At 43.2% G+C, this 115,343-nt stretch carries 95 protein-coding genes and 1 tRNA gene (2 of these 96 running past the window's edge); 51 read left to right on the forward strand and 45 right to left on the reverse strand.

The features are described 5' to 3' along the window. Nucleotides 1–469, reverse strand: partial view of a hypothetical protein gene (locus IDJ75_RS17190; protein WP_191176887.1) — the 5' portion only. Its footprint begins 362 nt before the window's first position; only the first 469 of its 831 coding nucleotides appear in the window; it begins with the start codon at nucleotides 467–469; the stop codon falls past the left edge of the window. Nucleotides 470–609: 140 nt separating this feature from the next. On the opposite strand from IDJ75_RS17190, the gene IDJ75_RS17195 reads away from it, so the two are divergent. Together IDJ75_RS17195 and IDJ75_RS17200 are read left to right on the forward strand one after the other, a co-directional pair. Continuing rightward, nucleotides 610–891: an ATP-dependent Clp protease adaptor ClpS gene (locus IDJ75_RS17195; RefSeq protein ID WP_191176888.1), complete on the forward strand. Its 282-nt coding sequence runs from the start codon at nucleotides 610–612 to the stop codon at nucleotides 889–891. An 8-nt stretch (nucleotides 892–899) separates the two neighbouring features. Continuing rightward, a complete protein-coding gene (locus IDJ75_RS17200) occupies nucleotides 900–1,067 on the forward strand; it encodes a hypothetical protein (RefSeq protein ID WP_191176889.1) in 168 nt (55 codons plus the stop codon). A gap of 80 nt (nucleotides 1,068–1,147) precedes the next feature. Here the strand turns inward: IDJ75_RS17200 and IDJ75_RS17205 are convergent, their stop codons facing one another. After that, nucleotides 1,148–2,110 (reverse strand): isopenicillin N synthase family dioxygenase, encoded by a 963-nt coding sequence (locus IDJ75_RS17205; RefSeq protein ID WP_191176890.1) that lies wholly within the window; start codon nucleotides 2,108–2,110, stop codon nucleotides 1,148–1,150. A 184-nt stretch (nucleotides 2,111–2,294) separates the two neighbouring features. Here IDJ75_RS17205 and IDJ75_RS17210 point away from each other — a divergent pair, with 184 nt between their 5' ends. Further along, nucleotides 2,295–4,016, forward strand: coding sequence for a DUF6600 domain-containing protein (locus IDJ75_RS17210; RefSeq protein ID WP_191176891.1), 1,722 nt, complete (start codon nucleotides 2,295–2,297; stop codon nucleotides 4,014–4,016). A gap of 74 nt (nucleotides 4,017–4,090) precedes the next feature. Here the strand turns inward: IDJ75_RS17210 and IDJ75_RS17215 are convergent, their stop codons facing one another. Continuing rightward, nucleotides 4,091–4,942 (reverse strand): ferritin-like domain-containing protein, encoded by an 852-nt coding sequence (locus IDJ75_RS17215; protein WP_191176892.1) that lies wholly within the window; start codon nucleotides 4,940–4,942, stop codon nucleotides 4,091–4,093. 12 nt (nucleotides 4,943–4,954) lie between these two features. Continuing rightward, entirely contained in the window at nucleotides 4,955–5,653 is a 699-nt protein-coding gene (locus IDJ75_RS17220; RefSeq protein ID WP_191176893.1) for a ferritin-like domain-containing protein, read from the reverse strand. A 411-nt stretch (nucleotides 5,654–6,064) separates the two neighbouring features. Here IDJ75_RS17220 and IDJ75_RS17225 point away from each other — a divergent pair, with 411 nt between their 5' ends. Then, complete coding sequence (locus IDJ75_RS17225) at nucleotides 6,065–6,376, forward strand: hypothetical protein (protein WP_191176894.1); 312 nt, start codon at nucleotides 6,065–6,067, stop codon at nucleotides 6,374–6,376. 34 nt (nucleotides 6,377–6,410) lie between these two features. On the opposite strand, the gene IDJ75_RS17230 is transcribed toward IDJ75_RS17225, so the two are convergent. Together IDJ75_RS17230 and IDJ75_RS17235 are read right to left on the reverse strand one after the other, a co-directional pair. Then, nucleotides 6,411–7,709 (reverse strand): HlyD family secretion protein, encoded by a 1,299-nt coding sequence (locus IDJ75_RS17230; protein ID WP_191176895.1) that lies wholly within the window; start codon nucleotides 7,707–7,709, stop codon nucleotides 6,411–6,413. A gap of 48 nt (nucleotides 7,710–7,757) precedes the next feature. Beyond that, on the reverse strand, nucleotides 7,758–9,935 hold the full coding sequence (locus IDJ75_RS17235) for a peptidase domain-containing ABC transporter (RefSeq protein ID WP_191176896.1): 2,178 nt from the start codon (nucleotides 9,933–9,935) through the stop codon (nucleotides 7,758–7,760). Between the two features lie 351 nt (nucleotides 9,936–10,286). Here IDJ75_RS17235 and IDJ75_RS17240 point away from each other — a divergent pair. The 3 genes from IDJ75_RS17240 (at nucleotide 10,287) to IDJ75_RS21525 (ending at nucleotide 11,210) form a co-directional block, all read left to right on the forward strand. Continuing rightward, nucleotides 10,287–10,361 (forward strand) — tRNA-Val (locus IDJ75_RS17240). Nucleotides 10,362–10,488: 127 nt separating this feature from the next. Then, nucleotides 10,489–10,839, forward strand: a complete 351-nt coding sequence (locus IDJ75_RS21520; RefSeq protein ID WP_394368115.1) for an Arm DNA-binding domain-containing protein — start codon at nucleotides 10,489–10,491, stop codon at nucleotides 10,837–10,839. After that, on the forward strand, nucleotides 10,833–11,210 hold the full coding sequence (locus tag IDJ75_RS21525) for a phage integrase SAM-like domain-containing protein (RefSeq protein ID WP_191176898.1): 378 nt from the start codon (nucleotides 10,833–10,835) through the stop codon (nucleotides 11,208–11,210). Before IDJ75_RS21520 ends, IDJ75_RS21525 begins: the two co-directional genes overlap by 7 nt. A gap of 291 nt (nucleotides 11,211–11,501) precedes the next feature. Here the strand turns inward: IDJ75_RS21525 and IDJ75_RS17255 are convergent, their stop codons facing one another. Then, nucleotides 11,502–12,233: a GntR family transcriptional regulator gene (locus tag IDJ75_RS17255; protein WP_191176899.1), complete on the reverse strand. Its 732-nt coding sequence runs from the start codon at nucleotides 12,231–12,233 to the stop codon at nucleotides 11,502–11,504. A 398-nt stretch (nucleotides 12,234–12,631) separates the two neighbouring features. Between IDJ75_RS17255 and IDJ75_RS17260 the strand changes: the two genes are divergently transcribed. Genes IDJ75_RS17260 through IDJ75_RS17290 form a run of 7 tightly spaced genes read left to right on the forward strand, consistent with a single transcriptional unit; the run spans nucleotide 12,632 to nucleotide 25,152 of the window. Continuing rightward, nucleotides 12,632–15,700: a SusC/RagA family TonB-linked outer membrane protein gene (locus tag IDJ75_RS17260; protein WP_191176900.1), complete on the forward strand. Its 3,069-nt coding sequence runs from the start codon at nucleotides 12,632–12,634 to the stop codon at nucleotides 15,698–15,700. A 16-nt stretch (nucleotides 15,701–15,716) separates the two neighbouring features. Beyond that, nucleotides 15,717–17,201: a RagB/SusD family nutrient uptake outer membrane protein gene (locus tag IDJ75_RS17265; protein ID WP_191176901.1), complete on the forward strand. Its 1,485-nt coding sequence runs from the start codon at nucleotides 15,717–15,719 to the stop codon at nucleotides 17,199–17,201. A gap of 35 nt (nucleotides 17,202–17,236) precedes the next feature. Continuing rightward, entirely contained in the window at nucleotides 17,237–19,012 is a 1,776-nt protein-coding gene (locus tag IDJ75_RS17270) for a class I mannose-6-phosphate isomerase (protein ID WP_224746652.1), read from the forward strand. A 1-nt stretch (nucleotide 19,013) separates the two neighbouring features. Continuing rightward, a complete protein-coding gene (locus tag IDJ75_RS17275) occupies nucleotides 19,014–20,375 on the forward strand; it encodes a sugar porter family MFS transporter (protein WP_191176902.1) in 1,362 nt (453 codons plus the stop codon). A 21-nt stretch (nucleotides 20,376–20,396) separates the two neighbouring features. Then, a complete protein-coding gene (locus IDJ75_RS17280; RefSeq protein ID WP_191176903.1) occupies nucleotides 20,397–21,194 on the forward strand; it encodes a lipocalin family protein in 798 nt (265 codons plus the stop codon). Nucleotides 21,195–21,211: 17 nt separating this feature from the next. Beyond that, nucleotides 21,212–22,417 (forward strand): DUF4185 domain-containing protein, encoded by a 1,206-nt coding sequence (locus tag IDJ75_RS17285; RefSeq protein WP_191176904.1) that lies wholly within the window; start codon nucleotides 21,212–21,214, stop codon nucleotides 22,415–22,417. Between the two features lie 32 nt (nucleotides 22,418–22,449). Further along, nucleotides 22,450–25,152, forward strand: coding sequence for a GH92 family glycosyl hydrolase (locus tag IDJ75_RS17290; protein ID WP_191176905.1), 2,703 nt, complete (start codon nucleotides 22,450–22,452; stop codon nucleotides 25,150–25,152). A 523-nt stretch (nucleotides 25,153–25,675) separates the two neighbouring features. Here the strand turns inward: IDJ75_RS17290 and IDJ75_RS17295 are convergent. The 4 genes from IDJ75_RS17295 to IDJ75_RS17310 all read right to left on the reverse strand — a co-directional run bounded on the left by IDJ75_RS17295 (nucleotide 25,676) and on the right by IDJ75_RS17310 (nucleotide 28,314). Continuing rightward, nucleotides 25,676–26,917 carry an O-antigen ligase family protein gene (locus IDJ75_RS17295; protein ID WP_191176906.1) on the reverse strand — a complete coding sequence of 414 codons (1,242 nt, stop codon included), beginning with the start codon at nucleotides 26,915–26,917 and terminating at the stop codon, nucleotides 25,676–25,678. A gap of 69 nt (nucleotides 26,918–26,986) precedes the next feature. Next, entirely contained in the window at nucleotides 26,987–27,439 is a 453-nt protein-coding gene (locus tag IDJ75_RS17300) for a hypothetical protein (RefSeq protein ID WP_191176907.1), read from the reverse strand. Nucleotides 27,440–27,466: 27 nt separating this feature from the next. Continuing rightward, entirely contained in the window at nucleotides 27,467–28,084 is a 618-nt protein-coding gene (locus tag IDJ75_RS17305) for a hypothetical protein (RefSeq protein WP_191176908.1), read from the reverse strand. Nucleotides 28,085–28,092: 8 nt separating this feature from the next. After that, on the reverse strand, nucleotides 28,093–28,314 hold the full coding sequence (locus tag IDJ75_RS17310) for a hypothetical protein (protein WP_191176909.1): 222 nt from the start codon (nucleotides 28,312–28,314) through the stop codon (nucleotides 28,093–28,095). A gap of 807 nt (nucleotides 28,315–29,121) precedes the next feature. Between IDJ75_RS17310 and arr the strand changes: the two genes are divergently transcribed. The 10 genes from arr (at nucleotide 29,122) to IDJ75_RS17360 (ending at nucleotide 44,267) form a co-directional block, all read left to right on the forward strand. Further along, nucleotides 29,122–29,517 carry an NAD(+)--rifampin ADP-ribosyltransferase gene (gene arr / locus IDJ75_RS21530; protein WP_394368116.1) on the forward strand — a complete coding sequence of 132 codons (396 nt, stop codon included), beginning with the start codon at nucleotides 29,122–29,124 and terminating at the stop codon, nucleotides 29,515–29,517. 197 nt (nucleotides 29,518–29,714) lie between these two features. Beyond that, entirely contained in the window at nucleotides 29,715–30,158 is a 444-nt protein-coding gene (locus tag IDJ75_RS17320) for an Hsp20/alpha crystallin family protein (RefSeq protein ID WP_191176911.1), read from the forward strand. A gap of 200 nt (nucleotides 30,159–30,358) precedes the next feature. Then, the gene (locus tag IDJ75_RS17325; protein ID WP_191176912.1) at nucleotides 30,359–30,526 is read left to right on the forward strand and encodes a hypothetical protein; all 168 of its coding nucleotides are present in this window, start codon (nucleotides 30,359–30,361) and stop codon (nucleotides 30,524–30,526) included. A gap of 613 nt (nucleotides 30,527–31,139) precedes the next feature. Continuing rightward, the gene (locus tag IDJ75_RS17330) at nucleotides 31,140–31,724 is read left to right on the forward strand and encodes an RNA polymerase sigma factor (RefSeq protein ID WP_191176913.1); all 585 of its coding nucleotides are present in this window, start codon (nucleotides 31,140–31,142) and stop codon (nucleotides 31,722–31,724) included. A 111-nt stretch (nucleotides 31,725–31,835) separates the two neighbouring features. Beyond that, nucleotides 31,836–32,762 (forward strand): ABC transporter ATP-binding protein, encoded by a 927-nt coding sequence (locus IDJ75_RS17335; RefSeq protein WP_191177123.1) that lies wholly within the window; start codon nucleotides 31,836–31,838, stop codon nucleotides 32,760–32,762. 6 nt (nucleotides 32,763–32,768) lie between these two features. Beyond that, complete coding sequence (locus IDJ75_RS17340) at nucleotides 32,769–35,045, forward strand: Gldg family protein (protein WP_191176914.1); 2,277 nt, start codon at nucleotides 32,769–32,771, stop codon at nucleotides 35,043–35,045. A 54-nt stretch (nucleotides 35,046–35,099) separates the two neighbouring features. Continuing rightward, the gene (locus IDJ75_RS17345; RefSeq protein WP_224746655.1) at nucleotides 35,100–36,200 is read left to right on the forward strand and encodes a FecR family protein; all 1,101 of its coding nucleotides are present in this window, start codon (nucleotides 35,100–35,102) and stop codon (nucleotides 36,198–36,200) included. Between the two features lie 121 nt (nucleotides 36,201–36,321). Beyond that, nucleotides 36,322–40,008: a SusC/RagA family TonB-linked outer membrane protein gene (locus IDJ75_RS17350; protein ID WP_191176915.1), complete on the forward strand. Its 3,687-nt coding sequence runs from the start codon at nucleotides 36,322–36,324 to the stop codon at nucleotides 40,006–40,008. 11 nt (nucleotides 40,009–40,019) lie between these two features. Next, nucleotides 40,020–41,417 (forward strand): RagB/SusD family nutrient uptake outer membrane protein, encoded by a 1,398-nt coding sequence (locus IDJ75_RS17355; protein WP_191176916.1) that lies wholly within the window; start codon nucleotides 40,020–40,022, stop codon nucleotides 41,415–41,417. A 60-nt stretch (nucleotides 41,418–41,477) separates the two neighbouring features. Further along, nucleotides 41,478–44,267 (forward strand): M16 family metallopeptidase, encoded by a 2,790-nt coding sequence (locus IDJ75_RS17360; protein ID WP_191176917.1) that lies wholly within the window; start codon nucleotides 41,478–41,480, stop codon nucleotides 44,265–44,267. A gap of 739 nt (nucleotides 44,268–45,006) precedes the next feature. Here the strand turns inward: IDJ75_RS17360 and IDJ75_RS17365 are convergent. Next, on the reverse strand, nucleotides 45,007–46,410 hold the full coding sequence (locus IDJ75_RS17365; protein ID WP_191176918.1) for an MBL fold metallo-hydrolase RNA specificity domain-containing protein: 1,404 nt from the start codon (nucleotides 46,408–46,410) through the stop codon (nucleotides 45,007–45,009). 130 nt (nucleotides 46,411–46,540) lie between these two features. Between IDJ75_RS17365 and IDJ75_RS17370 the strand changes: the two genes are divergently transcribed. Both IDJ75_RS17370 and IDJ75_RS17375 read left to right on the forward strand, forming a co-directional pair. Further along, on the forward strand, nucleotides 46,541–46,912 hold the full coding sequence (locus tag IDJ75_RS17370; RefSeq protein WP_067062508.1) for a BlaI/MecI/CopY family transcriptional regulator: 372 nt from the start codon (nucleotides 46,541–46,543) through the stop codon (nucleotides 46,910–46,912). 2 nt (nucleotides 46,913–46,914) lie between these two features. Next, entirely contained in the window at nucleotides 46,915–48,876 is a 1,962-nt protein-coding gene (locus IDJ75_RS17375) for a M56 family metallopeptidase (protein WP_191176919.1), read from the forward strand. A 65-nt stretch (nucleotides 48,877–48,941) separates the two neighbouring features. On the opposite strand, the gene IDJ75_RS17380 is transcribed toward IDJ75_RS17375, so the two are convergent. Both IDJ75_RS17380 and IDJ75_RS17385 read right to left on the reverse strand, forming a co-directional pair. Next, complete coding sequence (locus tag IDJ75_RS17380) at nucleotides 48,942–49,097, reverse strand: lmo0937 family membrane protein (protein WP_191176920.1); 156 nt, start codon at nucleotides 49,095–49,097, stop codon at nucleotides 48,942–48,944. Nucleotides 49,098–49,351: 254 nt separating this feature from the next. Continuing rightward, nucleotides 49,352–51,142 (reverse strand): M61 family metallopeptidase, encoded by a 1,791-nt coding sequence (locus IDJ75_RS17385; RefSeq protein WP_224746656.1) that lies wholly within the window; start codon nucleotides 51,140–51,142, stop codon nucleotides 49,352–49,354. A 235-nt stretch (nucleotides 51,143–51,377) separates the two neighbouring features. Between IDJ75_RS17385 and IDJ75_RS17390 the strand changes: the two genes are divergently transcribed. The 5 genes from IDJ75_RS17390 to IDJ75_RS17410 are packed head-to-tail and all read left to right on the forward strand — an operon-like array spanning nucleotide 51,378 to nucleotide 58,172. After that, nucleotides 51,378–52,451: an efflux RND transporter periplasmic adaptor subunit gene (locus tag IDJ75_RS17390; RefSeq protein WP_191176921.1), complete on the forward strand. Its 1,074-nt coding sequence runs from the start codon at nucleotides 51,378–51,380 to the stop codon at nucleotides 52,449–52,451. Nucleotides 52,452–52,456: 5 nt separating this feature from the next. Continuing rightward, the gene (locus tag IDJ75_RS17395) at nucleotides 52,457–55,579 is read left to right on the forward strand and encodes an efflux RND transporter permease subunit (RefSeq protein WP_191176922.1); all 3,123 of its coding nucleotides are present in this window, start codon (nucleotides 52,457–52,459) and stop codon (nucleotides 55,577–55,579) included. A gap of 9 nt (nucleotides 55,580–55,588) precedes the next feature. Next, the gene (locus IDJ75_RS17400; RefSeq protein WP_191176923.1) at nucleotides 55,589–56,902 is read left to right on the forward strand and encodes a TolC family protein; all 1,314 of its coding nucleotides are present in this window, start codon (nucleotides 55,589–55,591) and stop codon (nucleotides 56,900–56,902) included. A 38-nt stretch (nucleotides 56,903–56,940) separates the two neighbouring features. Further along, the gene (locus tag IDJ75_RS17405; protein WP_224746657.1) at nucleotides 56,941–57,324 is read left to right on the forward strand and encodes a response regulator; all 384 of its coding nucleotides are present in this window, start codon (nucleotides 56,941–56,943) and stop codon (nucleotides 57,322–57,324) included. After that, entirely contained in the window at nucleotides 57,321–58,172 is an 852-nt protein-coding gene (locus tag IDJ75_RS17410) for an N-acetylglucosamine kinase (protein ID WP_191176924.1), read from the forward strand. Before IDJ75_RS17405 ends, IDJ75_RS17410 begins: the two co-directional genes overlap by 4 nt. A gap of 58 nt (nucleotides 58,173–58,230) precedes the next feature. Here IDJ75_RS17410 and lnt read toward each other — a convergent pair whose 3' ends face one another. Further along, nucleotides 58,231–59,844 (reverse strand): apolipoprotein N-acyltransferase, encoded by a 1,614-nt coding sequence (gene lnt, locus IDJ75_RS17415; protein WP_191176925.1) that lies wholly within the window; start codon nucleotides 59,842–59,844, stop codon nucleotides 58,231–58,233. 121 nt (nucleotides 59,845–59,965) lie between these two features. After that, nucleotides 59,966–60,703: a 16S rRNA (cytidine(1402)-2'-O)-methyltransferase gene (gene rsmI, locus IDJ75_RS17420; protein WP_191176926.1), complete on the reverse strand. Its 738-nt coding sequence runs from the start codon at nucleotides 60,701–60,703 to the stop codon at nucleotides 59,966–59,968. A gap of 108 nt (nucleotides 60,704–60,811) precedes the next feature. Between rsmI and serS the strand changes: the two genes are divergently transcribed. Beyond that, nucleotides 60,812–62,083 (forward strand): serine--tRNA ligase, encoded by a 1,272-nt coding sequence (gene serS, locus IDJ75_RS17425; protein WP_191176927.1) that lies wholly within the window; start codon nucleotides 60,812–60,814, stop codon nucleotides 62,081–62,083. A gap of 206 nt (nucleotides 62,084–62,289) precedes the next feature. On the opposite strand, the gene IDJ75_RS17430 is transcribed toward serS, so the two are convergent. Together IDJ75_RS17430 and IDJ75_RS17435 are read right to left on the reverse strand one after the other, a co-directional pair. Then, nucleotides 62,290–64,107 carry a serine hydrolase domain-containing protein gene (locus tag IDJ75_RS17430; RefSeq protein ID WP_191176928.1) on the reverse strand — a complete coding sequence of 606 codons (1,818 nt, stop codon included), beginning with the start codon at nucleotides 64,105–64,107 and terminating at the stop codon, nucleotides 62,290–62,292. Next, the gene (locus tag IDJ75_RS17435; protein ID WP_191176929.1) at nucleotides 64,094–65,725 is read right to left on the reverse strand and encodes an amidohydrolase; all 1,632 of its coding nucleotides are present in this window, start codon (nucleotides 65,723–65,725) and stop codon (nucleotides 64,094–64,096) included. The genes IDJ75_RS17430 and IDJ75_RS17435 overlap by 14 nt, the downstream gene beginning before the upstream one ends. A 146-nt stretch (nucleotides 65,726–65,871) precedes the next feature. Between IDJ75_RS17435 and mutL the strand changes: the two genes are divergently transcribed. The 6 genes from mutL to IDJ75_RS17465 all read left to right on the forward strand — a co-directional run bounded on the left by mutL (nucleotide 65,872) and on the right by IDJ75_RS17465 (nucleotide 72,984). Next, complete coding sequence (gene mutL / locus IDJ75_RS17440) at nucleotides 65,872–67,728, forward strand: DNA mismatch repair endonuclease MutL (RefSeq protein WP_191176930.1); 1,857 nt, start codon at nucleotides 65,872–65,874, stop codon at nucleotides 67,726–67,728. Between the two features lie 33 nt (nucleotides 67,729–67,761). Further along, nucleotides 67,762–68,469, forward strand: a complete 708-nt coding sequence (locus tag IDJ75_RS17445) for a rhomboid family intramembrane serine protease (RefSeq protein ID WP_191176931.1) — start codon at nucleotides 67,762–67,764, stop codon at nucleotides 68,467–68,469. A gap of 30 nt (nucleotides 68,470–68,499) precedes the next feature. Further along, on the forward strand, nucleotides 68,500–69,381 hold the full coding sequence (locus tag IDJ75_RS17450) for a rhomboid family intramembrane serine protease (RefSeq protein ID WP_191176932.1): 882 nt from the start codon (nucleotides 68,500–68,502) through the stop codon (nucleotides 69,379–69,381). Continuing rightward, nucleotides 69,371–70,483, forward strand: a complete 1,113-nt coding sequence (locus IDJ75_RS17455) for an endonuclease/exonuclease/phosphatase family protein (RefSeq protein WP_191176933.1) — start codon at nucleotides 69,371–69,373, stop codon at nucleotides 70,481–70,483. The genes IDJ75_RS17450 and IDJ75_RS17455 overlap by 11 nt, the downstream gene beginning before the upstream one ends. Before the next feature lie 46 nt (nucleotides 70,484–70,529). Further along, on the forward strand, nucleotides 70,530–72,020 hold the full coding sequence (cysS, locus tag IDJ75_RS17460; protein WP_191176934.1) for a cysteine--tRNA ligase: 1,491 nt from the start codon (nucleotides 70,530–70,532) through the stop codon (nucleotides 72,018–72,020). Between the two features lie 97 nt (nucleotides 72,021–72,117). Continuing rightward, nucleotides 72,118–72,984: a nuclear transport factor 2 family protein gene (locus tag IDJ75_RS17465; protein WP_191176935.1), complete on the forward strand. Its 867-nt coding sequence runs from the start codon at nucleotides 72,118–72,120 to the stop codon at nucleotides 72,982–72,984. 8 nt (nucleotides 72,985–72,992) lie between these two features. Here the strand turns inward: IDJ75_RS17465 and IDJ75_RS17470 are convergent, their stop codons facing one another. Then, nucleotides 72,993–73,955, reverse strand: coding sequence for an AAA family ATPase (locus tag IDJ75_RS17470; protein ID WP_191176936.1), 963 nt, complete (start codon nucleotides 73,953–73,955; stop codon nucleotides 72,993–72,995). Between the two features lie 3 nt (nucleotides 73,956–73,958). After that, entirely contained in the window at nucleotides 73,959–75,341 is a 1,383-nt protein-coding gene (locus IDJ75_RS17475; protein ID WP_191176937.1) for a peptidylprolyl isomerase, read from the reverse strand. Nucleotides 75,342–75,493: 152 nt separating this feature from the next. On the opposite strand from IDJ75_RS17475, the gene IDJ75_RS17480 reads away from it, so the two are divergent. Both IDJ75_RS17480 and IDJ75_RS17485 read left to right on the forward strand, forming a co-directional pair. Beyond that, a complete protein-coding gene (locus tag IDJ75_RS17480) occupies nucleotides 75,494–76,135 on the forward strand; it encodes a hypothetical protein (RefSeq protein WP_191176938.1) in 642 nt (213 codons plus the stop codon). Between the two features lies 1 nt (nucleotide 76,136). Further along, entirely contained in the window at nucleotides 76,137–76,724 is a 588-nt protein-coding gene (locus IDJ75_RS17485; protein WP_191176939.1) for a non-canonical purine NTP diphosphatase, read from the forward strand. Here IDJ75_RS17485 and IDJ75_RS17490 read toward each other — a convergent pair. Further along, nucleotides 76,714–79,350, reverse strand: a complete 2,637-nt coding sequence (locus IDJ75_RS17490) for an OstA-like protein (RefSeq protein WP_191176940.1) — start codon at nucleotides 79,348–79,350, stop codon at nucleotides 76,714–76,716. The two genes, IDJ75_RS17485 and IDJ75_RS17490, sit on opposite strands and share 11 nt — an antisense overlap. 51 nt (nucleotides 79,351–79,401) lie before the next feature. On the opposite strand from IDJ75_RS17490, the gene tilS reads away from it, so the two are divergent. Then, nucleotides 79,402–80,742, forward strand: a complete 1,341-nt coding sequence (tilS, locus tag IDJ75_RS17495) for a tRNA lysidine(34) synthetase TilS (protein WP_191176941.1) — start codon at nucleotides 79,402–79,404, stop codon at nucleotides 80,740–80,742. Then, nucleotides 80,732–81,217: a hypothetical protein gene (locus IDJ75_RS17500; protein WP_191176942.1), complete on the forward strand. Its 486-nt coding sequence runs from the start codon at nucleotides 80,732–80,734 to the stop codon at nucleotides 81,215–81,217. The genes tilS and IDJ75_RS17500 overlap by 11 nt, the downstream gene beginning before the upstream one ends. 69 nt (nucleotides 81,218–81,286) lie before the next feature. Here IDJ75_RS17500 and IDJ75_RS17505 read toward each other — a convergent pair whose 3' ends face one another. Beyond that, on the reverse strand, nucleotides 81,287–82,903 hold the full coding sequence (locus IDJ75_RS17505) for a gliding motility protein RemB (RefSeq protein ID WP_191176943.1): 1,617 nt from the start codon (nucleotides 82,901–82,903) through the stop codon (nucleotides 81,287–81,289). A gap of 18 nt (nucleotides 82,904–82,921) precedes the next feature. Continuing rightward, entirely contained in the window at nucleotides 82,922–84,058 is a 1,137-nt protein-coding gene (gene gmd, locus IDJ75_RS17510; RefSeq protein WP_191176944.1) for a GDP-mannose 4,6-dehydratase, read from the reverse strand. Between the two features lie 359 nt (nucleotides 84,059–84,417). On the opposite strand from gmd, the gene IDJ75_RS17515 reads away from it, so the two are divergent. Beyond that, nucleotides 84,418–85,197, forward strand: a complete 780-nt coding sequence (locus IDJ75_RS17515) for an SMI1/KNR4 family protein (RefSeq protein ID WP_191176945.1) — start codon at nucleotides 84,418–84,420, stop codon at nucleotides 85,195–85,197. A 306-nt stretch (nucleotides 85,198–85,503) separates the two neighbouring features. Here IDJ75_RS17515 and IDJ75_RS17520 read toward each other — a convergent pair whose 3' ends face one another. The 15 genes from IDJ75_RS17520 to IDJ75_RS17590 all read right to left on the reverse strand — a co-directional run bounded on the left by IDJ75_RS17520 (nucleotide 85,504) and on the right by IDJ75_RS17590 (nucleotide 100,158). Then, nucleotides 85,504–86,112 (reverse strand): ankyrin repeat domain-containing protein, encoded by a 609-nt coding sequence (locus tag IDJ75_RS17520; RefSeq protein ID WP_191176946.1) that lies wholly within the window; start codon nucleotides 86,110–86,112, stop codon nucleotides 85,504–85,506. 692 nt (nucleotides 86,113–86,804) lie between these two features. Then, nucleotides 86,805–87,368 (reverse strand): DUF3109 family protein, encoded by a 564-nt coding sequence (locus IDJ75_RS17525; RefSeq protein WP_191176947.1) that lies wholly within the window; start codon nucleotides 87,366–87,368, stop codon nucleotides 86,805–86,807. Between the two features lie 8 nt (nucleotides 87,369–87,376). Then, nucleotides 87,377–88,156 carry a DUF3108 domain-containing protein gene (locus tag IDJ75_RS17530; RefSeq protein WP_191176948.1) on the reverse strand — a complete coding sequence of 260 codons (780 nt, stop codon included), beginning with the start codon at nucleotides 88,154–88,156 and terminating at the stop codon, nucleotides 87,377–87,379. A gap of 34 nt (nucleotides 88,157–88,190) precedes the next feature. Beyond that, complete coding sequence (locus IDJ75_RS17535) at nucleotides 88,191–88,706, reverse strand: DUF2480 family protein (RefSeq protein WP_191176949.1); 516 nt, start codon at nucleotides 88,704–88,706, stop codon at nucleotides 88,191–88,193. Between the two features lie 72 nt (nucleotides 88,707–88,778). After that, a complete protein-coding gene (locus tag IDJ75_RS17540; protein WP_191176950.1) occupies nucleotides 88,779–90,884 on the reverse strand; it encodes a peptidylprolyl isomerase in 2,106 nt (701 codons plus the stop codon). A 97-nt stretch (nucleotides 90,885–90,981) separates the two neighbouring features. Further along, nucleotides 90,982–91,557, reverse strand: coding sequence for an LPS export ABC transporter periplasmic protein LptC (gene lptC / locus IDJ75_RS17545; RefSeq protein WP_191176951.1), 576 nt, complete (start codon nucleotides 91,555–91,557; stop codon nucleotides 90,982–90,984). Nucleotides 91,558–91,566: 9 nt separating this feature from the next. After that, nucleotides 91,567–92,892, reverse strand: a complete 1,326-nt coding sequence (locus tag IDJ75_RS17550) for a hypothetical protein (protein WP_191176952.1) — start codon at nucleotides 92,890–92,892, stop codon at nucleotides 91,567–91,569. Further along, nucleotides 92,885–93,628 (reverse strand): type III pantothenate kinase, encoded by a 744-nt coding sequence (locus IDJ75_RS17555; RefSeq protein ID WP_191176953.1) that lies wholly within the window; start codon nucleotides 93,626–93,628, stop codon nucleotides 92,885–92,887. The genes IDJ75_RS17550 and IDJ75_RS17555 overlap by 8 nt, the downstream gene beginning before the upstream one ends. After that, entirely contained in the window at nucleotides 93,629–94,321 is a 693-nt protein-coding gene (gene purQ / locus IDJ75_RS17560; protein WP_191176954.1) for a phosphoribosylformylglycinamidine synthase subunit PurQ, read from the reverse strand. Between the two features lie 45 nt (nucleotides 94,322–94,366). Then, nucleotides 94,367–95,353, reverse strand: coding sequence for a DUF6427 family protein (locus IDJ75_RS17565; RefSeq protein WP_191176955.1), 987 nt, complete (start codon nucleotides 95,351–95,353; stop codon nucleotides 94,367–94,369). A 139-nt stretch (nucleotides 95,354–95,492) separates the two neighbouring features. Continuing rightward, entirely contained in the window at nucleotides 95,493–96,479 is a 987-nt protein-coding gene (locus IDJ75_RS17570; RefSeq protein ID WP_191176956.1) for a glycosyltransferase family protein, read from the reverse strand. Nucleotides 96,480–96,661: 182 nt separating this feature from the next. Beyond that, on the reverse strand, nucleotides 96,662–97,756 hold the full coding sequence (locus IDJ75_RS17575; protein ID WP_191176957.1) for a TlpA disulfide reductase family protein: 1,095 nt from the start codon (nucleotides 97,754–97,756) through the stop codon (nucleotides 96,662–96,664). 228 nt (nucleotides 97,757–97,984) lie between these two features. Next, entirely contained in the window at nucleotides 97,985–98,215 is a 231-nt protein-coding gene (locus IDJ75_RS17580) for a hypothetical protein (RefSeq protein ID WP_191176958.1), read from the reverse strand. Between the two features lie 191 nt (nucleotides 98,216–98,406). Then, entirely contained in the window at nucleotides 98,407–99,261 is an 855-nt protein-coding gene (locus IDJ75_RS17585) for a UDP-2,3-diacylglucosamine diphosphatase (protein ID WP_191176959.1), read from the reverse strand. 366 nt (nucleotides 99,262–99,627) lie between these two features. Beyond that, on the reverse strand, nucleotides 99,628–100,158 hold the full coding sequence (locus IDJ75_RS17590; protein WP_191176960.1) for a DinB family protein: 531 nt from the start codon (nucleotides 100,156–100,158) through the stop codon (nucleotides 99,628–99,630). A gap of 100 nt (nucleotides 100,159–100,258) precedes the next feature. Between IDJ75_RS17590 and IDJ75_RS17595 the strand changes: the two genes are divergently transcribed. Next, complete coding sequence (locus IDJ75_RS17595; RefSeq protein ID WP_191176961.1) at nucleotides 100,259–101,257, forward strand: hypothetical protein; 999 nt, start codon at nucleotides 100,259–100,261, stop codon at nucleotides 101,255–101,257. A gap of 10 nt (nucleotides 101,258–101,267) precedes the next feature. On the opposite strand, the gene IDJ75_RS17600 is transcribed toward IDJ75_RS17595, so the two are convergent. Together IDJ75_RS17600 and upp are read right to left on the reverse strand one after the other, a co-directional pair. Beyond that, the gene (locus tag IDJ75_RS17600; RefSeq protein ID WP_191176962.1) at nucleotides 101,268–101,993 is read right to left on the reverse strand and encodes a YjjG family noncanonical pyrimidine nucleotidase; all 726 of its coding nucleotides are present in this window, start codon (nucleotides 101,991–101,993) and stop codon (nucleotides 101,268–101,270) included. 69 nt (nucleotides 101,994–102,062) lie between these two features. Beyond that, nucleotides 102,063–102,710, reverse strand: a complete 648-nt coding sequence (gene upp / locus IDJ75_RS17605; RefSeq protein WP_191177127.1) for a uracil phosphoribosyltransferase — start codon at nucleotides 102,708–102,710, stop codon at nucleotides 102,063–102,065. Between the two features lie 199 nt (nucleotides 102,711–102,909). Here upp and uvrB point away from each other — a divergent pair, with 199 nt between their 5' ends. Further along, a complete protein-coding gene (gene uvrB / locus IDJ75_RS17610) occupies nucleotides 102,910–104,937 on the forward strand; it encodes an excinuclease ABC subunit UvrB (protein WP_191176963.1) in 2,028 nt (675 codons plus the stop codon). 241 nt (nucleotides 104,938–105,178) lie between these two features. Here the strand turns inward: uvrB and IDJ75_RS17615 are convergent, their stop codons facing one another. Next, a complete protein-coding gene (locus IDJ75_RS17615; RefSeq protein ID WP_191176964.1) occupies nucleotides 105,179–105,931 on the reverse strand; it encodes a class I SAM-dependent methyltransferase in 753 nt (250 codons plus the stop codon). Next, the gene (locus IDJ75_RS21340; RefSeq protein ID WP_191176965.1) at nucleotides 105,931–106,464 is read right to left on the reverse strand and encodes a serine acetyltransferase; all 534 of its coding nucleotides are present in this window, start codon (nucleotides 106,462–106,464) and stop codon (nucleotides 105,931–105,933) included. Before IDJ75_RS21340 ends, IDJ75_RS17615 begins: the two co-directional genes overlap by 1 nt. Nucleotides 106,465–106,577: 113 nt before the next feature. On the opposite strand from IDJ75_RS21340, the gene IDJ75_RS17625 reads away from it, so the two are divergent. The 6 genes from IDJ75_RS17625 to IDJ75_RS17650 all read left to right on the forward strand — a co-directional run bounded on the left by IDJ75_RS17625 (nucleotide 106,578) and on the right by IDJ75_RS17650 (nucleotide 111,905). After that, the gene (locus tag IDJ75_RS17625) at nucleotides 106,578–107,855 is read left to right on the forward strand and encodes a glycosyltransferase family 4 protein (protein WP_191176966.1); all 1,278 of its coding nucleotides are present in this window, start codon (nucleotides 106,578–106,580) and stop codon (nucleotides 107,853–107,855) included. Next, nucleotides 107,852–108,601 (forward strand): glycosyltransferase family 2 protein, encoded by a 750-nt coding sequence (locus IDJ75_RS17630; RefSeq protein WP_191176967.1) that lies wholly within the window; start codon nucleotides 107,852–107,854, stop codon nucleotides 108,599–108,601. Before IDJ75_RS17625 ends, IDJ75_RS17630 begins: the two co-directional genes overlap by 4 nt. 149 nt (nucleotides 108,602–108,750) lie before the next feature. Then, nucleotides 108,751–109,350 (forward strand): tRNA-(ms[2]io[6]A)-hydroxylase, encoded by a 600-nt coding sequence (gene miaE, locus IDJ75_RS17635; RefSeq protein ID WP_317173793.1) that lies wholly within the window; start codon nucleotides 108,751–108,753, stop codon nucleotides 109,348–109,350. Nucleotides 109,351–109,421: 71 nt separating this feature from the next. Next, a complete protein-coding gene (locus IDJ75_RS17640) occupies nucleotides 109,422–110,552 on the forward strand; it encodes a sensor histidine kinase (RefSeq protein ID WP_191176968.1) in 1,131 nt (376 codons plus the stop codon). 6 nt (nucleotides 110,553–110,558) lie between these two features. Beyond that, nucleotides 110,559–111,257 (forward strand): LytR/AlgR family response regulator transcription factor, encoded by a 699-nt coding sequence (locus IDJ75_RS17645; protein WP_191176969.1) that lies wholly within the window; start codon nucleotides 110,559–110,561, stop codon nucleotides 111,255–111,257. A 111-nt stretch (nucleotides 111,258–111,368) separates the two neighbouring features. Further along, nucleotides 111,369–111,905 carry a hypothetical protein gene (locus IDJ75_RS17650; RefSeq protein WP_191176970.1) on the forward strand — a complete coding sequence of 179 codons (537 nt, stop codon included), beginning with the start codon at nucleotides 111,369–111,371 and terminating at the stop codon, nucleotides 111,903–111,905. A gap of 76 nt (nucleotides 111,906–111,981) precedes the next feature. Here the strand turns inward: IDJ75_RS17650 and IDJ75_RS17655 are convergent, their stop codons facing one another. The 3 genes from IDJ75_RS17655 to IDJ75_RS17665 all read right to left on the reverse strand — a co-directional run. Next, nucleotides 111,982–113,586, reverse strand: coding sequence for an FAD-dependent monooxygenase (locus IDJ75_RS17655; protein ID WP_191176971.1), 1,605 nt, complete (start codon nucleotides 113,584–113,586; stop codon nucleotides 111,982–111,984). Between the two features lie 6 nt (nucleotides 113,587–113,592). After that, nucleotides 113,593–114,303 (reverse strand): SAM-dependent methyltransferase, encoded by a 711-nt coding sequence (locus IDJ75_RS17660; protein WP_191176972.1) that lies wholly within the window; start codon nucleotides 114,301–114,303, stop codon nucleotides 113,593–113,595. Between the two features lie 112 nt (nucleotides 114,304–114,415). After that, nucleotides 114,416–115,343, reverse strand: the 3' portion of a protein-coding gene (locus IDJ75_RS17665; protein WP_191177129.1) for a pyridoxal phosphate-dependent aminotransferase. 329 nt of this gene lie beyond the right edge of the window; 928 of the gene's 1,257 nt are visible here — the last part of the coding sequence; its start codon lies off the right edge, out of view — the gene reads right to left on this strand; the stop codon is at nucleotides 114,416–114,418.

Consider the following 115,343-nt stretch of genomic DNA (forward strand, 5'->3'; position numbering starts at 1 on the left):
AGGTGTTTGATGTGGTTATCATCTCGTTCTCAATATCCTTAAAGCCGGTCATTTTTATGCTTCGCAGCGTTGTGATGCGCTCACGTGTAAGTTCTTCGCGCTCCTCTTTGGTTATTTCGCCATTGCCATCCTCTTTAAAGCCTGCAAAGGCTGGTGCCGGGGTGCCGGGGTAACGCAGCGGGAAGGTCATGCTAAAGGTTTCCTTCTTTTTGCCGTGGGTATCAATACTAATGGTAATGCCGGCATTTAATACGCGTGCCTGCTCCAGCCTGTCGTTAATGCGGATGGCTGCATACAGGTTCTCTTTATCATTTGCCAGGGTGTATTTAATATTTTTTTCTTCGTTACGGTATCGCAGGCTATCGCCCCAGTCGGTAAGGTTGCCATCAATAACAAGGTTTGCAGGCGGTTGTAAAAGGCTTTGATGTTGTTTTGACTGGGCGTTAACATTAGCCGATATAGCTAACATTATAACAGGAAGCAGTAGGGGGCTACATTTCATTTTGTGTGATTTTATTAAGGATAAGTGTATTGCGTGTAATTTTTATAGAATGATAAACACCATTTTAATACATTTATTACTGTTTTTGAGTAAATTTGCTGATACATATGCCAACCGAAGTACAGGAACAGACACTCACCTTTGAAGAACTAATGGCCGGGCTTAAAGAAATGCACCGCCTTATTTTATGGAATGATGACCATAATACTTTTGAGCATGTTATCCATTGCATGATGAAGTACCTGGATTATACCGAGGGGCAGGCCGAAAAAATTGCCTGGAAAGTGCATAACGAAGGTAAGTGCCCGGTATTGGAAGGCTCTTTTACCGAAATGGAGGTTTACCGCAAAATATTACAGCAGGAAGGCTTAACCGTTAGTGTTGAGTAACACACATCTTGAGAAATCAAAAAAACTTAACCATATTTTTGGCTGTGGGTGTAGCAATTGGTGTAGCTACGCATAATATTGCAATTGGTACAGCCATAGGTATTGCCATTGGTGTGGCGCTTGATGCACGTGCGGCGAAGAATAACCTTAAAAATCAGGAAGAAGATAATAATTAAGATTTAAATAAATCGGAATAAACTGGTTATTGGCATAAAAAAGGCTCCCAAAAAATTGTTGGGAGCCTTTTTGTTTTGATCTATTTTTTTAAACCTATTTCGCGTAAGCGCTCATCAAGATACTCGCCGGCGGTAATATCGGTATATAGCTTAGGGTGTTGCTCATCAATGGTTGATGGCAGGCTTGTAAGGTCCATAGTTGTTTTTGGATGCAAAAAGAATGGTACCGAAAAGCGCGAGTTCTTCATTTGCTCTCGCGGTGGGTTAACCACCCTGTGCGTGGTAGATTTTAGCTTGTTGTTTGTTAAACGCTGCAGCATATCGCCTACGTTAACTACCAGGTCTTCGCCAAAGGCAGTAACCGGGAACCAGGTATTATCGCGGGTAAGCAGTTCCAGCCCATCGGCACTTGCGCCTATTAACAGGGTTATCAGGTTTATATCCTCATGGGCACCGGCGCGTACTGCATCATCAGGCAATGCATCCGGGTTTTCAATAGGGAAGTAATGCAGGGTACGCAATATAGAATTACCGTTATGTACCTTATCGTCAAAATAATTTTCGGGAAGGCCTAAGTAAACGGATATGGCGCGTAATAAATGTGTGCCGGCGGCTTCCAGCTTTTTATAAACCTCTAATGTAGTAGTGTTAAACTCGGGCAGCTCTTCAACTACAATATTATCAGGGTAGGTTTCTTTTATCGGGTCGCTATCGGTTACGGTTTGGCCTATTTGCCAAAACTCTTTCAGATCGGGCACTTTAAAACCCTTGGCGGTTTCTTTATTTTTACCCGTGTAACCACGCTGGCCAGCCAGGCCGGGTATCTCATATTTATCTTTTACTTCCTCAGGTAAAGCAAAAAGCGCCTTTACCTGGGTATAAAGTTTATCCATTAATTCTTTACTAAGGCCATGGTTGGTTATAGTTACAAAACCTGTTTCATTAAAAGCTTTGCCAATGCTGTCCGAGAAAGCTTTACGCTCTTCGGCTGTGCCATTTATATAAGTATTAAGATCAAGACGAGGGATGTTTACTGTACTCATAGTTTGAATATTAAAAGCCAAAATTATCTAAAAATTTGCTCAGATACCTGGTTGCATTAATAAATATGTGTTATACTGTAATTGTTTTATGACAATGGGCATAAAACAATTACAGGGTTAAACGTTTGTGGGTAAAGCAAGTCAATATACCATACAAACAACCAAACCAATTATACTAAGTATTATGAAAAGTTTAAAAAAAATATGGGGAATAGCCTTAGTAGCTTTTCTGCTGATCATATCGGCACCCCATAAAACAATGGCCCAGGAGGGCGAATATATATCCGATCAGGAGTTTTACGACGAACTACAGCCTTACGGTACATGGATCTACGACCCGCAATACGGTAACGTTTGGATACCTGACGTAGAAGAGGATTTTAGGCCCTATGCCACCCGTGGCTACTGGGCAATGACCACCTATGGGAATACATGGGTATCTGATTACCCCTGGGGGTGGGCAACCTTCCATTACGGCAGGTGGCATTTTGATAACTATTACGGATGGGAGTGGGTTCCCGGAAATGAATGGGCCCCTGCATGGGTTAGCTGGAGGAACGGCGGTGGCTATTATGGCTGGGCACCTATGGAACCGGGCGTAAGTATAGATATGTCATTCGGTGATAATTACAGTGTACCTAATGATTACTGGGTGTTTGCACCCTATGCTTATATAAACTATACTAATATTTATAATTATTATGTGCCGCGTACCCGGGTGAGGAACATTATCCGTAATACTACATGGATAAGGAACCGGTATACCTATAATAACCGCACCTATATAACCGGCCCGCACCGGGATGAGATACAACGATATACCAAACGCCCTGTACGTGTTTATAATATCAATAATGTAAGCAGGCCATCGCGTATAACCGTAAATAATAACAATATTAATATTTACAGGCCGGCAGTTAGGCCAAATACAAATGCACGCCCGGCGCGCGTGGTAGATGGTGCAGCTTATAAAGAGCAAAACCCGGCACAGCGTATTGGCAGCAGGGACCGCCAAAAAGGGACCGTATATAATGCTGCTAACGCAGCCAGGCTTGCCGCAGCCGCCAGGAACATTAACCCTGGTACAAAGGTAGTGCGTATAAATAATAATAACCCAAGGCCCGCTACTGCCCCAGCAAATAATAGCCGCCCTGCAAGTCCTGCAGTTGCCGGCGATGCACAGCAACAGCAACGTGCTATTGACAGGCAGCAAGGCGCCGTACAACAACAGCGGGTACGCCAGCAGCAGCAAACCCGTGAACAACAAAGACAAGTAATGGAGCAGCAACAAGGCGCGCAACAGCAAACCGGGCAACAAAAACAACAGCTTGAGCAACAACGGCAGCAACAACAAATGCGCCAGCAGCAAATCGAGCAACAAAAACAGGCAAGGGAGCAACAACGCGCTAACAGGCCTGCTGTTACCGATAATACAAGGCAGCTTGAACAGCAACGCCAGCAGGTAGAACAGCAGCGCCAGCAGCAGGAGCAAATGCGCCAACAACAACAACAGCAAGCAAGAGAGCAGGTGCGCCAACAGCAACAGCAGGTAAAAGAACAACAGCAACAAGCACAAGAGCAGCAACGCCAGCAGGTAGAACAACAGCGCCAGCAGCAGGAGCAAATGCGCCAGCAACAACAACAGCAAGCAAGAGAGCAGGTGCGCCAGCAGCAAGAGCAAGCGCGCCAGCAGCAACAGGAGCAGCAACGCCAGCAACAGCAGCAAGCACGTGAACAACAACGCCAGCAACAGGAGCAGCAACGCCAGCAACAACAGCAAGCCCGTGAACAACAACGCCAGCAGCAGGAGCGGCAGCGTCAGCAACAACAGGAGGCCCGCGAACAACAGCGCCAGCAACAGGCACAACCGGCTGCGGCGCCATCAGGGCGCCCGGTGCGTAATTAAGATATATGATTTTCTTAAACAAAAAGAGCGAACGGTATTATACCGTTCGCTCTTTTTGTTTAATTGTAACAGTGTTAGTCAGTTACAATAAATGATCCAATAACTAAGGCAACAACTTCGTCTTTAGTTAACGGTTCGTCAAATGATGCAGTAGCAACACCCACGCTTGCTTTAAGTGCTGAAACTAAGTTTACACCACCCTGGGTTACATTTTCTTCACCTTTATAATTGTTATTTGCTGCTGCTACTCCTGTATCATTACCAAGTGTAGCAGTACTTACAATATATGGCTTGATGTTGGCATCGTGCCCTAAATCATGACGCAGTTTACGTATGGCAGATGCATGCCTTGCCTCAACCGCGTGTATTGATAATGCCGGGGTCAGGATGTCCTTATTACCTATCAGATTAGGGGCCTGGCCTTTGTAAGCACGCACTCCTGTATCTTCAAGTACTTGTGCCACGGCCAAAAATGTTGCATAGTTTGAAAGCACATCCTGAAAAGGGCCGTTACCTTTATTGTTACCACCGGTAAAGTCATAAGTTGCGGGGCCTACAGGAGTGCCATTAAGCGATGTAATAACAGTTGTTAGAAAGTTAACGTGTGCATTTTCATCCCTTTTAATAAGGTTTAGGTAACTGGTATCACCTGCGGGTATTAAACCTGTTTTTGCTGCACCTGCATTATAGAATGCAGCTTCCAGATGCTCTAAGGTTAAAGCAAAGTTTAAAACCTCAACTACAGATGATGATGCCTGGCCATAGGCTTTTTTAAATAAGGTACCCAAGGCAAATGGCATGGCAGCAACGGCTACTTTTGAACCAAAGCTGGTTATATTTTTGATTGCGGCACGGCGGGGGTTTAACCTTTCGTGTATTTCCGGGTCAACTTTTTCTATTTCGTCTATTATGTTAAATAAATTCATGGCGATGTTTAATTATGGTTTATAATTATAATTAACTGCGCTAACCTTGGTTTTAAGGAAACCATTAGCACCTGCAAGCACTTCGGCAATGGTGGCAGATTTATTTAATCCGTCTCCGTCTACCTGGTCGCTGCCAACAAAACTACCAGGAGTAATTAAGTTAGAAATTAAAGCCGCGTGGCGTGCTTCAACTGATACAATTTTACCGGCAATAGTTAAGTAACCGGCATCTTTAATTAAATAGCCTGCACCATCATAAGCCTGCACACCAGTGTCCTCTAACAATTTAGCAGCGTTGAGTACGCTGGTACGGTCAGAGAAGTTAATAGTAGAAAAATCTGTTGTGAGAGTGCCAATCGCCTTAGAACCCAATGCAGCCTTGAAAAAATCGCGGTGCAAAACTTCATGATCGCGAATATCTGTCAGATAGGCGGTTTCAATACTGCTTATGCCGCTGTATGGAGTAGCCACAACCTGTAAATAAAAAGCTGCCTCTAATTGCTCAAGGGCGTAGGCAAAATTCAATATGCCCGGATCGCCGGAGCCTATATCCGTTCCGCCGCCTGGGGTTATAAAAATGGGATCGTTTTTTGAGCATGAAGCCGCAGTGCCCATTACCGCTACAGCCGCCGCACTTGCACCGGCATAGCGCAAGAACGACCTTCTGGCCATATTTGCCCCGCCTGTGATGGGGTTAATTTCTGTTTTCATAGTTAGTTTGTTTTTAGTAGATGATTTTTGTATAATCTATTACATTCACTTACGCACAATGTTTTAACTCAGATTTTAAAAATTATCCTTTATAGCAAATTGGAGTGAGAAAGTTTATTGCACAAAAAAGGCCGAAAAACTCTCGCAGTATTTCGGCCCTACATCTACCTATGAAAAACTCCCTTTGAGAAGGGTTATTAACATGTATACAAATGCAATGCCTGTTTTAGAAACTACCATTACGCGTTCAAAATGCGTATTTATGTAATCCGCTGTTTTTATTGTGTAGAAATAGGTTCTCACACTGTAGAAAAAAAAATCCCCTTGTATAAAAGCTTGGTTTACAAATACCCTTTGTAACGAACTATGTAATTTTTAGAAACTTATTATAAATAACAATGTTACAGTATTATGGATTACAATGTGTATTTATTGGCTACCGACCCTAATAACCCCTGCAGGGATGTAATACACTCCAGGGATACTGATTTAAAGATCAGGGTTTTTTGCTTAAGCGAAGACCGCTTTAGCCCAAGCGACAGTGAAATACAACTATATGGATATGCGCATGATAAGCTGTACGTTTTTGAAACCATTAATATTACGGCAGATGATGCCCTTGATGTTGTGGGTGCAATACAGTGGTATGCCGAATATATAGATTTCCCCGAGATGGAAATTTTACCTGAAGACCCGCGCGGAAGCCAGAATATAGCCATGTAATAGCAACCGATTTTAGAGCAGACTATAAAAGTTATTAGTTGGTATTTATAGCCTTTATAATATTGCGTGTTAACCGTTGCAAAATGGTTGCATCTTCGGTTATTATTTCGGCATCAGCTATCATCCCCTGTTTTAGGTTTACAGGTTTTTTCATGTCGGATGTTTTTGAGGTAAACACTACCCTCGACGTGAAAATGCTATCCTTAAGTGGTACATCAGATATGTATGAGATAGTTCCTTTCATCATACCAAATTCTTCAAAACGGTAGCTCCTTAGTTTTACCAGTACCTGCTGCCCTTGTTTTACTTTACCCAAATTATCCTGTGGGATGTTCATCTCTCCAAAAAACTTTTCATTACCGGTGTTGATATAAAACACATCCTGATTTGGTGATACAACCTGGTTTTCCTGCACATTACCTGCAAAAGTTACTCTGCCTGCTTCTGATGCAATTAATACATATTTATTTTTCCAGTCTTCGGCCTGGCTTATGAGGCTGTTAAGTGCCTGCGAAAACTTATCTTTTTCTTCAGTAACCTGGTTATCAAGTTCAAGAATCTCTTTTTGCTTGGCCAATAAATTGGTGTGTGCCGTAATTAGGGATGCATCGGTTTGCAATAATGGCGCTTTGCGGGCAATATATTTACTTTCCTGCTGCCTTAACTCGGCAGGGGTTTCTACTTTTTGCTTTTCGAGCTTTTTATGCATGTTATACTCTTCTTCGGCCAGGTCCGCATCCCTTTGCTGTAGTTTTTTTTCGGCCCGTAGCTGGTTGGTCTGTTTACTAAGTGCGTCAACATCCTGCAATAAATAGGTCCGTTTTTTTACCAGGAAACCGTTCTCGACAGAGGCACTGTAATTAATATACGACTGGATGAATGTTTGATATGCTGCCTGCAACTCTCCAAGCTCATTATCATTTGCTTTATTAAAAAATGCTTTATCAAGTAAATTGCCTGCCAGCATCTGATCATGCAGTTTTTTTAGCCCTGTTAATAGCGATAGCACTTCAGCATGATTGGCTGTGCTTTCTATATAAGCTAAGGGTTGCCCTGCCACAACGGTTTGGTTGTTGGTAACCAGCAGCTTATCTAACCTGCCGTTTATTTTAGGCACAATAGGTTTAGCTACGTTTGGCGAAGATATTTTTAACTGCGATTTTACAATATCGGGGTATTTTATAAATGCTGATAAGCTTAACAGCAACACTAATATGCTAAAAAACAGTGTAATGCCCCAACGAAGCAGCCATGACGGCACCGCAGTTATAATATCCTGCATGTCATCACTATGCCTGGCTTGCTGGTTTAATTCTGTTATAGTATTTGGCATGTTTTTGTTCTAAATTTTTAGGTGAAGCAATTAAGTTTCAGTATGGCATTAAGCCCCTAATTCCAGTTGATTTTTTACCAGTTTATAATAATCGCCTTTTAACGCGGTAAGTTCCAGGTGGGTGCCTTGCTCAATAATGCGGCCCTTGTCAAGTAAAATAATATTATCGGCATGGCTTACAGTACTTAGCCGATGAGCCACAATAACCACTGTGCGGCCTGTAAAAAATTCTTTCATGTTATCCATTATCACGCGTTCGTTATTGGCATCAAGGGCATTGGTGGCCTCGTCAAATAAAATATACTCGGGGTTTTTATAAACCGCCCGGGCTATTAAAAGGCGTTGCCGCTGGCCCTGGCTTATACCGTTACCTTCGGCCCCTATCTTGGTTTTTAAGCCCAGTGGCAGTCCGTCAATAAAGTCCTGTATGTTGGCAACATGGATAGCATGGCTTAGTTTATCTTTGTCGGGATAATCATCACCTACTGATATGTTGCGTTCTATCGAATCTGAAAAGATAAATCCATCCTGCATAACAACACCACAGTGGCTGCGCCACGTTTTAAACCCGATGTTAGCAAGCGATTGGCTGCCTATTTTAATATCGCCTTTCTCGGGCTCGTAAAACCTGAGCAACAGTTTTAATATGGTAGTTTTACCGCTGCCGCTCATACCCACTATAGCGGTGGTTTTCCCCTGCGGGATTTCGAGGTTTATGTTTTCAAGAACCGGGTCATTCCCGGCACCCGGGTAACGGAAGGTGAGGTTATTTAAACTTAAACCACGGTTTTGGGGCAGGGTATGGTTATATTCTTTATCTATTGGTTCTTCATCAGCCATTTCGTGGATCTCGTTGAGGCGTTCCAGGCTGATCTTGGCGTCCTGAAATCCCTGTATAAAGCCCAGGAATTGTTGTATTGGCCCATTTAGCTGCCCAATGATATATTGTACCGCTATCATCCCGCCCAGGCTAAGCTGCCCATCTATAACAGCTTTAGCACTTAAAAAGGTTATAAGCAGGTTAGTAGACTCATTAATAAAGGTTGAGCCCCCTTGCTGGTATTGGCTTAACGCCAGGTTTTTAACGTTAAATTTAAACAACCGGGCTTGCAGGTGTTCCCATTCCCAGCGTTTTTGCTGCTCGCAGTTATTCAGTTTTATCTCCTGCATGCCACTTACCAGCTGCACAATGCTGCTTTGGTTTTTGGAGGAGATCTCGAAGCTTTTATAATTAAGATCGCGCCGGCGTTTTAAAAAGGCGAAGATCCACCCCATGTATAGCACGCTGCTTACAACGTACACAAAAAATATAGCGATATTATAGTAAGCCAATACTACAGAAAATACAAGGAGGTTAAACATCGAAAACAGGGTGCTTAGGGTAGAGCCTGTTAAAAAAGACTCGATACGGCGCTGGTCGCTCATGCGCTGCATAATATCGCCCGTCATTTTGGTATCGAAAAAACTCATGGGTAATTTCATCAGCTTGATCAAAAAATCGGTTAGGATGGAAATGTTTACCCGGGTGCTGATGTGGAGCAGTATCCATGAGCGTATAAATTCGACACTAACCCTGCCAATAATAAGTGCCGCCTGTGCAATAATTACAATATATACAAAGTTTAGGTTGCGGGTGTTTATACCAATATCAACTACAGATTGTGTTAAAAATGGCGCAACCAATTGCAGTAGGGTACCTATGCCCAAACCGAAAAGTAGTTGTATTACCAGTTGCCGATAAGTAACCAGGTAGCGCAGTAAAAAACTCCAGCTTATTTCGGTGCCTTTCTCATCCTCCTGTTCGTAAAAGTAAGGAGTGGCGCTTAGCAGTAAAGCGATGCCCTCGCCGTTGGTGGTGTCGGCCAGCCAGTTCTTGGCAAATTCGGCCTCGGTTAAAGTTACCAACCCGCTGCCGGGGTCGGCAATGTAGTATTTGCCTTTCTTTATTTTGTAAAGCACCACAAAGTGGTTTTGGCGCCAGTGTAAAATACAGGGTAATTCGGCCTCTTTTAAGTTATCTATAGTAAGCTTAGCACCCAATGACCTGAAGCCTATTTTTTCGGATGCATCGCTAATCCCCAATAAGGATACCCCTTCGCGATTTATCTCGCAAAGCTGCCTTAAAGTTTGTACTTTAAAATTGCGGCCAAAATGTTTAGCAACCATGCGTAGGCATGTTGGGCCGCAGTCCATTTGATCGGGTTGTTTATAATAAGGGAATCCCATCAGGCTATTTAAAAAAGATAAACATAGGTTATTGTTGTAGTAGTTAAATATATACCCCTTGGGGCAATAAACCTAAAGGTATTTTAAAATCACGTAATTATACGTGGTTTTAAAGGTGCGTTATAACAATATTATCACGAAGCACTCGGCTTGGTGAAAAAGTCAATATTTTGCTAATCCCCATATTTTACACGCTAAATGCTATAGCTTTTTTGTTAAAAGAGGCCCCGTAATGTAATGATAGGTCATTAGCCGAATTATAATAGGCTGTTTATCTATCTGTTAAAAATAATTTTAAATTATTTTTTGAACAATTGATCGCAATTTCTATATTTGCAGTCCCAAAACGAAGGGAGTTTAGCTCAGCTGGTTCAGAGCATCTGCCTTACAAGCAGAGGGTCACTGGTTCGAACCCAGTAACTCCCACAAAGCCTTACAGAAATGTAAGGCTTTTTTTGTTTGATACCTGACTTAAAAGGTTAATTCCCTTTAATGTTAGTTCGTTGTTAGTACATCGGGTAACCATAAACTCCAAAAATTGGTTTACTTTAAAGTGCTTCTTAACGATAAGAGGCAAAAGTCAGATGACATTTACCCCGTTGTAGTTAGGGTAACACACAATCGCAACAATACTACTTTTAATACAGGCATTAGGGTAAAAAGCACTATGTGGGATAGTAGTTCTTTATCTATTAAAGGGAGTCACCGCGATGCCCAACCTTATAATAAAACAATAAGTGAGTTTTATAGCAAAATACAGAATGAGGCATACAAGTTAATAAACGACGAGAGTTTTTCTTTTGAGCATTTGAAAGCAGCACTGAGCAATGAAACAACGTCTGTCAGTTCTATTAAAAAAACCACTTTCAAGGCATACGGAGAGCAGCTTGTAGAAATATGTTAGGGATAAATAAAGCCGGAAATGCTATAATTTATCGTACAGCGATTAACAAGGTTGTTACCTATGCCAACACACCCAACTTATTGTTTAATGAAATCACTTATCAATTTCTTGATGGGTTTCGGAACAGCCTTATAAAGTCAGGACTTAAAGCAAACTCAATAAGTAATTACTTTAGAACCCTAAGGGCCATATATAATAAAGCCATAAAGGAAAAACTTATTAATCGGTCACATTATCCATTCCTGGATATAACCGTAAAGACAGAGCGAACTGCTAAACGTGCGATTACTGTTGATGAACAAATTTGTATTACGAAGCTGAATTTAAAAGTTAATTCCCAAGAGTGGAAAGCAAGAAGCTATTCCTTTTAAGCTTTGCACTAAGAGGCGCGTCATTCACAGATTTGGCATATCTCAAACCGGAGAACATACGAAAAGGTTATTTAACCTATAAGCGTAGGAAGACAGGCAAGGAACTTAAAATAAAGCTGCTGCCGTTGACTAATGAAATACTTAATCATTATCAAGGATCAAGTACAGATATCAAGGGAAAAAGCTCCTGCGAAGCACTATAGCGCAACAAAAGGCACCGGACGAATCTTCCGCTCCCGGTTAAAATATGTTAAGATCGAACAAAGTCATTGTGCGACTTGATTACAACTTCTATTCTCGGCGGCTTTCGACGGTATATACAAACCCATCTGACTTGTAAAATCCCAAATTGTATTCAATTGGGCGGTCACCCTGGTCATAAACAAACCTTTTGCGGAATAGTACCGGGCTTCCGGGTTCAATATCCAGTTTATTAGCTATGAATTTTGTAGCTGCCAGGGCACTTATCTCTTCCTTGGATAATTGCGCTATAACCGAATATTGTGTTTCCAGCGTTTCGTATAAGGGTTTGGTGAAATCTTCTTCGCCGGTAAGGCCAATGCGTGGGTGGAAGTAAGATACAAAATATACAAAGGGGCCTTCAATACGCCCTCTTACACGTTCAAGCTTTAATATTTTCTTGTCTGTTTTTATCTCAAAAAAGTTTGCGACTTTTTCTTCGGGAAATTCCCAGCTTAAATGCAGCTCGAAATTTTTTATAGTGATCCCTCTGGCTTTCATCTCCTGCGAAAAGCTTAACCAGTTCATTGATTTTGAGCTTAAAGACAGGTCGGCAACTTTGGTGCCTACGCCTTTCTTCCGAATAAGTAACCCCTCAAACACCAATTTATTTAACGCTTGTCTTAAAGTTGTACGTGATATGGCCAGTTGTTTAGCAAGTTCAATTTCGTTTGGAAGAAATTTTCCATCCTGATATACAGGGTCGATTATTATTTGCCTGAGCAGGGATTCTGCCTGCGCATGCAGGGGAATAGGGCTTGAATGGTCAATTCTGTATCGCATAATGTTTAGCAAACAAAGGTATAAATTTTATCAAATCCAAAGTTTGTACGTACTTATTATTGCTTTATTTAAGAGCTAATTTTTTTTGTGTAGTTGTTCAAAGTAATTTATAATACTTATAATCAATTGTTTATGTATTTAATTCAAGTTTTTTTAAAAAATGTCAACAATTAGTTTTGATTTATAAATCATGTTACTATGTTTGTACATATTATAACCTAAAGCGTCTTGCTTTTTTCCTGAATAACAATTAACCAATATAAACGAGTATGGCATTGTTGTACTATGTACATACATTCTAAAATTAATTATATAAGCAATAAGAGAAGATGGTAGCCAAAAAACATTTTTTTACAATACTTGCTGTTCTGGCAGTTAGTATTACCCAAATGCCGGCAATGGGATCAGCCGAAAGTAAAATAACCCATTACTCCCGCTTTGAACGTATCATAAAGGGGACGGTAACAGCGGATGATGGCAGCACATTACCCGGGGTCAGCGTAAAGGTTAAAGGTACATCTGCTGTTACCGTAACCGATGTTAATGGAAAGTATAGCATTAATTTGCCCGACGAGGGCGGAACTTTGATATTTAGTTACATTGGTTTTACAACAAAGGAAGTATTGGTTACCACGCCAACAGTTGATGTGGTGTTAACTTCTGGCAGCAAAGAATTATCGCAGGTGGTGGTAATTGGCTACGGCACTACACGCAAAAGTGACCTCACCGGATCAGTTGCTTCTGTAAAAGCCGATGAGTTAAAGGCGGTACCGGCTACCACGTTTGACCAGGCTTTACAGGGAAGGGCGGCAGGCGTTCAGGTTACGCAAACGTCAGGAAAGCCCGGCGCCGAAACATCTATTCGGATAAGGGGGACCAGTTCTATTAATGCAGGTAACGAGCCCTTGTATGTAATTGACGGTATGCTGGTAAATAGCGATGGCGGCGATGTAAGCACTGGTGTAAACCTGGGCCCGCGTATCAGCCCATTATCTTCCATTAACCCCAGTGATATCGAATCTATTGAAATATTAAAGGATGCATCATCTACCGCCATCTATGGTTCGCGGGGGGCAAACGGTGTTGTGCTGATCACCACAAAACGCGGCAAGACGGGTACCGGTTCGGTTATGTTTGAAAGTTATTACGGTTTACAACGAATCTCGAACAAACTGGATGTACTAAACGCGGCCCAGTATGCCGATTTTGTAAATGAGGCAAAACTCAATGCCAACCAAACCCCTGTATACGTTAATCCTAAAAATTTAGGCGAAGGCACTAACTGGCAAAATGAACTATACCGTACCGCACCTATGGCCAGCTACCAGTTATCGTTTAGTGGCGGAGATGATAAAACAAAATATAATATCTCCGGTGGATACTTTACCCAGGATGGTATTATCGTTAATTCAGATTTTAAGCGTTATTCTTTTCGGGCCAACCTTGATCGTGATCTAAGTTCACGTTTAACCGTTGGTAACAGTATCACTTACTCACGCGTATCATCATCGGGTGTGTTGACCAACGCAGGGCCTATTGTGCCCGGTGTAACAACCGCCGCCTTGTTATTTAACCCGGTATTACCCGTTTATAACAGCGGTGTTAATGGCGGCTATACCTTTGAAAACGACAGGGGCAAAATATTAGGTAACCCTATAGCAGATGCAAAAGAATACAATTCATATGGTGTAGTATCGCGCGTATTAGGAAACGTTTATGCCAGGTATAAAATAGCTGATGGCTTGGAGTTTAAAACCACTTTTGGAATCGATGCATTTTCGGACAAGGAAAATTCTTTTGGCCCTAACTTCCTGAAAAGGACGCAGGCAAGTAAGGGAGAAGCTTCGATTAGTACGGTAGAGGGTATGACCTGGTTAAATGAAAATACACTTACTTATAACAAGCAAATTAATAAAGACCATACGTTTAACCTGCTTGCCGGTTATACACTACAGCAATTTCAAAATGAAAGCTTATTAGCTTATGCTTTTGATTTTCCGGATAACCGTACCGGCTATCATAACTTAGGTGCAGCACTTAATCCGCAGAAGCCGGTAAACAACGAATCGAAATGGAGCATGATATCCTACCTTGCCCGTGCTAATTATACCTTAATGAATAAGTACTTGTTTACCTTAACGGGACGAGTAGATGGTTCATCAAAATTCGCCCAGGGGAAACAGTATGGCTTTTTCCCATCAGCTGCATTTGCATGGCGATTGTCTGAAGAAGAGTTTATCAAAAACATCAGAGCTATATCTAATTTAAAGTTTAGGGCCAGTTATGGCCTTATTGGTAACCAATCTATTGCGCCTTACCAGTCACTTGCCTTAATAGGCCCTTATGGGCAGGGTGTTTTTAACAGCGGTAATGGCAGCGAAGTGTATTCTGGTAATGAACCGCTTACTTACGTAAATAAAAACCTGAAATGGGAGAGCACCAGGCAACTTGACCTGGGGGTAGATGCTTCTTTTTTTAACGATAGGATATCGCTAACTGCAGACTATTATGAGAAAAAAACATTCGACCTGTTGTTGGCAACACCCATTCCTACAACTACTGGGTTTAGTTCAACCCTATTAAATGTAGGTAACATAGTTAACAAGGGTTTTGACTTTGATTTAAGGACCGTTAATACAACAGGGAAGTTTAGCTGGAACTCATCAATTAACATCTCAATAAACCGTAATAAGGTTACCAACCTTAACAGCGATACCGATATACAATTAGCGGGTGGAAGCCTGTTAAGAGTAGGGCAGCCTATAGGCACGTTCTATGGCTATATATTTGACGGCATTTTTCAAACAGATGCTGAAGCAGCTTCAAGCGCGGTTTTAAAAGGCCAGGAAGCCAACTCTTCTAATCCCGCATCACGTGCAAAGGCTGGTGACCGGAAATACAGGGACGTTAATAACGACCATGTTATTGATGAAAAAGACCGCACACTGCTGGGCAGTGCCCAGCCTAAGTTTACCTGGGGGTTTGGAAATAATATAAACTACAAGAATTTTGGTTTAAGCTTCTTCTTCCAGGGATCGCAGGGTAATAAAATGGCCAACCTGAACAATCTTGATCTGCTGAACTTTACGGGGCAAAACAACGTTTTGGCAGAAGCGGGCTTAAATCGCTGGACACCGGCCAACCCTAATAATAAATACCCCCGTGCACTGGCAAGTGGTAGTTTAGATGCTGGTGTGTATTCTTCAGCAATTGTTGAAGACGCGTCTTACCTGCGTTTAAAAAGCCTTTCACTTGCTTATAACTTTTCATCAGCCCTGTTAAATAAAATTAAAGTTAAAAATTTAAGGCTTTATGTAACTGCAAGCAACTTATGGACGCTAACCAACTACAGCGGTTATGACCCGGAGGCTAATACTTACGGACAAAGCACAACTGTTGTGGGTATTGACAGTGGCGGCTACCCAATGGCTAAAACATATATAGTTGGATTAAACGTAGGCTTTTAATTATAAAAAATCAGTTATGAAAATGTTCTCAAAATATAAATTGATCATCGCTTTACTTTGCGTTGCTTCATGCTCGCTTACCGCTTGCAAAAAATTTTTGATGGAAGATCCTAAAAATCTTGTAACAGAAACTAATTACTACAAAACCAGCGGCGATGCCATATCGGCTGTGAACTCTATTTATGGTTACTTAAACTCAACCAGTACAGGCACAACTGCGGGGGTTTATCATAGCTCATTTTGGGTAGCCGCGGGCCTCGCATCAGATGAGTTAAGCAATAATCAATTGGCTTCTCCGAATTTCGATCAGCTGGCTACTTTTACCTACGGGCCTCAAAATTCAACTTTACAGGATATATGGAGCACGCATTACAAGGCTATAACAATAGCTAATATAGCTATTGCCCGCATCCCTGCTATTGCAATGGATGAAACTTTAAAACAACGCTTGTTAAACGAGGCGCATTTTTTAAGGGGCCTGCTGTATTTCGACCTGGTGCGGATGTTTGGCAGTGTGCCGCTTGTTATTGTTGAAAATGATGTATTGAAACCCAGCGCTGCTTCTGTTGATGCTATATACACCCAGGTGCTAACTGATTTAACAGCGGCTGAAAACCTTCCTGCAAGTTATACGGCTGGAAACGGTTTAGGCAGGGCGACAAGTGGGGCGGCTAAAGCCATTTTGGCTAAAGTATATTTAACCCGTAAGGATTGGGCTAAATGTGCTGCCAAGGCGAAAGAAGTTATCAATTCAAACCAATACAGCCTTTGGGATGATTATGCAGATGTATTTAAACTATCTAGCCGGAACGGCAAAGAAGCCATTTTTTCTGTGGGTTTCGGTGATGGTGGCGGGTCGATTTCATTTTGGGAAGTAGGGCAGTTCAATGTAAGGCTTTTACCAAGCGACCTGAGCGTAGAAGGTGTACAAAATGCCCAGGGATGGCAGTTTCCTACACTGCCATTATACAACAGCTATGATCAGGATGACAGGAGAAGATCAACAACATTTATTACGGAGATCCACAATACCAACGGCACTACCAAAACCATCAGGCCATATATACAAAAATACTGGGACAGGGTTGCCGAGCCTGCCGGAAACGGAAGCGCGAACGATTACCCGGTTATCCGCTATGCCGATGTGCTGCTAATGTATGCCGAAGCAAGTAATGAATTGGGCAATTCTGCCGATGCTTATAAATATATCAACATGGTTAGGAAAAGGGCCCGCTTCAACGGAACCGCTTATTTAAATATCCTTCCTGACTATAGCAGCCTTACCAAAGATGAATTCAGGGCTGCGGTATTACAGGAGAGAAAATGGGAATTTGTTGCCGAAGGCCAGCGCTGGTTTGATCTTGCGCGTACCGGAACGCTTGAGAAACTGGTGCCTATAGCAAAACCGGGTGTGGTGCCATCTGCCAAAAATTACTTATTTCCTATACCACAAACAGAAAGGGACGTAAATCCTAACCTTCCGCAAAATGCGGGTTACTAATACTTAATATATCAAATTAAATAGATACAATTATTTTGAAAAGTTCAAACTACGATAAGTTTCCGGTTATAAAGGCCCAGTTAAATGAATGTATAACCGGCTGGGATACCATTGCGCAGGAGATATTAGCGGCGGCTTCAACAGTGCAGGGCAAACCTGTTATTGCAATTGAATGCTATCCTGGTGTAAACACCAGTGAGATACGAAACGGGTTGTTAGATACTATAAAGCAAGCCCATATTATAGATACCGCCACCGCATTTAAGAGCGAGGAGGAAATTAACAAAATGGTATATCCTTATGTAACCGACGACCCCGTTTTTGGTTACATAACCCCACTGGCGCTAAAAGATTTTTTTGATGCTGAAAAGGTGGCGCGGTTAATTAGCGCTATTGAGAGTTCTCCTAATAATCTTGTATTGGTAATAGGAGCAGGCGCGTCACTTATTGCTGAACAGCCGGCATTGTTAATTTATGCTGATATGCCACGCTGGGAAATTCAGCTGCGTTTCAGGAAGCAGGCGGTACCAAATTTAGGTGTTAGTAATAATAGCGCCAGTTTTTCTTATTTATACAAACGGGCGTTTTTTGTTGATTGGCGCGTATGCGACCGGCAAAAAAAGGCTTTAAAAAATAAGATTGATTTTTGGTTAGACACAACTAAGGCAGATGAACCCAAATTGGCTACTGCAGCAGCTATTAACCAGGCATTGGCAAGCGCAGTTCAACAGCCATTCCGTGTGGTTCCTTTCTTTGACCCGGGGCCGTGGGGAGGCCAGTGGTTAAAAGAAGAGTTTGACCTGGACCGCTCCGAAAAGAATTTTGCATGGGGTTTTGATTGTGTACCCGAGGAAAATAGCTTGCTGATACAGTTTAAAAATGATGTATTTGAACTGCCGTCTATAAACCTTGTATTTGATCATCCGCAGGAATTACTGGGCGAAAAAGTTTACCGGGCATTTGGCGATGAATTCCCAATAAGGTTCGATTTTTTGGATACCATGCAGGGAGGTAACCTGAGTTTACAGGTGCATCCGTTAATGGAATATATCCGCGAAAAATTTGGGATGGGGTATACGCAGGACGAAAGCTATTATTTTTTAGAGGCTGCGGACGACGCCTTTGTTTACCTCGGTTTGAAAGAAAATATTGTTCCGGAAAAAATGATAGCCGGGCTGGAAAGCGCCCAGGCTGGAAATGGCCCGTTTGAAGCGGAACAATATGTTGAAAAATGGCCTATTAAAAAACACGACCATATATTGATCCCGGCGGGCACGGTACATTGCTCCGGCGCTAACAGCGTTGTACTCGAGATCAGCGCTACGCCATATATTTTTACTTTTAAGCTTTGGGATTGGGGCCGTATGGGGCTTGATGGTAAGCCAAGGCCAATATCAATAGCGCATGGTAAAAACGTGATCCAATGGCAAAGAACAACCGAATGGACCAAGGAGAACCTGGTTAATAAATTTGAACCTATTACTGAAGGTGATGGCTGGCGAGAGGAACGTACCGGTTTAAGCACCACCTCGTTTATTGAAACCCGCAGGCACTGGTTTACAAAAACAGTACAGCATAATACCCATGGCGTAGTAAACGTGTTGAACTTAATTGAAGGACGGGAAGCGATCGTAGAAAGCCCGTTAAACGCGTTTGAACCATTTATAATTCATTATGCCGAAACTTTTATAGTGCCCGCCGCGGTTGGCGCTTATACTATTACGCCGCATGGCGAATCGTCAGGTAAGCAATGTGCTACCATTAAAGCATCTGTACGGACCAATAACCTTAAAAATTACCGCATAAATTAATATGGAAAATAACCTTTCAAAGTGGTTTGTTTACAGAATAACCCTGGTTGCAGCCATAGGTGGTTTACTTTTTGGTTATGACACCGCTGTTATTGCCGGCGCGATAGGTTTCTTACAGACCAAGTTTCAGCTTTCACCGGTTATGATGGGCTGGATAGCCTCCTGCGCTTTAATTGGCTGTATTGTAGGGGCTATGTTTGCCGGCTCGCTAAGCGATTGGGCGGGGCGAAAAAAAATACTGATCCTTTCCGCTATCCTTTTTGCCGTTTCCTCATTAGGTATAACACTTTTTGACAGTATTAATGCATTTGTTTTTTTCAGGATAATCGGTGGCTTAGGCATCGGGATAGCATCGATGCTGGCCCCTATGTATATTGCAGAAATTGCGCCTGCTGATATCCGCGGCAAACTGGTATCTATTAATCAACTTGGTATTGTTACAGGTATTTTACTTATCTATTTTGTTAATGCGGCCATCGCCGGTTTATATGACGAAGCCTGGAATATAGCTGTAGGTTGGCGCTGGATGTTTGGCTCGGGTTTGTTACCATCAGGTATATTTCTTGTACTGCTCATCTTCGTTCCTGAAAGTCCGCGCTGGTTATCTGAACATGGCAAAACAGATGAATCATTAGCCATACTAACCCGCATAAACGGACAGCAAAAAGCAATTATTGAGCAGGAAAGTATTGATAGGTCTATCCTGTTGGAAGAATCAGGCGCTATAACTGAGCTTTTTAAACCCGGCCTAAGGAAGGCCCTGGTTATTGGTGTAGTATTAGCCATATTTTCACAAGTAACGGGCATTAACGCTATCATGTATTATGCCCCCGAAATATTCAAATCTACCGGCGACGGATCTAATTCAGCCCTTTTACAAACTATACTGGTAGGCCTTGTAAACCTGGTTTTTACTTTCGTAGCTATCAAGTATGTAGATCGTTCCGGCCGGAAATCCCTATTGTTGGCGGGGGCGGCGGGCATGTCTGTTTGTTTAGCGCTTACCGGTGCGGCTTTCTATTTCAATATGGTGCAGGGCTGGCTTGTTTTGATCACCATACTGGCCTACATCGCGTTTTTTGCCGTATCGCTTGGGCCATTAACATTTGTGATAATTGCAGAGATCTTCCCAAACAGATTGCGTGGAATAGCTATGTCGATATGTATATTCTTTTTGTGGGCGGCAGTTTACCTGGTGTCGCAAACATTCCCGGTTCTATTACAATCAATTGGCAACGCTTATACCTTTTGGATATTTATGCTCATGTCCATTATAGCTTTCCTGTTTGTATGGAAAGTAGTGCCCGAAACTAAAGGGAAAAGCCTGGAAGAAATTGAACAAATGTGGAGCACAAATAAATAACAGATTAAATAAACCTGAAATATGAAAAATTCTTTATTCAAACTGATCGGCATATGTTTGCTGGTAATAATTGCTTTTAACGCTTGCAAGAAAGATAAGCAGGACCTTAATAAACCTGTTGTAGCATTGTCAACCGACTCTTTTACCGGTAAATCCGGACAGTCTGCCACAATAAGGGTAACCGTTTCATCTCCTGTGGGGATTAAGTCACTGGTCATTACCAAGGGTGTAAACCTACAGCAGGATATCGCATTTGGTGAAAACGGAACTTTAAACATTGCGCCTGAAACCGCCGGGCAAAAAAGCTGGGATTATACCTTCACCTATCAGCTAAAACCCGAAGAGGTAGATAAACTGGTGGGGTTTAATTTTAAGGTGGTTGACGTAAATGGTGCAGAAGCGGAGAAAGACCTGACCGTGAATACAACAGTGTCGGCAGCGCAGATTTTGGCAACCTATAAATGGAACCTAAAAGCTAAATTCGATGAAACCCTTAATGTAGCAGATTTTAAAGATTGTGAGAAAGACGACTTTTACACCTTTAATGCCGACGGTACGATGCAATATGGATATGGCACAAGCGCATGCGATTTTGATGGCTTTAATGCCTACACCGGCTGGACTTTAAGCGATGACGAAAAAACACTAACTATTACTTATGCATCGATCTTCGACCCTGCAAAAATAACGGTAGATAAATATAATGTTCGCGCACTTAGTAAAGACAGGTTAATATTAGATATAGCTTATGACTTGACTGTCTTTGGCCTAAGCGATCATGAAGTTTATGTATTTACTTACGATGCCAGCAATAAATAATCATGAATAAAACACGAATGTTAAAAAATATATGCTTCGCTGCAGCCCTGTGCGGTAGCTTAAGCCTTGCGTTCACAACGGCATCGCATAATAAGATAAACCCACTAAAGAATGCAGCTGCTGATACCTTGAAGTTTAGCGTAAGCGAAGCGCCGGAGTGGTCTGCGCTTTTTAAAAGGAGCAGCGGCTGGTTTGGCGGCGATGGGATTTTTGCTATACCGCTAAACGGCGTTGATAAGCCTGGTAACGCACCGGTAAAAACAATGATTGTTTTTAGTGATACCATGCTTGGCGAAATAACAGATGGCACACTGCAGCCCGGTTTTAAAATGATCCACAACTCTGTTGCTTATTTAAATAACCGTGAACCGATTGAAAAAAACCTTTCTTTTCATTGGAAGAAAACCAAAGACGGTAAGCCGTTATCTATTTTTAAACCTAAAACCAAAAACACTAAACCCGGCGATTATTTCTGGCTAGGCGATGCCTTTGTAAATAAGGACCTGAACAACGCCACTTATATATTTGCCTATCGCATTAAAAACATTAGTGAGGCTGCGTTTGGCTTCGCGGAGGTTGGTAATGTGTTGATCAAAGTGCCAGCTGGCAGTAAACCTCCTTTTACCAATCAGCAGCAAATGGATACGCCATTCTTTATCCCTGCTAAAGATGGGAAGGACGAAGTAACCTTTGGGGGTAGCATATTTGTAAACACTGCCAATGCTGGGGCTAAAAAACCTGATGGGTATGTGTATGTATATGGTATTAAGGGTAAAGATAAACAAGTTGTTGTGGCACGTGTTCAACCAAAATTGTTTGAACAGTTCGGCGCCTGGCGCTTTTGGGATGGCAACCAGTGGAATAAAGACATCAATAAGGTAGCAGGAATTGCCGATCAGGCCTCTAACGAATTAAGCGTAAGCGAACTTCCCGACGGAAGGTACGTAATGGTTTTTATGGGGGGGGTAATGACAAACAAAGTTGGCCTGCGCGTTGGTACAACTCCGGTTGGCCCGTTCGGTTCTGTTATAAACGTTTGGGATGCCAAAGATGCTATCGAAGGAAAAAATTTCTTTACCTATAATGCCAAGGCGCATCCGGCCCTATCTAAACCGGGAGAGTTGCTGATCAGCTATAATGTAAACTCCTTTGATTTTTGGAATGACGTTAAAAAGTTCCCAAATCTGTACCGTCCAAGATTTATTAAATTAAAATTAAACTAACCGGTAAGCCAAACACTATATAACAAGTCACTATGCGTATCAAATCTTTTCTGATCTCTGTATCTTTAATGCTTGCCTGCTATAATTTAATGGCCGAATCTGACAATATAGCTCCGCAGGCAAAGGTTACTGCTTCCTCATCACTTAACGTGGAATTTAAGCCCGCTAATGTTACGGATGGGGTTATTGGCGTAAATGGGAAAGGGGAATGGGCTTGCGAGGGGGTAACTACCGATTGGGGATATGTAAAGTTCCCCTGGCTACAGCTGGATTGGGATAATACTATGCAAATAAACCGTATAGTACTTTATGATCGCCCCTCAGAAAAAGAGCACACCGCCAGCGGTAAATTATTGTTTAGTGATGGCTCAGTAATTTGGGTGAACGCTATACCAGATAATGGTACGGCTAAAACTGTAAAGTTCAAAACAAAGAATATTAAATGGGTACGCTTTATTACAACGGATGGAGACGGCAAGGACATTGGTTTTTCTGAAATTGAAGTATTTGCTGCGCCCGGGCAATATAAAGATTATGTTTCATGGGTAGACCCTTATATAGAAACCAACAGGGGGCGCTATTTCTTTTTTATTACGGGTGCACGGCCTTTTGGTATGATGACCGCCGCACCGCATACCCGTAACAAGAACCAATGGGGCGGAGGGTACAATTATAATGAAAACCAAATTCTTGGGTTTGGGCAAATACATGACTGGATGCTCTCCGGCATCGAAATTATGCCAACTCCCGCCAGTATTGACCCGGTTAAGGGTGAGCAGGGCTGGCGTTCAGAGTATAGTCATGAAGATGAGATCGTAAAACCCGGTTTTCAACGATTGTTTTTGAGGGATCACCAAACCTGGGTGGAATTAACTTCAACAGATAGGGCAAGCTTTTATCGTTTTACTTATACCAAAGCGATGGATGCCCAGGTGATCACTAATCTGGGAGGATACCTGGCTAACAGCACGATGGCTGATGCGGATATTGTTAAAACCAGCAATACATCCTACCAGGGGTCATTTAGCTCCACAAAACGTTATTGGGGAGGGCCAAAGGATGTTAAAATATTTTTTGTAATTGAATTTGATAAACCCTTTAAAAAGCTAACCGGCTGGAAAGGAAAACAACATTTTGATAATGTAAACCGACTGAAAGGCGATAGCGCAGGTTTAGCCCCGCAATATGAAGTGTCAGCAGGTGAGCAGCTGCAAATGAAGATCGCATTCTCTTACACCAGTGTTGAAAATGCCCGTAATAATTTACAGTCAGAGTGCTCCGGCTGGGACTTTAACAAAGTCAAAGAGGAGTCAAGGCAGGTATGGAACAATTGGCTTGGAAAAATTGACGTAAAAGGCGGTACTGTTGATCAGAAAGTAAAATTTTATACCGATCTGTGGCATGTTTTGCTGGGCAGGCATAAAATAAATGACGTATCGGGCGATTACCCCGACCGCACTACCGGCACACGCGATGGTAATTTTACTGATGCTATATTTAAAATAAAAACATTACCAAAAAATCCCGACGGAACAGTAAAATACAATATGTACAATTCAGATGCATGGTGGCTGTCACAGTGGAACCTGAACGTGTTGTGGGGGCTTGCCTGGCCAATGGTACAGGATGATATGTCATCATCGATGATACAATACGCCGATAATGGCGGTTTATTGCCCCGGGGACCAAGCGGTGGTGGTTACTCTTACATCATGACCAGCTGTCCGGCAACTAATCTGATAGTTAGTACCTACATGAAGGGACTTTTAAAATCAACAGATCCCGGTCACGCATTCGATGTGATACGACGTAACCATTTACCCGGTGGCATGCTGGGAAGCAGCAATGATATTAATTTTTATACCGATAAAGGTTACTGGCCGGATAATGCGGGCATAACTATTGAAGCCGGTTTCCAGGACTATGCGATAGCGCAAATGGCAAGTAAGTTGAATCGTAGGGATGACTATAATTTCTTTATTAAACGCTCTGCAGGCTGGCGGAATTTATATGATCCGGTGCAAAAACTGCTTTTTCCCAAAGATAGAGAAGGCAAATTTATCCATAAAGATCCTTTGAACGGATCCGGATGGGTAGAATCAAATGCCTGGCAGGCTACATGGGGGATCTCTTATGATATACCGGGGTTAGCGAAGTTAATGGGTGGGAATAACGTGTTGTGCGAAAAACTTAATTACGCGTTTGAGAAAGCGCAGGTAAGTGACTTCGTTTATGATTATTCTCATGGGTATATTAGTTACGCTAACCAGCCGGGCTGTTCAGATGCACACGTCTTTAACTACGCCGGTAAACCTTGGTTAACACAATACTGGGTACGCAAAGTAAAAGAACAAGCTTACGGAGGTATAACGCCCGACCAAGGGTACGGCGGCAGTGATGAAGACCAGGGCCAGATGGGCGGGATAAGCGCACTAATGGCCATTGGTTTGTTCAACATCCAGGGAAATGTTTCGCAGGTGCCTGTTTATGATATTACCAGTCCTATATTTGATGAGATAACCATTAAGCTCGACCCGGTTTTTTATAGCGGTAAGGTATTTAAAATCAAGACATATAATAACTCCGCTAAAAACTGCTATATCCAAAAAGCAACGCTAAATGGAAAGACCCTAAATAAATTTTGGTTTAAGCATGCCGATTTTGCAAAAGGTGGTGAACTATCATTATGGCTTGGCCCCATTCCAAATAAGCAGTGGGGGGTAAGTCATTTATAAAGAGACCCTGCAATAAGGGCTTGTTTGCTCATGCTTGTCGAACACTGGTGTAACGAGGTAGGCCCCATAAAATACTATTGGGGGTATTTAAAAATAATCTTTAAGCTTCACTAATTTAATTAAATAAGTGATTACTATGTTTTAGATGGAAAGTGTTTTATTTATGGAAACACTTAGCTATCCTTGAATGATTTAAGGTTACAGTACCAATACCGTAACCTTGGTTGATTTTGAAAGTACATATAATTTATTTTCTATCATTCACAATGATAGGTTCGGGGCAGTAACTCCCACTTAAAAGTCAAGCGATTGTGATATCAAAGTCATAAGCGCTTTTTCGTTTGCACAAGATTTGCACAAAGTGAATAAAATACTTGTAGCATTGGATATATCTTCAAAAGATTTTTTCAAACCTTTTAATATACAGATGCTTTTTTATTAGAATTACTGCCAACAATCTTATCGCTTAACCGTTATTATTTGAACAAACAAAGGCCTTGCCATCGCGATGATGACAGGGCTTTTATTTTTGTTCATGTGCTAAGTCGTGCTTTACGCTCAGCTTTATAAAATTTATAAAAGGCGACGGTATTTTAATCGGTAACGCCAAAATCTCCCTGCCCGTCAATTTTTCCTTGTTGATTTGGCCTGTTTGTTTGTAAAGATTAAACAGGTTAAATCTCGGCCTAAACCGGTTAGGAACCATGCTTATCGCCTTGAGATAATTTGTCTCCGCATTTGAATACTGCTGCAAAGCGAAGTAACAATCGGCAAGCGCCAAATAATTTTCAGAGTTAGAAACTTCGTTAAGAGATTGGCGCAAAATCGGGATAGCATCAGCTATTTGCCCGGCATTAGCCAATTGCCTGCCATATATTGAAAGATAATAACCATCGTGTTCAAGATCACTATAAATTGATTTTAAACCAGTCAGCGCCTCCGTTTTAAAGCCGGATTTGGCCAAATCTATACTGTTGTCAAAAACCTGATATTTTCTGTACTTAAACATATGTTGCGAACCGTCGGTAAACAGAAGGCCAATCAATACGGTTAGTATAAGACAATATTTAAGTACTGGAGGTAAATAAGCCTTATATGTATGCCAGAAAAGCCATGAAAGCGCTATAAGAAACAGTAGCAGGCAAGGGAACTTGTAATAAACAGGTGTAAATAGGGCTGCTACCGATAGCGTTATAACTGTCACGAAACAGGTGCTGTAAAGAAATTCCTGAAATGCGTAACTCTTCATGCCATTTTGAATAATTTTCACTAACAAATAAAAATATCCAATAACAATAAACCATCCGGCCAATCCCCATTCGATTACAATTTGCAGGTAATCATTAAACACATAGGTTGTATTGTCTGCTAATAAAAGTTCTTTTACCGAATATTCTCCTTGTGCAAAATATCGGGCTTGATAAAGCAAATAAACCCGCTTGAACTCACCAGATCCAACTCCTGTAAAAAGATTGTCTGTTAAAATGTTAAACGATATTTTATATATCAAAACCCTTCCCAATGAAGAATCAAGTTTGAGGACGAATGAGATTGCCGAGACAATAATTATAAATAATAAACCTGAATAAAATATTTTACTTTTTATTTCCCTGAAGTTACAAATCAGTAACCCCCAAAAACTTATTACAAAACCTAAAAAATACGCCCTGCTTTCCAATAGAGCCGAACAAACCAAACCAACCAGGCAAATAATCAAATATATTATAGGGGCTGATATTATTGATCTTGTATTGGAAATACTCATAATTATATAATAAATGAAGCCGACAATGCCGGCTTCAAAAGACTGTAATGTGTAGGTTGTAAATAATCTTTAATTATTGCCTGTCTTTTTATTAGGCTGTACAATCGGTTGGGTTAAGGGTTTCGTGTCAGGCTTCAAATAGAATTTGAAGTGTAAGGTATCGCCAGTGGATGTGTTGAACGTTTTGGTTTCGCAATGCAAATAGCCCATCCACCATGCATCGAGCGTATGCGTACCCGGTTGGACTGTAAATACAATTTTTGTGCTATCAGTTCCGAACGTTTTGTTTTTATCGACGTCCAGATTTAGATGCGATACAACTAAAGGAAAATTAGTTCCTTGTTCAAATACGGTTGCACTTATTACTGGCAGGTTCTGACTTGATGTTTTTACAGTTCTGTAGCTATAAGATGAACCGTTCTGACTTTTAATCAAACTATCCTGCTTACTAACACCACAGGCTGAATAAAAGATACTTAAAAGCAATACGAATAGAGTCGGTTTATTTATTTTTGTATGCATATTTCTTATTTATAAAACAGTAACTAATTAACACCCTGACGGTTTTCCTTTGGGGGTTACAGGATTTAAATTCATATCTGTCCCGGATTGTTCCCCTATAATTACATTGAGGATTCTGTTTCGATCTGCAACCGGGAGATTTTTAAATGCATTGGTTTCCTGTAATCCACCCCATGCCAAATCGTTGTAAAACTGGTCGGTTAAATGATAACCCTGGCTTACACCATAGGCTTTTAATGACGCACCGATATCACCAATAAATCCTCTTACCATCTCATCATGATGTGTGGCGTTGGCATCCCATCCATTGCCATTATAGTCATTCAACAATTGCGCATATGTTTTGTTAAAATTAGCTGGATCGGTATTCAATGTCGTTACCAGGTAAGCATGAATAGATTCGTGTAAAATAGTTTTGGCAAACGCCAAATCACTGCCGTTACTAACCACAGATGCATCAAAGGTTGTTGTAACATTGTATTTTAATCGATCATAGGTTGGTGAAGTATTAGCGGCGGTTGTTCCCCCTAAATTCCCATCCTTCATAATCCAGTTGTAACCTGGGGTATTACCAGAAAATTTTTGAATAATATCTGCAACACTATTACCCGATAGGTTTTTCAGATTAGCAAGAACGGTTTGCATACAGGTTTTTAAATTCGAATCATCAATTTTATTAAGAAAATCCTGTTTACTAACCGGTGGTTCGCCAAGATTGATGCTGCCACTGCCGCCGCCACCACTGCCGCCGCCAGTTCCACCACCGCCTGGTTCGGGACCGCCACCGCTATTACCGCCACCATTGTCGTAGCAGTAGTAATTACAAATGTCATAACCACTGGGAATTGTAATACAGTATTCTTCACCTCTTTCATCAATCGTGCAGTTAGAGGTTTTGCTACCTATTGAAACATCATGCGTTGAACAGAGTTATAAGTTAATTATTAGCAAATGTAATTGTTGATTAAAGCTTTGTGCAGAAATGTGCGAGGCTTTTTTAATTTAAAGGCTATTACTGGCGTTAGTTAAAACTCTGGTACGGGTTTTGTAAATAAGTATAAATTTGTGGTGATAATCAGGTATGTTATCTCATTATGCCAGCCCGTTCGGAAAATAGGGTTGGCTTCCATTCGACAATCAACAATCCTCGATATATAACGTAAAAAGCCCGATCGTGATAACCGGGTTTTTTACTGAAACGGCCGGGGTTTTTGCAAAGATAACGTTCAAATCGGGCTCGTAGTACGCCGGAAAAAATATACTTTAATCTGCTGTTTTTTAGAGAGTTCATAGCTTATTTTCGGAAAAAAACGTAAATCAGGGAGGAAATAAGCATGGAATTTAACCCCAATAATCGTATTGTACAACTTTGTATGCAGGGTATGCACGAGGAAGAAACCGGTAATCCGAATATGGCTGTTAAGCTATTTTTGCAGGCCTGGCACGAAGCGACGGACGACCTTGAAAAGTTTCTGGCCGCCTGGTATGTAGCGCTGCATCAGCCGGATGAGGCGGAACAGTTAGCCTGGTATGAAACCGCCTTAAAATTGGCGATGAATTTGAACAATGATGCGGTAAAAGCTGCCTTGCCTTCGCTCCACGAGAAGATGGCACATTGTTACGAAGTATTAGGTGACCGTGATCATGAAAAAAAGCATCGCAAGTTAGCTCACGCGGTTGTAATTCAACCGTCTGACAATGGACCATTTTATCATGGGACAAGAGCGGACCTGAAGATCGGTGATGAATTAACGGCCGGCCGTTTGTCTAATTACCATTCCGAACTCATCATGAACCACATTTATTTTACGGCTTTGACGGGCGGAGCGGGGCTGGCGGCTGCTTTATCAAAGGGCGATGGCAGGGAGCGTGTTTATATCGTTCGACCGACCGGCCTTTTCGAGGACGATCCGAATGTGACCAATAAAAAGTTTCCAGGCAACCCGACCCGTTCTTACCGCACGCAGCAGCCCTTGTCGATCATAGGCGAGATCACGGAATGGCAGCGACAGACACCGGAACAATTACAGCTATGGCGTGAGAGACTGGCCAGCAATAAAGGGGAGATCATCAATTAATGGCTTCGCCCGATCGGCGTTAAGGCGTCGAAAAGTGCCATGAAAATTTGACATTTAATAGCTGATTTTTTTTCATTTCTACTGAAAATTTTGCAGTGTGAAAATTGGTTTTAATAATTGGCACAGCTGTTGAAATAGTGTCCTTAGTTTAATTAATTATAAGTTTTAATCATTAAAAAATTTAAGGAGGAAAACCTATGACACTGGTTAAATTCAATCCCGATCTCAAAAACAATGGTTCATTATTGCCGGGCTTTAATGACGTGTTCAATTCCATTTTCAACGACACTTTTTTCAATGACCGCCTGGTCAGCCGCGTGCCGGGAGCCAACATCAGCGAGAGCGAAGATTACTTTCATGTGGAGCTGGCCGCCCCTGGTTTAAAGAAGGATGATTTTAAGATCAGCCTCGACCGGAATGTATTGAATATTTCGGTCGAACAGCAGGCGGACAATAGCGAGACCAAAAAGAACTACAGTAAACGTGAATACAGCTATAGCTCTTTTGTTCGCTCCTTTACCCTTCCGGAAAGCGCTAATGCGGAACAAATCGAAGCTGCTTATACCGATGGACTGTTGAAGATTGATATCGCTAAACGTGAAGAAGCCAAAGCAGTACGCAGACAAATAGAGATCAAATAACAACCATTTATGGATTTGAAAGGCCCTTTACGGGCCTTTCTTAATTAAGGAATGATGAAAAATCAGTATGAATTATTGATCAGCTTCCGCACGCCTGATGGTTTTAAGTTTGCGGAAAGTATTTCCTTGGTAACGACGGCGCGTTCGCTGAACAGGTGTTCGATGGCCTTAAGGGCCAGTCAACCGGTGAAACCCATTCAATGCTGCATCTTGACCTCATAGAGATGAGCGACAGCATTCCGGTTAAAGTACGGTCGCTGAGTTGTAAATTAAGCGAACTCTGCAACAACTGCCAGCACGTTACGCGCGAACTGTTCCGCGCACAGGCCATTGACGCGCAACTTTTTGCAAACACATCTACGTATTAGTAAACCTCGATGAGTTTTAGAGTTAGGGGCTCGTTCCCGCAACGGGCCAATCAGATCAGTTCCAGGTGACCCCGATCATCGCCGCCTTTCCAGCACTTTACTCAAGCAGGCGATTACGATGAGTATTAAGGTATTTGTTAAATTCAGAGATACGCTGGTATCTCAAAAAGACCTCCTGTTTAAATTTGAACAGATAGAAAAGCTGGTCGTCCGGCATGATGACGATGCATTTATTTAAAATTTAGATTGATTGTTTTCAAATACCCTATTGTATTCAATAATAATATTGTACTTAAAAGTCATTCCTTAAATCATTCTCATCTTTCTCTGTTATTATCTAGTGACCTATTAGAGTCCTGTACGTAACGGTTACATAAAATATTAAAGACAACAAGCAGCAAATCCGGTTAAAGTCCCTCCAGTGTTCGCATTCAGCTTTTCGAAAGCCAAAATAAACATCGGTTTTATTAAACTATCATCAAATTCTTAGTCCAGGAATACCATATTCCTGCTACTCTGTTTACCTTTTGGTAATCTTTTTTTATCTTTAGATATTCTTAAGGCTGTTCCATTACACATAACGGCCTTGTTTACTATTGATTATTAAGCACTCTTGGCAGATTACAGTACATATTCAGATGCTGATCTAACGGAATTACTCAGGACCGGGGATAGAGTTGCATTTACCGAAATTTATAATCGCTATAAATTAATATTGCACAATCACGCTTGGAACAAAACTCGTAATAATGTTGAAGCACAAGATGCCATACAGGAAGTTTTTTCTAACCTGTGGACAAAAAGGGAGATTATACAGATAGGGAGCAACCTGTCGGGTTACCTGTACACCAGCGTGCGTAACCACATCCTTAACCTATTTGCCAAAAAGGAGGTGCAAGAAAAATACATCCATTCCATCCACCACTTTGCCCAGCAAAAAACGGCCCTTACAGATCATCGGGTTCGCGAATCTATGCTTCGCGATGCCATTGAGAAAGAAATAGCTGAGTTGCCGCCGCGCATGCGCGAAGTTTTTGAACTGAGCCGTAAACAGCACCTCAGCCATAAAGAAATTGCAGCCATAATGGGTACTACCGAGCAAACGGTAAAAAAACAGGTATCTAAAGCCTTAAAACACCTGCGCACCAAACTTGGCTTGATGCAATACATCTACCTGCTTTGGCTGCTTAAACATTAGCCCCGGGCGTGCCCCTTTCCATAATTATTTAACAAACCGATACCCCCGCTTAAGCCATCGCTTGTCTTACGGTTATAATAGCTTTTTATAAATAGCTTAATGGTAACCGAAGTGGAAAACAGCATAGTAAAAGCAACGCACCTGTGGCATAAATACAGCCGCGATTGGGCAATAAGGGATATCAACCTCGAAATTAGCCAGGTAGGGGTATTGGGCTTATTGGGCTCAAACGGGGCGGGTAAATCAACAACCATGAATATTTTATGCGGGGTACTTAACCAAACCGAAGGCACGGTATTGATAGATGGGATAGATATCAGAAAGAGCCCCGAAGAGGCAAAAATGCGAATCGGCTTCCTGCCCCAAAACGCTCCCCTGCACCTTGATCTGACCGTTAGCGAGTATTTAACCTATTGTGCCTACCTGCGCAATATTAAAAAGCAGGATATTAAAGCCGCTGTAAATGCCGCTATGGAAAAGTGCGGCGTGGCCCATTTCCGGTCGCGGGTTATTAATAACCTGAGTGGCGGCTACAGGCAACGCGTAGGTATTGCGCAAAGCATTATACACCGCCCCAAATTAGTGGTGCTGGATGAGCCGACAAATGGCCTGGACCCCAACCAAATATTAGAAGTGCGTAAGCTGATCAAAGAGATAGCTACCGAGCGTGCCGTTATCTTCTCCTCGCACATCCTATCGGAAGTGCAGGCCACCTGCGATAATATCCGGATGATAGAAGGCGGTAAAATGGTTTTTGCCGATACTATGACAGCCTTTAACAATTATATATCCCCCAATTCGCTGTTGGTTTATATGGATAACCCGCCGGGTACCGAAATACTTACCGGCATCCCGGGTGTGACCAAAGCTCAACTTTTGAACGATGGCGGCATCCGCCTGCATTTTTATTCTAACACGCGGGTATCATCACAAATAATAGAATTAGCTGTAACCAACAACTGGCAGTTAACCGAGATCATGCTTGAGAAAAGCAGCCTCGACGAGATCTTTGCCCAATTATCAAATAAAACCACCTAAGCCTTTATGACCAAGATATTTAAAATAGCCAAGCTGGAGATCAGTATCCTTTTTTATTCGCCGGTGGCCTGGCTGGTGCTTGCCATTTTTATGGTGCAGGCAGGTACGGGCTTTTTTGGCATGCTGGGCAGTTTTCAGGAACTGTTTATGATGGGCGAAAAGGCCAATAATTTAACGCAACTGCTTTTTCCGGGTATAAACGGGTTGTTTGATAAAGTTTTGCAAACGCTATACTTATATATCCCACTGCTTACCATGGGGCTTATCAGCCGCGAAATCAGCAGCGGGTCTATCAAGCTGTTGCTGTCATCTCCCGTAAAAATACGGGAGATCATCTTAGGGAAATACCTTGCTATACTGTATTACGCCTTAATGCTGATAGCCATATTGGGTATTTATTGCCTTATTGGTGTGCTGATAATTAAGGATGCCGATGTGGGTTTAATAAGCGCGGGGCTGTTATCCTTGTTTTTGCTTACGGCTACTTATGCGGCCATCGGCCTGTTCATGTCAAGCCTTACGGGATACCAGGTGGTTGCCGCCATTAGTACGCTGGCTGTATTTGCAGCATTAAAATACGTTGGCGGTATAGGCCAGGGGATTGATTTTATTCGTGATCTTACCTATTTCCTATCCCTATCCGGCCGTACAGAAAAAATGCTGAACGGATTGATTACATCCGGTGATATTATTTATTACCTGTCCATCATATCGTTATTTTTGGGCTTAACTATTTTACGTTTAAAGGCCGGGCGAGAGGTTAAGGCGCCGGCTATGCAAGCAGGTAAGTATGTGGCGCTGGTGGCCATGGTTTTACTGGTAGGTTATATTAGTTCCAGGCCGTTAAATATTTTGTACTGGGATGTTACCGCTCAAAAAACTGAAACGCTTACACCGGCCAGCCAGGCCGTGGCCCAAAAAATACATGGCCCGCTGGAGATCACCACTTATGTAAACCTGTTAGATCAGCATGTATATGCGGGCTTGCCGGTATCGCGTAATACGGATCTGTCGCGGTTTGAAGATTACCGCAGGTTTATACCCGGTATACAGATGCACTATGTTTATTACTACGATGCCACCGACCTGGCCAACAACCCCAATATGATATACCAGGGAGATATTAAAGGCCTTACCATAGCGCAAATAGCAAAAAAGGTTGCCGATAACCTGCAGATCGATATGAAAGACTTTTTACCACCAGCACAGATCCATCAAATAATTGATCTGAACCCGGAGGGAAATACTTTTGTCCGACGCTTATCTTACAATGGCAAAACCAGTTATTTAAGATTGTATAACGAGAATAACCAATTCCCGGAAGAGGCAGAAATAACGGCTGCCCTAAAAAAACTAATAACACCAAACGCTAAAATAGTATTTATAGAAGGCGATGACGAGCGTAGTATCACCCAGAAGAGCGACAGGAGCTACGAGTTATTTAGCAATGCACGTAAGGCGCGTAGATCATTAATAAATCAGGGCTTTGATGTAGCAACAGCCACCCTAAATGATACGGGTGTGCCCGCAGGTACCACTATACTGGTACTGGCCGATCCTGCACAGCCGCTAAACCGCCAGGCTATCGCGCATATACAACAGTATTTAGCTGCCGGTGGCGATATGTTAATAACGGCCGAGCCGCAGCACCGTGCCGTAATTAACCCGGTACTGGGTTTAGTAGGTGTGCAGCTGTCTGCAGGGATGATGGTTAACACCGATAAAAAATCGCCGCCTGATGTGATAAGTGCAAAGTTTACCGGTAAGAACAATACTTACTTTGGCCACATGGATGGCCCTTATGCATCCGTAGCCATGCCATCTGCCGCCAGGCTTACTGCACAGAAAACAAGTTTCACCATTGATACCCTGCTACAAAGCAACGCAAGCAGCTTCAATAAAATAAAACCTTTTGATCCATCCTCAACATCGGTAAGTTACGAGCCGCAACAAGGCGATACCAAAGGCAACCAACCTTTAATGCTGGCACTCACCCGTAAAATGAGTGGCAAGTTGCAAAAAGTACTCATAAGTGGCGATGCCGATTTTATGAGTGATAATTTAATAACGCAGGCTTACAATTTCCCATTTATTAATGGCATTTTTAGGTGGTTTAGTAATGGTAGCTTCCCGGTAACGGTAAGCAGGCCTGCCCCCAAAGACGATGCGATATTGGCCAGCCGTAAACAACTATCGGTTTATAAAATGGGTACGCTTTGGGCCTTGCCGGCAGTGCTGATAGCTTGCGGCGCGGCACTTTTGCTGATCAGAAAAAGAAAATAGAAAAAGATATACCTCCTGCCGGTGGTGTTGGCTGTCTTACGTTAAGATTAAGATATGGCGCAATTGAATGAACAGGATATAAAGGTGATGCTGAAAAATTTCAGTCAGGGAAAGGCGACCGATAAGGAACTTGCCCTGCTGGAGGCATGGTATTTAACTTATCATGAAGAAGGGACCGAAAACCCGAACATGGCAGAGCGCCTGGCCGCCGTTGATATGGTATGGGCTAAACTGGACAACGAGCACCGTCCGGTTAAACGTATGGCCAAATGGTGGTCGGTAGCTGCTGCGGCAATATTACTGCTATCTGTAGGTAGTTATTTTGTATGGAAGGCTATACAAGTGCCGGTAATAACGGTAAGCCAGCTGGCAGGCACCAAAAAGGATATTGCGCCGGGTACTAATAAAGCAACCTTAACTATAGGCGGCAGCGGCACCTTGGTGTTAGATTCTGCAAGAACCGGCTTAGAGGTGCACCCCAACAACCTGACCTATGATGATAACACCCGGATAAACGCAGCTTTAACTGATACCAAAATGCTTACCCTGCAAACCCCCAAGGGCGGTACCTACAGGTTAGTGTTACCGGATGGATCTGTTGTGTGGTTGAATGCTGCGTCGCACTTATCCTTCCCATCCAGCTTTAAGGGCAAAAAACAGCGCGAGGTAGAACTAAGCGGAGAGGCTTATTTTGAAGTGGCAAAAAACAAGGCCATGCCGTTTATCGTAAAAAGCCGTGGCCAGCAGGTAGAGGTGCTGGGTACCCATTTTAATATTAACAGTTATGATGATGAACCCCTTACCCGCACCACATTACTGGAAGGCAGTGTGCGCATAGGCGCAACCCTGTTAAAACCGGGCGAGCAGGCAGAAAATAATGGTACAAGTATAAAAACCATACCTGCAGATTTAGATGAGGTAATGGGGTGGAAAAACAACTACATCGTTTTTCAGGACGAAAAGATAGAGAGCATTATGCGCAAGATAAGCCGTTGGTATGATGTGGAGATCGCGTATGAAGGCACCCCGCCGGCAGATGATTTTGGCGGCCGAATAAATAAACGGGCCTACATGTCGCAGGTACTTAAAAAGTTAGAATTAACTAATAAAGTTCATTTCAAAATTCAGGGAAGGAGGATCGTCGTAACGAAATAACAACTACTTTCTTCCGGTAATCCAAAATAAAAGCCAGATGTGGTTGCAACACAGCTGGCTAATGCCTGGCATTCCGTCAATAAAATCCTCATTGTATCAACTTATTAACCAGACTTAACAAATGTATAAAAATTATACTATCAAATTTGGCGTGCCCAATAAGCACGTTCGTAAAGTACTGCTGATTATGCGATTGACGACCTTTTTACTGTTCATGATGTTCTTAAGGGTATCTGCCACGGGCTTTGCACAGCAGATATCGCTTAACGAGAAGAACGTGACTTTGAAATCAGTTATTTCTAAAATACAACAGCAGAGCAATTTCGACTTTGTTTACACCACCCAGCAGCTTAAAAATACCACCAGGATTACAGTGAATGTAAAATCGGCTGATATCAAGACGGTGTTGGATGTTATCCTGAAAGATCAGCCGCTGGCTTATACCATTGATGATAACACGATCGTATTAAAAGATAAAACCACCATAACCGCGGCTATAAATTTTATTGATGTGAGCGGTTCTGTTTCTAACGGACAGGGTACCGGTTTACCCGGAGCAACCATCAGGCTCAAGGGGACGCAAGTCCAGGTTGCTACAGATCAAGCCGGCGGATACAAATTATTAAGGGTGCCTGATGATGGTCATCTGATATTCTCTTATATAGGTTTCCAGGCAGATACCGTTGCTATAAAAGGGCGTACAACCATCAATATTATCTTAAAGGAAGCGCCTATGGAAATGAAAAGTGTGGCTATCTTTTCTACCGGCTTGCAGGATTTACCAAAGGAAAGGGCAACCGGTTCTTTCGAGGTAATTACCAAAGAACAACTGCAGCACAGTACAGATCCTAATTTGATAAGGCGACTGGAAGGTATCACTACCTCGCTCGATTTTCGTAACGATCTGCGTACAAATAACTCGGCCAATCCAAATGCCAGGCAATCGCCCTTGGCCAACTTAACCATCCGTGGTAAAAACACCCTCAACGAGTCGGCCAATGCCGACCTGAACGGCAATTACAGCGGCCAGGTACTGGTAGTTATTGATGGTATTGCCAGCCCCTACTCTATTGATAAGGTTAACCCCAATGATGTAGAAAGCGTAACCATTTTAAAGGATGCAGCTGCATCATCCATCTGGGGGTCGCGCGCGGCAAACGGTGTATTGGTTATCAAAACCAAACGCGGCGGTTATAACCGCAAGCCACGCATCACCTTTAACAGCAATATTAACGTTACCGAAAAGGTAGACCTGTTTTATAACAAAACCATGAGCGTGTCGGACTTTATTGACGCCCAGGCCGGTTATTTTGAACAGCAGAACAGGCCCCTGCCAGATCTGAGCATTAGCCACCTTTACGGGCAGGAAATTAAATCGCCGGTGGCAGAGATAGTGGATGCCTGGAAATTTAAAGGCACCTTAACAGATGCACAGGCAAAAAATCAGTTAGATGCCTTAAGGGGCAACGATGTACGCAGGGATTATGATAAATACTTTTTGCGTAATGCCGTAACTCAAAGTTACGCATTAGGATTAGACGGGGGCACCGAAACATTTAACTACCGTTTATCGGGCGGGCTGGACAGGGGGATCAACAACACCAAAAACTCTGATTACAACAGGCTGGCATTAGGTTACTCTATGGCTGTTAAACCCTTTAACGGGTTAGAGCTACAAGGAAACATCAGCTACAATGTACAGCGTAATAATGAACAGGCAGCAAACAATAGGATAACCGGCGTAACAGACGCCACCTTCTACCCATACTCGCGCTTGGCAGATGACAAGGGTAACTACCTTGAACTGGCCAAACTTTACCGGCAGGGCTTTGCCTCTGCAGTAAATAATGCTTATGGCGACAACTTTTTAAGCTACAGCTATGTACCGCTTAATGATATTAACGAGGGGTATAACAAACTAAAATCACAAAACTTAAACCTGAATTTTAATGCCAACTACAAAATATTAAAAGGTTTATCTGCTCAGGTTACTTATAACTACAACACCGGCCGCAATGATGATAATACGCTTTACAGGCAAAATTCATTTTACATGCGTAACCTTATCAATTATTTTACTACATCGCCGGAATCTGTAGACCCCAGAACGTTTGATCCGGTTGCCCCATATAACAGGCAATTACCATTGGGAGGCCAATATTCTACCATCTTAACCACCTCAAATAACCATACCTTAAGGGGCCAGCTGAACTTTGATCATACCTGGAAAGAGAAGCACCAGTTATCGGCCATTGCGGGTTTTGATATAGCACAGTCGTACAGCATTGCCAAAAGCGACGGTTATTATGGTTACGACGAAAATACCCTGTACACCAACAACAAACTGGATTATAAAACCATGATCCCGATTGCGTTTGCAGAAGATTTTAGCGGATACAATGGCGAGTATATCCCCAACCTTTCCACCGGGTTTATTGATAACAAGATCCGCACCCTAAGCTACTATACCAACGCAGCCTATACTTACGACAGGCGATACACTATATCTGCCAGTTTACGTAAGGATCTGTCGAGCGAGTTTGGCCGGGGTACCAATCAAAACGGTACACCTTATTACTCAATAGGTGGCGCCTGGAATATCAATAACGAAAGCTTTTACCACTGGGCTTTGGTACCATCGCTTACCCTCCGTACCACTTACGGATATAATGGTAACGTAAACCCATCAATCATTGCAAGGCCGTTAATTACTTACTCATTAGCCAATAATCAATACACCAACCTGCCTTACGCTTACACCAGTTTTGGCATAGGCATTGCCAACAGCCAGCTGCGCCCGGAAAGGACAGGCGTATTTAATATTGGTTTAGATTTCCTTATACAGGGGAACAGGTTATCAGGTAATATCCAATACTACAGCAAAAAAACTACAGATCTGCTGGCCGGTGGTGCGCTTGATCCAAGCACGGGGTACACCAACATTACCTACAATACCGGCAACCTGCAGGGCCATGGTTTAGAGGTTACTTTAAATTCTTTAAACCTGCAGCTGAGCAAATTTAAATGGAACAGTAACCTGCTGTTTGCCTATAACCGTGTTAAGGTAACTAAGCTATATGCAACAGCAACAAGCGAGGCCGGTTCTGCAGTGACCAATAGCGGTGGTACTTATAATGAGGGGTATGACCTCTCGCGCCTGTTTGGTTACGAATGGGCGGGGCTGGACCCGCAAACCGGTGATCCGCGCGGCTATTTAGATGGCAAAGCGGTAAGCATTTCTAACTCTGTAGAAGGCGATAATAATTACAGGGCCATCCAAAGGGCGCCATTGAATACCTTAAAGTATTTTGGTAGCGCAGTGCCGGTTTATTATGGTTCGTTCCGTAATACATTTTCTTACGATGCATTTTCGTTGTCGGCTAACTTGCTTTACAAATTTGGCTACTATGTGCGCAGGCCAACGGCGCAGGTGGTAAACTATGGTTCGCTGTACTCGGGTAATTCGTTACAGGCTGTAGAGTATAATAACAGGTGGCAAAAACCCGGCGATGAAGCTATTACCGATGTGCCATCGGCAGTCATGTCTACAGGTAATACCAACCGCGATAACTTTTACTACTACTCGTCGGTAAATGTTGTTAAAGGCGACCATATCAGGTTACAGGAGATCAACCTGTCGTATACGCTTAAGGTAAGCCCGGCCAGCCCCATTAAAAACCCAAGGTTTTATGCCAACGTAAGCAACCTGGGTATTATTTGGCGCGCAAATGACAAGGGTATAGACCCCGAGGTATTTGATTACCCGCTGCCGCGTACTTATAGTCTTGGTTTTACAGCTAACTTTTAATCGCACAGGTCATGAAAAATTATATAAAATATATCCTTGCATTTATGTGTACCCTAATGGTATCGGCCTGCCAAAAATATGTCGATATCAAAAAAAGCGGTTCACAATCTTTTATCGAAACAACCAAAGATGTACAACTGATCCTGGATAATTACGATCTATTCAATCTCGATTACCCATTAGATGGCGAGATTTCTGCCGATGATTATTACATGGATGACAACCGCTATAATTCGGATGTTATTCAAGCAGAAGATAAAGCCCTGTACACCTGGCAGCCAACGGCTATCCGTGCATCATCAACGCAGTGGGTAGCTGCTTATAATAAAATCTATCACTGCAATTTGATGTTGGAAGCTTTAGATAAGATCCAGGCATCAGATGCCCCAACTGTGATCAATAATTTACGCGGAAGCGCTTTATTCTTGCGTGCCTATGCGCTTTGGCCTTTGGCACAAGCCTATATTAAACCATACGGAACCGGCACCTTACAAGAGCCGGGCTTACCTATACACACCAAATCGGATATTAATGATGTGCCGGGCAGGGGCACCGTAAAAGCAACGTATGACGCTATTATTAAAGATCTGACTGATGCTGCGAGTTTGCTTAACACAACCTCAAGCATTGCCTCGCGTCCTAATAAGGCGGCAGCTTATGCCATGCTTGCCCGAGTTTATCTGTCTATGGAGGATTACCCCAATGCTTTGACCAGTGCCGATGCCGCTTTAAAAATCAAGAGCAGCCTTATCAATTTCAACACACTCAATTTAGACAGCTATAACCCGTTCCCAAGGTTTAACCAGGAGGTGATATTTCATTCGGTTATAGATTTCTACAACAGTGTTTTAGAAGTAGGTTATGGTGATGAAGATAAAGCGCTGATAGCCCCGGCCATTATTAATGCCTACGCCGATAATGATCTGCGTAAACAGGTTTATGTTAAAGAAAACCTGGACGTTCCGGAGCCATCAGGCACTTACCGCTTTGTGGGTAACTACGAGGGGGCGGTAGGTTCATCAGCATTATTCAATGGCCTTGCTGTGGATGAGCTGTACCTGATAAGGGCCGAATGCAATGCCCGCGCCAACCAAACTGCCGCTGCCATAAGCGACATGAATAAACTATTGGTTACCCGTTGGGCTGAGGGCACTTACCCCGGTTTTGCCGCAAGCACTTCAGAAGATGCCCTTACCAAAATTTTGCTGGAGCGCCGTAAAGAACTGCTGATGCGTGGCCTGAGATGGACCGATCTGCGGAGGCTGAATAAAGACAACCGCTTTGCAAAAACACTTACGCGCACCGTTAACGGTAACGTTTATACCTTACCAGCTAATGACCCGCGTTACACCCTGCTGATACCGCAGGAAGTGATAACCAATTCTAAACTGCCGCAAAATACCCGGTAAAAATTTATTTATCCTAACCACCTGCAAGCTTAAAGTTGCAGGTGGTTTTAAAGCTAAATTATGATCAAAAAAATCATGAGCAGCATAGTGCTATGCGTATATGCTGCGGTTGCACCCGCTCAAACCACCGCAATATCGTTAGATGCTGCGGTACGTACCGGGAAACTTAAAAACGGTTTTACCTATTATATCCGCCATAACCAAACCCCAAAAAACAGGGCGCAGTTTTACTTGGTGAACAAGGTAGGATCAATACTGGAGAACGACGACCAACTGGGCCTGGCGCATTTTGTAGAACACATGACGTTTAACGGGTCGCGCAACTTCCCTAAAAACACCATGATGAATTACCTGCAATCGGCAGGGGTGCGTTTTGGTGCCGATGTAAATGCTTACACCGGGTATGATGAAACCGTTTATCAGTTGCCCTTACCTACCGATAATGAAGAACTGATGAGCAAAGGGCTGCAAATTGTACATGATTGGGCGCAAAGCGCCACGCTTGATCCGGCTGAGTTAGATAAGGAACGTGGGGTGATACTGGAAGAGAAAAGGCTGGGAAAAGGTGCTACCGACCGCTTACAGCAACAATATTACCCATTATTGTTTAACCACTCCAGGTATGCAGCCCGCAACCCAATTGGTACAGATGCCATCCTTAAAAATTTTAAACCGGCTACCATAAAGCAGTTTTACCATGATTGGTACCGCCCAGATCTTCAGGCGCTTATTATCGTTGGTGATATTGATGCCGTGGCTGTGGAGCAAAAAGTAAAAGCCCTTTTTGCCGATCTTAAAAATCCGGTTACAGAGAGGAAGCGGATAGTTTATACCATTCCATTAACCGGCCAAAACCAATTTATTGCTTTAACGGATAAGGAAGTGAACAGCACCATTGCCGAGGTGGTTATTAAACACCAGGCTCCGGTTATTGCAGCAGCCGCAGATTACAAAGGCTTGCTTATCCGCCAATTGTTCAACAGCATGCTGGCGAGCCGTTTTGCAGAATTATCGCGAAGGCCAAATCCTGCGTATCTATCGGCAAATGCCGGTATTAAAGATTTTTTAGGAGGTCTTGATACTTACCGGGCTACAGTAGTTGCAAAACCCGGCGAGTTAAAAAAGGGCTTTATTGCCATGTGGTACGAAATCGAGCGCCTGAAAGCATTAGGCTTTAATGAAGACGAACTGGAACGCGCCAAACAAAACCTGAAAGAGCAATTTGGGAACGTTTACCGCGAACGGGATAAAAACCCATCAGAAAATTATGTGCAGGAATACCTGTCTCATTTTTTGAAGAGGGAAGCTGCACCGGGCATAGCGGGTGAGTATAAATTGATGAACACCTATCTGCCCCTTATCAAACTAAGCGATTTTGGGGGATTGATGAATGTTTATCTGAAAGATAATAACCGCGACATTATCATTACTGCACCCGCTGATGCCCAAAAAGATCTCCCGGCTAAAGAGGAGGTGGATAAATGGATAGCCGAAGCCAAAGGGATATCCATGCAACGGTTCACCACGCAAACATCAACTGCAAGTCTGCTTGGTGCCCAGCCTGTTCCTGGTAAGGTTATAAGCGAGGAAAAGGATAATAAAGAAGGCTTAACAACGCTCATACTATCTAACGGGGTTAAAGTAATTATTAAACCAACAGCTTTTAAAAACAACCAGATCATTTTTAGGGGATTTTCGCAGGGAGGTACTTCTTTGTATGATGACAGGGATTATCCGTCGGCAGCTAATGCGGCATCTATTATGGCCGCCGCCGGTGTAGGTAACTTAAATGCTAATGAACTAGACCGCTTTGTGGCTGATAAGGAACTGGAAGTGCGCCCATACATATCAGAACGTTTCCAGGGCGTTACGGGTGGTAGTTCTGTAAAAGATTTTGAGGTGGCCATGTCGTTGGTATATGCCTACTTAACCCAACCTCAAAAAGATTCATCACTTTACAAAACCATGATGGATAGATCAAGGGCGAGGTATTACAACCGCGCTAATGACCCGGGCAGTGTTTATAACGATACGGTATCTGCCGTATTGGGTAACAATAACATCCGCCGTACCGGGCCATCAATCAAAAAGCTGGATATGGTTAACCTGGACAGGGCCTACCAGATCTATAAGGAGCGTTTTGCCAACGCCGGTAGCATGACGTTTGTATTTACAGGCAGTATAGATATTGCAACTGTAAAACCCATATTGGCAAAATACCTGGGGTCGCTGCCGCGCACGCAAATAACAGATGAAGCCAAGGACCTTGATATCCCTATACCAGCAGGAGAGATTTTTAAAACGGTTTATAAAGGCAAAGAAGTTAAAGCATCGGTACTGTTGGTGTATTCGGGCAAGTATAATTATGATCAGCGTAACAATATCTTGTTTGATGCCCTGCGCGAAACCTTAAATATACGTCTGTTAGAAACCCTGCGTGAAGAAGAAAGCGGCGTATACAGCCCTCGTGTAGAACTAACAACAGCAAAATACCCCAGCCCAACATTTACACTAACCGTGCAGTTTGGTTGCGCCCCGGCTAATGTAGATAAGCTAATAGCCACAGTGAAGACGGAAGTTGCGGCGCTCGCAAACAATGGTCCCAGTCAGCAAAATATCAGTAAATGGCAAGCGGAATGGATAAGGCAACGTGAGCTGGATTTAAATGAAAATCCGTGGTGGTTGAATTATCTGGTAGATAAACTGCAAAGCGGAGATAAACCGGAAGAATACACCAACGACCAAGCATTTGTTAATGCAGCCAGCCCGGCTGAGTTAAAAGATATGGCCCGAAAATACCTGCAAAACGGCAACTTCATAAAATTGGTGCTCCTGCCTGAGCAGGAGTAAGTAACATAAGCTGTGGCTTAAAGATCGTTTTTCATTACGTAAATGAATCAGTTAGTAGATAAAAGCGCTGCCCGCAAGGGGCGGCGCTTTTTGTCTAGTATATAGAGCTTACGACCATAACGCCAGAATTCCTAGCAGAGCATGGCGTCCCTTTTAACCAGGCTTGTAAAGTTTTAGTGAAGATTTACCAGTCAAAGGACCGGCAATAGATGTTTAGGAGAAAAGAGGTAGATACGAATTAATGATAGGCATACTCAGGTTTGTTTCTCCGTGTAATGCCAACAGTCCGGCCATTCCGGGCGAATAAATCGGATTGGGAATTACAGGTTCATCGATATTCACAATCGTATATAGGGATTACCTCAAAGTTCTGGTTAAGAAGCTATGGTTAGCGTTGTTTGGGCAGTGGCCGGAAGCCTTTGCGGAGTGACGCCGGTTAGATTATCCGCAGCTAACACAGGCAGTTGCAGTACGCTTGACGGTAAAATACCGGTAAGGTTCCTTTACCCGGTACATACAATTTTTACTGGCGCCAATTATACGGTCGCGGTTGCCAGCAAGTGGCAGATGTACAGATCTCCATATTTTGGTTTGATGTGAATTAGGTAAAATGGATAAATGCCATGTATTGATAAAATACATGGCATTTATTTAGGTGGAGTGGCTGAGTGGTTAGGCGGAGGTCTGCAAAATCTCACGATGTTTCCAATCCGCCTCACACCTCTTATTTCGTTATGTCTTAATCCAGCATTATCTTTTCGTGTTGGTAGGGGATCTCAATATTTTTAAATCCTTTGTCCACAAGTTTTTCTGCAAAGTGTTGTTGTACTTCGTATTCGCCGTGTACAAGAAATACTTTTTTTACCATCTTAGGGTCCTGGCAGGATAGGAAATGCAGCAGATCTTCATAATCGCCGTGTGCGCTCATGCTTTTGATAGATTGTACCTCCGCATTTACCTGGTATTGTTCACCAAAAATATGAACCTCTTTTTCGCCGCGGGCAAGCCTGCCGCCTAACGAGTTTGGCTCGGCATAGCCTACCATTAAAATTGTATTTTTTTGATTGCTGATGTTGTTTTTGATGTGATGCTTTACGCGCCCGGCCTCGGCCATGCCCGATGATGATATAATAACACATGGCCTTACATCATCATTCAGGGCGATAGATTCTTCGGTTGATTGGATAAACTTTAACCCTTTAAAGCCAAACGGATCGGCATCTATCTTCATCACTTCTTTTACACCGTTATTATATACCTCAGGGTGGTCCTTTAAAACCTGCGTGGCTTTTTCAGATAGCGGGCTGTCAACATAGTAGGGTACATCGGGCAACTTACCCTTCAACTCCAGTGCGTTAAGTGCATACAATAGTTCCTGCGTGCGGCCAACGCTAAATGCGGGAATAATTACCTTGCCTTTTTTTATCTCGCAGGTTTGTTTAATAATTTCCAGTAAGGCATCTTCTATCGGTCCAATATCTTTATGCAGGCTATCGCCATAGGTCGATTCCAGTAAAATATAATCGGCCTGCGGGAAGGTTTGTGGGTTCTTTAAAAGCAGATCACCATAACGGCCAACATCGCCGCTAAAGGTGAGATAGGTTTTTTTGCCATTCTCGGTAACGGCTATATGTACTGCCGCGCTTCCTAACACGTGGCCGGCATCAGTAAATTTAAATTTCAGGTTTTCGTTGATGTGATACTCTTCGTGATAATCTACAATTTTAAACAGGCGCATTGCTGCTATAGCATCGTCTTCGGTATAAAGTGCATCAAGCAGGGGCTGCCCATTACGGGCACGGTGCTTGTTGCTGTATTCAACGTCCTGCATTTGTATCTTGGCCGAGTCCATCAATAGGATGCGTGCCAAATCCATTGTGGCAGCGGTGCAAAATATCTGGCCTTCAAAACCTTCGGAAACGAGGCGGGGAATCAATCCGCAATGATCTATATGCGCATGCGACAGGATCAGGTAGTCGATTTTTTTTGGATTAAAGCCAAAATGCTCGTTCATTTCTTCGGTTTGTTCGCCAAGGCCCTGGAACATGCCGCAATCTAATAACACACTTGTACCATCCTCTAAACGCAATAAGTGCTTGCTGCCGGTTACATTACGGGCAGCACCGTGAAAAGTAATATCCATTTATAAATTGATTGTGTTATACAACCAAATAGACAAATAAAAGTTTATAAAAAATAAACTAAACACTTAGTTGTTATTTTGGTTTATATGCATACCTTAGTACTAACGTAACAATAATCATCTTAATTAAATGGAAATAAAAGATTTAACCCGTGCCGAAGAACAAATTATGCAGGTATTATGGCAGCTGGAAAAAGGCTTTGTAAAAGATGTTTTAGATGTTTTGCCCGAGCCGAAGCCCGCTTACAATACCGTATCGACCATTATAAGGATACTGGAAACCAAGGGCTTTGTTGACCATAACGCGTTTGGCAAAAGCCATGAGTACTATCCGGTAGTAAGCAAAGAGGATTATAAAAACTTTGCTGCCGATAAACTGCTTACCGGCTATTTTGATAATTCGGTAAACCGCATACTTTCCTTTTTTGTGAATAAGGAAAAAATTAATCTGAAAGAGGCTGATGAGATCATGAAACTAATTGAGAAACTTAAAGATAAATAGTTATGAACTGGTGGCATTATTTATTGCTGGTAAATATTTACCTCACCTTGTTTTTTGGATTTTATTCTTTGTTATTGCGTCGGGAAACGTTTTTTCAGCTTAACCGGGTTTATCTGCTCGGCACGGCTATCCTGTCATTTTTTATACCGCTTATAGAAAGCGAGTGGGTTAAAGGCCTGTTTATAACGCAGCAGGTACAATACACCATATATGGCGCTAATGCGGTATCTATTACAGATATAGCGCCCATAACAAATAACCCGATAACCATAGGGCAGGTGCTAATAGTAGTGTATGCTGCCGGGGTAATATTTTTAGCAGTAAAACTGATGCTACAACTAGTGTTGTTAAGGCGTATCATTAAAGATCCATCGCCAAAAGTATCTTACTCGTTTTTTAATAAGGTTAAGGTAAGTGATGGAATTGATGGCAGGGAGGTGATAGAAAACCATGAGATGGTGCATGCCCGGCAGTTCCACTCGGCAGATGTGCTGATCATTGAGGCGGTAATGATCATTAACTGGTTTAACCCAATAGTTTACCTGTACCGCTTTGCAATAAAACATGTACACGAATACATTGCTGACAGGCACACCTTAAACGCAGGCACTAATAAGGCAGATTATGCCATGTTGCTTTTAAGCCAAACGTTTGACACTCCGACACATCGTTTGGTTAATCCGTTTTTTAATCACAGCCTTTTAAAGCAACGTATTGTGATGCTGCAAAAAAACAGGTCGCAACGTATAAAGCTGATCAAATATGGCTTATCTGCACCACTATTTATATTGATGCTGGTTTTATCATCAGCAACAATTGGGAATAGTAAAGCAGTAAATGCTATTCATGATAAAGCCGAACTGATTTTAGAAAGACCGGCTAATACCATTGCCGATACCACCTATCGTACTACGGTAATTACGTATGACCCTAAAACAGATAAACCACCCGTTACAGATACAGTGCCAACTAAAGATAATGCAGTTTTTACACAGGTAGAACAGGTGCCAACGTTTCCGGGTGGCGAAAAGGGCTTCGAAAAGTTTTTAGCTACAACTATTAAATACCCGGCACAAGCGGTAAAAAATAAAGTACAGGGCCGCTCAGTTATAACATTTATTGTAGAGGAAGATGGTTCTTTATCAGATTTTAAAGTAATCCGTTCTTTGGGTAGTGGTACAGATGAAGAGGCCATCAGGGCTTTAAAAGCATCACCCAAGTGGAAACCCGGCAAGCAGAACGGGCATATTGTTAGGGTACAATATAGTGTGCCGGTAAGTTTTGTGTTTGATAAAAATAACAAATCGACAGCTATATTATCAAAAGAGCAGCCAAGTGATCAACTGGTATTTAGCGCTGTAGAGAAGGTGCCCACTTTCCCCGGCGGGGAAGCAGGTTTTAATAAGTTTTTATCAGCAAGTGTAAAGTACCCTAAAGCAGCACGGGAAGCAAACGTACAGGGAAGAGTAATAGCCAGCTTTATAGTGGAAAAGGACGGTTCATTATCAGATATTAAAGTTGTACGCGGAATAGGCTACGGTGCCGATGAAGAAACAATACGGGTGCTTAAAAATTCGCCAAACTGGAAACCCGGTACACAAAATGGTAAGCCGGTAAGGGTTGCATATTCGGTGCCTGTTAATTTTGCCCTTTCTGCCGAAGATGATAAAAGTCCTAAAACAGGTTATATACCTTTAAATAAACCGGTAAATAATCAGATGGACACCAGTCATGTAACGCCGTTAATAAAAATAAGGAATGGGTATGGTACAAGCCCGCTTTATGTGCTTAATGGGAAAGTTATAAAACAGGAAGAAATGGCACTTTTAAACGTTAAGTATATTCAAAGTATCTCGGTGCTTAAAGACAAGGCATCAACAGCGCTTTATGGTAAACAAGGAGAGAATGGCGTAGTTTTAATAAAAACTACGGAACCCAAATGGCATGCTTTTAATAAAAATTAAAGGCGTATAATAATCAGTTTTTATAGTTTAAAACAAGGCCAGCCGGTAAACGACGGGCCTTTATATTATATAGCAGTTGGCCTGCGTATAATTCCGAATAAGAGAGCTATTACAGCAATTACTAATAATATATGTATCAGGCTGCCAACAGCTGTAAAGAAAAACGCAATTGCCCAACCTATAACAAGTATAAAAGCAATAACATAAAGTAATGAGTTCATGGTTTGATGTACTTAATGGTTTTTTAGGGTTATTAGTATAAAGTTAAATGCCTGTAAAATGTTTTGACCTAAAAGAAAATTATTGGCAGACAGGTTTAACCACACAGAACACAAAGAAAAAATTACAAATAACGCAGAGATGAAAAGCAATTCTTTGTGACCTCTGTGAAAAACGCTGAGCACTCTGTGGTTAAAAAGCCAACAAAAAAGCCTCCCTGTCATTTAACAGAAGGGCTTAATATTTTAAGACCGAATTACAACCTTAGCCATTTTTTGCGTACAGCCAATTGTTGTGGTGTAGCGTTTGGCATTTCGGTAATTTTGTAATTAACGTTATCGTTACGTTTTAGGGTAACCGGTATTTTGAACGACTGCCCGTCGCGGCTAACGGTAACCACAATTTTATCGCCCACTTTTTTGCCTTTTATAACAGCATTAAGGTCGGTAACTGGGGTATCGTCTATATTGGTTATCTGGTCGTTTACGTTAAGGCCGTCAACCCAGCCGGCGCCGCCACGCAGTACAGTGGTTATAATATTGCGCTGGTTAAAAAATACACCCAGGGTAGGGTCGTTGCTTGCTGCGAGGCCGTCTGTTAGTTTATAACCGGCGTAGCCTAAATATTTATCGTACTTAATAGCCGCTAAACCGTTGATGTATTTAGCGTAAAAATCATCCAGGTTTTTACCTGCAAATTTTTCAAAACCTGCTTTAAACTCGGCATCAGTATAACCACGTTTTTTTGTTTTGTAATAAGTATTGTACATATACTTCATTACATCGTTAAGGCTGTATTTGCCGTTGCTATTGTTGATGATCTCCAGATCTAACAACATACCTATAACTGCACCTTTATCGTAGTAAGATATGCCGGTGTTGTACGAGTTCTCGTTAGGGCGGTAGCTTTTTATCCAGGCGTCAAAGCTCGATTCTGACAATGGCTGCACCTTTGTGCCGGGTTGGTTTTCAACTGTGTTAATATCGCTGGCCATATCGCCTAAATAACCTTCAGGGGTCGAGAGGCCTGCATAGCGTAATATCATATTCTGATAGTAAGCCGTAAAGCCTTCTGCTATCCAAAGGTTGGTGGTGTAGTTCTCGTTATCATAATCAAACGGGCCTAAAGCAATTGGGCGCAGGCGTTTTACATTCCACAGGTGGAAATGCTCGTGCGCAACCAGGCCTAAAAAGCCATGGTATCCACGCTCAGTACCGTATTGGTCGCGCGAAGCGCCTAATACGGTAGAGCTAAGGTGTTCTAAACCACCGCCATTGCGTTGTTTGTTATGTACTATAAAGGTGTAGTGCTTATTGGGGTTTTCTCCATAAACAGCCGCTTCTTCGCGGATAATTTTGGCCATATCAACTTTAAGGCGTTCTTTGTCATAATTGCCGCCGCCATACATAGCCACTTCGTAGTGTGTGCCGTCTACGTCAAAGTCAAAAACGTCCTGCGTGCCAATTTCAAGCGGCGAATCATACAGAATGTCATAGTTTGGCGCGGTGCGGGTAAATACATCGCCGTTAACCATTTCAAGGCTGGTTGAAACTTTGTTCCAGTCTTTATATGGTTTTATAGTAATGGTAGAAGGTTGTGCAAGCATCCCTTTAGGGAATAAAAAGATGCCGGTGCTTGAAAGGAAGGCGTGCGATACATCAATAAAACTGGTACGTACTGATAATTCAAAAGCGTAAACTTTATATTTAATGGTTACCGAAGTTAAACCGGCAGTATTGATTTTCCAGGTGTTTTTATTGATCTTAAGGGCTGTTATATCCCTGCCTTTTGTGTTGGCACTAAGCGATTCGATGTTTTTTGCAAACTCTCTTACCAGGTATGAGCCGGGCGCCCAAACCGGCATTTTTACTTCAAGCGAAGGTTGCGCCAAACCTGTAATGTTCATTTCAACATCTGCGTAGTGAGCCTGTGCCTCCGGGAAGCTAACCGTGTACGATATTTTAGCAAGCCCAGCCGCGCTGCCGGTGGTAGTATTCATAAAAAAGAGCATTAAATAAACCAGTGCAGGTAGTTTCAAATTTTTCATGCGGCAAGTTATAAAATTTATGTTTTTAATTAAACCGCGCAAAAGCAGCAAGGTTGTAAAATGGTTGATACATGCAACCATTTTGAATACTAAGCCGTTAATATTGCAAATGGTAATATAAATAGGTGAGTACAAATATAATATTGCGGGTAAACATACAGCTATATTATATTTACGTACATATTTAATAATTATAAATGAATACTAAGACCGGTACTAACAGCAATAAGCACATATGAAAACAAAATATATTATTTACACCTTACTTGCATTGCTTGTTGCATTTTTAATTTATAATAAGTTTTTTAGTAAAAGGGCCAAACAAACCAGCGCCGCAACCGCGGGCAAGGGCAAAAGGAAGAATGGACCTGTATCTGTTAATATTATGGTGGTTAAAGATACCGCGGTACGTAACCAGATAGATATTACCGGTACAATTGATGCCAACGAAAGGGTAAACCTGATAAGCCAGACAGCCGGAAATATTACCGGTATTTATTTTAATGAGGGTACTAAAGTACAAAAGGGCCAGTTGCTGGTTAAGGTTTACAACCAGGACCTGCAAGCCTCGCTACAGCAATATGAAGCGCAGATGATACTTGCCCGTGATATTAATAACCGTAACAAAATATTGTTAGAGAAAGAGGCCGTTAGTAAAGAGGAATACGAAACATCGCTTTCATCATTAAACTCCTTAAAGGCACAGGCCGATGTGGTACGGGCACAAATTAGCCGTACCGAGATCCGCGCACCATTTTCGGGTGTTATTGGGTTAAGGAATGTTAGTCCAGGTGGCTATCTGTCGCCGGCGACTCCTATTGCTACACTGGTAAACATAGACCCGGCAAAGGTTACTTTTTCGGTGCCTGAGCGTTACCTGCCCATTATTGGCAAGGGTAGTAAAGTAACTTTTACGGTAGAGAGCTCAAGGGATAATTTTAACGCTACGGTTTATGCTATTGAGCCTGCGCTTGATGCCAACTCGCGCACTATTACGGTTCGTGCCAAGGCACCAAACCCCAAAAGTATCCTTACAGCGGGCGCTTTTGCCAAGATCAACCTAACGCTCGATCAGATCCCCAAAACCATTATGGTGCCTACCGAGTGCGTGATCCCCGATCTGAAAAGCAGCAAGGTTTATATTTACAAGAACGGTATAGCAGTTGCAAAAGATGTAAAAACAGATCTGCGTACTGATACCAAAATTCAAATTATTGACGGGTTAAAAGCCGGCGACAGCGTAGTAGTATCTGGGTTGATACAAATACGCCCTAAATCGCCATTGAAGATCCTTAAAGTTATTAAGTAACCAGTATGAGTTTATCTTCGGTAAGTATAAAAAGGCCCGTATTGGCAACAGTAATGTCTGTTGTAATAGTTGTATTTGGGGTTATTGGTTACAAATTTCTCGGCGTTCGCGATTTTCCTTCGGTCGATCCGCCTATTATTTCGGTATCTACCAGTTACTCAGGTGCCAACTCGGATGTTATCGAGTCGCAAATAACGGAGCCTTTAGAGAAAGCTATAAACGGTGTTCCCGGTATACGTAACATATCGTCAACAAGTTCGGTGGGATCAAGTAACATCACGGTTGAGTTTGACCTGGACGCCGATCTGGAAACCGCCGCAAATGATGTGCGCGATAAAGTATCGCAAGCCCAGCGCCAGTTACCACAGGATATTAACGCGCCGCCGGTTGTAACCAAAGCTGATGCCAGCGCCGATCAGATCATCACCCTTACGGTAAGCAGTAACACTCGTAACATTACCCAGGTAGATGATTACGCGGAGAACGTATTACTGGAAGGTTTGCAAACCATCCCCGGGGTAAGTACCATCAACGTACAGGGCCAACGCCAGTACGCCATGCGCTTATGGATAGACCCTAACAAGCTATCATCATTAGGCCTTACCGCTACCGATATAGGTGCCGCCCTTGCCCGCGAGAATGTAGAGCTGCCTGCAGGTAAAATTGAGGGGAACAATACCGAGATCACCATACGCGCCCTGGGTAAGCTAACCACCGAGAAAGATTTTAATAACCTGATTATCCGCGCGGATAGTAACCGCGTTATCAGGTTAAATGATATTGGCTATGCCGTGTTGGGTTCTGCTAACGAAGAAACATCGTTAAAAGAATCTGGTGTGCCCATGGTTGGTTTGGCGATTGTGCCGCAACCGGGTGCAAACTATGTGCAGATTGCCGAAGATTTTTACAAACGCTTAGATCAGATAAAAAAAGATCTTCCGCCTGATATTACCGTAAAGGTGGCTTTGGACAATACCCGGTTCATCAATAACTCTATTACCGAGGTAAAAGAAACCTTGCTGATATCGTTTATACTGGTAGTAATTATCATTTACCTGTTTTTTAGGGATTGGCTCATTGCTTTCCGCCCATTGATAGATATCCCGGTATCATTGATCGGTGCATTCTTTATCATGTATGTGTTTGGGTTTTCAATCAATATCCTTACCCTGCTTGGTATAGTACTGGCCACGGGCCTGGTGGTTGATGATGGTATTGTGGTGACCGAGAACATCTACAAAAAGGTAGAAGCCGGTATGGCTATCCGCAAGGCTGCCTTTGAAGGCTCTGCCGAGATTTTCTTCGCGGTAGTATCTACATCGGTAACGTTGGCGGCAGTATTTTTACCCATTGTGTTTTTGCAGGGCTTTACGGGCAGGCTGTTCCGCGAGTTTGCGGTCGTCGTCGCAGGAGCGGTATTGATCTCGGCCTTCGTATCGCTTTCGTTAACACCGATGCTTAACGTAAAGTTGATCCGCAAGAACCAGAAGAAATCAAAATTTTACGAAAAAACCGAACCTTTCTTTGAGGCCATGACCAACGGGTACACCGAAACCCTGGTTAATTTCATGAAAAAGAAATGGGTATCGTTTGTAATATTAGGTGGCTCATTATTATTAACAGGCGTATTATTTAAAATAACGCCATCAGAGTTGGCCCCGTTGGATGACCGCAGCCTGCTGCGTTATTCAGTAACCGGTTCTGAGGGTGCCACTTACGAATATATGACCCGTTACATGGATAAGGTAGCCAACCTGGTAGCCGATTCTATCCCCGAGGCTAATGTAAACCTCGAGATCGTATCCCCATCATTTGGAGGGGGAGGTTCTGCCAACTCAGGCTTTGGCCGGGTGGGCTTGGTAGCGCCAGACCAGCGCGTGCGCACCCAGCAGGAACTGGCCGACTGGCTCAATAAAAAATTAACAAAAATGCCCGATGCCCGAGCAATTGTGGTGCAGGAGCAAACTATAAGCGGTGGCGGTAGCGGTGCCCGTACATCACTGCCGGTGCAGTATGTTATACAAAATCAGGATTTTGAAAAGATCCGTAAGGTGCTGCCCGAGTTTTTTGCAGAAGTATCAAAAAGCCCGGTGTTCCAGGGTACTGACGTTAACCTTAAATTTACCAAACCCGAGCTTAGGGTAATTACGGATCGTGACCGTGCCCGCGATCTGGGCGTTTCTGTTGATGATATTGCGCAAACCCTGCAATTGTATTATAGCGCAGGCAGGTTAGATTATTTCCTGATAAATGGCAAACAATACCAGGTAATTGCGCAGGTTGACCGTGCCAACCGCGACCAGCCGCTGGATCTGAAATCTGTTTACGTACGCAGTACCCGGGGCGGCCTGGTGCAACTGGACAATGTGGTTACGGTTACCGAAAGTGCCAGCCCACCATCTATATATCACTTTAACAGGTATAAATCGGCAACGGTACAGGCAGGTTTAGCACCCGGCCAAACAGTAGGCGATGGTATAGCCGAAATGGAGCGTATAAAGGCTAAACTATTAGATGATACATTCAGTACAGCTTTAAGCGGCCCGTCAAGGGATTACGCCGAAGGTTCATCAAACATATTATTTGCGTTTGGCTTTGCCTTATTGCTGATATACCTGGTGCTAGCCGCGCAGTTCGAAAGTTTTATGGATCCGTTCATTGTAATGTTAACTGTGCCATTGGCTATATCGGGCGCGTTCCTGTCGCTTTGGCTGTTCGATCAAACTTTCAACATCTTTAGTCAGATCGGTATCATCACACTTGTAGGGCTGGTAACCAAAAACGGTATTTTGATTGTAGAGTTTGCCAACCAGCGCATGGAGCATGGCTTAAATAAATACGAGGCTGTGGTTGAAGCTGCAACATCGCGTTTGCGCCCCATCCTGATGACCAGTTTGGCAGTTGTGCTGGGTTCTGTACCTATTGCCCTTGCCTTAGGTGCAGGTGCAAAAAGCCGTGTATCATTAGGTATTGTAATTATTGGCGGTATGTTGTTCTCATTGGTGTTAACCTTATACGTTATCCCAACCATGTACATGGTGTTTGCCTCAAAAACACGCCGCGATCCCGATCATGAACCTGAAGAGGAAACAGAGTTAAAAACACCATTATTAATTGAAAAACAGTAAGCAACATATATGACTTTAAAAAAAATAATTTGCTTGTTTTTTTGTGTTGCTATCTGCATCGTTGCAAAGTCCCAGGATGCACCTTTGCTAACGCTGAAAGACGCCGTTCAAATAGCATTAAAGAATAATTATAATATACAGCTATCACAAAACAACTCAACTATAGCTGCCAATAATGTAACATTAGGCAACGCAGGTTTTTTGCCTGTGGTAACCGGCGATGCCACTCTAAACGCCAGTAATCAAAAAATAAAACAAACCCGTAATGATGGAACCGTTAATAACCTTACCGCCAACAACAGCAATAACAACTATGGTGTAAACCTTAACTGGACAATTTTTGACGGCTTTAACATGTTTGCCAATTATGACATGTTGAAACAACAGGATAAACTGGGAGCCATCCGTTTGCAGGATACCATACAAAGTACCGTGGCCAGCGTTATCAATACGTATTATAACCTGATAAGCCAGAACGAGCAGATCAAAGCCTTACGTGGCGCTATCGAGATCTCGCGTACACAGTTGCGTTATTCTAATGATAAGTTTACTGTTGGCCGGGTATCAAAACTTGATGTGTACAACGCTCAGGTTAATTTGAATACTGATACCTCAAACCTGGTGATCCAACTGCAACAGTTCAGAACTACCAAAATACAGTTGAACCAATTACTGGTGCGCGACCTGCAAACCGATTTTTCTGTTGGCGATACCATTGTGGTGAACAACGCCCTGGTATTGGGCGATATTATTACCAAAGCACAGGCTCAAAACCCGGCAATACTGGCAGCGCAAATAAATAAGCGGCTTGCCGAAATTAACCTGAGGCAGGTAAAATCTACCCGTTACCCGGTTATTGGGGTAAACTCGGGCTATACATTTAGCAATAGCAAAACACCTGCGGGTTTCACCTTAAGCCAGAATGCGCACGGCCTTGCCTATGGTTTAACTGCATCTATCAATATATTCGACGGCCTTAACCAATGGCGCCGTGAACGTAACGCAAAACTACAGATAGCTAATGCCGATATCAGCGCCAAGCAAACCCGTTTGGATGTTGAAGCGCAGATAAGCAATTTTTATGTAGCCTACCTCTCCGGCCTCGATCTGATCAAAATAGGGCAGTCGAGCGTTGAACTGGCTAAGAAAAACCTGGAAATCTCACTCGAAAAATATAAGATAGGCAACATTACCCAGTTAGAGATCCGCGAGGCGCAGCGCAATTATTTGGATGCTCAATCAAAATTTTTTTCGGCCCAATACCAGTCAAAAATGGCCGAAGTTACACTACAACAGATAACTAACACCATAAATATTCAATAAACTATATTTAATTGTAGTAAAAGGATTATTTTTGAACGATGCCTGTTCACTTTAATACATGCCTGCTGATAGATGACAATTATATTGACAACTTCGTTACGCGTAAAATTTTAGAGAGCGGCAACTTTGCAGATAACATAATTGTAATACAATCGCCACATGAGGCTATAGCTGCTTTGCGCGATGGGAGTGTTAAGCCCGATGTTATTTTCCTGGATATCCGCATGCCACAGATGAGCGGCTTTGAGTTTTTGCAGGAATATGAAACACTTGAGCTGGACAATAAAGAACTTACAAAAATATTTATGCTTTCGTCATCGTTGGACCCTACCGACATGAACAATTCAAAAAGCAATAAATATGTTGCCCAGTTTGTGCATAAGCCACTAACCCATCAGGTGCTTGAGGAACTTTGTACATGATATTAGTAGCCGACAGCGGATCATCAAAAACAGACTGGCTGCTATCAGCGCCGGGGCAGGAAAACAAGGCATTTAAATCGGCCGGATTAAACCCATACTTTTTAACAGAAAAAGAAATTGTAAAGATATTACAGGAACAGGTTCCTGATATGATAGCTTTAGGTGACGAGATCACCGAAATTTACTTTTTTGGTGCGGGCTGTTCCAGTCCTGACAGGCACGAGATCGTATCAAACGCCATCAGCACGGTTATCCCTGCCGCCTATATAAGTGTCGACAGCGATTTGCTGGCATCGGCATACGCTACATGTGGGCACGAGAAAGGCATTTGTTGCGTATTGGGAACAGGTTCAAACATCTCTTTTTTTGATGGGGAGGATATCCATGACGGGCAGCATGGCCTTGGTTATGCCCTTGGCGATGAAGGCTCGGGTACGTGGTTTGGTAAGGCGCTGGTAACCGATTACCTGTACGGCGTTATGCCCGATGATATCAATGCAAAATTTAAAAAGAATTACAACCTCACCAAAGAGGACGTTATAAAAAACGTATACCAAAAAGCACGGGCAAACTCATACCTGGCGTCGTTCTCCAAGTTCCTGTCGGAAATTAGAGACACCGATTACACACAAAAATTATTGCAACGGGGTTTCCAGGAGTTTGTTGATAGCAATGTAAAAGCATCATACCCGCAGTACGATAAATTTAAATGTCATTTTGTAGGCTCTATTGCCTACGTTTTTGCTGATGAACTTAAAGCCGTGTGTGACCAGAACGGGGTACACGTAGGCAAGATCATCCGCCAGCCAATAAATGATCTGTTGGAGTTTATTTTAAAGAGGGGGTAGGCTTTAATAGTAGTTGTTAACTTTCCAGTTCATCTTTATCAATTGGAACAGCGATTAGTTAATGATTAAACCCCCTTTTTATCCCGATAAAAAATATCCCCAGCACCGCTAAAATACTGGCAGCTTTTGGCAGGTAATCGCCATGCTCCACATAAAAGGTAATATCCGAGTTTAGGTTAATGTCCTGTTTCAATGCCGTACGCACCCACCATTTGCTTTGCTGCACTACATCGCCACGTTGGTTGATAAAGGCCGAAATACCCGTATTGGCCGACCGGCACACCCAGCGGCGGGTTTCAATAGCGCGTAGTTTGGCGTAATCAAGGTGCTGGTCTTTACCCGATGTGTTTTCCCACCAGCCATCGTTGGTAATAATGGCGATGAACTGTGCGCCCTGCTTTACATATTTAGATACCCACTCGCCCCAGATAGATTCGAAACAAATAACGGGTGCCGCACCTATCCCGCTTTGCGAATAAAATACAGTAGGCTCAGGTTGTATGCCGTACGCACCTGTTGCGCCGCCCAAATGTTCAAAAGCGGGTTTCAGGAATGATAAGGCATTGCCAAATGGCATAGATTCCGCACCGGGCACCAGCCTCGATTTATGGTAGAATTGAACCTTGGATGAGTTCTCGATATTAATGGCCGCACTGAACCTGTCGTAAAACATACCGGGCTGATCCGGGAGTTGATTGGCGGTTTTGGTAGCGCGTTTTGTGTAAAACTTGTGCGTTTCGCCGCCGGTAAGCACGTTGGCATTTTTATATTTATTTAAAAAGCCCCGCACCTGTAAATAATAATTATCGGTGTAGATGCGATCTTCATCCATATCCTGCGCGATAGCGGTTTCCGGCCAGATGAAATATTCGGTATTTTTTTGGCCGATAGAATCTGAGATATGCGTAAGTACTGCTATCTGTTCATGCACAGGTATAGTACCTTCTTTTTCATATGGGTCGATGTTTGGTTGCGCCACCACAATGTTTGATGGGTTAACTTGTTCCTTATAACTGTAATATTTATAAAACGATAAACCTAAAGGGAGTATCAATACCAATGCAAAACCGGTAATGAGTTTTAAACGGGTTGGTTTGGCTTGTCCCTCGCGTAAACCAACATAAAGCAAAAACAACAGGATGTTAATAGCCCAAACCCAGATGGTGCCGCCGTAAACCCCGGTGTATTCATACCATTGGATCCATTTATGCGATACCGCGAAACCGTTGCCCAACGTCATCCACGGGAAGTTAAGATCCCAGCTTTGATGCAGGTATTCGTAGCCTATCCAAAAGCAAACCAGGGCAACTAACGATAGCGTGCGCCCGGCAATAAGCCTAACCCGATAATATAGCCAGCAAGCGGTGGCCATCAGCAATGGCCCAAGCGCATAAGGGATAAGTGTGAGAGGGGCTGCGACAACCGGGCCAATTATTTTAAGCGCGTTATATACCCAGTAAACACAAAGCGTATTCCAGATGAAGAACCCGATGAATGTAGTATTGAAGATCTTTTTCCCCTTGCGGGTAACGGTGGATTGGATAATGTTCTCTATAGCCATCAGCATTGGTACAAAGCCCACGAACAGAAAAAATGTGGTGTAAGGCGTAGGCGGCCAGGCTATCCAAAGTAGCAATCCGGAGAATATAGAGAGTAGTAGGTTTCTTTTCATTTATATATAATAAACTATCCGTCATTGAGAGCGTAGCGTGGCAATCTTCGACATGCTTGTCGCTGACCTTCCTATCGAAGATTGCTTCGTTCCTCGCAATGGCGCGTGGTACGAAGTGAGGCTAATCCTCCTCTTCTTCATCCGCATACTTTTTTTTCTTTTTATCACCTTCGGCAGGTGCTGCCCCTGCAACGCACATTACAAATTCGCCTTTTAACGGGTGGGTTTCAAAATATGTTTTTACTTCAGTAACCGTTCCCCTTACCGTTTCTTCAAACATTTTGGTGAGCTCGCGCGATACGGAAATCTGCCTGTCGGCCCCAAAAAAGGTGGCCATTTCATCCAATGTTTTCAATAAACGGTGCGGCGACTCGTAAAGTATAATGGTGCGCTCTTCTGTCGCCAGGAATTTATAACGGGTTTGGCGGCCTTTTTTCAAGGGCAAAAATCCTTCAAAGCAAAACTTATCGGTTGGGAAGCCCGAGTTGACCAGCGCGGGTACAAAAGCCGTTGCACCAGGCAGGCATTCTACCGGGATATTGAATTTCAGGGCCTCGCGTACTAGGAAAAACCCGGGATCGGATATGGCGGGGGTGCCTGCATCAGATATCAGCGCGATGTTTTGCCCCATCAGCAGGAACTTAATGATCTCGTTGCTGGCTTGACGCTCGTTGTGCTGATGGTGTGCAAATACCTTGTTCTGGATCTCGAAATGCTTCAGCATGGGTGCCGATGTACGCGTATCCTCCGCCAATATGAGGTCGGCTTCTTTTAAAACACGGATAGCCCTAAAGGTCATATCCTCCAGGTTACCAATAGGTGTGGGTACTAAGTATAGTTTGCCGGTGGGTGGGTTCATGCTTCGTTGGGCGATAGCCTATAGATCATAGATGCTAACAGAAAATCTATCGACTATGGACTATGGACTATCGACTTATTTATATCTTTGCTTTTTAAAATAAAATCAATGCTGCAAGTTAATTATATCCGCGATAACAGGGAACAGGTTTTAGAACGTTTGGCTGTAAAAAATTTTAAACAGCCCGAATTGGTAGATGAAGTGATTGGCCTCGACGAGAAACGCCGCCAAACACAGAACCAACTGGATACTGTATCGTCGCAAGCTAACGCGGCTGCCAAACAAATTGGCGAGTTGATGCGCACCGGTAAAAAGGACGAGGCCGAAGCCATAAAAGCCAATACCGGCAAATGGAAAGAAGAAGGCAAACAGCTTGGCGAACAATTGGCTGCGCTAGAAGCCGAACTGCAGGATAAATTGGTGTTACTACCCAACCTGCCGCATGTATCAGTACCTAAAGGGTTATCCCCTGAAGAGAACGAAGTAGTGCTGGAAAATGGTAACAAACCCGAACTGCCCGCCAATGCTTTGCCGCACTGGGAACTGGCCGCTAAATATAATTTGATTGATTTTGAGCTGGGTGTTAAAATAACCGGCGCAGGTTTCCCGGTGTATAAAAACAAAGGTGCCAAATTGCAACGCGCGCTCATCAACTTTTTTATTGATGAGGCCGAAAAAGCAGGTTACAGCGAAGTGAGCGTACCATTGATGGTAAACGCTGCATCGGGATTTGGTACCGGGCAACTACCCGATAAAGAAGGCCAAATGTACCATGTAGGTATTGATGACCTATACCTGATCCCTACTGCGGAAGTACCTGTTACCAACCTTTACCGTGATGTTATTTTAAAGGGCGAAGAATTGCCGGTTAAAAATTGCGGACATACGCCATGTTTCCGCCGCGAGGCTGGCTCATATGGTGCGCATGTACGCGGCCTGAACCGCCTGCACCAGTTTGATAAGGTAGAGATAGTACAGATAGTACATCCCGATAATTCATACGATGTGCTGGAAGATATGAGCGCCCACGTACAGGGCTTGCTGCAAAAGCTTGGCTTGCCATACCGTGTATTGCGCCTTTGCGGCGGCGATATGGGCTTTACCAGCGCCTTAACCTATGATATGGAAACATGGAGTGCGGCGCAGCAACGCTGGCTGGAGGTATCATCCGTATCAAATTTTGAAACATTTCAGAGCAACCGCTTGAAACTGCGTTTCCGTAATGCTGAAGGTAAAACGCAGTTGGCACATACCTTAAATGGTAGTGCATTGGCCCTGCCCCGTATTGTAGCTACTTTATTAGAGAACAACCAAACGGAGAAAGGCATAAAAATACCTGAGGCGCTTGTGCCTTATACCAGGTTTGAGTGGATAGATTAAGTACGTTCTAAAAACGTCCCGAAACGCCCTTAAAACGCCCTGGTAGGTGCAATAGTGTTCACGTTCACTGCCGTGAACGCCTGTGTACGCGCGTATTTGCCTTAAAATCAGCGCTTTGTATTTTTAGCTATCGTATTTGCCTTGTAGCCAGCGTTTTATGTTTTTGTGCGCGGGTAATGCATTGTTAACTGATAGTTTAAAGCCTTTTACAAGCCTTTCTGTATCGCTTCATAAACCGCATCCTGTATGCGCGGCCGTATATTCAGGCTGCCTAACTTGTTACCTACGTTTGGGTACACCCTGTTTGACAGGAAAATATATACAAGGTTATATTTCGGATCTACCCACACGCAGGTACCGGTAAAGCCGGTATGCCCGTAAGCCATATCTGAGGCCAGTTTTGATGGGTAATGCCTGTCGGCAATGGGGTCCCAGCGGTCGAAGCCCAGGCCGCGCCTGCTCACGGGCGATTGTTTGGATGTCCACAGGTCAACCGTTTCGGGTTTAACGTATTGTACACCACCGTAGGTACCACGATTTAGCATCATCTGGTAAAGTATAGCCACATCATTGGCGCTGGCAAATACACCCGCATGCCCGGCAACGCCACCCATCAGCGCCGCGGTTGGGTCGTGCACGTAACCATCTATCAGGGTTTTACGATCTTTTTTATCATCTTCGGTGGGCGGGATACGGTTCGCCGGGAATCGGTAAAGCGGTAAAAAACCAGCTGTTTGCATCCCCAGTGGGGTATAAAACTTATCCTGCACATATTTATTTAAAGGAATGGCGGTGATGGTTTCGGCTATCTGTTGCAAAAATATCATCCCAACATCGCTGTACACATATTGGCCGCGGGTTTTAACTGCCGAGCGCAGTGCCGCAGGCAGCATTACCTCTTCAAAGTAATTTTTACGTACGTAATAGTTATCATTCACCTTAGTTGGGTAGGCTGCAGATGAATCGGTACTATGATCGGTTGGTTTGATCACCTCGAAAGTAGAGATGTCCGGGATCAGCCCCGCCTGGTGTTCCAGCAATTCGCGCACGCTCAGCGTTTTTTTATTGGTGCTGCGGGTAATGGGCATATACGTACCCAGGGTCGAGTCGAGGTTGAGTTTGCCCTGGTCGTAAAGCTGCATGGCCGCCATAGTGGTAGCCGATATCTTGGTCATGGATGCGATATCAAAAATGTCGGTAATTTTATCGGCAATGCCATTATCATACATATGGTAGCCGTAGGCCTTGTTAAATATCACCTTACCATCCTTGGCTACTAAAACCACGCAGCCCGGTGTAGCGCGGTTGGCAATAGCTTCGCTGGCAATGTTATCTATCTCTTTCAGGTTATCTGCGTTGATGCCGGCATCTTCGGGCACGGTATATTGCAGGCGGGTTTTAGCGGTTAAAAAACCCGAGTTAGCCGTGTATTTGGGCGCATAGGTTTTAGTGAGCCGTTGCGTTATGGCAACGCCGCCAAAAATTGCCTGTGCGCTGTATAACGCTGCCACCGGCGATACCCTTGCCGACCAGATTACCGGCGAGCTAACATCATTTAGCTTTGCAAGCGATGAACCATTGCCGATAAGTGAAACAATAACGCTTTTTAACTTTTGGGTGTTGTTAATAAAGCCGATGATCTGGGGGTTATTCACTTCGGCATCAGTAAGCTGCACGATGAGCGTATTATAAAATTTAGTATCCTGCGCCAGCATATCAAAAGGTTTTGTGCCCATATAATCGTTACCGTTTATGGCATCAACCTTAGCGTATTTATTAAGCAGGCTATCAAACGCCACCGCGTAAGGTGCTGAAAAGTGGATGCTGGCAATTTTATTATTATCCAGGTTTTGCAGGGGGATAAGCTGCTTCCCGTTATTGAGCAATACGGTTGCCTGCTCAACAAGCAGTTTTTCTTTTACATAAGCTTTACCCGTAAATGGTGGGTTTTGCGCACAGGCAGAATTAAAAAGTACAAACCCCGATAACAGCAGGATGTATAAATTCCGACTATTTTTTCTCATAAACCTTAACACCATTTATATATGTTTTTAAAACTTTAACATTGGGCAGTTCGCTGCCTTTTACCTTCATTATATCCTGGTCAAGTATCACAAAATCGGCATACTTGCCTACTTCGATACTGCCTTTTTCGCGTTCTTCAAAGTTTGCTTTGGCAGCCCATACGGTCATGCCGCGCAGGGCTTCGGTACGGGTAAGCGCGTTCTCCATCTGGAAGCCCCCATCCGGCAACCCTTTCAGATCCCTGCGCTCTGTTGCAGCATAGAACGTGTACATAGGGTTTATGTTTTCTACCGGGAAATCCGTCCCCAGGGGGATCCAGCCGTTTTGTTTCATCAGATCTTTATAGGCATAGCCTGTTTTTAAACGATCGGCGCCCAGGCGTTTTATTGCCCATGCCATATCAGATGTAGCATGCGTAGGCTGTACCGATGGGATAATATTATTATCGCCAAACAGTTTTACATCCTCAGGTGATACGATCTGCGCGTGCTCTATCCTCCAGCGTTTATCGTTCTTGCCTTTCAGGTTTTCGGCATAAATTTTCAGCATCACCCGGTTGGCAGAATCGCCAATAGCATGAGTACACATCTGGAAACCATGAGCCGCAATTTTTTTAGCAACATCTTCAAAATGCGCCTTGCTGCTTAGTAAAAAACCACTCCAGTTTTTCTGATCGGAGTATGGGTGTAATAAACAAGCTCCTCTTGAACCCAGCGCGCCATCGGCATAAACTTTAAACGCGCGTACGTTAAGGCCTGGTGTTTTGTATGCACCACGTTTAAACAGGTAGTCGTAATTCTCCTGCTGGTCGGCAAGCATAAGGTACATGCGCATTTTAAGGTCGCCTTTGTGCTGTAATGCGGCAATGGTGTTTACCATGGTATAAGGCAGGCCGCAATCATCTACCGTGGTTAACCCTACCGCAAAACAATTACGTTGTGCATCAAGTAAAGCCGCCTGGGTAATTTGTTCAGTTGGGGCGGGAATTTTGCGGGTAACAATCCCAACAGCGTTATCTACCAGTATGCCGGTTAATTTACCGTTTACGGTCTCTATTTCGCCGCCGGTTATTTTTTGCCCGGGTTTAATACCGGCAATATTTAAAGCAGCCTGGTTGGCAATGGCAGCGTGCCCGTCAACACGGCTCAGTATTACGGGGCGTACCGGGAACAGCGAATCAAGCCTGGCTTTATTGGGGAATGCTTTATTGGCCCAGATGTTTTGGTCCCAGCCGTTACCTATTATCCAGCCATCGGTTTTGTGGCGCGAATAGCTGCTTACCGAATCTAAAACGATATCCCAGCTTTTAGCGCCTACCAGTTTAACATCCTGCAGGCCTAAGCCGTATTCGTAAAAATGCGCGTGGGCATCAATAAAACCGGGGTAAACCGCTTTGCCGCCGGCATCAATTACTTCGCGGGCTAAATATTGTTTTTCCAGGGTATCTATATTGCCTACGGCTAATATTTTGCCGCTGCTTACCACAAAGGCATTGGCGGTGGTAAAGGTACTATCTACAGTATAAACAAGTGCATTTTTTACAAGCAGATCGGCATTGTATTCTTTTTGTTTGCATGCTGCAAGGAGTAAAAACAGCACCGGCCAAAGTTTCTTCATATATGGTATTAATAAACAGGTAGATGTAAATATTATTAACGTAAATAGTATATACAAGTATGTAACGGTAAAGTTATGCAATCAAATAATTAATTTAGCGTCTTAATTGACACGCCCTTTTCGGGCGCAGAAGGGAAATATTTTTAATGCCAGATATAATACAGCTTTTACCGGATGCCGTTGCCAACCAAATTGCCGCAGGCGAAGTAGTGCAGCGACCGGCTTCCGCAGTAAAAGAATTGATAGAGAACGCTATAGATGCCGGTGCCGATAAAATTCAGCTGATATTAAGGGACGCCGGTAAATCACTGATACAAGTTATTGATAATGGCTGCGGTATGAGCCTTACCGACGCGCGCATGTGTTTTGAACGCCACGCCACCTCAAAGATCCGCAAGGCCGATGACCTTTTTGCTATCCGTACCATGGGTTTCAGGGGTGAGGCCATGGCTTCTATAGCCGCTATTGCACAGGTGGAGCTAAAAACCCGCAGGCATGAGGATGAGCTGGGTACCTGTATCCAGATAGAAGGGTCGGAAGTACTCAGCCAGGAAGCTTGTTCGGCCAATACCGGGACATCCATCTCCATCAAAAACCTATTTTATAACACCCCCGCACGCCGTAACTTTTTAAAAAGCAACCCGGTGGAGATGCGCCATATTATTGACGAATTTCAGCGCGTGGCTTTGGCCAATCCTCAGGTATTTTTAACCATGCATCATGACGGGCAGGAGGTTTACCACTTGCCGGGCGCGGCGCTTAAGCAGCGTATTGTGCATTTGTTTGGTAATAATTATAACCAGCGACTGGTGCCGGTAGAGGAAGAAACCACCATTATAAACCTGCGCGGTTTTGTAGGCAAGCCCGAGTTTGCCCGTAAAACCCGTGGCGAGCAGTTCTTTTTTGTGAACAACCGTTTTATAAAGGACAACTACCTTAACCATGCAGTATTAACGGCCTTCCAGGAGTTATTGCCTGATGAAACCTTCCCGCTGTATGTGCTTTTTATTGATATCGACCCGGCGAAGATCGATATCAACGTGCATCCTACAAAAACCGAGATCAAATACCAGGACGAGAAATCCATCTATGCCATTATCCGCTCGGCGGTGAAACGCTCGCTGGGTAAGTATAATATTACCCCAACGCTTGATTTTGACCAGGAGAACAGCATCGGCCACCTCATCACCCCAAAACCTTTTGAGGAAATTGTGCAACCAAGCATTGCCTTTAACCCGGATTTTAACCCTTTTGCGCCCGAGAAAAAAGCCGGCGAAAGGGAGGCATCTTATCAACATAGCAGTAATGACCACCGTACCGCTATACCGCGTAACTGGGATACTTTATATGAGATAAGTAAAAAAGAAGAGACCCTGCAGCACCAGATGCACGAGGAGCAGAGCATCCCGGTAAATGAGCAGGATATTACCAAAAGCAGCGAGAAGCAGTTTTTCCAGGTGCATAACCGGTATATACTTTCGCAGATCAAATCGGGCTTTATGCTCATCAACCAGCAGGCTGCGCACGAGCGTATTTTGTATGAGCGGTATTTGCACCAGTTAGAGAACCACTCGGGGGTAAGCCAGCAGAGTTTATTTCCGCAATCGGTTACACTAAACAGCGCCGATTTTGAGTTATTGAGAGAGTTATTGCCCGATATAAAAGCATTAGGTTTTGACATCCGCGAGTTTGGCCGCAACACGGTTGTTGTTGACGGGATCCCGGCTGATATTACCAACGCTAACGAGCACGAACTGCTGGAGCAATTACTGGAAGGGTTTAAAAACAACCTGGCTGTTTTAAAGTTGGATAAACGCGATAACCTTGCCCGCTCACTGGCGCGTAACGCCGCGCTAAAAGCAGGGGTAAAGCTAAGTATGGAAGAGATGAACCAACTGGTTGACCAGCTTTTTGCCTGCCAAATGCCAAACCTGGCACTAAATGGCAAGCCTGTAATTAGTACCTTTACCCTGAATGAATTAGCAGAACGATTTGAAAAGTAATAAAGCTTAAACTATAATTACACCTATATAAAAATGCAGTCACCTTTTGCCAATATGACGCCGGTTGTAAAAAACCTGCTTATTATCAATATTATATTCTTTATAGCTACTTATGCCTTAGCGAAGTTTGTTAATTTGCAGGGTTTATTATCTGCTTATTATTTTAATTCTCCATTTTTTAAACCGTGGCAAGTTATAACCTACATGTTTATGCATGCGGGGTTTGGCCATATTTTCTTTAATATGTTTGCGCTGGTATCATTTGGGCCAATGCTTGAATACACATTAGGGTCAAAAAAATTCTTCAATTATTATTTTATAACTGGTATTGGCGGCTATGTTTTATATACGTTGATACAAGCAATAGAAGTGCATGCTATTACAGGGGCGTTTACAATTGCTAATCCGCAATATATGCAAGCCTATGATATATATGGTGCGCGGGCAGAGGAGTTAAAAGGCATTTATAGTGGTGCTTTATTGGGGGCTTCGGGGGCTGTGTTTGGTATTCTGGTAGGATTTGCCATGTTGTTCCCCAACCTGGAGATGATGATCATGTTTATCCCGGTACCTATTAAAGCAAAATATGTAGTTATAGGCTATGTTGCTATAGAATTATTTACCGGGGTGGGCCGTTTTGCGGGTGATAACGTAGCGCATTTTGCCCACCTGGGCGGTGCCTTATTTGGCTTCTTATTAATTAAGCTTTGGGGTGTAAAACGGCCCAACAATTTTTACTAAAAACCGTTTATAACAGTATATAAATAAACAATGAGCACCCTTTGGAAAGATATTCAATACAAGCTGTTAAAGTCGGGCAATAAGCTTAGCCTGCTTATCGGTATAAACGTTATTGTTTACCTGGGGATCAATATTGTTGCCGTAATTGAGCAGCTATTTACAGGCTTTGGTAACAGTGCCGTATTGGCTTATACCAATGAGTATTTGTTGTTGCCTGCTTCCCTGCCAAAATTACTTTACCGTTTCTGGACACCTTTTACTTACATGTTTATGCATGCGGGTATTTTCCATATCCTGTTTAACATGCTTTGGCTTTATTGGATGGGGCAGATTTTTGAGGAATACCTGGGTAATAAACGCACAGTCGGTCTTTACCTTTTCGGCGGCCTTGCCGGTGGTTTGTTGTTTATTGCCTGTTATAATCTTATTCCTGCATTTACCAGTGTAAACGCGGCAGCTACCAGTGTTGTAGTAGGTGCATCGGCCAGTGTAATGGCTATTATTATAGCAACAGCTACGCTGCTGCCAAATTATACTATACAGTTAATATTAATAGGCCCGGTAAAATTGAAGTGGATAGCGTTGTTTTACATAGTGATAGACTTTTTAGGTATTGCAGGTGCCAATACAGGCGGTGAAATTGCGCACCTGGGCGGCGCCCTGTTTGGCTTTATCTACATAAAACAATTACAACGCGGGCACGATTGGATAGGTGGTATCAATAAATTATTTGAGCCAAAGCCAAAAATGAAAGTGGTTAACCACAGCGGCACAACGCGTAAAGCATCCGGTGCGCCAAGGCAGGAGGATGTTGACCGCATCCTCGATAAAATATCCGGCAGCGGATACGATAGCCTTACCAAACAGGAAAAGGAAACCTTATTCAGAGCAAGCAACAATAATGAGGGCTAAAAAAACAAGTCTACCCTTTATTGATAAGATATTTTTGTGGATAAACTACTTGCTTTGCCTGGCCCTGCTGCTTGGTTATTTAGCCCCGGTTGTTGACCCCCGCAAATTTTGGCCCATCGCCTTTTTTGGATTGGCCTACCCGCCTTTACTGATAGCTAACCTGCTGATCATGGCTTACTGGCTTATCCGCAAAAGCTGGTTCATAGGCCTGTCGGCAATTACCATATTAATAGGCTGGAATGTTTTGATGAACAATGTTGGTATCCGCCTGCCATCATCGGCAAGCAGCGCCCCAAGCCTAAAGGTTTTAAGGCTGATGACCTATAATGTACATAATTTTAAACGTTACGGTGCCAAAAACGATGTATCTACCAAGCACGAGATACTTGATCTGATAGGGCAGGAGCAGCCGGACATTATAGGTATACAGGAGTTTTTTACCCGCAAAAAGGGTCAGTATAATATGATAGATTCTGTAAAGAAGGTAATGCGCGCCCAACATTATTATTTTGAGCCTACCATGACCAGTTCCAGCGAATCTATCGGGATGGCTATCTTTTCTAAATATCCTATTAAATCATACGGGCTGGTGCAACTGGCAGCTAAAGGCAGCGGCAACCAGTGTTTATATGTTGATGTAGAAAAAGATGGTGGAGTGTTGCGTATGTACAGCGTGCATCTGCAATCCATTAATTTCGATCCGCAGGATTATAAGTATTTGGGCAACCTTTCATCAAAGGGTAAAACAGATATTAGCGGCACCAAGCGTGTTGGCTGGAAATTGAAGACAGCTTTTCAAAAACGCAGCGACCAGGTTTTTATCATAAAAGAGCATGCCCATAAATGCCCGTACCCGTACATTATATCCGGCGATTTTAACGACACCCCTTCTTCTTTCGCGGTTAACCAAATGGCAAAGGGGCTAAAAAATGCTTTCAGGGAAAAAGGAGCCGGTTTGGGGCGTACCTACAACGGGGCGTTCCCCAATTACCAGATAGATTATGTAATGGCCAGCCCGCAGTTTGATGTATGGGAGTACAAGATCATCGAAAAAAAATTGTCAGATCATTATCCTTTAAGTACGGTTTTGGTATTAAAATAACATCATCCAAATTAAACTCCACGCCTAAAATTGTAAGTTTGCGCACATGGAACAAAAATTATTTGTTTACAACACTTTAACACGTAAAAAAGAAGAATTTAAGCCGCTAAACCCCGGGCATGTGGGGATGTATGTTTGCGGCCCTACAGTTTACAGCGATGTGCATTTAGGCAACTGCCGTACTTTTATATCATTCGATCTTATCTTCAGGTACCTGTTACACCTGGGTTATAAGGTACGCTATGTGCGTAACATAACCGATGCCGGCCATTTGGAGGGCGATGCCGATGAGGGAGAGGACAAAGTGTCAAAAAAGGCAAAGATAGCCCAGCTGGAGCCTATGGAGATTGTACAGAAGTACACGGTAGATTTCCATAACGTGATGCAGATATTTAATTCGCTGCCGCCAAGTATTGAACCTACCGCTACCGGCCATATTATTGAACAGATAGAACTGGTAAAAGCTATACTGGCCAAAGGCTATGCTTATGAGGTTGATGGCTCGGTTTACTTTGATGTGGAAAAATACAACCAAACACAGGATTACGGCATTTTAAACGGCCGCAACCTGGAGGATATGTTGAACAATACCCGTTCATTAGGCGGGCAGAACGAGAAACATGGCAAGCTTGATTTTGCCTTATGGATAAAAGCCAAACCCGAGCATTTAATGAAGTGGCCATCGCCATGGGGATTGGGTTTCCCGGGCTGGCATTTGGAGTGTTCTGCCATGAGCAACAAATACCTGGGCCAGCAATTTGACATCCACGGCGGCGGGATAGACCTGATGCCCACCCACCATACCAATGAGATAGCACAGAACGTAGCTTGCTGCGGTAAAAACCCGGCATCGTATTGGCTGCATACCAATATGCTTACTACCAACGGGCAAAAAATGTCAAAATCGTTAGGGAACAGCTTTTTGCCGCATGAGTTATTTTTAGGGACGCACCCATTACTTAAAAAAGGCTATAGCCCCATGACGGTGAGGTTCTTTTTTATGCAGGCCAGCTACCGCAGTACAGTCGATTTTAGCAATGAGGCCATTGAAGCTGCCGAGATATTTTATAAAAAGCTTTCCGAAGCTGCTAAAAAGCTGATTACACTACAACAGGCAGCTATAACCAATGTTGATGATGACACCGATAAGGCCATTAATGGATATTGCGATGACTGCTATACAGGCATGAACGACAATTTTAATTCGCCAAAAACGTTAGAGGCATTAAGTAACTTATCCAAGTGGGTAAACTCGTACGCATCAAGCACCCGTAATTCGGGCGAGATTACTGCGCAAACTTTTGAACGGATGAAGAAAACGTATAACGATTTCTTTTTTGATGTATTAGGCTTAAAAACAGAGGATGGCGATAATGCCGATACTGACGAATTGATGCAACTGGTGATAAAATTGCGCAACGAGGCTAAACAAAATAAGGACTACGCCACATCTGATAAGATAAGGGAGGGGCTAAAAAATATCGGGTTTCAATTGAACGATAATAAGCAAGGCACTACCGACTGGGTAAGAATTTAGTTAATAAGTGTTAAAACAATTTGCCACGGGGCGGGCTTTATGTTTATCAGTAAAATTATTTATTAAATTGCCCCAACTAATCTATACTACCGTTAACATGAAAAGATCAATATTAGCCGCTATACTATTATCAGGCCTAAGCCTTACGGCTTTGTCGCAAACAAAAGTTGAAGTGGCATCAGTTGTAACCGCCGAAGAAAACTTTAATAAATTAGTTGATCGTAAGGGCATTAAGGATGGTTTTTTAGGGGTTACCGACCCGGAAGGATTTGTTTTTAAACCCAACGTGGTTAAAATAACCGATTTTTATGAAGGTATTGATAAGCAACCCGGTAAATTAAGCTGGCAGCCGAAATTTGCACGCATCTCTGCTAACGGCGATCTGGGTTTTACAGCCGGGCCGTACGTTTATCAGAATGGCAAAACAGACGATGATAAAGTTTATGGCGATTACTTATCAATATGGCGCCTTGATAACGCAGATAATAAATTTAAACTGGTAACCAACCTGGGTATACAACACCCGGAGCCTGAGCAGGATGTGGTTACCGATTTTAAAGAGCCCGACCTGACAAAACAAAAAGCGCCAAGTAAGGATCCGTTTGCGGGTAAAAAGATATTAACCGGTACCGATGGTACTTTTAATCATTCGCTATCATTATCTACATTGGCTGCTTATAAAGAATTTTTAAGCCCCGAGGCCCGATATTACTTCCCGGGTTTTGAGCCAATAAGCGGTACCGATAAAATATTAAAATTTTTAGCCAACGAAGGTATCACTATATCTGCCGAAACGGTGAATGTGGGAAGGTCTAACAGTAACGACCTGGCTTATACTTATGGCACAGCCCGTATCCGTAAAGGCAACATTGTTAACAACTACAATTACGTACGTATTTGGGAAATTGACGCCAGCTACAGATGGAACATGCTACTGGAAATATTCTCGACAGTAGAAAACTAAGCTAAAGCTTAAAACAGCTGTTCAATAATATCATTAGCCGAAAGGCCTTCGGCTTCGGCATGGTAACTGCGCACAATACGGTGGCTTAAAATTGGTTTGGCCACCGCCTGTACATCCTCAATATCCGGCGAGTACTTGCCGTTAAGCACAGCATGGCATTTAGCCCCCAGGATAAGGAATTGTGATGCACGTGGCCCTGCACCCCAGTTTAATAAACGCTTTACCTGCGGGCCTGCAAATTCGCTGTTGGGGCGCGTTTTTGAAACCAGCTTTACCGCATACTCTAAAACATTATCGCTAACGGGGATATTTCTTACCAGTTGCTGAAAGTAGATGATCTGCTCGGCATTCAATTGTTTATTAACGTTTACCTGCGATGTGCTGGTGGTGTTTTTAACAACTTCCAGTTCTTCTTTAAAAGAAGGGTAATCCAACGCAACATTAAACATAAAGCGATCCAGTTGTGCTTCGGGTAGCGGGTAAGTGCCTTCCTGCTCAATTGGGTTTTGGGTGGCTAATACAAAAAATGGTTTGGCCAAAGTATGGGTAACACCGGCAGCAGTAACTGCTTTCTCCTGCATGGCCTCTAATAAGGCAGCCTGCGTTTTTGGCGGTGTACGGTTTATCTCATCAGCCAGTATAATGTTTGAGAACACCGGGCCTTTAATGAATTTAAAATTCCTGTCCTCGCCCAATATCTCCGAGCCTATAATGTCAGATGGCATCAGGTCGGGCGTAAATTGTATGCGTTTAAAGTCGAGGTCTAATACCTGTGCTACCGTTTGCACCAGCAGGGTCTTTGCCAGGCCGGGCACACCAACAAGCAGGCAGTGCCCGTTACTGAAGATGGATATCAGTACAAACTTAATTACTTCATCCTGCCCTACAATTACTTTACCTATTTCTGCACGAATTTGCTGGTAAGCTTTCTCCAGTGCATCTGCAGCCTCAACATCCGACCGGTATTGCATACTTTATTCTGTTTTGGCTTGTGCGGTTGTTTCGGCCACTACCCATCCTTTTAATTGCGGGCATACCTGGTATTCAGGGTCTATCTTAATAAAGGTCTCTTTACGGCGTTTATCAAACCATTGGCTTATGGTACGGCTAAGCTTATCGTTGTTAGCTTCGTCTTTTAACTTGGCAAAATCTTGTTCTAAGTTAGCTTTGTGTGCATTCGTAACAGATTTAAGGTATAAAATTTTATAGCTTTTTTTACCTGTTTGTGCATCGTTAAACAGTTGTGGTTTTGAGATCGAACCCACTTTCATGGTATCGGTAACCAGGGCAACCTGTGGGTCAAGCTTATCTGTTGGGATATAAGTTGAACGTGTTTGAACGTTCTCGGCATTCAACATCATACCACCATTAAATTTTGTTTCTTTATCGTCAGAATAGAACGCGGCCGCACTTGAAAAATCGAATTTTTTTATAGCCAGCATAGCATTATAAACGCTATCGGCAGTGGTTTTAGCCCTGTTTAAACTGGCTTCTGTAATTGCCGGGATGATGAGGATATGGCGTGCATGTACCTGTTCGCCACGGCGTTCTATTACCTGTAAAAAGTGAAAGCCGTTCTCGGTTTCAAAAACAGGCGATATTTCACCGGCTTTAAGTTTAAAGGCATTAGCCGTAAACTCTTTAACCATTGTTGAGCGGTCAAAGAAACCCAGATCGCCACCCTCAGGTGCCGAGCCCGGATCCTGCGAGTAAAGCCTTGCCAGCGTAGCAAAATCTTCGCCTTTTTTAACCCTTGCCCTCAACTCTTCCGCTTTTTGTTTATAAAATTCTTTCTCTTCCTTATTTAGTTTTGGAGAAAATACAATCTCGCCAACCTCTATTTCTTTGTTATATGAGGGCAGGCTGTCTTTTGACAAGCTCTCATAGTATCTTTTAACATCCTGCGGGGTAGTGTTTACCTTTTCGGTGATCTTTGAGCGCATGCGCTGTGCAACAAGCGATTCTTTAATATCCGGGCGAAGTTCGTCCTTATATTGTATTACCGACCGGCCCAGGAATTGCTCAAGCCTGTCCTGGCTGCCTGCGCGTTGTATAAAGCTGCGCATACGGCGGTCAACTTCGGCATCAACCTCTTCATCTTTTACCTGCACGCTATCAATAACGGCCTGTTGTGCAAGCAATTTTTGGGTAAGCTGGTTTTGTAAAATAATACATTTTATACTTGGGTTTGGCTGCTGGCCACTTACCAGGTATTGCGCGTACTGCAACTCAATATCTGATTGTAAAACAATGCTGCTACCAACAACAGCGGCTATCTTATCAAGTGTACGTACCTGTGCCTGGGCAAATGACAGAAATATAAAAGAAGTTAAAATGGACAGTCCGATTTTTCTCATGTAATTGTTCAACTAATATTACGGATAGTTTACCCGTTTAAAATGCAAATTTCGGTAAAATTTATTAATAATAATGTATAATTAACCCGATGTACGAATATGCTTATAATGCTTCAACAGGAATAGGTATTTTTGGTTAAAATATGTTAAATATGAAAGTTGATAACCCGCAGGCCTTCCGTTTTATTATGCAGGACGAAATTTACCTGCTTAATAAGGATAAAGGCGTAAATATTACCCCGCCGGCAACTGCCCCTGTTGTTACAGATAAGCCGGAACCTGCAACAGCTACTGCCGAAGTTACCGAACAGCCCGCACAAGTGGCTGCGGTTGTTAAAGAACAATTTGTTAGCCCGCCACAGCCTGCAGCCGTTGCAGCCCCAACACCACAGCCAGTTATACAAACGGTTGAAGCTGAGTTTAATTATCTGGGTAAAAACAATAAAAATTTCCTGGTGCTGGTTAATTACACCGCCGAAACGCATATAGCCGATACCCATCTTGCCGCGCTGCAAAGCATCCTGAAACGTAAAGACCTGGACCTTGATGATGTAGCTATTTTAAATGTAAATAAATATGCACCTGTAAAGCTGGCCGCACTGGCCGCCTTTTTTGCACCAACCCGTTTGGTTATTATGGGTAAAGATGCTTTACCTGTGGGTATTGGCAACCTGCCGCTTAACCAGCCTTTACAGGGTAAAAAAACGCATGTGCTTTACAGCTTTAGCTTTGATGAAATGATGAGCAGTAACGACAATAAGAAGATTTTTTGGGAACACATGAAAACACTATAACATGCAGCAATTAGTATTCGCTACAAACAACGCCCACAAGTTGGAAGAGTTGCAAGCCAAGGCTGGCGATCATTTCAAATTATTAAGCCTTAATGATATAAACTGCCATGATGATATTGAAGAGACCGGCCTTACCTTTAACCAAAATGCATCTATAAAAAGCCGGTACATATATGAACGCTACAACTTAAATTGTTTTGGCGACGATAGCGGACTGGAGATTGACGCCTTAAATAACGAGCCCGGGATCTACTCGGCACGATACGCCGGTGAGCATGGTAACCATGCTGCCAATATGGATAAGGTGTTGGAAAAACTTAAGGGCGCTGATAACAGAAAAGCACGTTTCCGTACGGTTATCTCCCTGATATGGAACGGGGATGAACATTTTTTTGAAGGGACAGTGCCGGGCACCATCCGCACCGAACGTTGCGGCACAGCCGGTTTTGGGTACGACCCCATATTTCAACCAGACGGGTACGGTATAACCTTTGCCGAAATGAGCATGGAAGAGAAAAACAGCATCAGCCATCGCGGCCGGGCCGTTGATCAGCTCATCGCGTTTTTAAATGCCCAGGCTAAGGCTTAGCGGCTACCGTATCCTTTTTTGTATTTATAACCGGCAGGTTTTTATTCTTAAGCGTATCTGCCACTGGTTTGGTACCGGCAGGTGCTTGTTTGTTATTGGTTGTGCTATCCTGCTTAGGCTTGGTAGCCGGGGCGATTATAACGGGCGATTTTGCTGTGCTTACGCTATCCTTGCCTGCTTTTGTTGTGGCAGGTGCCTTTAGCTTTGATGTAGCCACACTATCTTTCCCTGCTTTAACACCAGCTGGTGCAGCTGTTTTATTATCAAGCGAATCTTTACCGGTTTTTAAACCAGGCGTTTTCGGTTTGTTTTTATTTGCATCCGCAATTTTTTTATCAGCCGCCGCCTTTGCCCTTGCAAATTTTTTGTTGTATGATGGCAGGATAGATTCTTTTGAAAATGGCCTTTCTTTAGGCTTCCATATAAAACCTTTAAGGATCCGTTCATCCTCGGTGAATTTGGCTAAAGGGCCATAGCGATGCTCGGGCTTACTGGTAAAGAAAATGTTATTGGCAGCGCCGTCCTTAAAATAAATACGCATGCGGCTGCTTAACGACCGTTGCATGCCATCCACCTTTTTAAGGCTGTCGCGCGAGTAATAAATACTTTCGGCGTTACCTACAATATACATTCTGTCCAGCTTGTCGTTCTTAAAAAAACCTTTCATTTTTTTACCGGCTATCTGGTTAAAGTTGGTAGAATCGCCCGGTTCAATATTTACAATGAATGATGAGGGGAACAGGTTCAGGTTATCCAGCTTTTTGTTCTTCATCTGCATGGTAATGGTATCGCCCGATAATTGCGAGCCCTGGGTCCATATTAAAGGTTGTACATAGCAACGCAGGGTAGAGTCGCTATTGCTGTAAAACATAGAGTCGGCTTTTGCCTGCAAGTCAGATTTAAACAGCTTGGCACCATGGTAGGCCTTTATTATCCTTACCCTGGCGGTATCACTCAATACAACAGGTTTGGTGTAAAATATAGGGTCGTTATTAATGTCATCTTCTGTTTTCCTGGGGTTGGGTTGCTTCTTATTATCTGTAACTGCAATTTCTTTTCCTTTACTACCAATAAGTTTGCCGCTGCCTTTATTATTGTTCAGATCAAAAACTTCTTTGGCCTGCGGCTTTGGTTTCCCAAAAAAGTTTGGGTGCAGATAAGAGGTGTCGCTTCGCCATTTTGGGGCGCTTATGGTTAAAAATTTATCAGCCAGCTTTTGTTCGGCAGCAGTTAATTTTTTACCCTTTGCAGTTGTATCCCTGATGCTGGCCAGGCGTTGCTTTTCCTGCATTATTTTCAGGTCTTTAAAAGTAAGTATCTGGGTTTCCAGCGTATCTGCCGATATATAGATCGAATCGCGCTTTACCTTTTTATCTGGTGCGGGTGCTTTTATCACCGTATCAATATCAGCCACAGCTTTTTCTGTTGGTTTGGTAGGAATAGTACCCGGCGGCTGTTTATTTGCAAAGGCATTAGCTTTTTTTATCAGCCCGGGTGCCGCCGCCTTGATGGCTGTTTTATTGGCTAATGCAATTTTTGTTAGCGTATCAATTTTAGCGGTGGTAATATCTTCGGGCTTAACCGGGATATTGGGCGGTACTTTTACAGGCATAGTACCGGCCGGTGGTTTGGTTGCCAGTGCATTTGCTTTTTTTATAATACCGGCGTTTTTTACAGCAGTTGGGTTGGCCTGCTTTATACCGGGCTTAACAGGTATGGTATCTGTTTTTGTGGTGTCTTTAGTTTCGGTAACAATAATTACGTAGGGGTCCTGTGTTACAATAGTGCGTTCGCCGGCTTTGTAGTACGTGGCCAGGTCGCCTTTTAGGGTAACGTTCTGTTCCCTGTCATGAAAAGTAACGCGTTTAACAGCGCGGCCATACCCCTTCAATTTATCGTAAAATAAACTATCGCCGGTTAAAGTTTTAGTGCCTTGCTTGTAAAGGTTCTTTTTGCCAAAAAAGGCCTGTTCGGTAACCGTGTTGTACAAGCCGTTCTCGGTGTAAAGCGTGTCTTTTTTGTCTTTAGTATCGTAAATATTGGTGGGGCCGTAAAAATAAGCAATCCGGGTGCCACTGTTATAACGCAGGGTGTCGGTTTTTATGAGTGCATCGGGCGTTACCAGTACCACATTGTACCTGAAGTAAGCATCGCGCGAGAAAGCAAAGTAATAACCGTTTTTACTGGTAAGGGTATTGTCTTTATTAATAAGCTTACCGCCGCCTGTATAAGTACCAATGCGTGTAGCCGTGTTGTAAGTAAGGTAGTTGGTAGTTAATACGGCATCTTTATCAATCATCTTTACATTATCTGTAAGGATGGCTATCTTGGTGTTGCCGTTGTAATTCAGCTTGTCCGAATAAATATTAAGGGTATCACCCTGGGTAATGTTTACATGGCCAAAAGCATCAAAAGCATTCTCGGTGGTGTAAAAATAGGCGCTATCTGAATGCATGATAGAATAATCCTGCTGAAAAACACCTTTATAAACCTTAACCACATCCCTGCCACTCATCACAATACGCTCGCTGCTTTTAGATTGGATAAGTTTAACAACCGACTTTTTCTGGGCCGAAGCAGTAAGCGTTATTAAAATAAGTAGGGTACCAAAAATGTATTTTATCACGATAGCAAAATTAGTTTTTTGCGGGGGTTATTAAATTAATAATTTTGACGTATGCTTCCGGTTAAACGCTTTGTTAATTTTATTGAACAAAATAGCTTATTTACACCTGCCAACAAAATTTTGGCAGCGGTAAGCGGCGGCATGGATTCGGTATTAATGGCTTACCTGTTAAAAGCCGCCGGCTTTAATTTTGGCATAGCACATTGCAATTTTATGCTGCGTGGCCCCGAAGCTGATGCCGACCAGGAATTTACCCGGCAACTTGCCCAACAATTTGGGGTTAGCTTCCACACCATTAATTTTGATACCCCAAAATACGCTGCTGATAACAAAATATCTATCCAGATGGCCGCCCGCGATATGCGCTACCAATGGTTTGATGAAATCAGTCAATCAGCAGGTTATGATGCCATTTCGCTCGCACACCATCAGAACGATACTATTGAAACAATATTGTTAAACCTTACACGCGGTACGGGTATAGCCGGCCTGCATGGCATCTTACCAAAAAATGGCCGCCTGGTGCGCCCATTGCTTTTTCTTACCCGCCACGAGATACAGGCTATTATTACTGCCGAAGGTTTAAGTTATGTAGAAGATGCCTCAAACGCATCTGTAAAATACGCACGCAATAAAATACGCCACCAGGTTATTCCGTTACTGAAAGAGCTAAACCCCAACCTGGAGGCAACGTTTGAAAACAACCTGCGCAACTTTCGCGATCTGGAAGTGCTGCTGAACGGGAAGGTTGACGTTTTGAAAGATCAGCTTTTAATTGCGGATGGTAACGAGGTGCACATTGCCATTGATGAAATCAGTAAGCTATCGCCAAAACGGTTGCTGCTTTTTAAATTATTACAACCTTACGGTTTTACCGAAACTGTTGTTGACGACCTGCTCACCGCCCTGGGCAAACACGCAGGTCGTATATTTGAAAGCGCAGGGTTTACCTTGCTGGTAGATAGGGGCAAGCTCATTATATCGCCCAAAACCAATAAAAAGGATACCGAGACAAGCATCGGCCAAAATGATACTGAGGTGGTTTATAACAGCTATAAGCTGAACCTGCTGCATGATGATAGCCCGCTGATTGTTAAAGACAACCCGCTGGCGGTTTCTGTTGATGCTGCGCTGTTGCAATATCCGCTTACGTTGCGGGCCTGGCAGCAGGGGGATGTTTTTTACCCGCTGGGGATGAAAACCAAACAAAAACTGAGCGATTTTTTTATTCACCAAAAAATACCGCTGCATAAAAAAAGTACGGTGCCTGTGTTGGTAAACGGCAACGGCGATATCATCTGGGTGGGGGGCTACCGGCCCGACGAAAGGTATAAAGTAAGTAATAACACTAAAAAAGTTACTATATTCGAACTGTATAATTATGAGCGATAAATCGGTTTTTGTAGAAAAACAATATTTGGGCAGGGAGTGGATCCCCATTACCATACGCCTGGTTTTGGCCATGTTTTGCTTTGCCGCTTATTTTTTTACTGACGAACGCGAACGTAACGGCGACCTGCTGGCCATTGTAGGCTTTGTTATTATTATCATCTCCATCATCATGGGTTTTTTGCTGCACTTCAGCACAAAGGTTATCAATAAAAGTATTTTGCTTGATGGTTTATGGAGCACCCGCAGGGTAAAGATTGATCTGAACAGCATTGTGAAGGTAGAGAAAGGATCGTACAGCCGGTACCTGTTCAATAATCCCGTTTATAACCTGCACACTAAAGGCACCATCCGCTTTTACGCGGCCGGTAACGACGCCATACACCTAACCGATAGGGACGGCCTTGTTTACATCATCGGTTCGCAACATGCCAATGAATTTTTAAGGGCTATAAAAGACGAAATGAAGCCTGTTTAATTGCCCCGGTAATATCAACAAAAAAGCAGCCCTGATAATCAAGGCTGCTTTTTTTATGCATTATGCTTTTTAGTGTGTTTTATAACTGGCCAGATCATTATACACCTGGCGGAACGAGCTGCGGATGCCAAAGGTGATCATGGCTGTTTTATCGTTAAAATCGCTGTTTTTTTCGGTGCGGTAAATGCCGCCAAGCTCAAGCCTTAGGTTATATTTAGGGTTAAGCAGGTAGCCAACTTTACCCTGCAGGTAAACCATATTTGTTTTTAACCCCTGGCCAATGGTATTGCCGTATTTTGACACCGGGTTGGTATAAGGGTTGAAAATGTTTTTACCATAATTGATATTATTCATATCCAGGCCATAGCGGCCGTAATCAACCTCGCCCATCAGGTCGAACCGTTTGTATGAGTAATTGAGCAAGCCTACAACCTCGCGAAAGTTTGCGCCCCATGGATGCGCCAACGGCTCGCTATTGGCCGAGTAGTTGAGGATGCTTGAGCGCTCTGAATACGTATACGGCCTTACGGTGTTGGTTTCTAACAGATAGTTAAGGTTTGTTACGCCAAATAAATTTGCGCCCCTTACGCCCAATTGGTAGCCAAATTTATTATTTGAATAGCCCGGGTTAGAGAAAAACTCTTTAGCAGTAAATTCATCGAGCGAAAACTGGCCGTATGCGGTGATGCCGTCTGTTAATTTGTATTTAGTGGTAAGGCCTATCAGCGCGTTATCCGGCGAGCCATTAGCGGCCTCTATAGGCCTTAAAAATATAACAGGGTTAATGTAGCTAAAGTCGAAACCGTGGGTGTGTCCCTGATCGTCGGTATTGGCCCAGATAATGGAATCAAAGAAACCAAACGACAGGCGATTGTTAACATTCCAGTCCAAGTAATGAAATATACCCCATTTGTTACGGTCGATATTTAAGCTGCTGGTGCCTGCCGGGTCGCTAAAATAGGCCCACATGGCCATGTATTTTACATTGCCCAGGTTGGCTGTAAGTTTAAAGAACGGGTAGGGCGATGCGTAGTCTGATAACAGCAATGAGCGGTAACCATCGCCTATAAATGTTTTGTCGCGCCCGGCCGAGATATTAAGATACTTAACCGGCGTGTATGATACCGTTGCGGCAATGTAATCCCATGCATAATCGTTAGGTTTGTTATTATAAGTACCCGCATAAGCCTGCCCCGGTACAATGCCTACCTGCCTGATGTAGGTAGAAATATAGTTGGGTACCTGGGCGCGGTTTAAATAGCCCGAAACGTTATAGGAGAATTTTTTACCTGCGGTACCACCAATTTGCAGGCCTATTGAACTTAACCAGGTGTTGTTTTTATTTGAGAAATCGCGCCCTATGCTAAAGTCGGGCAGCAGGTCGGCATAAAAGGTAGAGTTGGTGCCTTTTACATCTATTAAATGTTCATTAAAAAGTTTGCGATATAAAAAACTTTTGTTTGAACCATCGCCGCCATAATTAATGATAGAATCGTATTGATGCATCAATAAAGAATCGTCAACAAAAAACGGTTTCATGGCCGTATGCAGGCGGGTTTTTGTTGAATAAGCATCAGCATTAAACTTTTGATAAAAATCGTATGAGTAGGGCTGGTATACCGATTGTGACCGGGCAATACCTGCCGTAATCAATAATAGCGTAATGCTGATAAATATTCTCTTCATATAATGCTGATGAGTAAACTATTCGAAATAGTTTAATGTTTTAAAGCCACCTTTTTTCATGTGCTCGTCCTTTTTAGCCAGGTGCAGATCAGATTGTACCATATCGGTTACCAGGGCCTGCAAGTCATAACTTGGTTCCCAGCCTAATTGTTTTTTAGCTTTCGATGGATCGCCTATAAGCAAGTCAACTTCGGTAGGCCTAAAGTACTTAGGGTCTACCTTAACAATGGTTTGGCCAAACTTTAAATTATCGGTATTAAGCCCTAACAACTCCATCTTTTGCTCGTCGATGTCAATAATAACGCCTTTCTCGTTCTCGTCCTTACCGCTAAACTCAATCTCTATTCCCAACTCGTTGAACGCCATTTTAATAAACTCGCGCACGGTTGTGGTTACGCCGGTTGCAATTACATAATCTTCGGGTTTATCCTGCTGCAGCATCAGCCACATAGCCACAATGTAATCTTTTGCGTGGCCCCAGTCGCGCTGCGCCGATAGGTTGCCGATGTATAGGCAATCCTGCAGGCCTAAGGCAATTTTAGCCACCGCACGGGTAATTTTGCGGGTAACAAAAGTTTCGCCGCGTATGGGGCTCTCATGGTTAAACAGGATGCCGTTACAGGCATACATATCATAAGCTTCGCGATAGTTTACAATTATCCAGTACCCATAAAGTTTAGCTACAGCATAAGGCGAGCGCGGATAAAATGGGGTAGTTTCGCTTTGCGGCACATGCTGCACCAAACCATAAAGCTCTGATGTAGATGCCTGGTAAAGACGGGTTTTTTTGGTAAGGCCTAATAGCCTGATTGCTTCCAGGATGCGTAAAACACCAATGCCATCGGTATTGGCTGTGTATTCGGGCGAGTCAAAACTCACCTTAACATGGCTTTGCGCGCCAAGGTTATATATTTCATCCGGTTGTATCTCCTGTATCAACCGGGTTAGGTTCATAGAATCGGTAAGATCGCCGTAATGCAGCAGCAATTTTGCGCCTGTTTCGTGCGGGTCGTGGTACAGGTGGTCTATCCTGTCGGTATTAAAAGAGGATGACCTGCGTTTAATGCCATGTACTTCGTATCCTTTTTTTAGCAAAAATTCAGCTAAATATGCACCATCCTGACCGGTTATCCCCGTAATTAAAGCCTTTTTCATTAACAAATATTATAAAATGCAATATTATTTAAATTAATTGTAAAAGCTTGTATGGTGATGATGGAAATGCTTAAAGCCAGTATGCAAGGCATCGCCGGTGTTTACTCACCCCGCGACCCTCTCAGCTTCGCAAAGAGGGTGAAGAAAAAATAAATGGAGCTAAACCCTCTTTCCGCGCAGCGAAGAGAGGGTGGTCGAGCGAAGCAATGACCGGGTGAGTTAATGAAGCGCTGACCAGTGGTATGCAAGGCATCGCAGAGTCCACGATGTGAGACCCTGCGGCGACGGAAAATATTTGTTCACAGGAGTTAATTGTATAACATTCTTAATATCTTAGGCATAGAGCATCAATTTAGATAATGAGCCAAATAAGACACAAAAGAACTTTTCTTGATTTGTTTGAAAACAGCCGACCGGTATTGAAAGTGAAATTTGATACAAATTCTACTGCGGAGTCAACAGAAGTTGAGATTGAAAATAAACTCGAAAAAAATATTGATGCAAAAGAGTTAAGAAATCTTGAGAAACTATGTATAAACCCTAACTTAAAAGAGTTCTTTAACTTTTACACTAAGTGCAACGGTTTCACTTTAGGTACGCCTGTGCTTCCAGAAAATGCGCAAAAAAGGCCGTTACTATCACAATTGCCAGCTAATTATTTAATAAAGTTTACCGAACTATATTTGCCAAAAGGAAAGTTAGCATGGACAATTGACCTCAATAAAACTAAAACACTTTATAGAGGTGAAAATAAATGGTTGGCGTTTGCGCAAGTTGATGACGGGCCGGCTTGTTTGACGATTTTTTTAGAAGGAGAATATGCGGGCAACATATTTTTAGTGAATCCTCAGCCTCATTTTAACACGCTTAAACCAATCGCTAAAACTTTTGACGACTTTTTAGACCGGGTGGCAAAAGATCCTGCAGCCTTTTTTAAGTTAACGAGAGCATATGTTACGATTGTTGAACGGAATGATCAGAATTTTGGATATGTACCTGTAGAATATATTGATAATGGTGGCATCTTATTTCCTGAAAAAGGAGAAAAAATTTCACTTGAAAATATACGAACCGAAAGGGATAAAGTTGAAGAATATAATGAGAAGAGAAATAAATGGTGGAGGTTCTGGAAAAATTAAAATATGACCCTTTTGATTAAAAGGCGTTTAAAATCTGTCTCAGCAGGATATTTAAAATCAGCTGTAATGCTACAGAACATCAATAATTAGGTATTCGCGGCCAGGCAATATTGATAATCACAGTTCTGAGATTGCTTCGTACCTCGCAATGACGCGTGGAAATAAGCGCGCCTATTTTTGTTTGTTTCGCGGAAGAATTTAATATCGAACACTGAACGCCCAATATCGAATGATGAAGTGAAGCTGCGCCCGCATGCAAGGCAGCGCAGGGTTCACTATCTGAGACCCTGCGACGACAGAAGTTCGTTATATCAATTGATATTTTTCCATTCGGTAATTGACTATAAAATCTAATACGCTTGGCCGGTTATCACTTGTTTGGTACACATCGGCACCCGCATTTATTAATTCTTTAAATATATTTTTTAATTGAGATAATAAGATTTCACCTGTAAAATCAGCAGCAGGATTATCAATCATTTGCCGACTATCTAAGAAAGCCCTGTGTAAGCAATTGTTCCCGTAAGAATCAATTGCATTGGGATCGGCTCCTTCGGCTAACATAAGTTTTAAAAGTGATATCGCTTTGTCAAATTGAGCGGTATCTTTTTGAAGGGTAAAACTATTGAAAATTGTCGCTCTTATACAATCCTGCAACACTGGTGCCTTCCATTCATTTACTTCAGATTGCTCTATGAAATTTATATCTGCACCGTTCTGGATAAGTAATCTTGCAATATCAAAATTCCCAGTTTTAAAGGCCACTTGAAGGCCAGATTGACCATCGTCTTTTTTAGGCGGTGCAAAATTACAAACACTTACATATTCGTTATTAGTTGTAATAAGCTCAGAAATTGTTTGAAAGTCACTATCGCGAATAGCCTTAAAAAACGCTTTTACTTCTTTCCTTTTCATTCTGGTTTTAAAGCTAAGGTTTTCTTACAATCTTCAGTAAAAAAGTTCAACATCCGTGCTTTATCAGTCTATATGTAGAACCTGCGACGACAGAAGCAATAGATAACTGCGTGATGTTAACCTACCCGTCTTTGCGAGACACGAAGCAATCCCGATAGGTATTCGCGATCAGGCAAGGAGCTAAACCCTCTTTCCGCGGAGCGAAGAGAGGGTGGTCGAGCGAAGCAACGACCGGGTGAGTTAACGGAGTGCTGCTCGTGGTATGCAAGGCATCGCAGGGTTCACGATGTGAGACCCTGCGGCGACAAAATATTATTTAAATTAATTGTAAAAGCTTGTATGTGATGGCGGACAAATGCTACCGCAAGTAAGCATCGTAGAATTTACTCACCCCGACAACGCTCCGCTGGTCGACCCTCTCTGCTGCGCAAAGAGGGTAAGAAAGAAAAGAAGGAAAGTTTAGATATCGAATGATGAAGTTAAAAGCTTCAGTGTTGGATATTCAACATTCATAATTCGATATTATTTCCGTCCCGCAAGGTTTACTCACCCCGACAACGCTCCGCTGGTCGACCCTCTCTGCTGCGCAAAGAGGGTAAGAAAGAAAAGAAGAAAAGTTTAAATATCGAATGATGAAGTGAAAAACTTCGGTGTTGGATATTGAATATTCATAGTTCGATATTATTTGCAGTTTAGATCCCCGCCACCGTATCTTCCAGTTCGCGGTACCACTCCTCGCCATATTTGCGGATAAGCGGGCCTTTCAAAAACTCGTGCACTTTTACCTGTAGTTCGTCGCCAAAGCTGCACGCGGGGCTGCAGATGCTCCAGCGGTCGTAGTTTAAAACATCAAACTCGGGGTAGGCGGTTATGCGGATAGGGTACAAGTGGCATGAGATGGGTTTTTGCCAGTCTACGGCACCTTCTTCATACGCTTTTTCGATAGCGCACTTGGTGATCCCGTTTTCCCAGGTTACATAAGCGCACTCTTTATTCACATCAACGCAAGGGGTAGTATAGTCGCCTTCAAAATCGGTTACGTGTGTGCCTTCGCGCTCTATTGTCGCTATGCCTTTGGCGGTCATGTAGGGTTTTACCTTGGGGTATATCTCCGCCAGTATCTCCAGTTCATCGTGGTTCAAGGGCGCGCCCGAATCTCCCTCAAGGCAGCAAGCACCTTTACATTTATTTAAATTGCAAACAAAGTTGTTTTTAATAACATCCTCGTGTAGTAAAACACTCCCTACTTCAATCATTTTTTATTTTATTTTTTTACCGGGTTTAACGGATATTTTAACCCGCTTGCCTGCGATAGGTCCATCACCAAGCTGCCCACAATTAATTCTACGTGTGCTTTAATGGGTATGCGGTTCTTATCGTCAGTGATCCACAAATATAGCTTACTATTTTTTCTGAATATACGCCCGGGTATAATTGTGGGGTTAAATTTTAAACAGTTAAAGGTACCCAGCCCGCACTTTACCTGCTCGCGGCCCATAAAAGTAATGGTAAGCGCGTGAATGCCATCCTCCAGGAAATAATGCAGTTCAAGCGTTTCGCCAATTTTTAAGTTAGATACATCAATATTGCGGGCAAAATAGTAGCACGATAAAAAATCAAATACATCGCCTTTGAACGGAAATTTACCTTTATCGGCAGTAATTACGTTGGTGTCGTGGTTAAAAGTAACCTTATCACTATGCCTGTAGCTCGATTCCTGCCGGGTTTCTGAATAGTAGTAGGGCAGTAGGGTAACCGGGTCAATATAAGAGTGGTATTCGTTACGTACTTTAAACAGCAGGTTAAAAGTACCTACAGTTTTTGCTGTTGTATTGATATGTAAAGCGGGGTGCCCGTCAAATTTAAGCGGGCTGTTCTCTACTTTAATAACGGCTTCGGCCGCGCTGAATATGCCGTATTTAAGTTTATAGGTTATTTGTTCGCCCGCCTGAAAGGCAACCTCTTTGGTTTTATATGCCTTTTCCTGACTAAAAGCATGGTTAAAACAGGTTATAAGTATAAGAACTATATAGTATTTCTTCATGTGATTGGTATAGGCGCAATTACCGGTGTACGGTTTAATCCTTGCGTTTATAAATAGGCACGGTAGAGCATGGTTCGCCAAACATAAGGCTTTTTGCAACCGGGGTAAGCCTTTGTGTTAGCTCTACATAGGCCGATACGGGTACAGGCACGTCTCCGCATCCTTTTATCACAACACGCTGGTCGCGGTATTGTTCCACATCAAGGGCAGCTACTTCTTTTACAAATAATACGGTTTCTAATACTTCGGCGTCGCCAAATACAACCTGGCGGGCGTATGGTGCCAAACGGTTTGCCAGCAGCATATAAGCCCATGCCGGTACAATGGCATCGGCTGTGCAGGTAACGGCCACATTTTTATCCTGGTATTGCGCCCAGTCGTGTGTTTTTACAAATTCGCGGAAATCCTTCTCGCGCAGCATCAGGCCATGAAACAAGTTGTCTTTTATATCATAAACCACACGTTCGCCCGGGGCGTAAAATTGGGCAGGGTCTAAAGTAACAAGGCCACTTTGTGCAACTTTATTGATGATGTTTTCCTGTATTTCCATGATGCTGTAAATAAAAAAATCCGGCATCAACTATAACGCTGATGCCGGATGCAAAATTACTTTAAATTTATCTTATAAGAACTTAGCTCTGTTATCTTTTACATTCGCCTTATCTTTAAGGGCATCAAGCACCTGCCCTTGCGAGCGTTGTGATAGCGCCTGGCCTAAAGTTTGTTTCTCTCTTACGTTGTTTGTAAGCTGGGCAGGGTTAATAAAGCTATCTAACGAAATTACATAAACACCTTGCTGGCCTTCAATTGGTTTTGACAGCTTATTTGGCTGCGAACCAAACACAGTACCTACAACTTTATACTCTGCTGATGAACCCGGGATAACCGGGTTGGCAAATACAATGTTTTGTAAAGGCGTAACTTTGCTGCCTGCTTTTTGAGCAACCTGATCAATGCTTGAAGCACCATTTAATGCCGACTGGAATTTATCAGAAAGTTGTTTGCCTTTAACCTGTATGCGAACCGCCGGTTCTATTTGTTTTTTAACAGCATCTAAAGGTAAAATACCTTTAGGTTTGATGCCAGATACACGGGCAATCACATATTGGTCGCCTACTGCAAATACCTGGTCAGAGAAAGCGCCTTTATCTGATTTAAACACCCACTTTACAATTTCGCGGGCGTTATCTAAACCAAGTACACTTGCCGATGTACCGCTTACATCTTCGGCATTTTTAATTGGTAAATTTGCTTTTTTAGCCTGTGCATCAAAGTTATCGTTTGTTAAGGAGGTTAAGAACGATTGCGCTTTGCTGTAAACAGCAGCTTGTGTTTTGCTGCTTGCGGTTAAAGGTTTATCTACAACGGCAACTTTAACCACTTTTGATGAACCTTTTTGCTCTTCGACCTGGTAAAGGTGAACCCCGAATTGGGTAGTAACAACTTTTAAGGCACCTTTTGGAGCGCTAAATACCGCATCGTCAAATGCTGGTACCATAGCACCACGGCCAAAAGTACCCAAATCGCCGCCTTTATCGCCCGATGCTTTATCTATCGAGAAGTTTTTGGCTAACTCTGCAAACGGCCTGCCACCTTCAATTAGTTTTTTAAGTGAATCTGCTTTTGCAAGTGCTTTGTTAAGGCCACCTTCGGTAGTTGGGTTTAATAATATGTGCCTTGCTTTTACCGAATCGGGGCCAACCCTTGAATCGATAAGTTTTGCAATTTTAAAGCTGCCGTTTGACAGGTATGGGCCGTAAATAAAGCCTTTATCTGCCGAGAACATAACTGAATCCAGCTTAGGCTCTAACTGGCCTTTTTTCTGGTAAACAAGCTGTGCTTTGGTTTCAGAGTTGATCTGTACAAAAAGCGAGTCGTTAGGGGTAGCTTTAAAATCAGCCAATAGTTTATCAACCTGTGATTTTACCGCTGCGGTATCGTCTTTTGAAGGTGCAGCGTTAAAGCTTACGTATTCAAAACTGCGCAGTTCCTGCTGGTTTTTAAATTCCGGTTTATGCTCGTTATAATAATTGCTGTAGTCAGCATCAGTTAATTTGATGTTGGCATCGGGTATTGATGCATAATCAAGCACGGTATATTTAAAATTGGCTAATTTGTTTTTAGCCAGGTAATCGTCTTGCGCGTCAAGCGAGTTTACATACAAGCCGTTGGTTACCAATGTCATGTACTTTTGCTGCCTTTTTGCTGCAATTAATTGCTTAACAAAATCGCCCCATGCTTCTATCTGTTTTGCATCGGCTTTTGGCGTTTGTAAATAACTTAAAAACTGGTTAAGCTTAGCTTTATCAAACTGGCCATCGGCGCCAACAAACTGACGTTGTATCTGCGGATCGGGATTGTTGCCACTAATCATTGATGTGGTTTCATCAGCACCTACAATAAGCCCAAGCCTGTCTATCTCCTTGTTTAGTAATAACTCGGTTAAATACTGGTTCCAGGTGGTTTCCTGTATGTAGCTATTAATTTGCGGTGTAAGGTTTTGCCCAGATTGTTGCTTAAACTGCTGTGTGCTCTGCTCTAACCTTTCATTAAATTTAACGTAAGGTATTTTTTCACCATTTACCTCACCAATATCGTTGGCATCGCCCCTGAAAAAGGAACTGCCCGAACGAACTACCTCTTCGGCAATAAAGCCTAAAAGCGCTACACCAATCACAATTGCGAGAATCTTTCCCATCCGTTCCCGCAAAAAACCCATTATGCCCATATAATTATCTATGTTTTATATTTCTCAAAAAGAGGCGCAAGATACAATTTTTACTAAAATTCTATAACACAAAATTTTGCGTAAGAAAAATATACCGTTATTGCGTAAGATCTCCATTCATTTGGATAGCGCCGGTAGCGTTTTGAAACACCGGATGCAGTAATTTATCATCGCTTACAAAGCTGGTGGCGTTCATTACATCACCGTTAGGTTTGGTCATTACCACTTTTTGGTTTGAGTAATACTGTTTTTTGGCTGTATCCCATATCAGCTCTTCAGATTTATAGGTAGCACCGTCTTTCCTGGTTGCCACTACATTTTTTTTAAATACAACCAGGCTTTTCTCGGCATAGTAGTAGCCTGTATCGGCAACAATATTGCCATCGGTTGTTAATGAGTCATTATAAAGTATAACCCTAACCCCGTTAGGCATTACCTGGTATGGATTTTTTTTGGTAGCGTATTCTATTAACAAGGGCGACATAAGCTGAGCCTTTACGATTCCCTTGTCGCTAATGGTCATGGTGACGCCTGTAGTGCGTTGTATAGGCTTGGTAGCATCAGCGGCGGCTATTGCTTTAACCTTATTAATATCGTTTTCGCAGGCGCTTAAAAGCAGGGCTGTTAAAACAGCCGGTATATAAATGCACAGTTGTTTTAGCCTGTTTTGCATTATACAACGTTAATCAAACTTGTATTTCTGGAACCACTTATCGTTCAGCGTGAATGACAGGTGTACATTAACATAGTTTTCTTTTACCAGGCCATTAACTAATGTACCTCTTCTGCCAACTTCGGCGCCAATGTTTATTTTGTAGAAGCTGTTAGTTGCACCCCTTAAAGGTAAGCCAAGCCCAAATGTTGCAGCGTATCTTTTTATGTTGGTGTTGTTTACGTAAAGGTATGTTTGGTCATAAACAGCACCCAGGCGGTAATCAACAGCAGCCCAATAGCTTGATAAGGAGTTAACGTTAGGTGTAAACTGGCCGCCAACGTTTATAGTTTTACTATCGCGCAGGCCTTTATTAACGCCAGCCACAGCAAGTTTAGACCAATTGCTCATGGTATAATCGGCACCTACTAAAAATTTGCCTTCGTTTTGAAATGAGATACCGAAACGGTTTATCATTGGCAACTGTATTTTGGCAGATGGCTGCTGGTTATTTACAAGGGTATCTGTAGCTACACCTTCGTTACCGGTTGATGCATCCCTAAAATAGCTGCTAACAATATAACTGTTTGATGTATTCAGTTTTGTGTTTGCCGAGGCTGAATAACCAAAGGTTAAATGTTTCCTGGCCGAAAAATCTACAGTGTATTGAGCGCCAAAATCATAGTTAAGGCCGGTTATGCTGTTACTCTCTTCTATACGTGAGTTTAACACACCACCTAATGAAGGTACTTCTGTTGATTGTGTTTCTTTAAGGTTACCGAATATATATGATGCATTGGCACCAACAGATAAGTGCTTACCTATGCGGATACCGTAACCCAAATAAAACTTTGATAAACCGCCATCGCCGCTGTAAAGATAATTAACAGCGTTAGTATCTGCCGGTAAACCACTGCCAAAATTGGGGGTTACCTGCCTGTAATTATAACCCAGTTCGCTATAAGGCATTAACCCGAAGCTAAATGCAGAGCGGGATGAAACCGGTATACCAAACGCAATATGGCTAAGCCTGAAGTTGGAGTTTTTTTGTGATGCAGCACCGGTTTTTTCGAGCGTGTTGAAGTTACCATATACACCAATATCAATAACAGTTAACCCCATAGATGAGTATGATGCCGGGTTAAGCGGGTTTATTGAAAAGAAACCGTTAATACGGTTGGTTGCTACGCCAATACCACCCATTGCTGCGTTTTGTGGCAATACCGTGGGGCTGATACTGCCTATGCCATAGCGCGAATAAGGCGAACTGGTGGTTGCAGTAGATTGTGCCTTTACGCCAAGTGCCGTTGCGGTGAATAAGAACAGTATTATTACGAACCTTATATGTTTAATCATTATGCTTTTGTATAGCTGCGTTTAATCCTTTAAGAACCAGGTAAGGCTCAATTTTAATATAGGGGGCAAAGATGCTATTTTTCAATAGAGTATCAAAAAAAATACTGTCGCCCCCGCTTAGTATAATATTATACCCCGTTGTTGTTTTAATATATTCATTAATAAAGCCTTCCAGCTCGTATTTTACCCCGTTTTGCACCCCCGATGTTATGGCGGATGCGGTATCATTACCATATGCGGCAGTAAAGGTTTTATCGGGCTCTATTAAAGGCAATGCTGATGTATAATGGTTAACCGCTTTATAACGCATATTTAACCCCGGTGATATACTGCCGCCAAAATAATTTGCCCCGGCATCAATAAAATCGTAGGTAATGCAGGTGCCGCCGCTTATTACAATATTGTTTTTACCAGGGTATAACTCATGCGCCCCTATTACAGCTGCCAACCTGTCGGCGCCAAGTGTATTTGGGGTTTTGTAATGGTTGTTAATGCCTGCTGTTATGCTGCTGTTAAAATAGGTTACCGTAAACTTATCTTCAAGCAGGGTTTGCCAGTGTTGTTTATCTGTTTTTACAGATGATATGATAACCCTGGCAATTTTATAATTTCTTATAAAGTTGTTTATCTCATTATTACCGGTTTGCTGGTATTGCTCTACTTTAAGCAGGCCGGCGTTATCAAAAACGGCGATCTTGGTAAAAGTGTTGCCAATATCAATAACCAGGGTTAGCATTTACGCCCGGGCCAATGACAGTATCGATTCAAAAATAGCAAGGCCATCCTCGTTACCTACAAGGCTTTCGGCAGCACGCTCGGGGTGTGGCATAAAGCCAAACACGTTGCGGGTAATGTTGGTTACGCCTGCAATATTTTCAATAGAACCATTGGGGTTGCTTTCGTCGGTAATGTTACCGGCTACATCGCAATAACGGAACAGCACCTGGTCGTTATCATTAAGTGCCTTTAATACATCGGCATCGGCAAAATAATTGCCTTCGCCATGGGCCAAAGGTATTTTTAACGCGCGCTGCGGATCAATAAACTGCGTAACCAGCGAATTTTGGGTTTGCGCTTTCATATAAATGTTGCGGCAAATAAACTTGCGGTTTTTGTTGTGCAGTAACGCACCCGGTAAAAGGCCTGCTTCTGTCAGTATCTGGAAACCATTACAGATGCCCATAACCTTGCCGCCTTTTGCTGCAAACTGTATAACCTCTTGCATAATAGGCGAGAAACGCGCAATTGCGCCAGAGCGCAGGTAGTCGCCAAAAGAAAAGCCGCCCGGCAATACAATAAACTCAGCACCCTGCAAATCGTGGTCTTTATGCCACAACCGCACCACCTGCTGGCCCATTACATTTTCAAGAACGTGGATGATATCTTCATCACAATTGGAGCCTGGAAATATTACTACACCGAATTTCATGCTACAAAACTAATATAACCGCTGAAATTTGAACGAATGTAAAAGTTAAAAAGTGTTAAACTGAAAATATATGATGCTGATAAGCAGCAATAAATACAAACTTTCGTACATCCAGCGGATGTTGGCATTGATAAAATAGTAGGAAAAAAACACCGCTGCGGGCACTGCACACAGCAAAAAGTGGTTTAAGTTAAACTCGGTTTTAACATAAAACGACAGGCCGCCAATTAAAAAAATAATAAATAACAACTGGAACGATTTACGCACCTGCACATAGCTTTTGTAATAGTTTTGCTGTAGTTTAAAGAAATAAAGCCCCAAAAGCAGCAGCACGGGTATAAGCACCAGGTAATTGTAATAGTTGATGTTGATACGATTTGGAAACTTTGTACCCAGGGGAGCCCAGATGTGATAAAAGCTGCCCAACTTGTTATTGAGGTAATAAAATACAGCAAAAAAGAAGAAGATAGTGATATACCCCAGTATGCCTGATACCCACTCGCGCCAGTTAAAAGGTTTAAATATAACCAGCGCTATCCAGATAGACAGGAAGAGGTAAATATAGGGAAGGTAAATGATAGAGCCGATAGCCACGATCATCCCCAGGTCATAAGCGGTGGATTTGGCATCGTCGCTTTTGTAAAAGCTGAACAGCTTAAACAGCATCCATATTACCAAAAAATTGCATATAAGTGGCGCGCTCAATACCATAAATGGCGCAAACAAGGCCGAAAGGGTTACATACATCAGTGCAGGTAAAAAGGTTGACCGCCCCAGCAAATTATAAAAATTAACCAGGTAGTTAAGCAGCAGTGCCTGCCCAAGCACCAGCACACCAGCCAAAAAAACATTAAGCCCCGGCGAGAAGGCGTACTCGTACGATACCGGGACCAGCAGACGGGCAAAGGGTTCAACAAAAATAAATTCGAGTTTATCCGGCACGGTTGCGATGAAGCCAATGCGCGTGATGAACAGTAAAATGGCCAGCCATAATATGTTAAGCGGATTAAATATCTTGAAAATACTGATCATACGGGCTGGCTAATGTGCGCAAAATTAGCACAAAAATTCAGAGTGTTGGAAGAGACGGAATTTATTGTCAGCCTGAGCTTGTCGAAGACTTATACAACTTGCTAATGGTTCGACAGGCTCACCATGACAAACTGCAAGATTATTTCCGCGCGTACTTCTTCACCATATCATCCACTATCTGCGCGGTCTCGTCGGGGAAATCAACTACAATGCGGCGGTCATCTGCCAGCCAGTTGTTGATGCGTGCTACAAAATCGTGATTGATGGTATGGATCACTTCAACGCCAAGTTTTGAGGCCGACAGGGCATTACACTGCTGCTCGTACTGGCCGCGCATAGGTATCATTAAAACCTTTTTACCCAGGAATAAAGCTTCGGCAGGGCCTTCAAAACCACCGCCAGTAAGCAGGCCGGTACAACTGGCCAGGCTAATATTAAATGCCTCGTTATTCACGGGGAACACCTGTACATTTCCTTCGCGGTAAGCGGTTTTGGTGCGCTTGCTGAAGATCTGCCATTCGGCGTTGGTATCCTTTAAATGCTTGATAAGCGTTTTATCACTATAGGCAGGCAGGTATACCGAATAATGACCAAGGTCGCTGGTTTCCATCCTGCGGATATCGCTGCGGATAACCGGGGTGTGGATAAAATCGTCATACCGCTCAAAGTGGAAACCTATATGGTGCGTAGTGGGCGAATAGTATTTAAACAGCCATTCGGCGTAGTTCCATTTTTTTGGCCGGGGCGTTTTTTGCGAAACAAAAGAGCACTGGTGACTTAACGATACCGACGGTACTTTTTGCAGGCGGCAGGCCCAGGCGCTAACAGGTTCAAAATCGTTAATGATGAGGTCGTACTCGTGCAGTGGGAGGCTGTGCATATCCTTCCAAAGCCGGCGCAGGTTCATGATCTTGAAGGTGGCCCAGTTATCAACCCCGCCATTTTTGCCAAACACAAAGCTAAACCCATGGAAACGGTATTTAAGTGGCTGTGATAGGCTTACTTCGGCCTCGGTGCCGCTCACCAGCAGGTCAACCTCGCCATATTGCTGCAACAGGGGCACTATTTCGCGGGCACGACTGATGTGGCCATTCCCTGTACCCTGTATACCGAACAATATTTTCATACGCGTAGAATTGCGGGCAATTTAGTAAAGAAATATGTATACAAGATTATTTAATGGTGTAATAGGAGTGTATTTGCAATAAATCTATAATGACTATCCGTCATTTGGTTCAAAACGGCACTGTGCAATGAGCTATTACCCTCTCAAGCGGGGAATTAAAACCAAATTGTGCATAGTTGTTATTAGTTTCCATCCAGGAAGGATAGAGATTTGTAAAACTTTTCTTTAGACAAAAGCCCTGAAAAACGCGTAATTACCTCCCCTTTTTTATTAATTAGTACTACTACAGGTATGGCAGTTGTATTATATTCCAGATCAAATGTATTCTTTGCAGAGTCATTTGTTATAAGTTGTTTCCAAGGCATTTTTTCAACGGCTAAAGCATTTTGCCATTTTTTTTCATTATTGTCTAATGAGATATTAGTTATAGAAAGCCCTTTGTTATGGTATTTTAGATATATCTCTTTTAAGTTTGGTATCTCTTTGCGGCAAGGGCCGCACCAACTGGCCCAAAACACCAGCATGTTAATTTTTGCAGTAGAATCAAAAACAGGTTTGTTAACACCTTTTTCATTTTTCAGGATTATATCCGTTAAAGATGTTTTGCCTTTTTGTTTGTACCGTAGCCAAGCCTTCAATTTGTTGTACGGTAAAAAAACTTTAGCTTCTTCCTCAAATCCCCCTAGTAACAAATTTAATTCATCACTTGTATATAATTCACGATTCATATAAAGCATGTTTAAAAAATAAAAGGAATAAGGATATTTTGCTATCAAATTTAAGTCATCAGCTATTATTCTTTTCCGTTCAGTAATGCTTTTTTTATCCAGATTACCAAACTCAAGGTGTTTGTAATATGGCTCGTTTTGTTTACTCCCCTTAATTTCATAAACCTGGAGATTGTTTACATTGTGCTTGTTATCAATAAAAGTTGCGCCTCTGTCCACATAAAATATGCTTTCAAAATATTTTTTTTTATAAGGGTTTACAAAACCTATTGGCCGTAAATATTTCATCCCTTCATAATTATCCCACATGCACAGCATTGCTTCAAAAGGCAAAAATGAAGATGTAGGTTTAAGGGTAAAATTAAAATGACCGTTAACAACCGTTGTGGAATCTTTAATGATATCTTTTTTTGCCATATCAACTAAATATATTTTCCCATTTTTACGGTTATCAATATTCCCATTTATAATAACCTTACTTTCTAAATTCTTATCATCACAGCCTAAAACAGTAAAAAAAAGTATTATCAAAAAAGTTTTTTTAGTCATTTTGGTACTTAATTAAAAAGAGCCTCTAAGTTGAATAAAAGCCGCGCTTGTCCATTAACACTTGAGTTACAAACCTAATATTTGCTATCAATAAAGCCCTTTAAGAAGTTTTCGATATAGAAGGTTTTTGAATGCGTTTTGCTCGCATGGTGATCAAAACAGTGTTTAAAATTCGTTTCTTAATAAAAGCGAAGATTTGATTTGTACCTCAAGCATAATTTAAAATGTTTATATCACACAATGGCTGGTGCCGCCTTTTGGAGAATATGGGCCGGCAACTGTTACGCATGCGCAGGATCCGGGGATTGAAGAAAACGAACCACAGGTTCCTGAATATATATATTCGTTGTCATTCAAAGTACATGACGCTGTAGAACAACGACCACCATCACCACCACCACCATCAACCGGGCCACCAGGCCCACCGGGTTGCACAAGCCCACCTTTTACGTTTCTCATTTCCGCTCTTGTAAGCCGTTCAATTGCACCAAAATCGTTTAGTTTTTTCATTGTGTTGTTTGTTTAAGTAAATAATAAGTATTTACTCAAAGTTAATTTTTTTGTGGCAGTGCATCTATCAGGAAGTTTTTTATTTTTTGGCCAAAAATTGACATTTCAGAAAAATATAAATGATGCTTTCGCTTGGCCATTTAATGCGCTTCCTGCTTAAATCTTTCCAGCAGGCTACGTACATCCAATTTGGCGTCAAGGTCTTCAGCATCGCTTACGTCATCCTCGTCGTTATCCTGCTTAAAATCATCGGGCTGGTATTTAAATACCTTCCACTCCTTGTTGTGGTATTCCAGCGAGGTAAGGCTTTCCACCCAGTCGCCGCTGTTTAGGTATAGTACCGAGCCGGTTTGTTCGGTAGATTGGATCTCCCTGATCTCGGCATGGTGAATGTGCCCGCAGATTACGTAGCTGTATGCTTTTTCAACGGCCAGGTCGGCAGCGGTTTGCTCAAACTGGTTGATGAATTTTACGGCATCCTTAAACTTGGCTTTTATTTTTTGCGAGAAGCTCATCTTCTCGCGGCCCATAGCGGTCAAAAACCAATTAGTGAAACTGTTGATGAGTATCAGCGTATCATACCCAACAGCGCCCAGCTTGGCCAGCCATTTGGAGTGCTGCATGGTAACGTCAAACACATCGCCATGAAAGATCCAGGCTTTTTTGCCGTCGATGTTCAATACTATTTTATCGAGTAATTGAAAAGTGCCGAGGTTGAAATCGGTGAATTTGCGCAGCATTTCGTCGTGGTTGCCGGTAAGGTAATATACCGGGATGCCTTCGGTAACAAATTTAAGGATACGGCGCACCACCTTCATGTGTGCTTCGGGCCAGTACGATTTGCTGAATTGCCAAATGTCTATAATATCCCCGTTAAGGATGAGCATTTTTGGCTTGATACTTTTAAGATATTTGAGGAGTTCTTTGGCGTGGCAGCCATATGTACCTAAATGTACATCAGAGATGATAACGATGTCGACTTCGCGTTTTGCCATTAAAATTGAGGGGCCATGTAAATAGCCGTTAAATTATAAGCGCTGGTAGCCGGTAAACGGGGATTATTCTTCCTCGTCGTCTTCATTAACCTTTAGTTCGTAAGGGCTTAAATAGAATGCACCAAGCAATACCAGTAATCCAATTACAAACAAGTAAGTAAATTCAAAATTCATCTTTCCTTATTTTTACAAATATCATATAATCAAATTATTATAGTGTTAAGACTATGTTAAATGTAAAAGGTTACGTTAACACACAAAATAAACTTAAAACAGCTTTTATGCAGATAACAGGCCTGTTTATTAAAGTAAGTTACCAATAAAGTATGAAAAGCGGGTGAAATTGAAGAGAAGGCAACTGTTATATTACCCGTTAGAGAAATTGGTTTTAATGCGCCCCAATTGTTTTAAATGATGCTGCAAGTGTACCCTTATAAATTTTAACCATTGTCCGGCGTTTAGCATACCCAGGCGGGGGTGCTGCCAGCGGGCAGTTTCGGGCGCGTTTTTGATGAGGTCGGTTATCTCGGTTATCTTTTTTCTTGTTTTTACAATTAGGTTTTTGGCTTCCTCCACTTCCAGTTTTTTTGGAGCAAGTTTAGCAGCTACTTCGTCCGGTACTTTTAGCTTACCCGGCGGGAACAGGCCGGTGAGCATTAAATAATGGCCCCAAAAGTTTGGGCCTTTTTTGGTGGGCGGGCAGTTATTGTGTGTGCAGCGTTCGGCCGCTATGGCCGATCCGAGGCTGGATTTCAGGATATGATCGTAAACCTCGGCGTAGCTCCAGCCGCCCATTGGTGGTGTTTCAACGAAACGTTCGTCAGTAAAAGTATCCAGCAGTTCGCGGTACGTATCTAATGCGGCATCAATGGCGCGGCGCTCTTTACCCAGGTTCATGGTTTAAAGTTAGTAATAAAACATAACACAAAATTTAATACAAAGCTCAAACTATTTAAGTGCCGCAAATGTTGAAACGGCATCACCCAAAACACATATCATGTCAATAAAAAGCCTTTATAAAACCCGTTGGAAACTTGACGCAAGCAAGGTTACTATCTACCCTCATGGTTCTTTTTACATTATGGGTGTAGTGCTGGCCGTAATATTTGCTGCCATAATTGCGGTATTTATAAATTATGAGAGAGATACCCACCAGGCATTATACCTGGGGATTTTTTTATCGGTAATTATACTGCTGTTTATATTAATAGGGAATACATCTGTTGAATTTGATAACAGTAAAGGCATAATGAGCAAAAAGCTAATGGGCCTTTTCCCTTTCCGCATTATTCCCTTTAAAAAGCTGCACAGCATTAACGCGGTGACCAACATGGGCGGGGGATATAATTACAGGATTTACCGGAAGGATAACCGATACGGGAAAGGTATTGTAGTGTCATCGGGCTACAGTAAAAATACAGATGCCAATGCACTTGCTTTTGTAGATGAGGTGATACCGCTTGTGCATAATTTTTTAGATCAGCATGGTGCTTTAGCTGATGAGGTGAAACAGCCTATATCTACTTACAAATATTTTATACCACTTGGCGGGCAATATACTTTAAAGAAAAACAAAATTGGCGGCGTTATACTTGGGCTGACGTTGTTGGCCTTTGGCATACATGAAGTTACCCCCGGCGCATGGATAGATTATAACGGCATAATAGGCAAAATTTTCGTCCTTGCTTTTTTATTTATAGGTGGCGCGGCTATCCTTTTATCAAGCTTTACAGATATTACGATTGATACATTTGCAAAAACTATTGAAAGGAAGAGCCCGATCAATTTAGGTAATAAAGCTTATAACCTGCGGGATTATACTGGTATCAGGACCGTTCGCAAAACCATTAACCTTATCTATGCCGGTACGGAGATTTACGTTTCCTTTATTTCGCCAACAAGCGGCAAAGAAGAGAGCTTAATGTTAGCCACCCTGAGAAGAAGCCGGAACATTGAACGGTTTGTGGAAGAGCTTAATCAGATAATTGCGCAATAACACTGTTAAACTACAGCAACGTTAGCAGTTCTTTCAAATGCACTATCTGCACCGGCACATCGGCGGGTTTTTCCAAATTGCAGGGGTTAAAATAAATGGCATCCATGCCTACGCCCATAGCCCCGCGGATATCCGCCTCAATACTGTCGCCTATCATGAGGCTTTCTTCGATGGTGGTGCCTGCCAGTTCAATGGCGTGTTTAAATATCAATGGGTCGGGTTTGTTAACGCCCACCACTTCAGATATGATCACATTTTGAAAATAGCTGCCTAGGTTAGTGCCTTTTACTTTGAGCTCGGTAGATTCTTTAAACCCGTTTGAGATCAGATGCAGCGTATATTTGCTTTGCAGATAAGCCAGCGTTTCGTGTGCGTGGGGGAACAGGTTGGTTTTTGTTGGCCCCAGGTTTACATAGGCATCCTCAAAATCGGCGGGCATCAGGTCGGGTTGTACGCCCAGTTCAATAAAGGTAGATTTAAAACGTTCCTCGCGTAACTCATCTTTTGTTATCCTGCCCAGGTGGTACTCAGCCCAAAGGCGGTGGTTGTGGCGGGTGTAAGTTTCTATGAACAGGTCGGCAGAGTGCAGGCCAATTCCTTTTAGGTTGTATGTGCCGTAAAGCTCGTGCAGGGTTTCTTCGGCGTTTTTATCAAAATCCCAAATAGTGTGGTCAAGGTCGAAGAAGATATGTTTGTAGATTTTAGATGTACGATTTACGATTTTAGATTGTGGCATGTTCTCACAAGTTTGCCCCAAAGTTACCATATTTCAAATCGTAAATCTAAGATCAAACATCGTAAATCCTCATACCTTCTCTCCAAAAGCCAAATCCCCGGCATCGCCTAAGCCGGGTACAATGTAAGCCTTGCTGGTCATTTCATCATCTACGGCGCAGGTCCAGATCTGGGCTTTGGGCAGGTTGGCGCGTACATGCGCAATGCCTTCGGTACTTGCAATAACCGATGCAATATGCAAAGCTTTTAAATTGTATTGCGCTATTATCTCTTTACAAACCAGTGCAATACTTTGCCCGGTGGCCAGCATGGTATCGCACATAATAAGCGTTTTGCCCTCCAGGTTGGGGGCCGAGATCTGATCTATCTGGATAGTGAACGCCCCTGTTTTCTTAACCTTACGGTAAGCCGTTACAAAAGCCGATTCGGCACGGTCGAAAAAGTTGATGAACCCCTGGTGAAAGGGTAGCCCGGCGCGTAGTATGGTGGCTATCACAGGCTGCTCAATAGCTAAGTTTATATTGGCCGTACCCAGCGGTGTGTCTACTTCTGTAGGGCTGTATTTTAAAGTTTTACTGATCTCGTAAGCCAGTATCCCGCCCAGCCGTTCCTGGTTTTTACGGAAACGGTATTTATCCTGCTGTATATTTACATCCCGCAGTTCGGCCAAAAACTGGTTGGCAATGGTATCGGTTTTGTTGAGGATAAAAGGCGTCATAGGGGTAGCGGTTAGCAGCATTAAATATAGCACATTATCTATCATGATAAAAATAAATCGCCCTTTAAACCCCTGCTGACATAGGGCTGTCATCCCTTGATGTTTTCTTTGTGTTGATTTGGAACATCGAACGGTCAAAATCGTTATTAACTAATCGCTAACCACTGGTTAACTAACAACTAATCATTATTTTTGAGTAATGGATTTTAAAATAACTTCTCAGTACGTACCCACCGGCGACCAGCCCGGCGCCATCAAGCAACTGGTTGAAGGTGTAAACAACGGCGATCCGTTCCAAACCCTTTTGGGGGTAACAGGGTCGGGTAAAACGTTTACCATAGCCAACGTAATTGAGCAAACCCAAAAGCCAACACTGATACTGAGCCACAATAAAACACTGGCAGCACAGCTGTATGGCGAGTTTAAGCAGTTTTTCCCGGATAATGCGGTGAACTACTTTGTATCATACTACGATTATTATCAGCCCGAGGCGTTCATCCCCTCGTCAAACACCTATATAGAAAAAGACCTGCAGATAAACGAAGAGATAGAAAAACTACGTTTGCGTACCACCTCGGCGCTTATGAGCGGCAGGAGGGATGTGATCGTGGTATCGTCTATATCCTGCATTTACGGTATGGGTAACCCCGAAGATTTTGCCAATTCGGTATTCAAATTCGCAGTAGGTACGCGTATCAGCAGGAATGCTTTTCTGCACCGGTTGGTTGAAATACTTTACGCCCGTACCACTGCCGACTTTAAACGCGGTACCTTCCGTGTTAAGGGTGATACGGTGGATATTTTCCCGGCGTATATGGATTATGCCTACCGCATCAGCTTTTTTGGGGATGATATTGAAGAACTAAGCACGTTTGACATCACCACAGGCAAAACCATAGAGAAAATGACCCACATGGTGGTTTATCCGGCCAACCTGTATGTGGCCCCGCGCGAGCGCTTCCAGCAATCGGTTTGGGCTATACAGGAAGAACTCGAAACCCGCAAGAAACAATTTATTGATGATGGCCGCTTTATTGAAGCCAAGCGATTGGAAGAAAGGGTTAATTACGACCTGGAGATGATCCGCGAGTTGGGTTATTGCAGCGGTATAGAAAATTACTCCCGCTTTTTTGACGGCCGCCAGCCTGGGATGCGCCCCTTCTGTTTGCTTGATTATTTCCCGGATGATTACCTGATGGTGATTGACGAAAGCCACGTTACCGTACCACAGATAAGGGCCATGTATGGCGGCGACAGGTCGAGGAAGATCTCGCTGGTTGATTATGGTTTCCGTTTGCCTGCGGCAATGGATAACAGGCCGTTAAACTTCCAGGAATTTGAGCGCCTTGCCCCGCAAACCATTTATGTAAGCGCTACGCCTGCCGATTTCGAATTGGAGAAATCGGGTGGGGTGGTTGTTGAACAGGTGATACGCCCTACAGGGTTGCTTGACCCGGTGATAGATGTGCGCCCTGTTATAAACCAGGTAGATGACCTGCTTGATGAGGTAGATAAAACCATCAAAATGGGCGACCGTGTACTGGTAACCACCTTAACCAAACGTATGGCCGAAGAACTGGCCAAGTATATGGACAGGCTCGGCATTAAATGCCGTTACATCCACTCGGAGGTGAAGACCTTACAGCGTGTAGAGATATTGCGCGGCCTGCGCCTTGGTGAGTTTGATGTATTGATTGGGATCAACTTACTGCGTGAAGGATTGGACTTACCGGAGGTATCTTTAGTAGCTATTTTGGATGCTGATAAGGAAGGGTTCCTACGGTCGGAGCGTTCGCTGATCCAGACCATTGGCCGCGCTGCGCGTAACGACAGGGGAAGGGTAATTATGTATGCCGATAAGATAACCGACTCGATGCAGATTACGATGGACGAGACCAACCGCCGCCGCGAGTTGCAGATAAAATATAACGAAGAGCATGGTATTGTACCTAAAACGGTTGGGAAATCAAAAGAAGAGATCATGGAGCAAACCTCGGTGGTTGATTTTAAGGGAGGTGTACAACAAGCCTATGTAGAAACCGACAGCGTTTCGCTTGCTGCCGACCCGATAGTGCAGTACATGACCAAGCCCGATCTGAAAAAATCGATAGAAAATACCCGCAAGGATATGGTGGCGGCAGCAAAGAATATGGACTTCCTGCTGGCTGCCAAGCTGCGCGACGAAATGTTCGCGCTGGAAAAGATGATGGAAGAGAAGTTTTCGTAAGATGTTTTTTCCGCCTGTCATTTCGAACGAGGTACGAGGAGAAATCTTTTCCCGCCCTTGTTGGTGTTGTCACCAACAAGCCGCCATGCTTGTTTACTACCTGCCCAAAGGTTGTTGGTGACAACACCAACAACGGCGAAAGCGATAAGTATATTATTTGCAATCGTAGGCATGATGTAAAAGATTTTTCCTCACAGCCTTTGCTCAACCCTGCCCTTGTTCGTTCGAAATGACAATTTTTTTATAAAGGCATCGTAGCCTTCACCACAATATAAGGCGATAATGCTTTGCTTTCTATCGGTACTATCCTGGTAAACACTTTACCCACCGTCCATATGGCTTTTACAATAGCTTTCGACAGGGCTTTTTGTTCCGATTTATTCTCCAGCCATACGGTGAACCTGCCGTGGTAGTAGGCTTCAATGTCCTTTAAACCAAGTGCTTTGCAGCTATCGCGCAGCAGGTTAAGGTCCATACTGTTGATGTTGTGCTTGTCGTAATTCTCTTTGTCAAAATTCTTTTGTACCCAGCCGTTAACGCTTTTAAAATTTGGCAGGGTAATGAACAGTGTACCGCCCGGTTTTAAAAACTTAAGGTGCTCGTTAATGATGAATTGGGTATCGTTGAAATGCTCTATCAAACCGAAAGAGAGTACCATATCGTACTTTTCGGCAGGCTCATAGGTGAACAGATCAGCCTCGATGATGTTGATATCGCCGGGCTTCAAATCGTTTACTGCAAGCAGTTTATTAACCAGCTCCGGGTGGATAAAATAATCGAGCAGGGTAGTTTTTAGGTGCTGGTATTTTTTAAGATAAATAGAGTAATATCCCGGGAAGCCCCCCAGTTCAATAGCGTTCTGCACGCCTTTGTCGGCAATTATTTTTGCCAGGATATCACCAAAAACATAATTGGGTTTCAGTTTAAATATCAATCCCTTGCGCGATTCCCAAAACGATTTCCAGAAGGAACGGTCGGTTAAATTATTCTCCATTAAATATGCTCAATACGGGTTGCCGTTTCAGTTTTTTGCTCTAATATGCGGGCGGGGTTACCTACCGCAATGCTGTTATCGGGTATATCTTTGATCACCACGGCCCCCGCGCCAATAATTACGTTATTGCCCACGGTAACATCGCCAATAATACAAACGTTTGCGCCCACATCAACATTATTGCCCAAACGCGGGCATTTGCTGAATGTGCCGTCGGCCAGTTTTTTATGGCCTATAGTAACGCTGTTGCGCAGTACGCAGTTATCGCCAATTATAACCCTCTGGTTAACCACCAAAGCCTGCCCGTGGTAAATAATAAGGCCTTTGCCCGCGGTGGTTTTGCGTGGTAGCTCAATGCCTAAGTGCCACTCTATAAAAAGGCGATAGAGTACCAGGTGCCAGCAAAAAAGAATTTTTAACAGTATGTGGCGGTTCACGATCTGTACCGACCTGAACAGGAACAAAACCAGCCGCCCCTTTATATTGCCCCGGTTGGCGCTCCAATCCTGGAATAAGTAGGCGAAAAAGTTCATGTTATGGGTGCCGGTTTGCTGTTAAACTTTATTATTGCTGCGATGACGCATTCAAAAGTAAAATTTTTAATTTTAGTATCATTATACTTGCCCCGATAAATGATATCTGCTGAATGAAGGTTGCACTCATAAACACATCCGACTCGGGCGGCGGCGCTGCCGAGGCCTGCATGCGCCTTTTAAAGGCCCTGCAATTACAGGCTGTGGATGTAACCATGGTTGTGGAACATAAAAAACGCGCGGAAGAAGCGGTTTACACGGTTGAGCGAAATGTTTTCGGTAAGCTGCGGTCAAAACTTAACTTTTTTTTAGAACGGCTGCCTTTTATGTTTTTCCAGGAAAGGGATAAATCGGTACGGTTTGCTTTTTCTACGGCAAATGCCGGTACGGATATCAGCACATCGAAGATTATCCGGGAGGCGGATATCATCCACCTGCACTGGACTAACTCCGGTTTCCTGTCCATCCAGGATGTTAAAAAGTTGATCGCCTTAAATAAACCCGTGGTTTGGACACTGCATGATATGTGGGCTTTTACCGGCGGCTGCCATTATGCCGGGCCCTGTAACCATTTTAAAAACCAATGCGGCAACTGCTATTTTTTGCGCGACCCGAAAAACGATGATATCTCGCACGATGGCTGGCTGCATAAAAAAGATATGCTCTCTGTCGCCAAAAACCTGTCTGTTGTAACCTGCAGCCATTGGCTTGGCGAGGTGGCTATGAAAAGCACTTTATTAAAAGGCTTCATTATCCAGGCTATCCCAAACCCTATTGATACAGAATTGTTTTCGCCGAAGGATAAAGCGGCAGCAAGGGCAAAATGGGGCATCAATCCATCGGCAAAAATAATCCTGTTTGGCGCGGCCAACATTAACGACAGGCGCAAAGGCATCAGCTTTTTGGTAGATGCGCTAAAATATTTGAATAATACCCACATGAGCGATACTGCTGTAGAGATGGTAATATTTGGTAAGAATAAACATTTTGACACCACCGCACTGCCATTCCCGGTGCACCAGTTGAACACCATAACGGCACACGCCGACCTTGCTGAAATTTACAGTGCGGCTGATGTTTTTGTATCGCCGTCTATTGAAGATAACCTGCCGAATATGATCATGGAGGCCATGAGTTGCGGCACCCCTGTGGTTGCTTTTAACACCTGCGGCATCCCCGATCTGATAGACCACCAGGTGAACGGCTATATGGCCGAGTTTAAATCGTCAACAGATCTGGCCGAAGGCATTAATGATGTGTTAAACACAGGCAACCACGATAAATATGCATCGGCAGCGCGGTACAAAGTAAAGCGTATGTTTAATAATGAGAAAGTTGCCGGGCAGTATATAGACTTGTATAAGTCGGTTTTAAATGCTCCTGTTGTATGAAGCCAGTACTTTCTGTAATCACCATCGTATATAATAATGCGCGCGATATTGAGCGCACCATGCTATCGGTTTTAAACCAAATTTATATTGGGATAGAATATATTGTGGTTGATGGTGCATCGAACGACGGTACGCTGGATATCATCAAAAATTACGAAGACCGCATAGCCAAACTCGTCAGTGAAAAAGATAAGGGTATTTACGATGCCATGAACAAAGGCCTTGCCCTTGCCACCGGCGATTACGTGATATTCATGAACTCGGGCGATGAGTTTTATGCTAATGATACAGTTGCCAAAGTGTTTGCCACTGCGCCCGATGCCGATATCTATTACGGCGAAACCGAAATGGTGAACAACGAACGCGAAAGCCTTGGCCGGCGCCGCCACCAGGCGCCTGACAAATTTAACTGGCGCAGCTTTAAGTATGGCATGAGCGTTAGCCACCAGGCAATTTATATCAGGCGTTCTTTAACCGAACCTTACGACCCGAAATACCAGTTGAGCGCGGATATCGACTGGATCATCCGGGCGGCAAAAAAGGCTAAAAAAATTGTTAAGGTTGATGGGTATGTGGCTAAATATCTGGTTGGCGGCATGTCTAAAGCCAAACATAAACAAAGCCTGCTGGAGCGGTTTGATATTATGAAGCGGCATTATGGTTTAATACCAACCTTGCTTAACCATACCGTTATTGCGTATAACCTGGGCTGGTATTGGATAAAGAACAAAAGAACGAACGATTAATAACCCCAAACGGCGGGCCATAGTGTGTCAATATTTGATGTGTTTTGCCGGGCCGCTTAAAAATATTGCTTTATACTTGGCAGCGGCTATGCAATAGTTAAATCTCTTTACCTTTCGCCTTTTACATACAACCCCTTATCTTTGCCCCTGTGAGCGAGAAAACCATCCTTAAACTTCAATTACCTACCGACCCGCTATGGGTTAAAAATGTAGTGGAAAGCAATATTGAAGAATTACTGACCGACCATGCTTATTGCGAGCAAAAGGCAGCCACCAACGCAATTACCCTGATTATCCAAAACCCTAACCTCAGCGATGTGGTACAGGAAATGATAGCCCTTGCCCAGGAGGAAATGGAGCACTTTAAACTGGTACACCAGATAATGCTAAAGCGTGGTTTTGTGCTTGGTAAAGAGCGCAGGGATAATTACGTGAACGAGCTTCGTAAATTTATGATAGTTGGCGGCGGCCGCGAACAACAGCTGATAGACCGGCTATTGCTTTCTGCCATGATTGAAGCCCGCAGCTGCGAGCGTTTTAAAGTACTGTCAGAAAATATTAATGATAAGGAGCTTTCCGTATTTTACCACGAACTGATGATAAGCGAAGCTACCCATTACGCCATGTTTTTAAGGCTTGCCCGTAAACACGCGGTAACTGTTGACGTTGATGCCCGCTGGACGGAGTTTTTGGCATTTGAGGCGCAGGTGATTCAAAATTACGGCAAAGGCGAAACCGTACACGGATAGTTCGTCCACACAAAGCACCCGCTTACCGATACATTGCGTAACTTACAGGCTAAATAGTACTTACTTTGAAGATGTTACGCTTAAAAACCTTTTCGGTTATTATACATATTGCCTGCTGGCTGCTATTTATGGCGTTGCCATTGTTGTTTGTAAACGGGCGCAACGGCAGTTCCAGCTTATTGGTTTTACTTGCATCGCCATATTATTGGTTATTCTGTTTAACCTTTATAACGCTATTTTATCTAAATAGCTCTCTCATGTTCCCGCTGTTTTTTCTGAAAAAGAGGTACATCACTTACGCTGCTATATGTGTGTGCTTACTTGTTGCCGTATGCTTTTTAAAGCCGTTTGAAAAATTGTTACGCAACAGCGAGGGCTGGCGCAGCAAAATGGCCATGCAAATAGAAAACCGCCAGCAGTTTGAGCAGCAACGGGCCCGTCGCGATAGTTTGTTTAAAAGCGGCAAGCTGCCCTCACAGTTTGGCCAGCGCTGGCAAGGGGGCAGGCGCAAACATTTCGATAGCATCAGCCTGTTCTTTTTTTTAATGATCATGGCTTTAAGTACAGCTATAAAAACGGTACAGCAATGGCAGCTTACCGAGCAGCGCGCCATCAGCGCCGAAGCCGAAAAAGCAAACGCCGAGCTCTCCTTTCTTAAAGCCCAGATAAACCCTCACTTTTTATTCAATACGTTGAATAACATTTACACGCTGGCCATCACCAACAACGCCAACACGGCCGAAAGCATCATGAAGCTATCAAACATTATGCGTTACGTTACCGATGATGTGACCGAGAATTTTGTAAGCCTGCAAAGCGAGGTAGATTGCATTGTAGATTATATAGACCTGCAACGGTTACGCCTGGGCAGCAAAACCACGGTTAATTTTAACATAACCGGTACCATTGCGCAGCAAAAAATAGCCCCTTTACTGTTCATGACCTTTGTTGAGAATGTGTTTAAATACGGCGTAAGCAAACAGCACGAAAGCGCTATTGATATTAACCTGCACATTGCCGACGATATTATTACTTTTATGTGCGTTAACCCCGTATTTGAGCGTAAGGAGCATATTGAGCGTACCGGTATTGGCATTGCCAATACAAAACAACGCATGGAGCATTTATACCCCGGCAAACATGTGCTGAATATTGCTGATGATAACGATCAGTTCACGGTGGTATTAACCTTATACATCTAAGTACCCATGGCTTTAAAATGTGTTGCTATTGATGATGAGCCTCTTGCGCTTGAACTGGTCAAAAACTATGTGGCCTGGTTCCCTGCTCTACAGTTGGTAAATACTTTTGAGGATGCGGTATCCGGCGCCGAATACCTGCGTAACAACCCTATCGACCTGCTGTTTGTTGATATTAACATGCCCGATATTACAGGGATAGACCTGGTGCGCTCCCTTGCCGTTAAACCTATGGTGATATTTACCACCGCTTATAAAAATTTTGCTTTTGAGGGGTTTGAACTGGAGGCTATTGATTACCTGCTAAAACCCATTGATGTAAAACGTTTTGGCAAAGCGGTTGAAAAAGCCGTTGAGTATTACAAATACAAAAACACATTTACCAAAGAGGGCGAGGATGAAAGCCTGTACGTGTACTCGGAATACCGCATGGTAAAAATTGATCTTAAAGAAATTGAATATATTGAAAGCATGGAGGACTATATCAAGATCCACGTGCATAATGCCAAAACCATATTAACCCTGATGCCGCTAAAAAAGGTATTGGAAAAACTACCCGAAGATAAATTTCAGCGCATTCACCGCAGCTATATTGTACCGGTAAAAAAAATCATCTCCATACAAGGCCGCAAGGTAAAACTGGCGGATATTGAGCTGCCCATCAGCGACAGTTATGCCGATTTTGCCCGCCGCTGGGTGAAAATGTGACTGAAAAAAATCGGATAGTCGATACATCGCCGCCGTTTACCGATACCCTCTCTCTTCCTTTGCCGCTACCGGGTACATTTACATTAATTATTTACCCTTACTTCCATCACCATGACAAAGGCTATCATAAAACTCACATATAAACAAGTTATCGATGCATCATCAACCGGCGATTTTGAAAAGAATGTGCTGTTTGCATCCTACCAGGAGTTCCTGCTGAAATCACAGGCATATAACCCCGGTAATAAGCTAACAACCTTCAGCGAAATGAAGAACAACGATGGCCGCGCCAACTTGCTGCATTATAAATTGAGTTTTGTAATTGGCTATTTTATTGAAACGCTGAAAAATAAAATACCGGTTGTAACAGATACGCTGGGCAACAGCATCACTTTTGAGGTCCCGAAGTTTGAGCTCATAGAATCAGACGTTACTACGATGGCGGCGCATAAGGTAGCTATCAATTACATTACAACGGAGCTTACGCTTTTAAACATCATAGGCGAATACCTGGTGCTTTCAGCAGGCAACGGTGAGGAAACATTTACTATAAAAATGCAGGATGGCTTAGCCATCACCAGCTATCAGCAGGCAGAAAGCAAGGCTGCTGTTAACGGGCACAGCATGTTAAGTAAGCTGAGCGCTTAAATAATCGAATACCCCTTTTTTCATAAATATATAGTATAGTTTGGTGGGGCGCCCTAAGGTTTGGGGCGCTCTTTTTTTATGCTTTGATAAAACCGACCACGTTGCGCAGGTAGTTGTTCATCATTTCTATATCCACAATATCGTTCAGGTAACCGATGTGCAGATCCGGGCGGATGATGAGCGCTTTGCGCATCCCGGCTTTTACTTCAAAAGCGTCAAAAATATGCCAGTTGGTGTTTGATGGCGGCAGGTGAAAGAAGTTGATGCTGCCCTGGTAATCCTGCGTTATCCATTTGGCAAGGGTAAACAGGTAAGCTTCCGGTATCTCGCCAAGTGTTATCAGCGTAAAGCCCGGTTTGCTGCACCAGGTGTGGATATCAGTATTCGTTTTTTTCTTCTCGTCAAATATTTCAAAGTACGGCAGGCGGTCGCCGGCTTTTATATGGGTACTTGTATTACCCAATTGCAGGTTTAGCTTACTATCGCGATAGCTGATGCCGGTTTGCGATACCTGCCTGAAGAAGTACCCACGCAGTTTTTCACTTTTCCAGATCAGCTTTAAGGCATTCGGGACAATGTAGCGTTTCAGCAAGCCGTTAAACCAGCTGCGCGATGAGATCACATTAAAGATCCTGTCGGTAGTGCCCAGCAATTCTTTAGCCACCGGCATCCGCTCAATGGCGTAACTGGCCAGGATGGTTTGTTTAATTTGCCCATTGATCACCGCTGCCAGTTTCCAGCCCAGGTTATAGGCATCCTGCAGGCCGGTGTTCATGCCTTGCCCGCCAACCGGCGAGTGGATATGCGCGGCATCGCCAATTAAGAAGCAACGGCCATCGCTAAACTCCCCGGCCATGCGGTGGTGCAGTTTATATATGGTGAACCAGTTTACCTGTTCAATTTTAATATTTGCTTTTGTGATGCTTTGCAATTCGGGCAGTACATCGTTAATATCCAGGCCTTCCTTGTTTTCCAATCCATCGGGCAAACTGGCAACTATACGGAATGAGCTATCCTCGGGCATGGGGAAAAACCCCGCGAAACCTTTTTTGGCCATAAACAGGTTAACGGTATCGCCGTTCATGTGGCTTGCCAGTTTAACATCGGCCAGATAAAATTTATGCTGATAGGTATCACCGCCAAAGGGTATGCCCAACTGTTTACGTACCATACTGTGCGCGCCATCGGCACCAATAACATAATCGCAGGTGAGGGAGTGTGTGGTATCGCCGTTCTGCAGTGTTACTTCTACGGTACCTTTGTTCTGTTTAAGGCTGATGAGGGTCGTTCCCCAGTACACCGGGCAACAGGCGGTAGTTAAATACTCCAACAGGGTGCGCTCATTTTTGCTTTGCTGGTACAGGTGGATGAAGGGATACAGCGTTTGAGTATTCCCCAGATCTTTTAACGCTATGGAGGCCAGTGGCTCACCATCCACATTAAATGTTAAGCCACCAGCTTGTTTGCCGCCGCTTATCACCTTATCTATTACCTCCAATTGTCTATAGATCTCGAGCGAGCGGGCCTGTACCGCTAATGCTTTTGATTGACTGGTTGGCCCCTGCTTTATATCGATAATGATAGGCTGCACCCCGTTGCGCAGCAATTGCGCAGCCATCATCAGCCCGGATGGCCCGGCGCCAACTATCAGTACACTGGTATGTTGCGGCAGGGCTATCATATTTATTTACGCGTGGAACAATAAAAATATGGCGGGCCGCTTACGCAGGTCGGGCACTTGTTTTTGCCATTCGGCTATGGGCATGGTTTTAATAAACTCGGTAGGGGCGGTAATATCGCAGGCAATGCAAAGGCGGGTATTCGGCTTGCAGGTTTTTAGAACTTCCTGCAGCATACTATCGTTACGGAACGGCGTTTCGATGAACAGTTGCGTTTGCTTGTTCTTCTCGGCCAGGCCTTCCAGTTCCTTGATACGTTTACTGCGTTCTATCTTATCTATCGGCAGGTAACCATTAAAGGTAAAGCTTTGCCCGTTAAAGCCCGATGCCATCAGCGCCAGCAAAATAGAGCTTGGGCCAACCAGCGGTACCACCTTAATACCCTTACGGTGCGCCTCGGCTACTATGTCCGCACCGGGGTCGGCAATGCCGGGGCAGCCCGCTTCGCTCATCAGGCCAACATCATTACCGGCTATTAGCCCTTTAAAAAACTCTTTAAGGCCTGCATCGCGGTTATGCTTGCCATAATCATGGATCAGTAATTCGCTTTGCGGGGTTTTTAAACCGGCCAGCTTTAAAAAACGGCGGGCGGTTTTCTCGTTCTCTACAATGTATTCTTTTACACTGTTAATGGTATCAACCAAATAAGGGGTGAACGATTGGGCCGCGGCCTCGTCTGCAAGTGGTACAGGTATTAAATAAAGGGTTCCGTAAGCCATAGTTATTATCTTATAATGCAAAAAGCGATGTTAAGTTTCGCTTGATATAAAAAGAGACGCGAAGTCCCCAATACAAAAAGAGACGCGAAGTATCGCGTCTCTACAATTTTCTCTATTTTAATTTAGCCAGCGCTTCGCGGATGCGTGGTATCATCTGCTGGATCTCTGTAAGGGTTGTTGCCCCTACAGATGCCCTGAACCAGGTAACATCCTCGCCGGTACCAAATGCCGAGAACGGCACTAAAGCAACGCCCGCTTCTTTGATCAGGTAAAAATTCACATCGGCGCTATTAGCTAATACCTTACCATCAGGCGTGGTTTTGCCCACATAATCAACCCTGATGGTTAAGTAAATGGCACCCATAGGCTCAATAGAATCTACGCTGAAACCATCGGCTTTTAACGCCTGGAAACCCTCGTGCAGGGTGCTTAAGCTTGCCTGGATATTACCTTTTAGTTTATCGAGGTAAGTGTTTACGTAAGTATCGTTTTTAAGGTATTCGGCCATGGCAACCTGCTCTGCCTTTGGCGACCATGCGCCCATGTGGCCAACAATGGCTTTCATGTTATTTACGATGAACGCCGGGCCAAAGCCCCAGCCCACACGTACACCTGTTGCAGCAAAACATTTCGATCCGCCGTCAATAAACACGGTGTAATCTTTCAGTTCCGGGCGCAGGGTTACCGGGTCGTAATGTTTGTATTCGCCAAATGTTAATTGCGAGTAGATCTGATCGTACAACAGGTACAATGGTTTCTCGTCCGCACCGCGGCTTTTATTTTCGGCTATAACCAGGTCGCAAATTTCTTCCAGGTCTTTTTTACCAAACATGGTACCGGTTGGGTTTAGCGGCGAGCATAATGCCAGCATGGTAGCGCCCTTTAAATGCGGGGCTATCTCATCTGCCGTAGGCATAAAATTATTCTCGGGGCGGGTTTCTACCAAAATAGCTTCGGCACCGGTCAAATCACAATAATGGTTATTGTTCCATGACGGTGTAGGGAACACCACCTTATCGCCCGGGTCAACCAGGGCCAGG

Origin of the sequence: Mucilaginibacter rigui (assembly GCF_014773275.1) — a bacterium.
In the GTDB taxonomy this organism is placed as follows: Bacteria; Bacteroidota; Bacteroidia; order Sphingobacteriales; family Sphingobacteriaceae; genus Mucilaginibacter; species Mucilaginibacter rigui_A.

Excerpts from the sequence above, each read along its gene's own strand:
- IDJ75_RS17600 (WP_191176962.1), bottom strand. The coding sequence starts at position 101,993 with ATGCCACAATCTAAAATCGTAAATCGTACATCTAAAATCTACAAACAT.
- IDJ75_RS17515 (WP_191176945.1), top strand. The coding sequence starts at position 84,418 with ATGAGCCAAATAAGACACAAAAGAACTTTTCTTGATTTGTTTGAAAAC.
- IDJ75_RS17375 (WP_191176919.1), top strand. The coding sequence starts at position 46,915 with ATGAACTGGTGGCATTATTTATTGCTGGTAAATATTTACCTCACCTTG.
- IDJ75_RS17370 (WP_067062508.1), top strand. The coding sequence starts at position 46,541 with ATGGAAATAAAAGATTTAACCCGTGCCGAAGAACAAATTATGCAGGTA.
- IDJ75_RS17260 (WP_191176900.1), top strand. The coding sequence starts at position 12,632 with ATGGGATCAGCCGAAAGTAAAATAACCCATTACTCCCGCTTTGAACGT.
- IDJ75_RS17365 (WP_191176918.1), bottom strand. The coding sequence starts at position 46,410 with ATGGATATTACTTTTCACGGTGCTGCCCGTAATGTAACCGGCAGCAAG.
- IDJ75_RS17295 (WP_191176906.1), bottom strand. The coding sequence starts at position 26,917 with ATGAGTATTTCCAATACAAGATCAATAATATCAGCCCCTATAATATAT.
- IDJ75_RS21525 (WP_191176898.1), top strand. The coding sequence starts at position 10,833 with ATGTTAGGGATAAATAAAGCCGGAAATGCTATAATTTATCGTACAGCG.
- lnt (WP_191176925.1), bottom strand. The coding sequence starts at position 59,844 with ATGAAAAGAAACCTACTACTCTCTATATTCTCCGGATTGCTACTTTGG.
- tilS (WP_191176941.1), top strand. The coding sequence starts at position 79,402 with ATGCTTCCGGTTAAACGCTTTGTTAATTTTATTGAACAAAATAGCTTA.
- IDJ75_RS17235 (WP_191176896.1), bottom strand. The coding sequence starts at position 9,935 with ATGGGATTCCCTTATTATAAACAACCCGATCAAATGGACTGCGGCCCA.
- IDJ75_RS17525 (WP_191176947.1), bottom strand. The coding sequence starts at position 87,368 with ATGATTGAAGTAGGGAGTGTTTTACTACACGAGGATGTTATTAAAAAC.
- IDJ75_RS17205 (WP_191176890.1), bottom strand. The coding sequence starts at position 2,110 with ATGAGTACAGTAAACATCCCTCGTCTTGATCTTAATACTTATATAAAT.
- upp (WP_191177127.1), bottom strand. The coding sequence starts at position 102,710 with ATGACGCCTTTTATCCTCAACAAAACCGATACCATTGCCAACCAGTTT.
- IDJ75_RS17625 (WP_191176966.1), top strand. The coding sequence starts at position 106,578 with ATGAAGGTTGCACTCATAAACACATCCGACTCGGGCGGCGGCGCTGCC.
- IDJ75_RS17210 (WP_191176891.1), top strand. The coding sequence starts at position 2,295 with ATGAAAAGTTTAAAAAAAATATGGGGAATAGCCTTAGTAGCTTTTCTG.
- IDJ75_RS17580 (WP_191176958.1), bottom strand. The coding sequence starts at position 98,215 with ATGAGAAACGTAAAAGGTGGGCTTGTGCAACCCGGTGGGCCTGGTGGC.
- IDJ75_RS17275 (WP_191176902.1), top strand. The coding sequence starts at position 19,014 with ATGGAAAATAACCTTTCAAAGTGGTTTGTTTACAGAATAACCCTGGTT.
- IDJ75_RS17325 (WP_191176912.1), top strand. The coding sequence starts at position 30,359 with ATGCTGCATCTTGACCTCATAGAGATGAGCGACAGCATTCCGGTTAAA.
- IDJ75_RS17430 (WP_191176928.1), bottom strand. The coding sequence starts at position 64,107 with ATGAGAAAAAATAGTCGGAATTTATACATCCTGCTGTTATCGGGGTTT.
- IDJ75_RS17570 (WP_191176956.1), bottom strand. The coding sequence starts at position 96,479 with ATGAAAATATTGTTCGGTATACAGGGTACAGGGAATGGCCACATCAGT.
- IDJ75_RS17220 (WP_191176893.1), bottom strand. The coding sequence starts at position 5,653 with ATGAAAACAGAAATTAACCCCATCACAGGCGGGGCAAATATGGCCAGA.
- cysS (WP_191176934.1), top strand. The coding sequence starts at position 70,530 with ATGGAACAAAAATTATTTGTTTACAACACTTTAACACGTAAAAAAGAA.
- IDJ75_RS17535 (WP_191176949.1), bottom strand. The coding sequence starts at position 88,706 with ATGGAAATACAGGAAAACATCATCAATAAAGTTGCACAAAGTGGCCTT.
- IDJ75_RS17225 (WP_191176894.1), top strand. The coding sequence starts at position 6,065 with ATGGATTACAATGTGTATTTATTGGCTACCGACCCTAATAACCCCTGC.
- IDJ75_RS17385 (WP_224746656.1), bottom strand. The coding sequence starts at position 51,142 with ATGAAAAATTTGAAACTACCTGCACTGGTTTATTTAATGCTCTTTTTT.
- purQ (WP_191176954.1), bottom strand. The coding sequence starts at position 94,321 with ATGAAATTCGGTGTAGTAATATTTCCAGGCTCCAATTGTGATGAAGAT.
- IDJ75_RS17300 (WP_191176907.1), bottom strand. The coding sequence starts at position 27,439 with ATGCATACAAAAATAAATAAACCGACTCTATTCGTATTGCTTTTAAGT.
- IDJ75_RS17590 (WP_191176960.1), bottom strand. The coding sequence starts at position 100,158 with ATGAACCTGGGTAAAGAGCGCCGCGCCATTGATGCCGCATTAGATACG.
- IDJ75_RS17645 (WP_191176969.1), top strand. The coding sequence starts at position 110,559 with ATGGCTTTAAAATGTGTTGCTATTGATGATGAGCCTCTTGCGCTTGAA.
- IDJ75_RS17575 (WP_191176957.1), bottom strand. The coding sequence starts at position 97,756 with ATGACTAAAAAAACTTTTTTGATAATACTTTTTTTTACTGTTTTAGGC.
- IDJ75_RS17595 (WP_191176961.1), top strand. The coding sequence starts at position 100,259 with ATGTCAATAAAAAGCCTTTATAAAACCCGTTGGAAACTTGACGCAAGC.
- IDJ75_RS17265 (WP_191176901.1), top strand. The coding sequence starts at position 15,717 with ATGAAAATGTTCTCAAAATATAAATTGATCATCGCTTTACTTTGCGTT.
- IDJ75_RS17400 (WP_191176923.1), top strand. The coding sequence starts at position 55,589 with ATGACTTTAAAAAAAATAATTTGCTTGTTTTTTTGTGTTGCTATCTGC.
- IDJ75_RS17445 (WP_191176931.1), top strand. The coding sequence starts at position 67,762 with ATGCAGTCACCTTTTGCCAATATGACGCCGGTTGTAAAAAACCTGCTT.
- IDJ75_RS17280 (WP_191176903.1), top strand. The coding sequence starts at position 20,397 with ATGAAAAATTCTTTATTCAAACTGATCGGCATATGTTTGCTGGTAATA.
- serS (WP_191176927.1), top strand. The coding sequence starts at position 60,812 with ATGCTGCAAGTTAATTATATCCGCGATAACAGGGAACAGGTTTTAGAA.
- IDJ75_RS17615 (WP_191176964.1), bottom strand. The coding sequence starts at position 105,931 with ATGGAGAATAATTTAACCGACCGTTCCTTCTGGAAATCGTTTTGGGAA.
- IDJ75_RS17585 (WP_191176959.1), bottom strand. The coding sequence starts at position 99,261 with ATGGCAAAACGCGAAGTCGACATCGTTATCATCTCTGATGTACATTTA.
- IDJ75_RS17360 (WP_191176917.1), top strand. The coding sequence starts at position 41,478 with ATGATCAAAAAAATCATGAGCAGCATAGTGCTATGCGTATATGCTGCG.
- IDJ75_RS17465 (WP_191176935.1), top strand. The coding sequence starts at position 72,118 with ATGAAAAGATCAATATTAGCCGCTATACTATTATCAGGCCTAAGCCTT.
- IDJ75_RS17450 (WP_191176932.1), top strand. The coding sequence starts at position 68,500 with ATGAGCACCCTTTGGAAAGATATTCAATACAAGCTGTTAAAGTCGGGC.
- IDJ75_RS17650 (WP_191176970.1), top strand. The coding sequence starts at position 111,369 with ATGACAAAGGCTATCATAAAACTCACATATAAACAAGTTATCGATGCA.
- IDJ75_RS17230 (WP_191176895.1), bottom strand. The coding sequence starts at position 7,709 with ATGCCAAATACTATAACAGAATTAAACCAGCAAGCCAGGCATAGTGAT.
- IDJ75_RS17485 (WP_191176939.1), top strand. The coding sequence starts at position 76,137 with ATGCAGCAATTAGTATTCGCTACAAACAACGCCCACAAGTTGGAAGAG.
- IDJ75_RS17550 (WP_191176952.1), bottom strand. The coding sequence starts at position 92,892 with ATGATTAAACATATAAGGTTCGTAATAATACTGTTCTTATTCACCGCA.
- IDJ75_RS17435 (WP_191176929.1), bottom strand. The coding sequence starts at position 65,725 with ATGAAGAAACTTTGGCCGGTGCTGTTTTTACTCCTTGCAGCATGCAAA.
- IDJ75_RS17340 (WP_191176914.1), top strand. The coding sequence starts at position 32,769 with ATGACCAAGATATTTAAAATAGCCAAGCTGGAGATCAGTATCCTTTTT.
- IDJ75_RS17345 (WP_224746655.1), top strand. The coding sequence starts at position 35,100 with ATGGCGCAATTGAATGAACAGGATATAAAGGTGATGCTGAAAAATTTC.
- IDJ75_RS17215 (WP_191176892.1), bottom strand. The coding sequence starts at position 4,942 with ATGAATTTATTTAACATAATAGACGAAATAGAAAAAGTTGACCCGGAA.
- IDJ75_RS17350 (WP_191176915.1), top strand. The coding sequence starts at position 36,322 with ATGTATAAAAATTATACTATCAAATTTGGCGTGCCCAATAAGCACGTT.
- IDJ75_RS17390 (WP_191176921.1), top strand. The coding sequence starts at position 51,378 with ATGAAAACAAAATATATTATTTACACCTTACTTGCATTGCTTGTTGCA.
- IDJ75_RS17540 (WP_191176950.1), bottom strand. The coding sequence starts at position 90,884 with ATGGGCATAATGGGTTTTTTGCGGGAACGGATGGGAAAGATTCTCGCA.
- IDJ75_RS17285 (WP_191176904.1), top strand. The coding sequence starts at position 21,212 with ATGTTAAAAAATATATGCTTCGCTGCAGCCCTGTGCGGTAGCTTAAGC.
- IDJ75_RS17355 (WP_191176916.1), top strand. The coding sequence starts at position 40,020 with ATGAAAAATTATATAAAATATATCCTTGCATTTATGTGTACCCTAATG.
- IDJ75_RS17630 (WP_191176967.1), top strand. The coding sequence starts at position 107,852 with ATGAAGCCAGTACTTTCTGTAATCACCATCGTATATAATAATGCGCGC.
- IDJ75_RS17410 (WP_191176924.1), top strand. The coding sequence starts at position 57,321 with ATGATATTAGTAGCCGACAGCGGATCATCAAAAACAGACTGGCTGCTA.
- IDJ75_RS17320 (WP_191176911.1), top strand. The coding sequence starts at position 29,715 with ATGACACTGGTTAAATTCAATCCCGATCTCAAAAACAATGGTTCATTA.
- rsmI (WP_191176926.1), bottom strand. The coding sequence starts at position 60,703 with ATGAACCCACCCACCGGCAAACTATACTTAGTACCCACACCTATTGGT.
- IDJ75_RS17480 (WP_191176938.1), top strand. The coding sequence starts at position 75,494 with ATGAAAGTTGATAACCCGCAGGCCTTCCGTTTTATTATGCAGGACGAA.
- IDJ75_RS17555 (WP_191176953.1), bottom strand. The coding sequence starts at position 93,628 with ATGCTAACCCTGGTTATTGATATTGGCAACACTTTTACCAAGATCGCC.
- IDJ75_RS17475 (WP_191176937.1), bottom strand. The coding sequence starts at position 75,341 with ATGAGAAAAATCGGACTGTCCATTTTAACTTCTTTTATATTTCTGTCA.
- IDJ75_RS17305 (WP_191176908.1), bottom strand. The coding sequence starts at position 28,084 with ATGCAAACCGTTCTTGCTAATCTGAAAAACCTATCGGGTAATAGTGTT.
- lptC (WP_191176951.1), bottom strand. The coding sequence starts at position 91,557 with ATGCAAAACAGGCTAAAACAACTGTGCATTTATATACCGGCTGTTTTA.
- IDJ75_RS17655 (WP_191176971.1), bottom strand. The coding sequence starts at position 113,586 with ATGATAGCCCTGCCGCAACATACCAGTGTACTGATAGTTGGCGCCGGG.
- IDJ75_RS17310 (WP_191176909.1), bottom strand. The coding sequence starts at position 28,314 with ATGAAAGAGGTGAAGAATACTGTATTACAATTCCCAGTGGTTATGACA.
- IDJ75_RS17380 (WP_191176920.1), bottom strand. The coding sequence starts at position 49,097 with ATGAACTCATTACTTTATGTTATTGCTTTTATACTTGTTATAGGTTGG.
- IDJ75_RS17640 (WP_191176968.1), top strand. The coding sequence starts at position 109,422 with ATGTTACGCTTAAAAACCTTTTCGGTTATTATACATATTGCCTGCTGG.
- IDJ75_RS17660 (WP_191176972.1), bottom strand. The coding sequence starts at position 114,303 with ATGGCTTACGGAACCCTTTATTTAATACCTGTACCACTTGCAGACGAG.
- IDJ75_RS17455 (WP_191176933.1), top strand. The coding sequence starts at position 69,371 with ATGAGGGCTAAAAAAACAAGTCTACCCTTTATTGATAAGATATTTTTG.
- IDJ75_RS17255 (WP_191176899.1), bottom strand. The coding sequence starts at position 12,233 with ATGCGATACAGAATTGACCATTCAAGCCCTATTCCCCTGCATGCGCAG.
- IDJ75_RS17405 (WP_224746657.1), top strand. The coding sequence starts at position 56,941 with ATGCCTGTTCACTTTAATACATGCCTGCTGATAGATGACAATTATATT.
- mutL (WP_191176930.1), top strand. The coding sequence starts at position 65,872 with ATGCCAGATATAATACAGCTTTTACCGGATGCCGTTGCCAACCAAATT.
- IDJ75_RS17470 (WP_191176936.1), bottom strand. The coding sequence starts at position 73,955 with ATGCAATACCGGTCGGATGTTGAGGCTGCAGATGCACTGGAGAAAGCT.
- IDJ75_RS17195 (WP_191176888.1), top strand. The coding sequence starts at position 610 with ATGCCAACCGAAGTACAGGAACAGACACTCACCTTTGAAGAACTAATG.
- IDJ75_RS17290 (WP_191176905.1), top strand. The coding sequence starts at position 22,450 with ATGCGTATCAAATCTTTTCTGATCTCTGTATCTTTAATGCTTGCCTGC.
- IDJ75_RS17395 (WP_191176922.1), top strand. The coding sequence starts at position 52,457 with ATGAGTTTATCTTCGGTAAGTATAAAAAGGCCCGTATTGGCAACAGTA.
- IDJ75_RS17520 (WP_191176946.1), bottom strand. The coding sequence starts at position 86,112 with ATGAAAAGGAAAGAAGTAAAAGCGTTTTTTAAGGCTATTCGCGATAGT.
- IDJ75_RS17500 (WP_191176942.1), top strand. The coding sequence starts at position 80,732 with ATGAGCGATAAATCGGTTTTTGTAGAAAAACAATATTTGGGCAGGGAG.
- IDJ75_RS17565 (WP_191176955.1), bottom strand. The coding sequence starts at position 95,353 with ATGATCAGTATTTTCAAGATATTTAATCCGCTTAACATATTATGGCTG.
- gmd (WP_191176944.1), bottom strand. The coding sequence starts at position 84,058 with ATGAAAAAGGCTTTAATTACGGGGATAACCGGTCAGGATGGTGCATAT.
- IDJ75_RS17530 (WP_191176948.1), bottom strand. The coding sequence starts at position 88,156 with ATGAAGAAATACTATATAGTTCTTATACTTATAACCTGTTTTAACCAT.
- uvrB (WP_191176963.1), top strand. The coding sequence starts at position 102,910 with ATGGATTTTAAAATAACTTCTCAGTACGTACCCACCGGCGACCAGCCC.
- IDJ75_RS21340 (WP_191176965.1), bottom strand. The coding sequence starts at position 106,464 with ATGAACTTTTTCGCCTACTTATTCCAGGATTGGAGCGCCAACCGGGGC.
- IDJ75_RS17505 (WP_191176943.1), bottom strand. The coding sequence starts at position 82,903 with ATGAAGAGAATATTTATCAGCATTACGCTATTATTGATTACGGCAGGT.